This is a genomic window from Pseudomonas sp. UBA3153 (assembly GCF_002364635.1).
GTDB lineage: Bacteria > Pseudomonadota > Gammaproteobacteria > Pseudomonadales > Pseudomonadaceae > Pseudomonas_O > Pseudomonas_O kuykendallii.
In genome coordinates, this window is record NZ_DEYR01000016.1 from 1 (window position 1) to 82,390 (window position 82,390).

At 64.0% G+C, this 82,390-nt stretch carries 83 protein-coding genes and 1 tRNA gene; 12 read left to right on the forward strand and 72 right to left on the reverse strand.

The features are described 5' to 3' along the window. Both B2X67_RS03905 and B2X67_RS03910 read right to left on the reverse strand, forming a co-directional pair. The coding region (locus B2X67_RS03905) for a glycerol-3-phosphate dehydrogenase/oxidase (protein ID WP_286784686.1) at positions 1–1,265 on the reverse strand (1,265 nt) is incomplete at its 3' end. Beyond that, positions 1,262–2,857, reverse strand: coding sequence for an FAD-binding oxidoreductase (locus B2X67_RS03910; protein WP_286784687.1), 1,596 nt, complete (start codon positions 2,855–2,857; stop codon positions 1,262–1,264). The genes B2X67_RS03905 and B2X67_RS03910, both read right to left, overlap by 4 nt. A 130-nt stretch (positions 2,858–2,987) precedes the next feature. Here B2X67_RS03910 and B2X67_RS03915 point away from each other — a divergent pair, with 130 nt between their 5' ends. After that, positions 2,988–4,037, forward strand: coding sequence for an AraC family transcriptional regulator (locus tag B2X67_RS03915; RefSeq protein ID WP_286784688.1), 1,050 nt, complete (start codon positions 2,988–2,990; stop codon positions 4,035–4,037). On the opposite strand, the gene glp is transcribed toward B2X67_RS03915, so the two are convergent. Together glp and moaB are read right to left on the reverse strand one after the other, a co-directional pair. Further along, positions 4,034–5,248, reverse strand: coding sequence for a gephyrin-like molybdotransferase Glp (glp, locus tag B2X67_RS03920; protein WP_286784689.1), 1,215 nt, complete (start codon positions 5,246–5,248; stop codon positions 4,034–4,036). The two genes, B2X67_RS03915 and glp, sit on opposite strands and share 4 nt — an antisense overlap. Further along, a complete protein-coding gene (moaB, locus tag B2X67_RS03925; RefSeq protein ID WP_273229264.1) occupies positions 5,245–5,784 on the reverse strand; it encodes a molybdenum cofactor biosynthesis protein B in 540 nt (179 codons plus the stop codon). The genes glp and moaB overlap by 4 nt, the downstream gene beginning before the upstream one ends. Before the next feature lie 67 nt (positions 5,785–5,851). On the opposite strand from moaB, the gene mobA reads away from it, so the two are divergent. The 4 genes from mobA (at position 5,852) to B2X67_RS03945 (ending at position 8,465) form a co-directional block, all read left to right on the forward strand. After that, positions 5,852–6,457, forward strand: a complete 606-nt coding sequence (mobA, locus tag B2X67_RS03930; RefSeq protein WP_286784690.1) for a molybdenum cofactor guanylyltransferase MobA — start codon at positions 5,852–5,854, stop codon at positions 6,455–6,457. Positions 6,458–6,536: 79 nt separating this feature from the next. Beyond that, positions 6,537–6,613, forward strand: a tRNA-Pro gene (locus B2X67_RS03935). A gap of 167 nt (positions 6,614–6,780) precedes the next feature. After that, a complete protein-coding gene (locus B2X67_RS03940; RefSeq protein WP_286784691.1) occupies positions 6,781–7,707 on the forward strand; it encodes an ABC transporter ATP-binding protein in 927 nt (308 codons plus the stop codon). Next, positions 7,704–8,465, forward strand: coding sequence for an ABC transporter permease (locus B2X67_RS03945; RefSeq protein ID WP_090229473.1), 762 nt, complete (start codon positions 7,704–7,706; stop codon positions 8,463–8,465). The genes B2X67_RS03940 and B2X67_RS03945 overlap by 4 nt, the downstream gene beginning before the upstream one ends. A gap of 65 nt (positions 8,466–8,530) precedes the next feature. Here B2X67_RS03945 and B2X67_RS03950 read toward each other — a convergent pair whose 3' ends face one another. Further along, positions 8,531–8,896, reverse strand: a complete 366-nt coding sequence (locus B2X67_RS03950; protein ID WP_282338281.1) for a histone-like nucleoid-structuring protein, MvaT/MvaU family — start codon at positions 8,894–8,896, stop codon at positions 8,531–8,533. Between the two features lie 344 nt (positions 8,897–9,240). Here B2X67_RS03950 and B2X67_RS03955 point away from each other — a divergent pair, with 344 nt between their 5' ends. Both B2X67_RS03955 and B2X67_RS03960 read left to right on the forward strand, forming a co-directional pair. Continuing rightward, on the forward strand, positions 9,241–9,690 hold the full coding sequence (locus B2X67_RS03955) for a PA2169 family four-helix-bundle protein (protein WP_273229269.1): 450 nt from the start codon (positions 9,241–9,243) through the stop codon (positions 9,688–9,690). Positions 9,691–10,349: 659 nt separating this feature from the next. Beyond that, positions 10,350–10,577 carry a hypothetical protein gene (locus B2X67_RS03960; protein ID WP_286784692.1) on the forward strand — a complete coding sequence of 76 codons (228 nt, stop codon included), beginning with the start codon at positions 10,350–10,352 and terminating at the stop codon, positions 10,575–10,577. A gap of 69 nt (positions 10,578–10,646) precedes the next feature. Here B2X67_RS03960 and moaA read toward each other — a convergent pair whose 3' ends face one another. Then, the gene (gene moaA / locus B2X67_RS03965; RefSeq protein ID WP_273229270.1) at positions 10,647–11,642 is read right to left on the reverse strand and encodes a GTP 3',8-cyclase MoaA; all 996 of its coding nucleotides are present in this window, start codon (positions 11,640–11,642) and stop codon (positions 10,647–10,649) included. 201 nt (positions 11,643–11,843) lie between these two features. Here moaA and B2X67_RS03970 point away from each other — a divergent pair, with 201 nt between their 5' ends. Then, positions 11,844–12,485, forward strand: coding sequence for a TetR/AcrR family transcriptional regulator (locus B2X67_RS03970; protein WP_273229271.1), 642 nt, complete (start codon positions 11,844–11,846; stop codon positions 12,483–12,485). 39 nt (positions 12,486–12,524) lie between these two features. Continuing rightward, positions 12,525–13,394 (forward strand): ion transporter, encoded by an 870-nt coding sequence (locus B2X67_RS03975; RefSeq protein ID WP_273229272.1) that lies wholly within the window; start codon positions 12,525–12,527, stop codon positions 13,392–13,394. A gap of 9 nt (positions 13,395–13,403) precedes the next feature. On the opposite strand, the gene B2X67_RS03980 is transcribed toward B2X67_RS03975, so the two are convergent. The 11 genes from B2X67_RS03980 to ccmA all read right to left on the reverse strand — a co-directional run bounded on the left by B2X67_RS03980 (position 13,404) and on the right by ccmA (position 21,336). Next, the gene (locus B2X67_RS03980) at positions 13,404–13,826 is read right to left on the reverse strand and encodes a hypothetical protein (protein ID WP_273229274.1); all 423 of its coding nucleotides are present in this window, start codon (positions 13,824–13,826) and stop codon (positions 13,404–13,406) included. A gap of 94 nt (positions 13,827–13,920) precedes the next feature. Further along, positions 13,921–14,349, reverse strand: coding sequence for a hypothetical protein (locus B2X67_RS03985; RefSeq protein ID WP_273229275.1), 429 nt, complete (start codon positions 14,347–14,349; stop codon positions 13,921–13,923). Positions 14,350–14,380: 31 nt separating this feature from the next. Next, positions 14,381–15,583, reverse strand: a complete 1,203-nt coding sequence (gene ccmI, locus B2X67_RS03990) for a c-type cytochrome biogenesis protein CcmI (RefSeq protein WP_273229276.1) — start codon at positions 15,581–15,583, stop codon at positions 14,381–14,383. Then, positions 15,580–16,068 (reverse strand): cytochrome c-type biogenesis protein, encoded by a 489-nt coding sequence (locus tag B2X67_RS03995; protein WP_273229277.1) that lies wholly within the window; start codon positions 16,066–16,068, stop codon positions 15,580–15,582. Before B2X67_RS03995 ends, ccmI begins: the two co-directional genes overlap by 4 nt. Continuing rightward, entirely contained in the window at positions 16,065–16,601 is a 537-nt protein-coding gene (locus tag B2X67_RS04000) for a DsbE family thiol:disulfide interchange protein (RefSeq protein WP_286784693.1), read from the reverse strand. The genes B2X67_RS03995 and B2X67_RS04000 overlap by 4 nt, the downstream gene beginning before the upstream one ends. Then, complete coding sequence (locus B2X67_RS04005) at positions 16,598–18,568, reverse strand: heme lyase CcmF/NrfE family subunit (protein WP_273229348.1); 1,971 nt, start codon at positions 18,566–18,568, stop codon at positions 16,598–16,600. The genes B2X67_RS04000 and B2X67_RS04005 overlap by 4 nt, the downstream gene beginning before the upstream one ends. 14 nt (positions 18,569–18,582) lie before the next feature. Further along, complete coding sequence (gene ccmE, locus B2X67_RS04010) at positions 18,583–19,035, reverse strand: cytochrome c maturation protein CcmE (protein WP_090229497.1); 453 nt, start codon at positions 19,033–19,035, stop codon at positions 18,583–18,585. Then, positions 19,032–19,208, reverse strand: coding sequence for a heme exporter protein CcmD (gene ccmD / locus B2X67_RS04015; RefSeq protein WP_273229279.1), 177 nt, complete (start codon positions 19,206–19,208; stop codon positions 19,032–19,034). The genes ccmE and ccmD overlap by 4 nt, the downstream gene beginning before the upstream one ends. Then, positions 19,205–19,960, reverse strand: coding sequence for a heme ABC transporter permease (locus B2X67_RS04020; RefSeq protein WP_273229280.1), 756 nt, complete (start codon positions 19,958–19,960; stop codon positions 19,205–19,207). Before B2X67_RS04020 ends, ccmD begins: the two co-directional genes overlap by 4 nt. Positions 19,961–20,032: 72 nt before the next feature. Further along, positions 20,033–20,704, reverse strand: a complete 672-nt coding sequence (gene ccmB / locus B2X67_RS04025) for a heme exporter protein CcmB (protein ID WP_286784694.1) — start codon at positions 20,702–20,704, stop codon at positions 20,033–20,035. After that, positions 20,701–21,336 (reverse strand): cytochrome c biogenesis heme-transporting ATPase CcmA, encoded by a 636-nt coding sequence (gene ccmA, locus B2X67_RS04030; protein ID WP_273229349.1) that lies wholly within the window; start codon positions 21,334–21,336, stop codon positions 20,701–20,703. Before ccmA ends, ccmB begins: the two co-directional genes overlap by 4 nt. A 210-nt stretch (positions 21,337–21,546) precedes the next feature. Here ccmA and B2X67_RS04035 point away from each other — a divergent pair, with 210 nt between their 5' ends. Then, entirely contained in the window at positions 21,547–23,106 is a 1,560-nt protein-coding gene (locus B2X67_RS04035) for a flagellar hook-length control protein FliK (protein ID WP_286784695.1), read from the forward strand. Between the two features lie 10 nt (positions 23,107–23,116). Continuing rightward, positions 23,117–23,443: an EscU/YscU/HrcU family type III secretion system export apparatus switch protein gene (locus B2X67_RS04040; protein WP_273229284.1), complete on the forward strand. Its 327-nt coding sequence runs from the start codon at positions 23,117–23,119 to the stop codon at positions 23,441–23,443. Here B2X67_RS04040 and B2X67_RS04045 read toward each other — a convergent pair. The 15 genes from B2X67_RS04045 to flhA all read right to left on the reverse strand — a co-directional run bounded on the left by B2X67_RS04045 (position 23,433) and on the right by flhA (position 38,379). Further along, positions 23,433–23,861, reverse strand: a complete 429-nt coding sequence (locus B2X67_RS04045; RefSeq protein ID WP_090229512.1) for a rhodanese-like domain-containing protein — start codon at positions 23,859–23,861, stop codon at positions 23,433–23,435. The two genes, B2X67_RS04040 and B2X67_RS04045, sit on opposite strands and share 11 nt — an antisense overlap. 137 nt (positions 23,862–23,998) lie before the next feature. Further along, on the reverse strand, positions 23,999–24,400 hold the full coding sequence (locus B2X67_RS04050; RefSeq protein WP_090229515.1) for a DUF2802 domain-containing protein: 402 nt from the start codon (positions 24,398–24,400) through the stop codon (positions 23,999–24,001). Next, a complete protein-coding gene (locus tag B2X67_RS04055; protein WP_090229518.1) occupies positions 24,400–24,879 on the reverse strand; it encodes a chemotaxis protein CheW in 480 nt (159 codons plus the stop codon). Before B2X67_RS04055 ends, B2X67_RS04050 begins: the two co-directional genes overlap by 1 nt. A 94-nt stretch (positions 24,880–24,973) precedes the next feature. After that, positions 24,974–25,864, reverse strand: a complete 891-nt coding sequence (locus tag B2X67_RS04060; RefSeq protein ID WP_286784696.1) for a CheW domain-containing protein — start codon at positions 25,862–25,864, stop codon at positions 24,974–24,976. 93 nt (positions 25,865–25,957) lie between these two features. Then, positions 25,958–26,746 (reverse strand): ParA family protein, encoded by a 789-nt coding sequence (locus B2X67_RS04065; protein ID WP_286784697.1) that lies wholly within the window; start codon positions 26,744–26,746, stop codon positions 25,958–25,960. Continuing rightward, entirely contained in the window at positions 26,743–27,681 is a 939-nt protein-coding gene (gene motD, locus B2X67_RS04070) for a flagellar motor protein MotD (protein ID WP_286784698.1), read from the reverse strand. The genes B2X67_RS04065 and motD overlap by 4 nt, the downstream gene beginning before the upstream one ends. Before the next feature lie 3 nt (positions 27,682–27,684). Beyond that, entirely contained in the window at positions 27,685–28,425 is a 741-nt protein-coding gene (locus B2X67_RS04075; RefSeq protein WP_090229528.1) for a flagellar motor protein, read from the reverse strand. Further along, positions 28,425–29,549 (reverse strand): protein-glutamate methylesterase/protein-glutamine glutaminase, encoded by a 1,125-nt coding sequence (locus B2X67_RS04080; RefSeq protein ID WP_273229288.1) that lies wholly within the window; start codon positions 29,547–29,549, stop codon positions 28,425–28,427. The genes B2X67_RS04075 and B2X67_RS04080 overlap by 1 nt, the downstream gene beginning before the upstream one ends. A 39-nt stretch (positions 29,550–29,588) precedes the next feature. Then, on the reverse strand, positions 29,589–31,832 hold the full coding sequence (locus B2X67_RS04085; RefSeq protein WP_286784699.1) for a chemotaxis protein CheA: 2,244 nt from the start codon (positions 31,830–31,832) through the stop codon (positions 29,589–29,591). A gap of 181 nt (positions 31,833–32,013) precedes the next feature. After that, positions 32,014–32,808 (reverse strand): protein phosphatase CheZ, encoded by a 795-nt coding sequence (locus B2X67_RS04090; protein WP_090229536.1) that lies wholly within the window; start codon positions 32,806–32,808, stop codon positions 32,014–32,016. A gap of 19 nt (positions 32,809–32,827) precedes the next feature. Continuing rightward, positions 32,828–33,202, reverse strand: coding sequence for a chemotaxis response regulator CheY (locus B2X67_RS04095; protein WP_175534363.1), 375 nt, complete (start codon positions 33,200–33,202; stop codon positions 32,828–32,830). Positions 33,203–33,281: 79 nt separating this feature from the next. Then, positions 33,282–34,031, reverse strand: a complete 750-nt coding sequence (gene fliA / locus B2X67_RS04100; protein ID WP_273229290.1) for an RNA polymerase sigma factor FliA — start codon at positions 34,029–34,031, stop codon at positions 33,282–33,284. Next, on the reverse strand, positions 34,028–34,861 hold the full coding sequence (gene fleN / locus B2X67_RS04105) for a flagellar synthesis regulator FleN (RefSeq protein WP_090229545.1): 834 nt from the start codon (positions 34,859–34,861) through the stop codon (positions 34,028–34,030). The genes fliA and fleN overlap by 4 nt, the downstream gene beginning before the upstream one ends. Positions 34,862–34,914: 53 nt before the next feature. Continuing rightward, positions 34,915–36,243 carry a flagellar biosynthesis protein FlhF gene (gene flhF / locus B2X67_RS04110; RefSeq protein ID WP_286784700.1) on the reverse strand — a complete coding sequence of 443 codons (1,329 nt, stop codon included), beginning with the start codon at positions 36,241–36,243 and terminating at the stop codon, positions 34,915–34,917. A gap of 12 nt (positions 36,244–36,255) precedes the next feature. Beyond that, positions 36,256–38,379: a flagellar biosynthesis protein FlhA gene (gene flhA / locus B2X67_RS04115; RefSeq protein ID WP_273229292.1), complete on the reverse strand. Its 2,124-nt coding sequence runs from the start codon at positions 38,377–38,379 to the stop codon at positions 36,256–36,258. Positions 38,380–38,598: 219 nt separating this feature from the next. Between flhA and sodC the strand changes: the two genes are divergently transcribed. After that, positions 38,599–39,120 (forward strand): superoxide dismutase [Cu-Zn] SodC, encoded by a 522-nt coding sequence (gene sodC, locus B2X67_RS04120; RefSeq protein ID WP_286784701.1) that lies wholly within the window; start codon positions 38,599–38,601, stop codon positions 39,118–39,120. 27 nt (positions 39,121–39,147) lie between these two features. Here sodC and flhB read toward each other — a convergent pair whose 3' ends face one another. The 40 genes from flhB to B2X67_RS04320 all read right to left on the reverse strand — a co-directional run. Then, entirely contained in the window at positions 39,148–40,284 is a 1,137-nt protein-coding gene (gene flhB, locus B2X67_RS04125; protein WP_286784702.1) for a flagellar biosynthesis protein FlhB, read from the reverse strand. A gap of 3 nt (positions 40,285–40,287) precedes the next feature. Next, the gene (gene fliR, locus B2X67_RS04130; protein WP_090229558.1) at positions 40,288–41,064 is read right to left on the reverse strand and encodes a flagellar biosynthetic protein FliR; all 777 of its coding nucleotides are present in this window, start codon (positions 41,062–41,064) and stop codon (positions 40,288–40,290) included. A gap of 2 nt (positions 41,065–41,066) precedes the next feature. Beyond that, entirely contained in the window at positions 41,067–41,336 is a 270-nt protein-coding gene (fliQ, locus tag B2X67_RS04135) for a flagellar biosynthesis protein FliQ (RefSeq protein WP_090229560.1), read from the reverse strand. A 43-nt stretch (positions 41,337–41,379) separates the two neighbouring features. Further along, a complete protein-coding gene (gene fliP / locus B2X67_RS04140) occupies positions 41,380–42,144 on the reverse strand; it encodes a flagellar type III secretion system pore protein FliP (protein ID WP_090229563.1) in 765 nt (254 codons plus the stop codon). Beyond that, positions 42,144–42,575 (reverse strand): flagellar biosynthetic protein FliO, encoded by a 432-nt coding sequence (fliO, locus tag B2X67_RS04145; RefSeq protein WP_286784703.1) that lies wholly within the window; start codon positions 42,573–42,575, stop codon positions 42,144–42,146. Before fliO ends, fliP begins: the two co-directional genes overlap by 1 nt. Positions 42,576–42,577: 2 nt before the next feature. Beyond that, positions 42,578–43,036, reverse strand: a complete 459-nt coding sequence (gene fliN / locus B2X67_RS04150; RefSeq protein WP_273229300.1) for a flagellar motor switch protein FliN — start codon at positions 43,034–43,036, stop codon at positions 42,578–42,580. Positions 43,037–43,081: 45 nt separating this feature from the next. Continuing rightward, positions 43,082–44,053: a flagellar motor switch protein FliM gene (gene fliM / locus B2X67_RS04155; protein ID WP_090229570.1), complete on the reverse strand. Its 972-nt coding sequence runs from the start codon at positions 44,051–44,053 to the stop codon at positions 43,082–43,084. Positions 44,054–44,063: 10 nt separating this feature from the next. Next, on the reverse strand, positions 44,064–44,591 hold the full coding sequence (gene fliL, locus B2X67_RS04160; RefSeq protein ID WP_273229301.1) for a flagellar basal body-associated protein FliL: 528 nt from the start codon (positions 44,589–44,591) through the stop codon (positions 44,064–44,066). Between the two features lie 251 nt (positions 44,592–44,842). Further along, complete coding sequence (locus tag B2X67_RS04165) at positions 44,843–46,162, reverse strand: flagellar hook-length control protein FliK (RefSeq protein WP_286784704.1); 1,320 nt, start codon at positions 46,160–46,162, stop codon at positions 44,843–44,845. Positions 46,163–46,274: 112 nt separating this feature from the next. Further along, on the reverse strand, positions 46,275–46,628 hold the full coding sequence (locus B2X67_RS04170; RefSeq protein ID WP_286784705.1) for an Hpt domain-containing protein: 354 nt from the start codon (positions 46,626–46,628) through the stop codon (positions 46,275–46,277). A gap of 30 nt (positions 46,629–46,658) precedes the next feature. Then, on the reverse strand, positions 46,659–48,347 hold the full coding sequence (locus B2X67_RS04175) for a fused response regulator/phosphatase (RefSeq protein WP_286784706.1): 1,689 nt from the start codon (positions 48,345–48,347) through the stop codon (positions 46,659–46,661). Positions 48,348–48,353: 6 nt separating this feature from the next. Next, entirely contained in the window at positions 48,354–48,659 is a 306-nt protein-coding gene (locus B2X67_RS04180; RefSeq protein ID WP_273229304.1) for an STAS domain-containing protein, read from the reverse strand. An 82-nt stretch (positions 48,660–48,741) separates the two neighbouring features. Further along, positions 48,742–49,191 (reverse strand): flagellar export protein FliJ, encoded by a 450-nt coding sequence (gene fliJ, locus B2X67_RS04185; RefSeq protein WP_273229305.1) that lies wholly within the window; start codon positions 49,189–49,191, stop codon positions 48,742–48,744. Between the two features lie 3 nt (positions 49,192–49,194). Then, positions 49,195–50,550, reverse strand: coding sequence for a flagellar protein export ATPase FliI (gene fliI / locus B2X67_RS04190; protein WP_090229586.1), 1,356 nt, complete (start codon positions 50,548–50,550; stop codon positions 49,195–49,197). Further along, positions 50,540–51,319 carry a flagellar assembly protein FliH gene (fliH, locus tag B2X67_RS04195; RefSeq protein WP_286784707.1) on the reverse strand — a complete coding sequence of 260 codons (780 nt, stop codon included), beginning with the start codon at positions 51,317–51,319 and terminating at the stop codon, positions 50,540–50,542. The genes fliI and fliH overlap by 11 nt, the downstream gene beginning before the upstream one ends. Further along, positions 51,320–52,333 carry a flagellar motor switch protein FliG gene (gene fliG, locus B2X67_RS04200; RefSeq protein WP_090229590.1) on the reverse strand — a complete coding sequence of 338 codons (1,014 nt, stop codon included), beginning with the start codon at positions 52,331–52,333 and terminating at the stop codon, positions 51,320–51,322. Beyond that, entirely contained in the window at positions 52,326–54,134 is a 1,809-nt protein-coding gene (gene fliF, locus B2X67_RS04205; RefSeq protein WP_286784708.1) for a flagellar basal-body MS-ring/collar protein FliF, read from the reverse strand. The genes fliG and fliF overlap by 8 nt, the downstream gene beginning before the upstream one ends. Positions 54,135–54,153: 19 nt before the next feature. Continuing rightward, positions 54,154–54,486, reverse strand: a complete 333-nt coding sequence (fliE, locus tag B2X67_RS04210; protein WP_090229594.1) for a flagellar hook-basal body complex protein FliE — start codon at positions 54,484–54,486, stop codon at positions 54,154–54,156. 254 nt (positions 54,487–54,740) lie between these two features. Next, positions 54,741–56,129 (reverse strand): sigma-54-dependent response regulator transcription factor FleR, encoded by a 1,389-nt coding sequence (gene fleR / locus B2X67_RS04215; protein WP_286784709.1) that lies wholly within the window; start codon positions 56,127–56,129, stop codon positions 54,741–54,743. Between the two features lie 2 nt (positions 56,130–56,131). Next, on the reverse strand, positions 56,132–57,337 hold the full coding sequence (locus B2X67_RS04220; protein ID WP_286784710.1) for a sensor histidine kinase: 1,206 nt from the start codon (positions 57,335–57,337) through the stop codon (positions 56,132–56,134). Positions 57,338–57,500: 163 nt separating this feature from the next. Continuing rightward, positions 57,501–58,973, reverse strand: a complete 1,473-nt coding sequence (locus B2X67_RS04225; RefSeq protein ID WP_286784711.1) for a sigma-54 dependent transcriptional regulator — start codon at positions 58,971–58,973, stop codon at positions 57,501–57,503. 162 nt (positions 58,974–59,135) lie between these two features. Next, positions 59,136–59,429, reverse strand: a complete 294-nt coding sequence (locus tag B2X67_RS04230; RefSeq protein WP_273229311.1) for a flagellar protein FliT — start codon at positions 59,427–59,429, stop codon at positions 59,136–59,138. 2 nt (positions 59,430–59,431) lie between these two features. Further along, positions 59,432–59,836 (reverse strand): flagellar export chaperone FliS, encoded by a 405-nt coding sequence (gene fliS / locus B2X67_RS04235; protein ID WP_286784712.1) that lies wholly within the window; start codon positions 59,834–59,836, stop codon positions 59,432–59,434. 209 nt (positions 59,837–60,045) lie between these two features. Next, on the reverse strand, positions 60,046–61,545 hold the full coding sequence (gene fliD, locus B2X67_RS04240) for a flagellar filament capping protein FliD (protein WP_286784713.1): 1,500 nt from the start codon (positions 61,543–61,545) through the stop codon (positions 60,046–60,048). Between the two features lie 65 nt (positions 61,546–61,610). After that, complete coding sequence (locus B2X67_RS04245) at positions 61,611–61,979, reverse strand: flagellar protein FlaG (protein ID WP_090229614.1); 369 nt, start codon at positions 61,977–61,979, stop codon at positions 61,611–61,613. Between the two features lie 73 nt (positions 61,980–62,052). After that, on the reverse strand, positions 62,053–63,525 hold the full coding sequence (locus B2X67_RS04250; RefSeq protein WP_286784714.1) for a flagellin: 1,473 nt from the start codon (positions 63,523–63,525) through the stop codon (positions 62,053–62,055). 229 nt (positions 63,526–63,754) lie between these two features. After that, positions 63,755–68,767, reverse strand: coding sequence for a glycosyltransferase (locus B2X67_RS04255; RefSeq protein ID WP_286784715.1), 5,013 nt, complete (start codon positions 68,765–68,767; stop codon positions 63,755–63,757). A gap of 37 nt (positions 68,768–68,804) precedes the next feature. Next, on the reverse strand, positions 68,805–69,239 hold the full coding sequence (locus tag B2X67_RS04260; protein WP_286784716.1) for a sugar 3,4-ketoisomerase: 435 nt from the start codon (positions 69,237–69,239) through the stop codon (positions 68,805–68,807). 30 nt (positions 69,240–69,269) lie between these two features. Next, entirely contained in the window at positions 69,270–70,379 is a 1,110-nt protein-coding gene (locus B2X67_RS04265) for a DegT/DnrJ/EryC1/StrS family aminotransferase (RefSeq protein ID WP_286784717.1), read from the reverse strand. 50 nt (positions 70,380–70,429) lie between these two features. After that, positions 70,430–71,188 (reverse strand): class I SAM-dependent methyltransferase, encoded by a 759-nt coding sequence (locus B2X67_RS04270; RefSeq protein WP_286784718.1) that lies wholly within the window; start codon positions 71,186–71,188, stop codon positions 70,430–70,432. Between the two features lie 27 nt (positions 71,189–71,215). Further along, entirely contained in the window at positions 71,216–71,812 is a 597-nt protein-coding gene (locus B2X67_RS04275; protein WP_286784719.1) for an HAD family hydrolase, read from the reverse strand. 8 nt (positions 71,813–71,820) lie between these two features. Further along, positions 71,821–72,795 (reverse strand): ATP-grasp domain-containing protein, encoded by a 975-nt coding sequence (locus B2X67_RS04280; protein WP_286784720.1) that lies wholly within the window; start codon positions 72,793–72,795, stop codon positions 71,821–71,823. 318 nt (positions 72,796–73,113) lie between these two features. Beyond that, positions 73,114–74,748: a flagellar hook-associated protein 3 gene (locus B2X67_RS04285; RefSeq protein WP_286784721.1), complete on the reverse strand. Its 1,635-nt coding sequence runs from the start codon at positions 74,746–74,748 to the stop codon at positions 73,114–73,116. Positions 74,749–74,762: 14 nt separating this feature from the next. Beyond that, positions 74,763–76,796, reverse strand: a complete 2,034-nt coding sequence (gene flgK / locus B2X67_RS04290) for a flagellar hook-associated protein FlgK (protein WP_286784722.1) — start codon at positions 76,794–76,796, stop codon at positions 74,763–74,765. Positions 76,797–76,806: 10 nt separating this feature from the next. Next, entirely contained in the window at positions 76,807–78,066 is a 1,260-nt protein-coding gene (gene flgJ, locus B2X67_RS04295; RefSeq protein WP_286784723.1) for a flagellar assembly peptidoglycan hydrolase FlgJ, read from the reverse strand. A 15-nt stretch (positions 78,067–78,081) separates the two neighbouring features. Next, complete coding sequence (locus B2X67_RS04300) at positions 78,082–79,188, reverse strand: flagellar basal body P-ring protein FlgI (RefSeq protein WP_376747783.1); 1,107 nt, start codon at positions 79,186–79,188, stop codon at positions 78,082–78,084. 5 nt (positions 79,189–79,193) lie between these two features. Further along, positions 79,194–79,889, reverse strand: a complete 696-nt coding sequence (flgH, locus tag B2X67_RS04305) for a flagellar basal body L-ring protein FlgH (RefSeq protein WP_286784724.1) — start codon at positions 79,887–79,889, stop codon at positions 79,194–79,196. Positions 79,890–79,909: 20 nt separating this feature from the next. Beyond that, a complete protein-coding gene (gene flgG, locus B2X67_RS04310) occupies positions 79,910–80,695 on the reverse strand; it encodes a flagellar basal-body rod protein FlgG (RefSeq protein ID WP_286784725.1) in 786 nt (261 codons plus the stop codon). 44 nt (positions 80,696–80,739) lie between these two features. Continuing rightward, positions 80,740–81,483, reverse strand: a complete 744-nt coding sequence (gene flgF / locus B2X67_RS04315; RefSeq protein WP_090229644.1) for a flagellar basal-body rod protein FlgF — start codon at positions 81,481–81,483, stop codon at positions 80,740–80,742. A gap of 174 nt (positions 81,484–81,657) precedes the next feature. Further along, positions 81,658–82,390 (reverse strand): flagellar hook-basal body complex protein (locus B2X67_RS04320; RefSeq protein WP_286784726.1); only part of this gene is annotated, 733 nt, incomplete at its 5' end.

Below are 82,390 nucleotides of genomic sequence, written 5' to 3' on the forward strand. Positions count from 1 at the left end.
CCGGCCAGGCGCCGCTGCTGGGCCGGCGATAGCGCGGGCATCGGCTGCGCAGGCTGCGGGCGAAACACCGCCGCGCCGCGGTCGTCCAGCTCGCGGCCGACGAAACCGGCGCAGGCCCGCAGCACTTCCAGCGCCAGCAGGCGGAAGGTGGTCAGCTTGCCGCCGGCCAGGGTCACGCAACCGGGTTCGACCCAGAGCAGGTGTTCGCGCTTCTCGTCCGAGGGCTTGAGCGTGGAGCCCGCCGCGCAGACCACCGGACGCACGCCGGCCCAGGTCGACAGCACGTCCGCGGCGGCGATACGCGCGCCGGGGAACTGCTGGGCACAGGCCGCGAGCAGGTAGTCGGCCTCGTCGGCGCTGATCCGCGCCTCGCGATCCAGCGACTCGGCGTGGTCGAGATCCGTGGTGCCGACCACCGTGGCGCCCTCCCAGGGGAAGACGAACACCGGGCGCCGGTCCTGGTCGTGCAGGAAGCTGAACGCATGGGCCACCGGCAGCCGCCAGGCCGGAAGCAGCAGGTGGCTGCCGCGCAACGGGCGAATCCGCACGTCGTCGTCCTGGCGAAACCGACCCGCCCAGGCGCCGGTAGCCTGCGCCACGGCACGCGCGCGAAACCGCAGGCGCTGGCCGCTTTCGCGATCCTCGCCGAGCAGGCCGACCACCCGGCCCTCCTCGCGCAGCAGCTCGACGACTTCGATGCCGTTCAGCGCCTCGCCACCCTCGCCGCGCGCCTCGCCGAGCACGCGCATCACCAGCCGCGCATCGTCGGTCACCGCATCGAAGAAACGCGTGCCGCCGAGTAGGCCGTCCTCCTTCAGCCCCGGCGCCAGGTAGCGCAGCTGCTGCAGCGAATGGAACAGGTGGTTGCGCTTGCCGGCCAGGGCGTCATACAGCGCGAGCACCCCGCCGAAGACCTTCGGCCCGGGAAAGGCGCCGCGGTAGTGCGCCATGATGAAACTCAGCGGGTCCACCAGCCCCGGCGCCTCGGCGAGCAGACGCTGGCGTTCGCGCACCGAATCACGGGTCAGGCCGAACTGGCCCTTGGCGATGTAGCGCAGGCCGCCGTGGACCATCTTCGACGAACGACTCGACGTGCCCCAGGCGAAATCGCGCTGTTCCAGCAGCAGGCATTTCCAGCCGCGCCGGGCCGCTTCGCGCAGGATGCCGGCGCCGCTGATGCCGCCGCCGATGACGATCAGGTCCCACTCGCGGGCCGCCAGCTCGGGCAGCGCGCGCTCACGCCAGGCGGCGTTCCAGGCGCTCATTCCGGCAACAGCACGCCGGGGGCCAGGCGGCCATCCGGGTCGAAATGAACCGCCAGCGCACGCAGCGCGGCCATGCCCCGCTCGCCCTTCTCCACCGCCAGGTAGGGAGCATGGTCGCGGCCGACGCCATGCTGGTGGCTGATGGTGCCGCGGTTGTCGACGATGCAGCGGCTGGCGGCGTGCTTGAGCCGTTGCCAGCGCTCCAGCGCCTGCGCGTAGCTGCCGCCCGGCCGATACACGTAGGTGGTGTAGATGCTGCAGCCCTCGCCGTAGACGTGGGACAGGTGGGTGAACACATGGACCCGCTCGCCCGCATCGGCAAGGCCATCGCGCAGGCTGGCCTCGAGCGTGTTCAGCAGCGTGTCGACGTTGCTCCAGTCGGTGGCGGTTTCCAGCGTGTCCACCAGGTAGCCGGCGCTCCACAGGCCGTGGCGCAGGTAGGGGAAACGGAAGCGGTTCTGCGCCCATTTGCGGCCCAGCAACGTGCCGGTGAACACCCCGCCGAAGCCACGCAGGAGCTTCCTGGCCTGGCGCAGCGAGGCGGCGTTCTGCACCCGGCTGCCGGTGACACCGAAGGTCAGCATGCATTTGTCGCCCCGCGCGCCGCGCAGCGCCAGGTACTTCTCCAGCAGCGCGATCTGCCCCGGATGACCGGCCAGCGCCAGTTGGGTGCGCGTCTCGATGGCATTGGACAGGCGCAGCATCGACAGCGGCACCCGCGCCTGCGCCAGGCCGCGGATCGCCTCCAGCGCGCGCGGCCAGTCGGGCAGGAATACCGCGTAGAAGGTTTCCGCATCGGGCAGGCGGCTGATGCGCACCCGGACCTCGGAGATCACCCCGAAGCGCCCTTCCGAACCCAGCACCATTTCGCGCAGATCGGGACCGGCCGCCGACGCCGGAAAACTCGGCAGCTGCAACGGGCCGGAAAAGGTTTCCAGCGTGCCGCCGGCGAACAGTTGCTCGATGCGTCCATAACGCAGGGACTGCTGGCCGCTGGAGCGCGCGGCCACCCAGCCGCCGAGGGTCGACAGCTCCCAGGATTGCGGGAAGTGCCCGAGGGTGTAGCCCAGTGCGCGCAGCTGGCTTTCCACCTGCGGGCCGTTGGCGCCGGGGCCGAAGGTGGCAATCAGGCTCGCGGCGTCGATCTCCAGCAGGCGGTTCATGCGCTCCAGCGACAGTGTCAGCACCGGCCGTTCGCCATGCTGGGGATTGATGTGGCCGGCCACCGAAGTGCCGCCGCCGTAGGGGATCAGGACCAGGTCCCGCTCCGCCGCCCAGACCATCAGCTCGCGGATCTGCCCGGCGGTTTCGGGAAAGGCCACGCCATCGGGAAACACGCCGAAGTCGCCCGAGCGCATCGCCAGCCAGTCCGGCAGGCTCTGCCCGCGGGCGTGGCGCAGGCGATCCTCTGCCTCCAGGCTGACCAGCGGATGCGCCGGCAGCCGCGACGCCGGCACACGGGCCAGCACCTGTTCGAGCGTCGCATCGGCCAGCGGCTCGCCGGCACCGATCAGCGCGTGGAGAAATTCCGCCCCGTGCGCCGGCAATTCGACCTCGGTGGTGTCTTCGCCCCAGCCATTCCAGCGTCGCATTCCGCCCTCCCTCGTCCGGTATTCCGGAGCTTGTTGTTCGCTGCCTATACTAGCCGGCAGCCGCTCCGCGTCACTGTCGGATCGGGACAGACGAGCTCGCCAAACGCGCCATCAGAAGAACAAGAAACCCATGCAAAACCTCGGCTACACCTCCGTGCCGGTCCTGCTGAAATACCTGCGCTACGCCGAACACCTCGGCCTGGATTGCGCGCCCGCGCTCGCCGCCGCCGGCATTTCCCGCCAGGCGCTGGCCGACAACAGCGGACGCTTCCCCAGCGAGGTTCACGAAACCCTCCTCGCCGAACTGGCCGAACGCTCCGCCGACCCGCTGTTCGGCCTGCATGCCGCGCGCTTCGTGCAGCCCGGCTCGTGGAGCGTCCTGGGCTACATCACCATGAACTGCGCGACCCTGGGCGAAGCCATGGCGCGCATCGTGCCCTACGAAAAACTGGTCGGCGACATGGGCACCAGCCGCATCGAAAACGACGGCGGGCAGGTCCGGCTGAGCTGGAACTGCCGGCATCAGCACGGCGAGGTGCGGCGGCACATGGTGGAGAACGTGCTGGCGTCCTGGCTGCTCTACGCGCGCTGGATCGCCGACCTGCAACGCTCGCCGAGCGAAGTCTGGTTCGAGCACGCCCAGCCGGCCGGCACCACGCAGGTGGATTACCAGGCGGTGTTCGGCTGCCCGGTGCGCTTCGAGCAGCCCTGCAGCGCGCTGCTGTTCCCCGGCGAATACCTGGGCGTTCCGCTGCGCCAGGCGGACGCCAACCTGCTGCGCACCCTGGAGGCGCACGCGCTCGCCCTCATGGCCGAACTGGATGTGGACGAACCTTTGCCGCTACGGGTGAAGAACGTGCTGCGCCAGTCGCTGCGGGACGGGATGCCGAGCAAGGAACGTGTCGCGGACAAATTCCACCTGAGCCTTCGCACCCTGCAACGTCGGTTGCAGGAAGCCGGCACCAGCTATCAACAGGTGCTCGACGAACTGCGCCGGGAGCTGGCCGAACGCTACCTGCTGGGCAGCGACCTGCCGATCCAGGAGATCGCCGTCTACCTCGGCTTCAGCGAGCCACGCTCGTTCCACCGCAGCTTCAAGGCCTGGACCGGACACACGCCGGGGGAATTCCGTGAGCGCCGGCGCGCCCCGCAGGAAACGGGGCTGGCGGCGCTCGACTAGCCGAGCAACTCGCTCAGCGGGATGAAACGGACCGGATCGCCCTCTTCCAGCGTCTGGCCTTCGCGCACTTCCACCAGGCCGTTGGCCCAGGCCGCGCTGCTCAGCACCCCGGAACTCTGGTTCGGGTGCAACAGGGCGCGGTTGTTCTCCAGCCGCGCGCGGAGGAATTCCCGACGCGTGCCCGGCCTGCCCCAGACGAAACCGGCCGCCACCTCGAAGCCCAGTGGCCCGACCTCGACCACGCCCAGGCGCCGCAGCAGGTAAGGCCGCGCCAGCAGGGCGAAGGTCACCAGCGACGACCCCGGATTGCCCGGCAGGCCGATCACCGGGACGCCCTGGCAATGCCCGACGGTCAGCGGTTTTCCCGGCTTGAGGGCAAGTTTCCACAGGGTGAGCTCGCCTTCTTCGCGCAGCACTTCGCCGAGGAAATCCGCCTCGCCCACCGACACGCCGCCGGTGGACAGGATCAGGTCGACATCGCCGAGGTTTCGCAGCGTCTGCCGCGTCAGTTCGAGGTCGTCGGCGAGGATGCCGGCGTCCACCACGGCGCAGCCCAAACGCTGCAACCAGGCGATCAGCAAGCGGCGGTTGCTGTTGTAGATCTGTCCGGCGCCCAGCAACTGACCCGGCTCGACCAGCTCATCGCCGGTGGACAGCACGGCGACCCGCGGACGGCGCCGAACGCTCAGTTGCGCAGCGCCCAGCGAGGCGGCAAGGCCGAGTTCGATCGGCCCGAGCCGGGTGCCGGCCGGCAGCACGCTGTCGCCGACGCGGGTCTCGTGGCCTTGCAGGCGGATGTTGCGATGGGCCCGCAGCGGCTCGACGAAGCGCACCCGGCCGTCGTCCAGCACCTCGGCGTTCTCCTGCATTTCCACCGTGTCGGCGCCTGCGGGCACCGGTGCGCCGGTGAAGATGCGCGCGCAGGTGCCCGGCTGCAGCGCTGCCGGAGCGGTGCCGGCGAGAATCCGCTGGCTGACGACCAGCGGTTCGCCGGTCCAGTCGGCCAGGGCCAGGGCGTAGCCGTCCATCGCGCTGTTGTCCCACGGCGGCAAGTCGAGGCTGGAAACCAGCGTCTCGGCCAGCACGCGACCGTCGGCCTCGGCGAGTCCGACCTGCTCCACCTCGTCTATCGGGCAGGTCTCGGCCATCGCCAGCAGACGCGCCAGGGCGTCCTCCAGCGGCAACAGCCCGGGATGGTCGCAGCCACTCATCCGCGGCTCTCGCAGGGTTCGGCCTGCTTGAGGTGCGGAACGAAATTGCAGGGACGGAAACGCGCGTCCAGCTGTTCGGCCAGGATGCCGTCCCAGGCGGTGCGGCAGGCGTTGGTCGAACCCGGCAGGCAGCAGACGAGCGTGCCGTTGGAGAGTCCGGCCAGGGCGCGCGACTGCATGGTGGAGGTGCCGATATCCGCCACGGAAATCTGCCGGAAGACCTCGCCGAAGCCATCCACCTGCTTGTCCAGCAAGCAGCCGACCGCCTCGGGCGTGCTGTCGCGCTCGGTGAAACCGGTGCCGCCGGTGATCAGCACCACCTGCACGCGGTCATCGGCGATCCAGGCAGCGACCTGGGCGCGGATCTTGTAGATGTCGTCCTTGAGCAGCACGCGTTCGGCCAGGGCATGACCAGCGCTGGTGAGGCGGTCGACGAACAGCTGGCCGGAGGTGTCGGTTTCCAGCGAACGGGTATCGCTGACGGTCAGAACGGCGATATTCAGCGGTACGAACACCGCGTCAGCCTTGTGGCTCATGGCAGTTTTCCAGTTGTCGGGGAAGAAGGGCCGGTGTTATATCACAGCCCCGTTTTGGAGGTCCCCGATGCCGTCAATGCCGCCGGTTCCCTGCTCCGTACTGCTGCTTTCCGGCGGCCGGGGACAACGCATGGGCGGCCGCGACAAGGGCCTGATCGACTGGCGCGGTCGGCCGCTGATCGCCTGGCTGCACGCGTTGGTACGACCGCTGACCGACGACCTGATCATCTCCTGCAATCGCAACGCCGAGCGCTATGGCCGTTACGCCGACCAACTGGTGAGCGACGACAGCCCCGACTTCCCCGGCCCGCTGGCCGGCATCCGTGCCGGTCTGCAGGCCGCCCGCCACGATCACCTGCTGGTGCTGCCCTGCGACGCGCCGCTGCTGGATCGCGAACTGGTCGATGCGCTGCTGGCGCAGGCCGGCGAACACCCGGTGATGCTGCATCGGGGCGGCTATTGGGAGCCGCTGTTCGCCGTGCTGCCGACCCGGCTGAAAGAGGTCGTCGAACAGGCCTGGCTCGCCGGCGAACGCAGCCCGCAGCGGATTTTCCGCCAGCGCTCGCCCGTCGCGGTCGAGTGCGCCATCGACGACCCGCGCCTGGCCAACCTCAACAGCCCGGAACTCCTGGCATCCGCCGCCGAAGACGGGGATCGGCCGCGCGCCGATTGAACGGCACCCTCCGGCGCAAAAAAAGCCCGCTCTAACCCCTTGTGCGGCAAAACTTTTTCGGTACAATGCGCGCCATTCTCGGAGCGTAGCGCAGCTTGGTAGCGCGTCTCGTTCGGGACGAGAAGGTCGCTGGTTCGAATCCAGTCGCTCCGACCAAAACAAGGTTTCAGGCACATCGTCCCGCCTGAAACCACAAAAAAGCCCGCCTCGCGCGGGCTTTTTCGTTTCCGCTCGCCGGGCATCCTGCCCCGGACGTTCCGCCAGGTCGGCTCCGGCAGCCGTTTGCGCCTACAATCGCGCATCCGCCCTCTCAAGGAGTCCCCGTGCAACCGGCGATCTCGATCCAGCAACTGACCAAGTCCTATGCCTCCGGCCACCACGCCCTGAAAGGCATCGATCTCGACATCCAGAAGGGTGAAATCTTCGCCCTCCTCGGCCCCAACGGGGCCGGCAAGACCACCCTGATCAGCATCGTCTGCGGCATCGTCAATCCCGGCGGCGGCAAGGTCAGCGTCGACGGCCACGACATCCTCGACGACTACCGCCTGGCGCGGGCGAAGATCGGCCTGGTACCACAGGAGCTGTTCAACGACGCGTTCGAAAGCGTCTGGGCGACCGTGAAGTTCAGCCGCGGGCTGTTCGGCAAGGGGCCGAACCCGGCGCACCTGGAGAAACTGCTGCGCGACCTGTCGCTGTGGGAGAAGCGCGAGGCGCGCATCTTCGAACTGTCCGGCGGGATGAAGCGCCGGGTGATGATCGCCAAGGCGCTGTCCCACGAACCGGACATCCTCTTCCTCGACGAACCCACCGCTGGCGTGGACGTCGAGCTGCGCCGCGACATGTGGGAGATGGTCCGCGGCCTGCGCGAACGAGGCGTGACCATCATCCTCACCACGCACTACATCGAGGAGGCCGAGGAAATGGCCGACCGCATCGGCGTGATCAGCAAGGGCGAGATCATCCTGGTGGAGGACAAGGCCGCGCTGATGGACAAGCTCGGCAAGAAACAGCTCCGGCTGATCCTGCAGCGCCCGCTGGAAAGCATCCCGCCCGCGCTGGATGCCTATGCGCTGGAGCTGTCCGCCGATGGCAACGAGCTGGTCTACACCTTCGATGCGCAACGCCAGCACACCGGCATTGCCGAACTGCTGCGTCATCTGGGCGAGCACGGCATCGACTTCAAGGACCTGCAATCCAGCCAGAGTTCGCTGGAAGACATCTTCGTCAATCTGGTAAGGGGCCGGGCATGAATTTCTACGCGATCCGCGCGATCTATCTGTTCGAGCTGGCACGCACCTGGCGCACGCTGATGCAGAGCATCGCCACGCCAGTGATCTCCACCTCGCTGTACTTCGTGGTGTTCGGCTCGGCGATCGGCTCAAGCATGGTGCAGATCCACGGCATCGACTATGCGGCCTTCATCGTGCCCGGCCTGGTGATGCTGGCGCTGCTCACCGAGAGCATTTCCAACGCGGCCTTCGGCATCTATATGCCCAAGTACTCGGGGACCATCTACGAAGTGCTGTCGGCGCCGATTTCCTCGTTCGAGATCGTCGTCGGCTACGTGGGTGCGGCGGCCACCAAGTCGGTGATCCTCGGCCTGATCATCATGCTCACCGCGCGGCTGTTCGTGACCTTCGAGATCGAGCATCCCTTGTGGATGCTGCTGTTCCTGGTGCTCACCGCGGTGACCTTCAGCCTGTTCGGCTTCATCGTCGGCATCTGGGCCGACGGCTGGGAGAAGTTGCAGATCGTACCGGCCCTGATCGTCACGCCGCTGACGTTCCTTGGTGGCAGCTTCTATTCCATCAGCATGCTGCCGCCGGTGTGGCAGAAGATCACCCTGTTCAACCCGGTGGTCTACCTGATCAGCGCCTTCCGCTGGTGCTTCTATGGCGTGTCGGACGTGAACGTCGCGGTCAGCCTGGGAATGACGCTGCTGTTTCTCGGCGGTTGCCTGGCCATCGTCTTCTGGATGTTCAAGACCGGCTACCGGCTGAAGAGCTAGCTAACTACAGGCAATAAAAAAGCCCCGGCTTGCATGACAAGCCGGGGCTTTTTATTAACGGCGACTTATTGCAGCCAGCTTTCCACGGTTTGTGCGCCGTGCTGTTCTTTCCAGGCTTTCAGGACCTTGTGGTTGCCACCCTTGGTTTCCACCAGTTCGCCGGTTTTCGGATTCTTGTAAACCTTCAGCACGCGCTCCTTGCGCTGGCGTGCAGCCGCCTTGGGCGCACTGCGCGAGTTGCTGCTGGCGCCCACGTCGAGCAGCTCGACGATATCGCGCAGGCCTTTGTCATAGTGAGCCATCAGGGCCTTGAGCTTTTCCTCGAACTCCATTTCCTTCTTCAATCCGGCATCGGACTTCATGGACTCCATCTGCGCCAGTTGCTCGGCCAGTTTCTGTTCGAGCGCGCGAAATTCGGCAAGTTTTGACATGTTCATTAGTCCCCGGATTAGTTGTGGTGAGTGTTTTAATCCATCGGTTGTTTTTTTTCAAGTGAATTACGATCACCGCGGAACTAACGAATGCTCCTGCGCACTTATCGCGCTCGTTATAAACAGCCCGAGCTCATCTCAACTTCCCTTTGCCCTTTAGCGTTTCGCAGCATTGCAGGGTCGCTGTGTACCGTTCGAGTTGCCGTGGCCTTCAAAAAAAGTTCCGCGACGGCTGCCGAAAAACGCATGCCTACCGTTCGTAACCTTCCCTGAACTTTGCAAAAAAAACGTCCCTCCTAATCCATGCGAATTATGTAAATCCATGAACGAAGAGGAAATCCAGCATGGACAATAAAGAAGTAATCTCCGTACTCAACGACCTCATCGAAACCAGCAAAGACGGCGAAGAAGGCTTCCGCACCTGCGCCGAGGACATCAAGAACGCCGAGCTGAAGGCGCTGTTCGTCAGCCGCTCGCAAGCCTGTGCCAGCGCGGCCACCGAGCTGCAGCAAGTGGTCCGTTCCCTCGGCGGCGACCCGGAAACGAGCACCAGCGTCAGCGCGGACCTTCACCGCCGCTGGGTCGACCTGAAGTCGATCATCACCGGCAAGGACGAAGAGTCCATTCTCAATGAGTGCGAGCGCGGTGAAGACGTCGCGATGAAGAGCTACAAGAACGCGCTCTCCAAGGATCTGCCGGCGAATATCCGCTCGATCGTCGAGAAACAGTTCGAAGGCGTTCAGCGCAATCACGACCAGGTGAAAGCCCTGCGCGATATCGCCCGCGCCAGCTGATTCCCGGCCGGCAACTAGCGCTACGAAAATAACGCCACTCGTTGGCGTTATTTTTTTGGTCTTTTCTTATCGCTATAACACCTTCGCCACGCGTCATCGGCTCGATTTGAATGGTTATCCGAAATGTTAAAAACCCTTCACGAAATTTTCACAGGGCCTGTTCTAAGGTGAATCTCAGCTGAAGGAACAGCGCCCCGTCAAAGCCCGCTCCGGCGGGCTTTTTCTTTACCGCACGGAAAGTAGCGATGCAGCATCGATCCAAATCCCTTTCATCGTTAACGAGCCGATACATCGAACTCGCTACCGATGATCACCCCATCAGGACAGGCATCGCGCCGGCTGTTACACTGCGCGCCTCCTTTCCTTGCGGGAGAGGACCCTCGGTAAGACCGTCCGCTGCACTCACAGGCAGCCGCAGCCCTTCCCCACTCCGATGTCTGGTAGCCACGTCTTCGCAAGAAGGTGTCTCGTTTGGCTCGTTACGGCTCATGGTCAATTCGAACCTGCCGATACACGTCAGCCAAACCCCTGCATCGGGCGGAACTTTCTCTCGCCCCTTCAGCTCCGATAAGGATCATTCGGCCACCCCATTTGGGCGGCGACTGCGGAGCTTCTAGTCAACGGCCCAAGCCGTATTCGTTCAGGAACATATAAGAACCATGTCCATTCATCATCACGCACAAAACGCCATGAGCGCACTCACCGCAGCCTTCGCCCCGCTGAGCTGCCAGATCATGGCCCTCAGCCGCGAAGGCAACTTCAGCTTCACGCTGGTCAACGAGCACGGCATTGCCTGCCACACCGAACGCCTCTACCCCGATCAGTACATGGGCAACGAGCGTTTGCAGAACGTGATCGAGCGCACCCGCAAGGCAATGACTGCCTGACGCGGACGACGCGCACAAAAAAGGCGGTGGAGAAATCCACCGCCTTTTTTTATGCCGCCAATACCGTGATCAGCCGCCCGTGACGCTCATGAAGCGGACCACCTGGACCTGCTCGTCGTTGCGGAAGAAATGTCGCTCCGGCTTCAGATGCAGGGCCTCGACCAGCGCATGCCGCAAGCGTTGTGCGTCCCCGGGATGGCGACGCATCAAGGCCTTAAGGTCCAGTGCGCCCTCGTGGCCGAGACAGAGCACCAGCTTGCCTTCGGCGGTGACCCGCACCCGGTTGCAGTCGCCGCAGAAGTTGTTGCTATGCGGAGAGATGAAGCCGACCCGCGTGGCGCTGCCCACCACCTGCCAATAACGCGAGGGCCCGCCCGTGGCATGACTGGAGCGCACCAGCGCGTGGCGCTGCTCGATGCGTGCGCGCACCTCGTCGCTGGAGCAGAAGGTGATCTCGCGGCTGTGGCTGGAAACGCTGCCCAGCGGCATCTCTTCGATGAAGCTGATGTCGAGGTCGCGGGCCATGGCGAATTCCACCAGATCGAGCACCTCGTCATCGTTGCGGTCCTTCTGCACCACGCTGTTCAGCTTGATCCGCGAAAAACCGGCGGCGCGCGCGGCGTCGATGCCCGCCAGCACCTGGTCGAGGCTGTCGCGTCGGGTGAACTCGGCGAAGCGCTCACGGCGCAGCGAGTCGAGGCTGATGTTCAGCCGTTTGACGCCCGCGGCGCGCAGCTTCCCGGCGAGGTGCGGCAACTGGGAACCGTTGGTGGTGATGGAGAGGTCTTCCAGTTCGCTGCGCGCACCGAGCTTTTCCAGCAACCCGACAACGCCCTTGCGCACCAGCGGTTCGCCGCCGGTGATGCGGATGCGTTTGACGCCGAGGCCGATGAAGGCGTCGGCCACCGCATAGAGTTCTTCGAGCGTGAGTATCTGCGCCCGCGGGGCGAAGACCATGTCCTCGCTCATGCAGTAGGTGCAGCGAAAATCGCAGCGGTCGGTGACCGACAGGCGAAGGTAGGTGATGCGGCGCCCGAACGGGTCGACCAGTTGTTCGTCCGACATGGCGGATACCTGATACGGCAGGAGTCTTCGGCTTGGCCGCCGATGAAACCAGAAATGAAGGTGCGGGTACACCATTAACCTCCGGCCGGCGCGCCCTCTTCAATCCGACTGCCCCCGCCTTGAGGGGTTCAGGAGGCCGGTGCTAGCATGCGCCGACCGGTTTGCCGCCATCTGCTGCGGCGGCCCTGGACCGAGAGCGCCATGAGCAGTATCCGCGAACGCAACAAAGGACTGATCCTGCGCGCGGCCAGCGAGGAGTTCGCCGACAAGGGCTTCGCTGCCGCCAAGACCAGCGACATCGCGGCGAAAGCCGGCCTGCCCAAGCCCAACGTCTACTATTACTTCAAGTCCAAGGAAAACCTCTACCTGGAGGTCCTGGAAAGCATCGTCGAGCCGCTGCTGCACGCCTCGTCGCCGTTCAACCAGCCCGGCCGCCCGGCCGAAGTGCTGCGCAACTACATCCGCTCGAAGATCCGTATTTCCCGCGAGCTGCCGCACGCCTCGAAGGTGTTCGCCAGCGAGATCATGCACGGCGCGCCGCACCTCACCGCCGAACAGATCGAGCAACTGAACAACCAGGCGCGGCACAACATCAACTGCCTGCAGAGCTGGATCGACGAAGGCCTGATGGCGCCGGTCGATCCTCATCACCTGCTGTTCAGCATCTGGGCCGCGACCCAGACCTATGCCGACTTCGACTGGCAGATTTCCGTGGTCACCGGCAAATCCACCCTCGACGACAGCGACTACGATGCCGCGGCGGACACCATCATTCGCCTGGTACTCAAAGGCTGCGAGGTGGACGAGCGAGACGCCCTGGCGAACCAGATCAAGCGCGCCTGAACCACAAGCGCACCCGCGACGACTTCAGCGGTCCATCTGATGGATGAGCCCAAGGCTCGCAGCATCGAGAACCCCATGGAAAACGGCAGCCGGCGCGAGCGCCTCAATCGGATCATCTTCTTCAGCGACACCCCCGCCGGCAAGCGCTTCGACAGCTGGCTGCTGGGGATCATCCTCGCCAGCCTGGTGGTGGTGATGGTCGACAGCATCCAGCCGTTGCATCAACGCTTCGGCACGCTCCTGCTGACACTGGAATGGGGTTTCACGCTGATCTTCGCCGTGGAGTATCTGGTACGCGCCGCCGTACATCCGAAACCGCTGCGCTACATGCTCAGTTTCTACGGACTGATCGACCTGCTGGCGGTGCTCCCGGCGTTTCTCACGCTGATCTACCCGGACGCCCACTACCTGATGATCGTCCGGGTGGTGCGGATGCTGCGAGTCTTCCGGGTGCTGAAGCTGACGCCCTACCTGAGCCAGGCCAACTTCCTGCTGGTGGCGCTGCGCGGCAGCCGGCAGAAGATCGTAGTGTTCCTGCTCAGTGTGAGCACCCTGGTGACCGTCTTCGGCACCCTGATGTACGTGGTAGAGGGACCCGAGCACGGCTTCACCAGCATTCCGATGAGCATCTACTGGGCGATCGTCACCCTGACCACCGTCGGTTTTGGCGATATCGTTCCCAGGACGCCGCTGGGCCAGGCGCTCGCGGCGCTGGTGATGATCACCGGCTACTCGATCATCGCGGTGCCCACCGGGATATTCACCGCGGAGCTGGCCAACGCCATGCGCGGCGACACCCAGCAGCAACCCTGCCCGACCTGCAGCAAGGCGACGCACGAAGCCAACGCGGCGTTCTGCAGTCGTTGCGGCAGCCCCCTGTTCAGCGCGAAGCCGGAACGGGAGAGCTGATCGGCGGAGTCAGGGCGTGGTCGGATCGGATACCGGCGTCATGGCCTGGGCCGCCTCCCGGTCCGCCGAATCGGCAAAGCCGGTCGTCAGCACCCGCGGCCTGTTCGCCTGCGGATAGCGCGCAGCCAGCAGATCCGGCACACCCGCCCGGTCGACCTCGACCCAGGGCCCGCTCGGGCGATCGCTCCAGTGCCAAGTGTCGGCGAAGCGGTAATAGACCTGACCTCGGTAATAGAGATCGCGGTCATCGTTCATGACGAACACCTTCAATTGCGGGTCCCAGCGGCCCTGGCCGAAACGCGGCGGCGGGCCGGCCTCGGCGGGGAGTTCGACGGCAGCCGGATAACTCTGGGCGACGCAGCTTTGCCGGTCGATCATCGAGCAGCCGGCCAGGGGCAGCAGCAATCCCAGGCCGAGAGAGCGAAGGTTCATGCGGAGTCCTCCTCGTCACGCCGCCCGCAAATCCGCACGGCGTGAACATGGGACTGTCCGAAGCTAGCTAAAGTCCCGAGCGATCGACGCCGGATCAGGGATGCCGGCTGCGCAGGCCCGGCGGGACGCTGGGGCCGTCGACGCTTTCCCAGGGGCCGTCTATGCGCCCGGCGCAGTACCAGCCCTGATCCCAGCGGTAATAGAGCCGTTCGCGGTAGTACAGCTCCTTGTTGTCGACCACGTAGACTCCCAGGCGCGGGTCCCAGAAGGCGTCGCCCTGCGGCGGTGGCGCATAGCGCGGATGGGTCTTCATCACCGCCGGAGGCGCGGGAACCTTCGGTGCGGGCGGCGGCGCAGGCGCCTGGGTGGTGTCGGAGGGCAGTTGTTCCTGCGGCAGACGCGGCAGCGGCTGGTCGTCAGAGGGGGCGTTGCGCCCGGCACAGGCGCCCAGCAGGAGGGCCATGCCCAGCACACCGGCCAGGCGAAGCAGGCGGCTTTGCCGGCCTGGTGGAAACTCGTTCATCGTCACTCCACGGCCGGCTATTCCGGCGGGTTCAGGGGCTATCGGGGCTGTCGACGGTCAACTGCTGCACGTCCCTGGTGGAGGTATCGAGCGCCTTGCTGCGACCGATCCACTCCCCGGCGGTGGCATTGCCGGCGCGGGAAACCCGCGCCACCAGTTCGACCTTCGGGAATTTGGACAATTGCAGTTGCGGCATCATTGCATCCGAATCGCGCAAAGTTACTTCGCTGGGCAGGTCGGCCACCGTCAGGCGCTTGGCCGCCAGTGGCATGGGCGGGCCGGATACCGCGCGGGCGAAGACGAACACGACGTCGCCCGGCTCGACCTTGGCCTTCAGCGCCTCCGACAGCTGCACGCGGACTTTCAGCGCCACGCCCGTTTCGGCCACGGCGGGAGCCGCTTCCTGCGGATGTTCGGCGAGCTGTTCGCGGGCACGCTGGATGCCGCCCTGCAACGCCGCACGCGAGGGGTCTTCCGCGGGAAGCACGTTGACCAGGCGCTCCCAATAGCTGACGGCGTCCTGGAAGCGCTTGCCCTCGAAGGCCGAGATGCCCAGCAGACCCAGACTGGTGACTTCGTTCGGATCGCCTTTCAGCGCTTCGTCGGTGAGGTCCTGGATCGACGCGCTCCATTGTTTGCCACCGGCGAAATACAGCGCCTGCGCCCATTGCCCGAGCAGCTCGGGCTGGCGGCCGGCCAGTTCGACGGTGCGACTGAACGCCCTGACCGCATCGTCCGGGCGGCTCTGCGCCATGTAGCTACGGCCAAGGAAGTACCAACCCTCGGCGGAGTCGGGCTGCGCCTTGACCGCCTGTTCAAGGCGGGAGGTCATCTCGGCGAGGCTGCGCGGCTGCTGGGAAAACTCGCGGGCCAGCTCGACCTTGTCGCTGGCGCCCCAGTGCAGGTACAGCGCGCCACCGAGCAGCGGCATCAGCACCGCCATCACCAGCGGCACCGTACGGCCCAGGCGGGCGCTGCGCGCGTGCTCGCTGCCCTCGGCATCAGCGAGCAGCTCGCGCCCGGCTTCGGCGCGGCCGGCTTCCAGCTGATCGTCGGTGAGGATGCCGGCCGCGTGCTGGGCGACCAGTTCGGCCTGGCGCTCCTCGTAGAGCGCGACGTTGAGCGCGGTGCGGTCCTCTTCGGTCTGGGCGCGGCGGCCACGGATCGCGGGAATCAGCAGAAAAGCCAGGGCTACCAGCAACAGCAGGCCGGCGGCGAGCCAGAAATCGGTCATGGGGCGTTCTTATCCAGCGGGTCTTTGGTCATGAGGGCGGAAAGGCGCGCCCGCTCGTCGGCGGACAGCAATGCATCCTGCGGGCGTGCATCGACGCGCCGGCGGCGAACCACGATCACCGTGATCGTCAGCAGCCCGCCGAGCAGCAGGGCCGCGGGGCCGAACCAGAGCAAGGCAGTGCGCCCTTCCAGCGGCGGCTTGTAGCGGACGAAGTCGCCGTATCGGGCGACCATGTAGTCGACGATATCGGCGTCGCTCTTGCCTTGCTGCAACTGCTCATGGATCTGCTTGCGCAAGTCGGCGGCGATCGGCGAGTTCGAGTCGGCGATGTCCTGGTTCTGGCATTTCGGGCAGCGCAGTTCCTTGGTCAGCAGGCCGAAACGCTCGCGTTGCGATTCGTCGGCGAACTCGTAGGTATCGATCGCCGCATGGACGAAGCCGGCCAGCAGCAGGCCGACCAGCCCGATGAAGGATGCGCGCTTCATTGCCCGCCCTCCTCGCTGAGCTGCGCCCACAGCGGCGCCAGTTGCTCGCGCCAGACACGCTCGTTGATCTCGCCGACGTACTTGTGCCGGATTATCCCGTTGCGGTCGACGAGGAAGGTTTCCGGCGCGCCGTAGACGCCCAGGTCAAGGCCCAGGCTACCCTCGACATCGCTGACGTCGAGGCCGTAGGGGTTGCCGTACTGCGCCAGCCAGCGCTGTGCGGCCGCGGTGTCGTCCTTGTAGTTGATACCGTGGATGGTCACGCCCTGATCCGCCAGCTTGTTCAGCATGGCGTGCTCTTCGCGGCAGGTCGGGCACCAGGTTGCCCAGACGTTGACCAGCGACGGCTTGCCCTTGAACACGGCCTCGGTCAGTGTGCTCTGGCCGTCCACCGAGGGCAGCGAGAACGTCGGAAACGGTTTGTCGATCAGCGCCGAAGGCAGCTCGGTGGGGTTCAGGAACAGACCGCGGTAGAGGAACACCGCGACCACCAGGAAGATCGCCAGCGGAATCAGCAGCAATGCGCGCCTCATGCGGGAACTCCTTTGCCCAGCGCGCCATGCACGCGGGCACGCACCTTGACCCGGTAACGCTTGTCCAGCGCCGCGAGTGCCCCGCCCAGGGCGGTCATCAGGCCGCCGAGCCAGATCCAGCGGATGAACGGCTTGACGTGCACGCGCACCGCCCAGGCGTCGTTCTCCAGGGGCTCACCCAGGGCGACGTACAGGTCGCGGGTAAAGCCGGCATCGATACCCGCCTCGGTCATCATCGAGTTCTGCACGCTGTAGAGGCGCTTTTCAGGATGCAGGAGCGCGATCTCACGGTCGCCGTCGAGCACCCGGATACTGGCCCGGTCGGAGGTGAAGTTGGGGCCCTGGAAGTGCTTGGCGCCCTCGAAGACGAAACGATAGCCCCCCAGTTCGACGGACTCGCCCGGCGCCATGCGCAGGTCACGCTCGGCGTTGTACTGGCTGGAAAGCACGACGCCGAGAGCGCAGAAGGCGATGCCGAAATGCGCGAGCTGCATGCCCCAGTAACTCCGGGTGAGGCTGCGCACGCCGGCGACGAGCCCCTTGTGGCGGGTCTTGTCGAACAGGTCGCGAACGCCGGCGAGCACGACCCAGGCCGACAGCATGCAGGTGGCGAGGACCGCCCAGTGGAAATCACCGAGGAGGAACGCCGCCAGCGCGCCGATCACGCCGCTGCCGATCAGCACCGGCGTGAGCATGCCGACCAGCCAGTTCACCGGCGTGTCCTTCCAGCGCACCAGCACGCCGACCGCCAGGGTGAACATCACCAGCGCCATCAGCGGCAGGAACAGCGCGTTGAAGTACGGCGGCCCGACCGACAGCTTGGCGCCACTGATGGCGTCCAGCAGCAACGGATAGAGCGTGCCCAGCAGGATCATCGACGCGGCCACGATGAGGATCAGGTTGTTCGCCAGCAGCAGGGTTTCCCGCGACCAGAGGGCGAAGCCCACCTGGCTCTTGACCACCGGCGCGCGAATGGCGAACAGCGTCAGCGAGCCGCCCACCACCGCCAGCAGGAACATCAGGATGAACACCCCGCGCTCGGGATCGGCCGCGAAGGCGTGCACCGAGGTCAACACGCCGGAGCGGACCAGGAAGGTGCCGAGCAGCGACAGCGAGAATGCCGCGATCGCCAGCAGCACCGTCCAGCTCTTAAACACGCCGCGCTTCTCGGTCACCGCCAGCGAGTGGATCAGCGCGGTACCGACCAGCCACGGCATGAAGGAGGCGTTCTCCACCGGGTCCCAGAACCACCAGCCGCCCCAGCCGAGTTCGTAGTAGGCCCACCAGGAGCCGAGCACGATGCCGATGCCGAGGAAGGCCCAGGCGACGATCGTCCACGGCCGCGACCAGCGGGCCCAGGCGGCGTCGAGGCGCCCGCCGAGCAACGCCGCGATGGCGAAGGCGAACGCCACCGAGAAGCCGACGTAGCCCATGTAGAGCATCGGCGGGTGCACGATCAGGCCGATGTCCTGCAACAGCGGGTTGAGGTCGCGGCCGTCCGCCGGGGATTGCGGCAGCAGGCGGTCGAACGGGTTGGAGGTCACGATCAGGAACAGCAGGAAGCCGATGCTGATGATCCCCATGACGCCCAGCACGCGGGCCAGCATGTCCTCCGGCAGCTGCCGGGAGAAGACCGAAACGGCGAAGGTCCAGCCGCCGAGGATCAGCGCCCAGAGCAGCAGGGAGCCCTCGTGGGCGCCCCACACGGCGCTGAACTTGTAATACCAGGGCAGCGCGCTGTTGGAGTTGCTGGCGACATAGGCGACAGAGAAGTCGTCGTTCATGAACGCCCAGGTCAGGCAGCCGAAGGAGAACGCCAGGAAGGCGAACTGGCCCCAGGCGGCCGGCTGCGCCAGGCGCATCCACTGACGATCGCCGCGCCAGGCGCCGATCAGCGGCAGGCTTGACTGTACGATCGCCATGCACAGCGCCAGGATCAGCGCCAGGTGGCCCAGTTCGGGAACGATCAACGCAGCGCTCATCACTTGGCTCCCTCTGCGGACGACATCTGCCCGCTTTCCTTCAGCGCCTTGGTGACTTCCGGCGGCATGTACTTCTCGTCGTGCTTGGCCAGCACCTCGTCGGCGACCAGCACGCCATCGGCGTCCAGCTTGCCGAGGGCGACGATGCCCTGCCCTTCGCGGAACAGGTCCGGGAGGATGCCGCGGTAGCGGATGGTCACGTTGCGGGCGAAGTCGGTGACGACGAACTGCACGTCCAGCGAGTCGCCGGAACGCTGCAGCGAGCCCTTCTCGACCATGCCGCCGGCGCGGATGCGGGTATCCTTCGGCGCCTCGCCGTTGGCGATCTGCGTCGGTGTGTAGAACAGGTTGATGTTCTCCTGCAAGGCGGAGAGCGCCAGCGCCACGGCGATACCGACCCCGGCCAGGATGGCGAGGACGATGTAAAGGCGCTTCTTGCGCAACGGTTTCACTTGGATTCCTCCCGGCGCATACGGCGCGCCTCATCTTGCAGGTAACGCCGGCGCGCCAGGATCGGCAGGCCGAGGTTGAGCAGCAGCACGCCAAGGCACACGCCGTAGGCCGACCAGACGTAAAGGCCGTGATGGCCCATGGCGAGAAACTCGCCGAACGAGGAAAAACTCATCGCACGCCCTCCACCCGAGCCCGCACTTCCGCCTTGGCCCAGCTGCTGCGGGCTTCGCGGCGCAGCACTTCCAGACGCATGCGCATCAGCAGCACACAGGCGAAGAAACAGTAGAAGCCGATCACCATGATCAGCAGTGGCACCCACATTTCCGCCGGCATCGCCGGTTTCTCGGTGAGCTTGAAGGTGGCGGGCTGGTGCAGGGTGTTCCACCACTCCACCGAGTATTTGATGATCGGGATGTTGACCACGCCGACGATCGCCAGCACCGCGCACGCCTTGGCCGCGCTGTCGCGGTTACTGATCGCCTGGCCGAGGGCGATGATGCCGAAATAGAGGAACAGCAGGATCAGCATCGAGGTCAGCCGCGCGTCCCAGACCCACCAGGCGCCCCAGGTCGGCTTGCCCCAGACGGCACCGGTGAACAGCGCAATGAAGGTCATCCAGGCGCCGATCGGGGCGGCCTGCTGCACCGCGACGTCGGCCAGTTTCATCTTCCAGATCAGTCCGACCGCGCCGGCCACGGCTAGCATGATGTAGCAGGACTGCGCCAGCAGCGCCGCCGGTACATGGATATAGATGATGCGGAAACTGTTGCCCTGCTGGTAATCCTGCGGCGCGAACGCCAGCGCCCACACCGCGCCCACGACCAACAGCAACGCCGCGGCGCAGGCCAGCCAGGGCAGCCAGCGCCCGCTGATCTCGTAGAACCACTTGGGCGAGCCCAGTTTGTGAAACCAAGTCCAGTTCATCGCAGCACTCATCGGTCTTCGGGGTGGCAATCGAGCGTCGACTCGCGCCCCGCTAATCGGGTTGTTCTTTTCTTATTCGCCGACGCTGATGGTCAGGCCCGCGGCTATCGCAAAGGGTGTCAGGGTAACCGCCAGAGCGGTCAGGCTGGACATCCATAGCAGGTAGCCGGTGGTCGGCAATCCTTGCAGGGCCGCCTGCAGCACGCCGCTGCCAAGAATCAGCACCGGGATGTACAGCGGCAGAATCAGCAACGCCAGCAGCAGGCCACCGCGCTTGAGGCCGACGGTCAGCGCCGCGCCCACCGCGCCGAGCAGGCTCAGCACCGGCGTGCCCAGCAGCAGCGAGACCAGCAGCACCGGCAGGCAGCGGCCGGGCAAGCCGAGCATCAGCGCCAGCAGCGGCGCCAACAGTACCAGCGCCAGACCGGAAAACGCCCAATGCGCGAGGACTTTGGCCAACACCAGGAGCGACAGCGAATGCGGCGAGACCACCCATTGCTCCAGCGAACCGTCCTCGAAGTCGCTTCGGAACAGGCCATCCAGGGAGAGCAGCACGGCGAGCAGCGCGGCGACCCAGACCAGGCCGGGCGACAGTGTCTGCAGGAGCTGCGTTTCCGGACCGACAGCGAGGGGAAAGAGTGCGATGACGATGGCGAAGAACACCAGGGGGTTGGCCAATTCCGCCGGGCGCCGACACAAAAGGCGGGCTTCCCGGACCACGAGCAGGGTAAAGACGTTGCTCATGCGACGCGCTGCCCCAGGTCAAGGTCGCGATAACCGCTTGGCCGCAGCCCCAGAGTGTGGTGCGTGGTCAGCACGACGAGGCCGCCCTGCTCGCAGTGCCGCGCCAGATGCGCCTCCAGTTGAGCGACGCCGTGTTTGTCCAGCGCGGTGAAGGGTTCGTCGAGAATCCACAGTGGCGGCGGCGCGAGATACAGCCGGGCCAGCGCGACGCGGCGCTGCTGGCCGGCAGAAAGCGTGTGGCAGGGAACATCCTCGAAACCCTTGAGTCCCACTTCGGCAAGTGCGGTCCAGATCGACGCGCGGGAAGCGGGATGGTGTAGCGCGCTCAGCCAGGCGAGGTTTTCCTCGGCGCTGAGCAGGCCCTTGATGCCGGCGGCGTGACCGATCCAGAGCAGGTTGCGCGCCAGCTCGCCGCGTTGCGCATCGAGTGGCTGGCCTGCCAGGCGGACTTCACCCGAGGTCGGCTGCATGAGACCGCAGAGCAGGCGCAGCAGGCTGGTCTTGCCGCTGCCGTTGGGCCCAGATATCTGCAGCATCTGGCCGGCATGCAGTTGCAGGTCGAGGCGCTCGAAGAGCATCCGCCAGTCGCGCTCGCAGGCCAGGGATACGGCTTCAAGGAAAGGGCTGGTCACCACATCGCTACCATGGACGTTCAAGAAGGCGAGATCCTTGCCGCTATACTGCAGACCCGTCGCGACGGATCGCTGTCGTTCTGGCCAGGGATGTTCCGAACTCGACGTGCTACCGGCGGGACGCCGCACACGCTGGTCTGGACGGGGCGGCATTATACATGCGAGGCCTGACCTCCAAAGCTGGCTTTTTCGACAGGTTGTAACCCGTTCATGACCGAGATCAGCGGACCGGCTGCCGTATCGACTGTTGCGCCCACCGTGCGTCCAAACGCCACAGCCGGCGAAGTGGCCCTCAAGTTGCTGCAACCCCTCGAAGGCCTGCTGCTGCCTGGCGAAAGCGCCGACGCCGAAGTGCTCGCGGTCAAGCAGACCAGCGAGAGCTTCCAGGCCCTGCTGCGCCTGACTCTGGAAAGCGGTCGGCAGACCATCCTCGCCACCGCCACCAACCGTCCGCTGGAACTGGGAAGCACCTTCGGCGTCACCGCCCTTTCCGACACGAGCCTGATCTCCGCCTTGCAGAATGCTGCCAAAGGCGGCGCCGGGCAGCCGATGATCATGCTCGACCTCGACGAGCTGCCACCGGGCACGTTGTTGCAGGGCAAGGTTACCGCGAGCCAGCCACTGCCGCAGAAGGCTGGCGAACCCCAGGCGTTCAAGGTCATCGTCACCCTGCTCAACACCGCGCAGGCCGGAAGCAAGCTGGTTATCGAAACCAATCTGCAACTGGGTCTGGGCAGCCTGCTCACCGCCGAAGTCAAAGGCAGCCAGGAGCTGAACTTCCTGCCGCTGAGCGGCCGCCTCGACCAGCTCGAACTGGGCCAGCAACTGACCATCCAGGCCGGCCGCCAGGGTTCGCTGGACAACTTGGCGCGGGCACTGTTCAACCTCAGCAGCCAGCCGGATCTGCCGGAAGCGCTGAATGCCAGCGTCGACAAGCTGCTGGCGAGCATGCCGGACATCCAGGAGCTGACCGATCCGAAAGCGCTGGCCAAGGCGCTCGACGCCAGCGGTCTGTTCCTCGAAGCGAAACTGCTGCAGGGCCAGGGCAGCGCCCTGCCCCTCGACCTGAAAGCCAACCTGCTGCGCCTGATCGCGCAACTGGCGCCGGGGCTGACCCCGGACAGCCCGCAATTGGGACCCAACAGCGGCGCGATGATGGCGCAGGCACTGCCCGCCTTCGTCCGCAATGCGCTGGGTGCATTGGGGCAGGCCGGCGCGCGCCAGCAGGCGATGGGCTTCCCGCTGCCCTCCGGCCTGCTGCAATCGCTGGACGACGAGGACGACCTGGAAAGCCTGCTCAAGCTAGCCGCCGCCGCGGTGTCGCGGCTGCAGACGCACCAGCTGTCGAGCCTCGCGCAATCCCAGGTGCTGCCGGACGGCACGCACCTGACGACCTGGCAGCTCGAGTTGCCGATGCGCAACCAGCAAAACCTCGTGCCGCTGCAGATCAAGCTGCAGAAGGAAGAACTGCCGTCGCCCAAAGGCCGCCAGGAAGACGGGGAAAAAATCTGGAAAGTCGAACTGGCCTTCGACCTGGCCCCACTCGGCCCGCTGCAGGTACAGGCGCAGCTGATTCGTGGCGCGCTCTCCAGCCAGCTGTGGGCGGAACAGGCGCGCACGGCCGAGCTGATCGACCACGAACTGGGGCATCTGCGCGAGCGCCTCGTCGAGGCCGGCCTGCAGGTCAGCGAACTGGCCTGTCGCAAGGGCCAGCCGCCCCGGGGGCCCCGCACCACGCTCGAGCAACGCTGGGTGGACGACACCGCATAAGGAGGTGGAGATGAGCGGACGCCAGGCGATCGCACTGAAGTACGACGGTCAGAGCGCCCCGACGCTGAGCGCAAAGGGTGACGACGAGCTTGCCGAGGCGATTCTCGCCATCGCCCGCGAATGCGAGGTGCCGATCTACGAGAACGCCGATCTGGTGCGGATACTGGCGCGGCTGGAACTGGGCGATGCGATACCCGAGGCGCTGTACCGCACCATCGCCGAGATCATCGCGTTCGCCTGGTACCTTAAGGGCAAGGCGCCGCAAGGCTTTGGCGAACGCCGGGAGCGCGAGTTCAGCGATCCGCCGCTGCGCCTGGAAGGCCCCCTCAGGGACTGAACGCTACGACCTCGCCCGCCAGGCCCTTGCCCTGCGGATAGTCCTGCAGCATCCAGGCGAAGTAGCCTTCGCGGAAGTAGAACACCTGCTTGTATCCCCACTTGACCGCCAGCGCCGAGGCCACTGCGCCGCGCGGGCAGACATCGCTGTCGCAGTAGATCACCAGCGGGACCTCGCGCGGCCATTCGGGGCGTGCAAGACCGGCGAAACGCTCGGAGAGTTCGAGGTGCACGGCGCCATGCACATGCCCCCAGCTCCACTCGCTGACCGGACGCACGTCGATGAACACCGCGCCCAGGTCGAAAAGACGCTTGGCCTGTTCCACGTTCACGGTCATAGCGCCGGCGATACGCTCAGGCGCCTCTTGCGCCTGCACGTAACCGGTCGTCAGCAGCATCAGCAGGAATATGCGCAACATGGCGGCCTCCGAGGTCCTCGGGGAAGAACCCTCAGCGAAAGAAACGCGCGCAAATGAACGCCGTGAGCATGAGCCGCGTAGAAGGTAGGAGGGAAAGCGGGCGGATGGGTTCCGGGGAGGGAGACGAACGGTGTGGCTCAGCCCTTGCGTTGCGACTGATGGAGCTTGGCGACCAGTTCCGCTTCGGCTTTCGACAGCCCGCAGGACTGGGTCAGGTCATCGACGCTTGCGCCCAGCCCGACCAGCCGCGCCGCCTGGGTGAAGGAAAGGCTGGAGGGGTCGCGTTGTTCAATCTGGGTGAGTTTGTCGGGCAACGGGGCGACGGTGCGGCGCAGCTCGTGCAGCTCCTCGCCCATGCGGATGCTGCCGGTGAGGTAGGCATCCAGACGCTTGCTCAGCTCCTTGATGCGCTGGTCGCGCGCATTATCGCGCTCGGCCTGCTGCCGCGCCTGTTGGCGCTGGCCCTGGGCCAGCCACCAGCAGACATAGCCCAGCCCGACGCAGACCAGGGCGAGAAAGACCAGCGCGGCTTCCAGCATCAGATGCTCTCGAGTTCCGACCACTCTTCCTCGGACATCATCTTGTCCAGCTCGACCAGGATCAGCAGTTCGCCGTTCTTGTTGCAGACGCCCTGGATGAACTTGGCCGACTCGTCGTTACCGACGTTGGGCGCGGTCTCGATTTCCGACTGACGCAGGTAGACCACTTCGGCGACGCTGTCGACGAGGATGCCCACGACCTGCTTGTCCGCTTCGATGATGACGATGCGGCTGTTGTCGGTGATGGAAGCCGAATCCAGGCCAAAACGCTGGCGCGTGTCGATCACGGTGACCACGTTGCCACGCAGGTTGATGATCCCGAGCACGTAGCTGGGCGCGCCCGGGACCGGAGCGATCTCGGTATAGCGCAGCACTTCCTGCACCTGCATCACGTTGATGCCGTAGGTCTCGTTATCCAGGCGGAAGGTCACCCACTGCAGAATGGGATCTTCGGAGCCTTGCGCAGATGTCTTCTTCATATCCCAGCCTCTTCAATCACCGCAGGCGCGGTATGCGCGGGTTGCTTCCCGCCGTTGTCGTTGTCGCTCGCGCCAATCTGCGCGAGCCGTGGATTCAATGCAACTGCCCGTTGTTCATGCGCTTCACCGCACCGCTGGCGATGAGTTCGGCAAGGGCCGATACGTCCAGCAAGGCGCACATGTGCTCGATCACCGTGCCGGCTAGCCAGGGACGCTGGACGCGCTGGCTGCGCCATTTTATCTCGCTCGGGTCCAGGCGTATCGAGCGACTCACCTGATGCACCGCCAGGCCCCACTCGTACCCCTGCACCGAAATCACATACTGCAGGCCCCGGCGAAAATCGTCGCGATAACGGTCGGGCATCACCCAACGCGCGGTGTCCAGCACCTTCAGGTTGCCGGCCTGCGAAGGCAGGATGCCGAGGAACCATTCCGGTTGCCCGAACAGCGGCGTCAACTCCTGGTCCACGAGCGGGTAGATCGAGCCCAGGCACACCAACGGCACTGCCAGGGTCAGCCCGGCAACGTCGAACAGCAGGCACTCGAAGGGCTCCTCGGCCCAATCGGGACGCTCGTCGAAATTCAGCGGCGCCGGTACACGCTCGGCACGCTGCTCAAGCTGCAGATCGACCACCGGCTCGACCACGATCACCGGTTCGATCACCGGCGCCTCGATTACCGGCAGCGCCTCGACGACCGCCGCCGGCGGGAGCAGCTCGACGGTCGGCAGTACCAACGGCCAGGGCTCGGCGAAGTCCAGGCGTGCAACCGGCGAAGGTGCACGGGCCGGAGCCACGGCGGGCGCCGGCTGGCGCGCATCGCGGACCTGCTCCTCGAGCACGGCGGCCTGGAACTCGTCGATGGCGACGCTGCTTTCCGGCGCCGTCTCGGGCTCCAACTCGAGCGTGGCTTCCTGCAACAGACCATCCAGGTAGGACTGGAGAGCCAGTTGGGAGCGTGTTGAAGTGGCAGCCGAACGACTCATGAAAAGAATCCGGAGGAATAGGAATAGTCAGTAAAGCCTATCGGCCGCCCTGCCCGCCTACTTGAGCCGTGACGATGAAGAAACCCAGGCATGTCAGGCGACCTGCGCCGCCGCCTGATGCTCGAGCAGATGCTTGAGCAAGGCGCGATAAGCGATGACGCCACGACTCTTGGGGTCGAACTGCGACGGCGTAAGCCCCGCGCGACTGGCATCGCGCAGGCGCGTATCGACCGGAATGTAGGCATGCCACAACTGCTCGGGATAGGCATGGCGCAGCGTGCGCAGCGTCGACATCGACGCCTGCGTCCTGCGGTCGAACAACGTCGGCACGATGGTGTAAGGCAACGCCTGCTTGCGCGAACGGTTGATCATCGCCAGCGTATTCACCATCCGCTCCAGGCCTTTGACGGCGAGGAATTCGGTCTGCACCGGAATGATCAACTGCTGGCTCGCGGCCAGGGCATTGACCATCAACACGCCGAGCAACGGCGGGCTGTCGATGATCGCGTGGTCGAAATCCTGAAAAAGCTGCGCCAATGATTTGGCGATCACCAGACCCAAACCGCCCTTGCTCGGCGATTGCCGCTCCAGTGTCGCCAGTGCGGTGCTCGAGGGCAGCAGGGAAATGCGCTCGTGGCTGGTCTCCAGCAGCAGTTCGCGCGGCAATCCTTGCGGGACCGTGCCCTGATGCAGGAACAGGTCGAAATTGCTGCGATCCAGCGTGTCCGGATCATGCCCGAAGTAGCTGGTCATCGACCCGTGCGGATCGAGGTCGACGACGACCACGCGCTTGCCGGCGTCGGCCAGCAGGCCCGCCAGGGCGACGGATGAGGTGGTCTTGCCGACCCCTCCTTTCTGATTGGCTACTGCCCAAACTCTCATGGCTGATGTCCTCCCGGCGCGGCTTGCACCGCGCCGAGATTGGCGCCGCCCGGTGGCGGCGACGAAGGATTGACGGCTTCACCGATGGAAGCCCGCGCGTCCTGAGTATTAGCAGGTTGCGTGCCAGCCCGCTTGAGGGCCGCATCCGGTTGCGCCTTGCCACTGCCGGAGCCACTGACGCTACGGCGCACATCCAGGTTGCGCGACACCACCAGCACCACCCTGCGATTGCGCGCACGGCCATCCGCGGTGGCATTGTCCGCGACCGGCTGGAACTCGCCGTATCCCACTGCCGCCATCCGCCCGGGCGCCACGCCCTCCATCGCCATCATCCGCACGATGCTGGCGGCGCGCGCCGCCGAAAGCTCCCAGTTGGTGGGGAACTGCGCGGTGCGAATCGGCAGGTTGTCGGTGAAACCTTCGACATGCACGGGGTTTTCGTAGGGCGCCAGGATCTTCGCCACCTTCTCGATGATGGAGAAGGCGGCGTCGTTGGGGATCGCTTCGCCGCTGGGAAACAGCAGGCTCGAATTGAGGGTGATCTCGACCCACAACTCGTTGCCCCGCACGGTCAGCTGCTCGGTCTTCATCAGGTCGCCAAAGGCGTCGCGAACGTCGTTGGCGATGGTTTCCAGGGGATCGGCAGGCCCGCGCTCCGACGATGAGTCGCTGCCCTCGATATCGTCGGTCAGCGAGCGATCGGGCTCGGTGGTGCGCGGGCGTTCGTCGCCGATGGGAATCGCCTTGATGGAGCGGTCCGGCTGATTGAACGCGCCGACCATGCTGTCCGAGAGCACCTTGTACTTGCCCTCGTTGATCGAGGAGATCGAGTACATCACCACGAAAAAGGCAAACAGCAGCGTGATGAAGTCGGCATAGGAAACCAGCCAACGCTCATGATTAGCGTGTTCTTCGGGGCGACGGCGGCGGGCCATGGGTCAATCCATGAAGCCTTGCAGCTTCAGTTCGATGGAGCGCGGGTTTTCGCCTTCGGCGATGGAAAGGATGCCCTCGAGGATCAGCTCGCGGTAGCGCGACTGGCGCATCGCAACCGAGCGCAGCTTGTTGCTTATCGGCAGCAGCAGCAGGTTGGCGAAGCTCACCCCATAGATGGTGGCGACGAACGCCACGGCGATCCCGCTGCCGAGCTGCGCGGGGTCCGCCAGGTTGCCCATGACGTGGATAAGGCCCATCACTGCACCGATGATGCCGATGGTGGGCGCATAGCCGCCGGCGCTCTCGAAGACCTTCGCCGCCTGGATGTCGCGGTCTTCCTGGGTCAGCATGTCGACTTCGAGAATGCCGCGGATCGCCTCCGGCTCGGCGCCGTCGACCAGTAGCTGCAAGCCTTTGCGCGCGTAGGGATCGGGCTCGGCATCGGCGATCGGCTCGAGTCCCAGCAGCCCCTCCTTGCGCGCCGTCATGCTCCAGCCGACCACGCGATCGACGCCGCCGAACAGGTCGATGCTGGGCGGGAAAATGATCCAGCGCGACACCACCAGCGCCCGCTTGAGCACGCTCATCGGGGTCTGCAGGAAGGAAGCGCCCAGCGTGCCGCCCACGACGATCAGCGCGGCCGGGCCGTTGAGCAGCGCACCGATGTGCCCGCCCTCGATGTAGTTGCCACCGACGATAGCCACCAGCGCTAGGACGATCCCGATGAGACTCAGTGCATCCATCAGATGACGGCCTCGGCCAGATGCCTGCCGATGTCATCGAGGCCATAGACGGCGTCGGCCAGGTTGGCTTTGACGATCGCCATCGGCATGCCGTAGATCACGCAGCTGGCTTCGTCCTGCGCCCACACCTGGCTGCCGGCCTGTTTGAGCATTCGCGCGCCTTCGCGACCGTCGGCGCCCATGCCGGTCAGGACCACGGCCAGCACCTTGTCGTTGTAAGAGCGCGCGGCCGAACCGAAGGTGATGTCGACGCACGGCTTGTAGTTGAGGCGCTCATCGCCCGGCAGGATTTTCACCGCGCCACGGCCGTCTACCATCATCTGCTTGCCACCCGGTGCCAACAGCGCCAGGCCGGGGCGCAGCAAGTCGCCATCCGCCGCCTCCTTGACGGATATCCGGCAGAGCTTGTCGAGACGCTCGGCGAAGGCCTTGGTGAAGGCCGCCGGCATGTGCTGAATGAGCACGATCGGCGCGGGGAAGTTGGCGGGAAGCTGGGTCAGGACCCGCTGCAGCGCGACCGGTCCGCCGGTGGAGGTGCCGATGGCCACCAGCTTGTAGGAGCGCCGTTTGGGCGTCGGGCTGCTCGCGCTCGGCGCGGCGGGCGCAGGGTGCGCTGGCGCAGCGGACGAGCGAGCGGATACCGGTGCGGGATGAGGATGTGCCGACGCTGTAGAACCGGGTGCGTGGGAATGCACCGGCGCCTGGGCGAAACTGCCCAGCCGGCGGTTGCTGCGCGAGATGGTGTGGATCTTCTCGCAGAGCATCTGGCGGATCTTCTCGGGGTTGCGCGAGATGTCCTCGAAGTTCTTCGGCAGGTAATCCACGGCGCCGGCGTCGAGCGCATCCAACGTCACCCGTGCGCCTTCGTGAGTCAGCGAGGAGAACATCAGAACGGGCGTCGGGCAACGCTGCATGATCGTCCGCACGGCCGTGATGCCATCCATCATCGGCATCTCGTAATCCATGGTGATCACGTCCGGCTTCAGCGCCAGCGCCTGGTCGATCGCCTCACGGCCGTTCGTCGCTGTGCCGACTACCTGAATGTTCGGGTCCGCCGAGAGTATTTCCGTCACCCTCCTGCGGAAGAAACCGGAATCGTCCACCACCAGGACTTTTACAGCCATAACAACTCCTCATGGGACGGGCCGTGACCCGCCCCGAAATCAGATGCGCCGCGCGTAGCGCTTGAGCATGCTCGGCACGTCGAGGATCAAGGCGATACGTCCGTCACCCGTGATGGTCGCACCGGCCATGCCAGGCGTTCCCTGGAGCATCTTGCCCAGTGGCTTGATCACCACTTCTTCCTGGCCGACCAGCTGATCGACGACGAAGCCGATCCGCTGCGTGCCGACCGACAGGATCACCACGTGCCCCTCGACCTGCTCATCCTGGGCGGCATGCGGAACCAGCCAGCGCTTGAGGTAGAACAGCGGCAGCGCCTTGTCGCGGACGATCACCACTTCCTGGCCGTCGACGACGTTGGTGCGAGACAGGTCGAGGTGGAAGATTTCGTTGACGTTGACCAGCGGGAAGGCGAAGGCCTGGTTCGCCAGCATGACCATCAGCGTCGGCATGATCGCCAGCGTCAACGGCACCTTGATGACGATCTTCGAGCCCTGGCCCTTGGTGGAGAAGACGTTGACCGTGCCGTTGAGCTGGGAAATCTTGGTCTTCACCACGTCCATGCCGACACCGCGGCCGGAGACGTCGGAAATCTCGGTCTTGGTCGAGAAACCGGGGGCGAAGATCAGGTTGTAGCACTCGAGCTCGGTGAGCCGCTCGGAAACGTCCTTGTCCAGCAGGCCTTTCTCGACGGCCTTGGCACGCAGGACGTTGGCGTCCATGCCTTTGCCGTCGTCGGTGATCATCAGCAGGATGTGGTCGCCTTCCTGTTCGGCCGACAACACCACCCGGCCGGTGCGCGGCTTGCCGGCGGCCTCGCGCTCTTCCGGGGTCTCGATGCCGTGGTCGACGGCGTTGCGCACCAGGTGGACCAGCGGATCGGCCAGCGCCTCGACCAGGTTCTTGTCGAGGTCGGTCTCTTCACCGACCAGTTCCAGGTTGATCTCTTTCTTCAGGTTGCGGGCGAGATCGCGAACCAGCCGGGGGAAGCGTCCGAAGACCTTCTTGATCGGCTGCATGCGCGTCTTCATCACCGAGGTCTGCAGGTCGGCGGTAACCACATCCAGGTTGGAGACGGCCTTGGACATGGCTTCGTCGCCGCTGTTGAGACCCAGGCGCACCAGGCGGTTACGCACCAGCACCAGCTCGCCGACCATGTTCATGATTTCGTCGAGCCGCGCGGTATCCACGCGCACCGTGGTTTCCGCCTCGCTGACCGGACCGGCCTTGTCCGGGTGCGATGCGGCCGGAGCAGGAGCAGGAGCGGGAGCGGGAGCGGGAGCGGGCTTGGACGCAGGCTTTTCGGCGGGCTTTTCAGCCGGTTTGGCGGCAGGCGGCGCGGCGGGCGTTGGCGTGGGCTTCGCTGGCGCAGCCGCTACGGGGGCGGACTCCACGGGCGGAACGAACTTGCCCTTGCCGTGCAACTGGTCGAGAAGCGCTTCGAATTCGTCGTCGCTGATGTTGTCGTTCGCGCCGGCGGGCGCGGCCTCTGGCGCAGGCGCAGCGGGTGCGGCATCGACGGGAGGCACGAACTTGCCCTTGCCGTGCAACTGATCCAGCAGGGCTTCGAATTCATCGTCGCTGATGTCGTCGCCCGACGGGGCGGCAGCGGATGCGGCTGCGACAGGCGCGCTCGGCGCGGCGGGCGCAAGGGCGGACACCGGCTTGTCGCCGTGCAGCTGGTCGAGCAGGGCTTCGAATTCGTCGTCGGTGATTTCATCGCTGGCGCTGCCGGCCGGAGCCGGGGCGGGTTCGCCGATCGCGCTGAGCAGCTGCTCGAATTCGCTGTCGGTGATGTCGCCCGAAGGCTCGGCAGCCGGCGCCTCGGCCTGAACCACGGGTTCGACTTGGGCGGCGGGCGCTTCAGGAGGCGCTTCGGCGGGCGCTGCGGCCGAAGCCGGCGCGGCCAGACGAGAAAGCGCGGCGAGCAGTTCGCGCGGCGCCGGCGTCGGCGCGGTTCGCTCGCGCACTTCGGCGAACATCGCGTTCACCGCATCGAGTGCCTGCAGCACCACGTCCATCAGCTCGGCATCCACGCGGCGTTCGCCCTTGCGCAGGATGTCGAAGACGTTCTCGGCGATATGGCAGCACTCCACCAGCTCGTTCAGCTGCAGGAAACCCGCGCCGCCCTTGACGGTGTGAAAACCGCGAAAGATCGCATTGAGCAGGTTCATGTCGTCAGGGCGGCTTTCCAGCTCCACCAACTGCTCCGACAGCTGCTCGAGAATCTCGCCGGCCTCTACCAGGAAGTCCTGGAGGATCTCTTCATCGGCGTCGAAGCTCATTTCCACCTTCCCATAGGATCTGTTGACGTTTCGTCGCGAGCCGCGTTGAGCCGCAGGGACGGGGCGCGTTTTTCGCAGGCCGGCGTCACTCGTCGTTCATCTGGAGCAACCAACTTCTCTCCTCCTTCCTTGCCCTGCGAAAACGCCCAGGTCGTGGCCGTAACCAAAACGTCGACGGGTCCTAGAATCCAAGACTGGATAGCAGATCGTCGACATCGTCCTGACCGGATACGACGTCATCACGCTTATCGGCATGAATCTGCGGACCTTCACCCCGGGAGGACTCTTTTTGTTGTTTTTCTTGCTCGGCACGCAGCCCTTCGTGGTCGTGCTTGATGCCGGCGAAACGATCGACCTGGCTGGCCATGAGCATCAGCTTGAGCAGATTGCTCTCGACTTCGGTGACCAGGGTGGTGACGCGCTTGATCACCTGACCGGTGAGGTCCTGGTAATCCTGCGCCAGAAGAATGTCGTTCAGGTGGCCGGAGAGCTTGGCGCCGTCCCGCTCGCTGCGCGCGAGGAACAGCTCGACACGCTTGGCCAGGTCGCGAAAGGCGTCCGCACCGATTTCGCGGCGCATGAAGCGCTGCCATTCGACGCTAAGGCTCTGAGCCTCGTCGGCCATGCCATTGACCACCGGCGCGCACTCCTCCACCAGATCCATGGTGCGGTTGGCCGCACGCTCGGTCATCGTCACCACGTATGAGAGACGCTCGGTGGCATCGGAGATCTGCGAGACTTCCTGCGCGTGCGGAACACGGGGATCGAGCTGGAAGTTGACGATGGCATTGTGCAGCTCGCGGGTGAGCTTGCCGACTTCCTGGTACAGACCGCGATCGCGGACCTGATTCAGTTGATGGATGATCTGCACCACATCAGCGAAGTTGCCTTTTTCGAGGCTTTCGGTCAGCTGACGGGCGTGGGACTTCAGCGTTGACTCGAAGTCATCGCCCATAGAGATGTTGTCGTGATCCATAGCGCCCTCGAGGCGAACATCAGCCGTTGACCCGCTCGAAGATCTTTTCGATCTTCTCTTTCAGTACCTGGGCCGTGAAGGGTTTGACCACATACCCGTTCACGCCGGCCTGGGCCGCCTCGATGATCTGATCGCGCTTGGCTTCAGCAGTCACCATGAGCACGGGGAGGTGCTTGAGTCGATCATCGGCGCGCACCGCACGCAGCAGATCGATCCCGGACATGTTGGGCATGTTCCAGTCGGTGACCAGGAAGTCGAAGCTGCCGCTATGCAGCATCGGTAATGCCGTGGTGCCGTCGTCGGCCTCCGCGGTATTGGTGAACCCCAGGTCACGCAGGAGGTTCTTGATGATCCGTCTCATCGTGGAGAAGTCGTCCACGATGAGGATTTTCATGTTCTTGTCCAAGTCGACCTCCGTACAATCCCAAACGCCGCCTCGCAGCGCGCGCCTCGCAAGCGTGAAACCGGCTGCCTCAGTGCGCGCGCCATTCGCCCAGACGTGCCCGCAAACGCGCGGCACACTGGCTGTGCAACTGGCTGACGCGCGACTCGCTGACCCCCAGCACCTCGCCGATTTCCTTCAGATTCAGTTCTTCGTCGTAGTACAGCGAAAGAACCAGCCGCTCGCGTTCCGGAAGATTGGCGATGGCGTCGGCCAAGGCCCCCTGGAAGCGGTCATCCTCCAGATCGCGGGCGGGTTCGTAATGGGTGAAGCTACCGTCCTCGTGCAGGCCCGAACCGTGCTCGCCTTCCTGCAAGAGGTCGTCGAAGCTGAACAGGCGGCTGCCCTGAGTGTCGCTCAGGATGCCGTAGTACTCTTCAAGACTCAATTTAAGTTCGGCCGCAACCTCTTGATCTTTAGCGTCTCTGCCCGTTCTCGCCTCGACGGCGCGGATGGCGTCGCTGACCATGCGGCTGTTGCGATGCACGGAACGCGGAGCCCAGTCGCCCTTGCGCACCTCGTCGAGCATCGCCCCACGGATACGGATTCCGGCGTAGGTCTCGAAACTGGCGCCCTTGCCCGAGTCGTACTTCTTGGCAGCCTCGAGCAGGCCGATCATTCCGGCCTGCATCAGGTCCTCCACCTGCACGCTGGCCGGAAGCCGGGCCAACAGGTGGTAGGCGATCCGCTTGACCAACGGTGCATAACGCTCGATGAGCTGAGTTTGCGAGTCCTTCGCCTGCGATTTGCTGTACATACGAAGTCCACTGGCGGCTGTCATACGGGTGAGTCTGCGGTAGTCGGTTTAACCAGACGCTCGACGAAAAACTCGAGGTGACCGCGCGGGTTGGCCGGCAACGGCCAGGTGTCGACTTTCTGCGCGATCGCCTTGAACGCCAGCGCACACTTGGAGCGCGGAAAAGCTTCATAGACGGCGCGCTGCTTCTGTACGGCTTTGCGCACCGACTCGTCGTAAGGCACGGCACCCACGTACTGCAGGGCGACGTCGAGGAAGCGGTCGGTGACCTTGGTGAGCTTAGCAAACAGATTGCGACCTTCCTGGGGGCTGTGCGCCATATTCGCCAGCACCCGGAAACGGTTCATGCCGTAGTCGCGGTTGAGCAGTTTGATCAGCGCGTAGGCGTCGGTGATCGAGGTGGGTTCGTCGCAGACCACCACCAGCACTTCCTGAGCGGCGCGGACGAAGCTGACCACGCCGTCGCCGATCCCGGCCGCGGTGTCGATGACCAGCACGTCGATGTTGTCGCTGATGTCGCTGAATGCCTGGATCAGACCGGCGTGCTGCATCGGCGTCAGCTGCACCATGCTCTGGGTGCCGGAAGCGGCCGGAACGATGCGCACGCCGCCCGGACCTTGCAGCAGCACGTCACGCAGGTCGCAGTGACCGTCGATGACATCGGCCAGGGTGCGCTTCGGCGACAGGCCGAGGAGCACGTCGACGTTGGCCAGACCCAGGTCGGCGTCGAGCAGCATCACCCGCCGACCGAGGTCGGCCAGGGCCAGCGACAGGTTGACGGACACGTTGGTCTTGCCAACGCCGCCCTTCCCACCGGTCACTGCGATCACTTGAACTGGATGCAAACTAGCCATTTCTCTCACACCTTGTCTGCGACTGAGGCAGGCAACTGTCTCTCGACGGTCAATTAGCCGACGCGACGCGCCGAGTTGTTGTAGAGGCCGGCGAACATGTCGGCCATTGCATCTTCACTGGGTTCTTCCGGCGCCTGCAGGGCGACGGCACGGCTCACCAGCTGATGACTGCGCGGAACGTGCAGATCATCCGGGATTCGCGGGCCATCGGCCAGATAGGCTACCGGCAGACGCTGGCTGATAGCCAGCCCGAGCACTTCGCCCAGACTGGCCGCCTCGTCCAGCTTGGTCAGCATGCAACCGACCAGGCCGCAGCGCTTGTAGCTATGATACGCGGCCTTGAGCACCTGGCTCTGGCTGGTGGCCGCCATGACCAGGTAATTCTTCGACTTCAGGCCTCGGCTGGCGAGCGCTTCGAGCTGCATGCGCAGGGCCGGGTCGTTGTTCGGCAGGCCGGCGGTGTCGATCAGGATCACGCGCTTCTTCGCCAACGGGGCCACGGCCTGGGTCAGCGAGCTGCCCGGATCGACCTGGGTCACCGAGACGTTGAGGATGCGGCCGAGGGTCTTGAGCTGCTCCTGGGCACCGATGCGGTAGCTGTCCATGCTCACCAGCGCGACGTGCTGGGCGCCGTACTTGAGCACGTAGCGCGCCGCCATCTTCGCCAGGGTGGTGGTCTTGCCCATGCCGGCCGGGCCGACCAGAGCGATCACGCCGCCCTCTTCCAGCGGCTCCTGGGCCGGGGTCTTGATCGCGTGGGCCAGGTAGGCGAGAACCATGCGCCAGGCCTGACGCGGCTCCTGCACCTGGCCGACCTTGTCCAGTAGCGCGCGGGCGATTTCCGCCGGCAGGCCGAGGCGTTGCAGACGGCGCCAGAGGTTGGCCTGCTGCGGACGCTGACTCTGCATCTGGGTCCAGGCGAAGGAGCCGAGCTGCACTTCGATCAGTTCACGCAGGCCGTTGAGTTCGTGGCGCATGGCATCCAGCGCACGCGAATCGCCGGCCGGAGCCGCGGCGGCGACGGCGGCCGGCTGTGCCGGAGCCTGCGGACGCGCGGTGACCTTGGAGGTCGGCAGCTCGGGGGCAACCAGCGGTTCGTTGGCGAACAGCTGGCGGTCCTTGACCACTTCGCCAGCGGCGCGCACGGCCAGTTCGGCGTGGGCCGACGCGATCTTCGCCTGGGTCTTGCGCAGCTCGGCCTCAAGCTCGGCGTTCGGCTGGCGAACCGGCTCGGACGGCATCTGGTAGTCGAGCGCGGCAGTCAGCTCCACGCCGCCGGCAACCCGGCGGTTGGCGATGATCGCGGCATCCGCCCCGAGCTCATCACGAACCAGCTTCATGGCTTGACGCATGTCGGCGGCGAAGAAGCGTTTCACTTGCATGGCCTGTTAACCTCAGTTTTGTCCCACGGTGGCGACGATGGTGACCTGCTTGTTGTCCGGGATTTCCTGGTAGGCCAGTACGTGCATGTTTGGCACGGCCAGTCGAGCAAACCGCGAGAGCATCGCCCGGATCGGACCGGCCACCAGCAGGATCGCCGGCTTGCCCATCATCTCCTGACGCTGCGCCGCTTCCACCAGGGAACGCTGCAGCTTCTCGGCCATGCCAGGTTCGAGGAGGATGCCATCCTCAGAGCCCTGACCAGCCTTGTGAAGACTATTGAGCAATATCTGTTCCAACCTTGGGTCGAGCGTGATGACAGGCATCTCCGGCTCTAGTCCCACAACGGTTTGCACGATTGAGCGGGCCAGCGCGACGCGTACCGCTGCAACCATGGCGGCGGGATCTTGACTCTTCGCAGCGACGTTCGCGATGGCTTCGGCGATGGTGCGGATGTCGCGTACCGGAACCTGTTCGTTGAGCAGCGCCTGCAGCACCTTGAGCAGCGTGGACAGCGAAATCATCCCCGGCACCAGCTCTTCGGCTAGCTTCGGCGAGCTCTTCGCTAGCAGTTGCAGCAGTTGCTGGACTTCTTCGTGACCGAGCAGCTCGTGGGCGTGCTTGTTCAGCACCTGGTTGAGGTGCGTGGCGACCACGGTGCTGGCGTCGACCACGGTGTAGCCAAGCGATTGCGCCTGGTCGCGCTGGCTGGGGTCGATCCAGACCGCCTCCAGGCCGAACGCCGGATCTTTGGCGGCGATGCCGTTGAGGCTGCCGAATACCTGGCCGGGGTTGATCGCCAGTTCGCGATCGGGATAGATCTCCGCCTCGGCGACGCTGACGCCCATCAGCGTCAAACGATAGGCGTTGGGCAGCAGGTCGAGATTGTCGCGGATGTGCACGGACGGCATGAGGAAGCCCATCTCCTGAGAGAGCTTCTTGCGTACCCCCTTGATCCGCGCCAGCAGCTGTCCACCCTGATTGCGGTCGACCAGCGGGATCAGCCGATAGCCCACCTCCAGGCCGACCATGTCCACCGGGGTGACGTCATCCCAGCCGAGCTCCTTGGTTTCCTGCGCGCGCTGGGCGGGGATCAGCTCCTGCTGGCGGGCGGCTTCCTGGACCTCGGCTTCCTTGGCCTTGTTGGCCTTGTTCCAGATCATGTAGGCGCCACCCGCGGCGATCAGGCCCAGGCCGATGAAGGGTACGTGCGGCATGCCGGGAACCAGGCCCATGGAGACCATGATCAGCGCCGATACGGCCAGTGCCTTGGGCGAGGTGAACATCTGCCGGTTGACCTGCTGGCCCATGTCCTCGGAACTGGACACGCGGGTCACCATGATCGCGGCGGCGGTCGACAGCAGCAGCGACGGAATCTGCGCGACCAGGCCGTCACCGATGGTCAGCAGTGCGTAGATGCGGCCGGCATCGCCGAACGACAGGTCGTGCTGGAGGATGCCGATGCCCATGCCGCCGATGAGGTTGATGAAGAGGATCAGCAGGCCGGCGACGGCGTCACCGCGGACGAATTTACTGGCACCGTCCATCGAACCGTAGAAGTCGGCTTCCTGGCCCACTTCCTGGCGGCGCAGCTTAGCTTGCGCCTGGTCGATGATGCCGGCGTTGAGGTCGGCGTCGATGGCCATCTGTTTGCCCGGCATGGCGTCGAGGGTGAAGCGCGCGCTCACCTCGGAAATACGCCCGGCACCCTTGGTGACCACCACGAAGTTGATGATCATCAGGATCGCGAACACGACCACGCCGACCACGTAGTTGCCGCCGACGACCACGTCGCCGAAGGCCTGGATCACCTTGCCCGCGGCGTGGTGACCTTCCTGGCCATGAAGCAGCACGACGCGGCTGGAGGCCACGTTCAACGCCAGGCGCAGCAACGTGGAGACCAGCAGGATGGTCGGGAACACCGCGAAATCCAGCGGCCGCAACGCGTACACGCTGACCAGCAGAACGACGATCGACAGGGCGATGTTGAAGGTGAAAAACACATCCAGCAGGAAGGCAGGCACCGGCAGGATCATCATGCCGAGCATCACCAGTACCAGCAGCGGCACCCCGAGGTTGCCACGGCCGGCGCCGATCGCATTCATTCGCATGTTGTTGAACAGCTGAGTGCGTTCCACCCGATTCTCCTAGCCCGATCCAAACAATCTTTTGACGCCAGTGGGCGTGCGCCAATGCCAGTGCAAGAGCCCGGCCAACTTGGAGAACCCCATGAGGATCAATGGCTTGCGGTAGGCGCGAGCCATTGGCGGGCGCTACGGAGAACCGCGCTGGCGGCGGGGAGTCAGAACACTGTCGGCGGGCAACGACGCGCGCCGCAGGTTGCGAGGAGCCACTTCATGAAGAACTGGATGATCGCCGCACTCGTAGGCGGCTGCGCACTCAGCGCCCAGGCGGAAAGCCTTTCGATTCCGATGAACATCGTCAGCGCCAACGGCATCGGAGAAAAAGTCGGCACGGTAAGCGTCGAGGAAACCCCGTATGGCCTGGTATTCACGCCGCAACTGGCGGGCCTGGCGCAAGGCATTCACGGCTTTCACATTCACGCCAAGGCAAGTTGCGACGCCGCCCTGAAGGATGGCAAGCCCTCCGCGGCAGAAGCCGCCGGCGGCCATTGGGACCCGAAGGAAACCGGCAAGCACGGCGCGCCCTGGGGCGATGGCCACCTAGGCGACCTCCCTGCCCTGCTGGTGACCGCCGACGGCAAGGCGATGCAGCCGGTGCTCGCCCCCCGCCTGAAGAGCCTCGCGGAGATCAAGGGTCACGCATTGATGATTCACCAGGCCGGAGACAACCACTCCGACCATCCGCAGCCACTGGGCGGTGGCGGCGCGAGAATGGCCTGCGGGGTCATCCAGTAACGCAATGAAACGCGGGAGCGGACGTCGTCACTCGTCGCGACGCAGATCCGGCGGGATCGGCAGATCGGGCAACGGCGTGGGCCGCTTGCCCTTGCCGGAGCGGAACTGCTTGAGCTGGTAGACGTAAGCCAGCACCTGCGCGACTGCCAGGTACAGGCCCGCCGGGATTTCCTGATCGACTTCGGTGGAGTAGTACACCGAGCGCGCCAGCGCCGGTGACTCCATCAGCAGCACCTTGTGCTCCTGGGCGATCTCGCGAATCTTCAGCGCGAGGAAGTCGCCGCCCTTGGCCAGTACGACCGGCGCCGTACCCTTGGTCGGGTCGTATTTCAGGGCGACTGCGAAGTGAGTCGGGTTGGTGATCACCACGTCGGCCTCCGGCACCGCCTGCATCATCCGCCGCTCGGCCATCTGCCGCTGCATCTGGCGAATCTTGCCCTTGACCTCGGGCTTGCCCTCGCTGTCCTTGTACTCGTCCTTGACCTCCTGCTTGGTCATCATCAGCTTCTGCCTGTTGTCCCAGAGCTGGAACGGTACATCCACCGCCGCGATCAGGATCAGCCCGGAAGCCATCCACAAGGCGCTGTTGCCAAGCACCTTGACCGCATGGCCAAGCGCCGCTTCCAGCGGCTGGCCGGACAGCGCCAGAAGGTCGTCGCGATCGTTGGACAGCACCACCAGGCCGACCATGAGGGTGATGCTGAACTTGGCCAGCGCCTTGACCAGCTCGATCACCGACTTCTTGGAAAACATCCGCGCCAGGCCGGGACCGGGATTCAGCCGGCTGAACTTGGGCACCATGGTCTTGGTGGAAAACATCCAGCCGCCGAGCGCGATGTTGCCGACGATGGAGGCCGCCAGCAGCACCGCCAGGATCGGCGCCAGCGCCTTGATCGCCATGCTGCCCGCCTTGAGCAGCAGCAGCGCCATGCTGCCGGTGTCCATCAGCGTGTCGCGGTTGATGCTCAAGCAACCGCGCATGAGGTCGACCAGTGCGCTGGCCAGATCGCCGCCGTAGATCATCACCGCGATCACCCCTGACATCACCACCACCAGCGTGCTCAGCTCCCGGGAGCGGGCGATCTGCCCCTCTTCCCGCGATTCGCGCAGGCGTTTCTCGGTGGGTTCCTCGCTTTTGTCGGCACCGCTCTCGCTTTCAGCCATCGCTTACCTCGCCTGCGCCAGATCGCGCAGCATCGCCAGGGCCACGCTGGAGAGATTCTGGTACTGATTGAGGGTATCGGCCATGCCGATCCAGACCACCACCAGGCCGAAGGTCAAGGTCAGCGGAAAGCCGACGGAGAAGATGTTCAGCTGCGGCGCGGCGCGGGTCATCACACCGAACGCCAGGTTCACCACCAGCAGCGCAGTCACCACCGGCAGGGAAATCAGCAGCCCGGCGCCGAGCACCCAACTGAGCTTGCCGACCAGTTCCCAGTAGTGCCCGACCAGCATTCCGCTGCCCACCGGCAGCGTCACGAAGCTCTCGGTGATCACCTCGAACACCACCAGATGACCGTTCATGGCGAGAAACAGCAGCGTGGTGAGCATCGTCAGCAGCTGGCCCAGCACCGGCACAGAAATCCCGTTGGCGGGATCGACCATCGCGGCGAAACCGATACCCATCTGGATGGAGAGGATCTGGCCAATCACCGTGTACACATGGAAGAACAGCTGCAGCATGAAGCCGAACATCGCGCCGATCAGCACTTCCTGGGCGATCAGCAGTAGCGAGCGCAGGTTGAGCGCATCGACCTCCGGCATCGGCGGCAGGGTCGGCACTATGACCACGGTGATCGCCAGCGCCAGATACAGCCGCACCCGGGTCGGGACCAGCTGGGTGCCGAAGATCGGCATCACCATCAGCAGCGAGGAAATCCGGAACAGCGGCAGCAGGAAACTGGAGATCCAGCCGCCGATCTGACCGTTGGAAAGCTCGAGCATCGCTAGCCGATCACCAGCGGAATGTTCTGGATCAGCGTCGTGGTGTATTCCATCAGTTGCCGGACCATCCAGGGCCCGCCGACGATCAGCGTCAGCAGCATCACCAGCAGGCGTGGCAGGAAGCTCAAGGTCTGTTCGTTGATCTGCGTCGCCGCCTGGAACATGGCGACGACGAGGCCCACCAGCAGGCTCGGCAGCACCAGGATGCCGACCATCACCGTGATCATCCACAGCGCTTCGCGAAAGATGTCCACCGCCACTTCGGGTGTCATGTGTGCCTCCTGGCCGCCGGGCGGCCGAAATGTGCCGCCGCCGCTACAGGGTGCCGAAGCTGCCCGCCAGGGTGCCGATGATCAGGCCCCAGCCGTCGATCAGGACGAACAGCATGATCTTGAAGGGCAACGAGATGATCATCGGCGAAAGCATCATCATGCCCATCGCCATCAGCACGCTGGCCACCACCATGTCGATGATGAGGAACGGAATGAAGATCATGAAGCCGATCTGGAACGCCGTCTTCAGCTCGGAGGTGACGAACGCCGGCACCAGGATGGTCAGGGGCGCGTCCTGCGGGCTGGCGATGTCGGTGCGCTTGGAGAGGCGCATGAACAGGTCGAGATCGCTCTCCCGCGTCTGCCCGAGCATGAAGTTCTTCAGCGGCCCCTGCGCCTTGGCGATCGCATCCTGGGCGGTCATCTGCTCATTCAGATAGGGCTGCAGCGCCTCGCGGTTCACCTGGTCGAACACCGGCGCCATGATGAACAGCGTGAGGAACATCGCCAGGCCGATGAGTATCTGGTTGGACGGCGTCTGTTGCAGACCAAGCGCCTGACGCAGGATCGAGAAGACGATGATGATGCGGGTGAAGCTGGTCATCAGCATGACGAACGCCGGGATGAAGCTCAGCGCGGTCATGATCAGCAGGATCTGCAGGCTGACCGAATACTCCTGCTGCCCTTGCGGGTTGGTCGACAGCGTGATCGCCGGGACCGACAGCGGATTGGCGCTATTCACGGCCTCCTGACCGAACGCCAGGGGCGCCGCGATCAGCACGAACAGGGTCAGCAACAAACGCCACATCAATTCTTATCCTTGTCCTTGTCTTTACCGAGCAGCTCCATCAGGCGCTGGGCGAATTCCGGCGACGCCGGCTCGGCATCGGCGACCAGCACCGGCTCGGCGAGCACGTGCAGCGGCGTGATGCGGCCGGGCGAGATTCCCAGCAGCACCTGCTCGCGGCCGACCTGCACCAGCAGCAGACGGTCGCGCGGGCCGAGCGCCTGGCTGGACACCAGTTTGATCGCCTGGCTGCCGCGCGGCCCGATCTGCTGCACGCGACGCAGCGCCCAGGCGAGCAGGAAGATCAGCCCGATCACCAGCAGCAGGCCAAGCAGCATCTGCCCGATCTGGCTGCCGAGGCTGCCGTTACCCGGCAACGCAGCGCTGCCCGTTTCGGCGGCCAGCGCGGAGAGTGGCAAGCCGGAAAGTACGGCGAGGGCGGCTCTGCTCATGGTCAGCTCAGCTTCTTGATGCGTTCGCTGGGGCTGATCACATCGGTCAGGCGGATGCCGAACTTCTCGTTGACCACCACCACTTCGCCATGCGCGATCAGCGTGCCGTTGACCAGCACGTCGAGCGGCTCGCCCGCCAGGCGGTCCAGCTCGATCACCGAACCCTGGTTCAGCTGCAGCAGGTTGCGAATGGTGATGTCGGTGTTGCCGACCTCCATCGAGATCGACACCGGAATGTCGAGGATCACGTCCAGGTTCGGGCCGTCCAGGCTGACCGGAGCGTTGGAGCGCGGCACGCTGCCGAATTCCTCCATCTGCGCCCGCGGCGCGGGCGGCGCCGCGCTCTGCGCGAGCATGGCGTCGATGTCGTCTTGGTCGGCGTCGCCGGCCTCGGCAAGTGCCGCGGCCCATTCATCGGCCAGTGCTTTCTCCTCGGGGGAGGTGTCTTGATCGTCTGCCATCGGTGTTCCTCGGCTGGCTCTGAAAAGGGAATGGAGACGCCCGCCTCAGCGGGCGCGGCCTATCGGCTCGAGCACCTGCAGGGACAGGTTGCCCTTGTGCGCGCCGATCTTGACCTTGAACGCCGGCACGCCGTTGGCGCGCAGGACGATGTTTTCCGGCAGCTCCACCGGGATCACGTCGCCGGGCTGCATGTGCAAAATGTCCCGGACCTTGAGCTGGCGCCGTGCCACCGTGGCGCCGAGCGGCACGCTGACGTCGAGGATGTCCTCGCGCAGTGCCTTCACCCAGCGCTCGTCCTGATCGTCCATGTCGGACTGGAAGCCGGCGTCGAGCATTTCCCGGATCGGCTCGATCATCGAGTACGGCATGGTGATGTGCAGGTCGCCGCCGCCGCCGTCCAGCTCGATGTGGAAGGTCGAGACCACCACCACTTCGCTGGGACTGACGATGTTCGCCAGGGCCGGGTTGACCTCGGAGTTGATGTACTCGAAGTTCACGTCGAGCACCGCGTGCCAGGCTTCGCGAAGGTCGTTGAAGGCCTGGTCGATGACCATCCGCACCACGCGCAACTCGGTCGGGGTGAACTCGCGGCCTTCGATCTTGGCGTGACGGCCGTCGCCGCCGAAGAAATTGTCCACCAGCTTGAACACCAGCTTGGCGTCGAGGATGAACAGCGCGGTTCCGCGCAGCGGCTTCATCTTCACCAGGTTGAGGCTGGTCGGCACGTACAGCGAATGCACGTATTCACCGAACTTCATCACCTGCACGCCACCGACCGCCACGTCCGCCGAGCGGCGCAGGAGGTTGAACATGCTGATGCGGGTGTAACGGGCGAAGCGCTCGTTGATCATCTCCAGCGTCGGCATGCGACCGCGAACGATGCGGTCCTGGCTGGTGAGGTCGTAGCTCTTGACGCTGCCGGGCTCGACGTCGGTTTCGGTCTCGACGGCGCCATCGTCCACGCCGTGCAGCAGGGCGTCGATTTCGTCCTGCGACAGCAGGTCTTGTACAGCCATGGACGGGCTCCTACTGCAATACGAAGTTGGTGAAGAGAACCTGCTCGATCACCGTCTTGCCGACCTCTTTCTGCGCCAGTTCCTGGACGCTGGCGGTGGCCTTCTGGCGCAGCATTTCCTTGCCGACGGCGCTGGTCAGGCTTTCGAAATCCTGGCTGGAAAACAGCATCACCAGGTTGTTCCGCAGGACCGGCATGTGCACCTTCAACGCGTCGAGGGCCGCCTGATCACGGGCCATCAGCGCCACTGTGACCTGCATGTAGCGCTGCCGGCCGTTGTAATTGAAGTTGACCACGAAGGCCGGCGCCAGCGCTTCGTAGATGGCCGGCTGCTTGACCGGAGCGGCGGCGTGCTCCTCGGCCGCCGGCGCCTCCTCCTTCTTCATGCTCTTGCTGAGGAAGAACCAGGTCGCGCCGACGGAACCGCCTATCGCCAGCAACAGGGCCAGCACGATCACGATGATCAGTTTGAGTTTGCTTTTGCCCGCAGGTTTCTCGGCCCCCTCGGGGGCGGGCTGGGGTGGAGCTTTCTTCGCCATGCCAATATTCCGTCGCGCGTCAGGGATCTTTACAGCCATCAATGGCTTAGGAGCAAGTGCTATGCCAGCTTATAAGTAAAAGGCCTTCCCGGAAAACTCTTTCGCCGGGCATCTTCGACCTCGCGTCGCGCGCTGCATAGCCCCTGTGTTGGCCGACCGCCGAGAAAACCGGCAGCGCCGGCGGGAGCGCAAACGAAAAAGGCCCGACGGGACAGAGCCGATCGGGCCTTTCAGGTTTTCGAAACGCCGCGTCAGGCGTAGTAGTCGACCAGTCCGCGACCCGCCTTGAGCGGCGTGCTGGCGACCTCGACGCTGCCGATGAGCACTTCGTCCTCGGAACCGCCCGAGCCGCCGCGCGACGATGAGCCGCCGCGGCCCTGCCCTTCGCTCCCCTGCCCCTGCCAGCCACGCGCCAGCGACTGGTCGGAAACGTTGACGTCGCCCAGGTTCATGCCCTGCTGGGTGAACATGTCGCGCAGACGGTTCATCTGGCCTTCCAGCGCCTCGCGGACCGCGGGATGCGGACTGGCGAAGGCGATCTGGGTCTGGTCCTGGTTGAGGCTGATCTTCACGTCCAGACGCCCCAGGTCCTGCGGATCGAGCTGTATCTCCGCCGATTTCAGATTCTGGCTGGACATCCACATCACCCGATCGACCACCGCCTCGGACCAGCCGTTCTGCTGCATGGGCACCGGCTGCCCCGGCACCACCGCGGAACGTTGGGTCGCGTTGACCTGCTGGGTCATGGCCTGGTTGAGCGAATTCAGTTTATTGGCGAAGTTTTCCGCGCGCAGCTCGCTGACACTGTCCTTCAGGTCACCCGAATCGGCTTCGAGCTCGCCGGGCTTCAGTGCGGCGAGCGCCTCGCCATCGACCGGCAACTGCTCGACCAGCGGAGCGGCGAGCGCAGGGTCGAGCGGCGCCTTGGCGGCCTCGGTGTTCACGGTCTGGACCGCGACCGCCTTGGCCTGCTGCGCCACCACGGCCTGGGCGGCCTGGAAATCCTCCGGCAACGTCAGGCCGGGCGGCAGAAGGTCTTCGACACTGCCCGTGGCCTGCGGCTCCGGTTCGCCCTGCGTCGCAGCGGCCAGCGGTACGGCCGGCACCTCGACGGCGGCAACGTCCGTCGCCAGCGCGGGCACCGCCACGTCCGGCTCCGGCACCGTTGGAACCACGGGCTGCGGCACCAGCCCCATCAGCACCAGCGGGTCGATTGGCTGGCCGTTAGGCTGGTCGGTCGCCTGCACCTGCTCGTCGGCCGGTTCCGCGTCGTCAACCGCCTTCTTGCTCGGCAAGGCTTTGCCGCTATCGGCAACCTCCGGCTTCGCCTTGGCGGTCGTGTCGTCACGCGCGTCGTTGCGCTTGTTGTCGGCGGTCTTCTCATGGCGCGCCTTCGCAGGCGCGTCGCTGCGGTCCGCGGACTTGGGCTGGCGTTCCTTGGCATAGACGTCGGCGAAGCTGGAAGCCTCGCGTTTGCTGGTGTCGTCGGTCTTTACCGGGGCTTTCACCGCGGGCAACTTCATCCGCGTATCGGACGCGGACTGAAGAAGCAGATCGGGGGCGACGGACATGGGGCACTCTCCGCTCGGATGGGTCGTGCCTGAAATAAGCAAGTTAGGGGCCAGCTTTTGGAAAGCGCCGGTTTACGCGGCTTTGCGCCGGGAGAAGAGCCTTCGCAGCCACTCAACCGCGAAAACGTTGACGCTCCGACTTCATCAGGATGCGGACGATGGCGAATTCACGGTTGATCTGCTCGACCAGAACGGCGGCGCTGTCAAACGACTGCCGTTCGCTTTGGTCTTCGAGCTGCTTGCACAGGTCCGCCAGCGACAGGGCGCCCATGTTGCTGCAACTGCCCTTGAAGCTGTGCGCGGTCAGGCGCAGGAGCTGCGCATCCTTGACACGCAAAGCCCCGGCCAGCAGGCGCACACGCTCTTCGGAATCGGCCAGGAAGGTATCCAGCAGAACCGGGTATTCGCCTTCCATGAGGTCCTGCAGTGAAGCGAGGACAGTACCGTCGAGATGCGCGTCTGACACTTGCTCACTCCATGATCAAGGGGGTGGGAATTATGCCTGAGCGGACCAGGAAAACTCCACGCTGACGCCCCGTCCATCGTTCTCCCAGTCGCTCTTCTCGGCCAGTTGGCTGACCAGTTTCAAGCCACGCCCGTGCAGTTGTTCGGTGGATTGCTCGCAGGCCCTGGCCGCCGCCAGGTCGAATCCGCCGCCGCTGTCCTCGACCCGCATGATCAGGCGCCCGCCTCCGTGCTCGGGGCGCAGTTCCAGGTGAAAACGCACGAAGCCTTCCTCCAGCCGGGCGAGCCGCTCCCGGCGCTCGCCGTAGTACTGGGCGAAGCCTTGCACGTCGCGCTTGAGCGACGAGTCCAGGCGCAGCACGCCATGCTCCAGAGCGTTGGAGTAGAGCTCGACCAGCACGGTGTAGAGCGCCCCGACCTGAGGGCGCAGGCCCTGCACCTCCAGCAGCAGCTGCAGCAGGTAGGGCAGCGGGTTCATGTGTTTGAGGGTTTCCGCGCGGAATTCGAAACAGGCCGACCAGTCCAGCGGCGTGTCGTTGCCGTCGTTGGAGAACGTCAACGGCGAGGACCTCGCCTCCTCGATCAGGCTGAGTTCGATCAGGCTGACGTCGTCTTGGGTTTCGCCGCGGAAGGCGCTCAGGGCCTGCTGCACCTCGTCGAACAGTTGGCCGCGCTGCTCGTTCACCGCCATCAGGTCCAGCAGGCGCTGTTCGCCGAACAGCTCGCCCGCATGATTGCGCGTCTCCAGCAGCCCATCCGACAGCAGCAGCAGGCGATCGCCCTCCAGCAGCGGATAGACCTCGTACTTCTCGTCGAACACCGCCGGTTCCAGCACGCCGAGCGGCAGGTGACGGGAAACCAGCGGAATACGTTCATTGCTCCCGCCGCGCAGCAGGTAGCCGTCCGGCAGGCCGCCGTTCCACACCTCGACCACGCGCCGGTGGAAACTCAGGTTGATCAGCGTCGCGCAGCAGAACACCCCGACCGGGAGGATGCGCTTGAGCTTGGCATTCACCTCACGAAGGATGTCGGCAAGCCCGTAGCCCTTGGTGGTCATGCCGTAGAACACCTCCGCCAGCGGCATCGCCCCGATTGCCGCGGGCAGCCCGTGGCCGGTGAAGTCGCCGAGCAGCACATGCATGCCGCCAGAGGGTTTGTACGCGGCCAGCATCAGGTCGCCGTTGAACAGCGCGTAGGGCGATTGCAGGTAGCGGATATTGGGCGCGTTCAGGCAGCCCGAGTGCGCGACCTTGTCGAACACCGCCTTGGCCACGCGCTGCTCGGCAACCAGGTGTTCGTTGTGCTTGGCGATCAGGTCGCGCTGCTCCAGCACCGTCTGCTGCAGGCGGCGCAGGCGGTCCATCGCGCGAATCTTGGCGCCGAGGATCACCCGGTTGTAGGGCTTGGCGAGGAAATCGTCGCCGACCTCAAGGCAATGCACCAGGGCGTCGTTCTCGGTCAGGGACGTGAGGAAGATGATCGGGACAAGCGTCTCGCCGGCGGCGAGTTTGATCAGTCGCGCTGCCTCGAAGCCGTCCATCACCGGCATCAGCGCGTCCATCAACACCAACTGCGGCCGTTCGCGGCAGAACAGCTCAAGGGCTTCCTGCCCGTCGGCGGCGGTCAGCGCGCGATGGCCCTCGCGGGTGACGATGGCCGAGAGCAGCAGGCGATCGGCGGCGTTATCCTCCGCGATGAGGACCGACAACCGCTCAGACATACCGCCTCAACTGATCCGGAAGAGCTGTTCGAAATTGGAGATGGTGAGGATCTTGCGCACGTCCGGGCTGCAGTTGATCAGGCTGATCGCGGCACTCTCGCCGCCGGCGTGATCGCGCAGCAGCAACAGCATGCCGAGCGCGGAACTGTCCAGATAGGTCGCACCCTTGAGGTCGATCACGTAGCGCTTGGGCGAGGCGCTTATGCGTTCGTAGGCGTCGCGGAATTCCTGGTGGGCACCGAAATCGAAACGCCCCTGAATGAGGATGGTCAGCTCCTGACCGTCATCGGAGGCTTGCGAGGTTATAGCCATGAATTCTCCTTATGCGCCGGGAAGGACTGCAGGCGGCGCCTGATCAAGATGTAGCACCGACTCGCCAGGGGAGCAACCGCAGTCAGTCGGTACGCCGCGCGGACAGCCGGGCGGCAAGCTCGTCGAGCTGCTTCTGCTCGCGCTTCTCGTCCGCCGCCCGCGCTTCCTCGATGTAGCGCTGGACCAGCTTGCGCAGCCCTTCGAGGCGCGTGTAGCAGGCCTGCCAGGCGTCACGCGCCTTGCGCAGGTTCTCGCGGTGGAAATCGACGTTGCGCTGCTGCTGGGCGACGGCCGTTTCTAGCTGCGATAGAAAGCGCTGGTAGTTGATCAGCCACTGCCCGGAAACGCCCTGCTGCCCCTGATTGACCAGTTGCTTCTGGTAATCGCCGCGATACCGGTGCAGTTCGTTGAGCTGGTTTTCCACCTGGCCGAGCTGGGTCTGGCAGCGGCCGAGCATGCGCGCGGCCTCGCGCTCGGCCTTTTCCGCCATGTCCACCACCGGCACCAGCCGGGCCGCTCTGCTCTGCGCCATCTATCAGCCCTTGCCGGCCTGCAGAACCGCAGCCAGGTTCGCCGACGCCTGCTCCAGACTCTCGCTTTCGCGCAGGCCCTGGCGCAGGTAGGCGACCATCAGCGGCTGCTTGGCGATGGCCATGTCGGTCTCCGGATCGCCGCCGGCGACGTAGGCGCCGACGCTGATCAGGTCGCGACTCTGCTGGTAGCGCGACCACAGCTGCTTGAAACGCTGGGCGTTGCGCAGGTGTTCGGGGCTGACGACCTGGGGCATCACCCGGCTGATGGAGGCTTCGATGTCGATCGCCGGGTAGTGGCCCTCTTCGGCCAGGCGCCGGGACAGCACGAAGTGGCCGTCGAGCACCCCGCGCGCCGAGTCGGCGATCGGGTCCTGCTGGTCGTCGCCCTCGGAGAGCACGGTGTAGAACGCGGTGATCGAGCCGCCGCCGGCCTCGGCGTTGCCGGCCCGTTCGACCAGCTTGGGCAGCCGGGCGAACACCGAGGGCGGATAACCCTTGGTCGCCGGCGGCTCGCCGATGGCCAGGGCGATCTCCCGCTGGGCCTGGGCGAAACGGGTCAGCGAATCCATCAGCAGCAGGACGTTCTTGCCCTTGTCGCGGAAGTACTCGGCGATGCGCGTGCAGTACATCGCCGCGCGCAGGCGCATCAGCGGCGCTTCGTCCGCCGGCGAAGCCACCACCACCGAACGCTTGAGGCCTTCCTCGCCGAGGATCTCCTGGATGAATTCCTTCACCTCGCGGCCACGTTCGCCGATCAGCCCGACGACGATGATCTCGGCCTCGGTGAAGCGCGTCATCATGCCCAGCAGCACGCTCTTGCCCACGCCCGTCCCGGCGAACAGGCCGAGGCGCTGGCCGCGCCCCACGGTGAGCAGCCCGTTGATGCAGCGGATACCGACGTCCAGCGGCTCATGGATGGGCTCGCGATTGAGCGGGTTGATGATCGGGCCGTCCATCGGCACCCAGTCCTCGGCCTTCATCCGACCCTTGCCGTCGAGGGCATTGCCGGCGCCGTCGAGCACCCGGCCAAGCATGCTCATGCCCATCGGCAGGCGGCCGGTATCGGGCATCGGCACCACGCGGGCGCCGGGCGCGATACCGGCCAGGCTGCCGACGGGCATCAGGTAGATCTTGCCGTTGGAGAAGCCCATGACCTCGGCCTCGACCTGGACCGGCTGGTAGCTGCCGTCGTTGATCACCAGGCAGCGACTGCCGATGGCGGCGCGCAAACCTTCGGCTTCGAGGGTCAGGCCGACCATCCGCAGCAGGCGCCCTTCCACCAGCGGCTGGCTGGGAAGCTGCACGGCCTCGACGTAGCCTGCCAGACGCCGGGCGAGGCTGGTGCGCTCAAGACGCATCGGGCGTGCTCAGGTCGACGGCGACATCGGCAGCCGGCGGGTGCACCTTCTGCTCGCGCTGGTGTTCGAAAATCTGGTTCATCGCCTGGGCCAGGCGCGTCTCTATGCTGGCGTCGATCTGGCTGTGCTCGCTTTCCACCTTGCAGCCTCCGGGCAGCAGGTTCTCGTCTTCCAGAATCCGCCACTTCTCCTCGTTGCGTTCGCGCAACGCCTTGACCAGCTCGAAGTCCTGCGGATTGACATGGATACGCACGTTCTCGGCCCCCATCGGCAGCAATTTGAGGGACTCACGGACGACCTGGCGCAACTGGCTGGAATCGGTCACCAGCTCGCGCTGGATGACCTGGCGAACGACGTGGCCGACCATTTCCACGAGCGTAGCCTCGAGCTGCTGGTCCTGCTCGCCGATGGGCTCGAACAGCTGTGACATCAGCTGTTCGAGCCGCTCGAGCTTGACGTTCAGCAGCGCGTCGGCCTCCTGCTTGGCCTTGATCTGGCCCGAATGGAAGCCGTCCTTCTCGCCGGTGGCGAAGCCTTCGTTGTAGGCGTCCTGGCGGATCGCCTCAAGTTCGTCCAGCGTCAGCGGCTTGACGGCCTGATCGGAGATGTCCTCGATCAGGTTCTGCGCACTCTCCTCGCTCGGCTCCGGCGCCGCGGGCTCGCTGCCCGGCAGCGGCGGCGGGTCGAAACTGGGCAGCGACCAGCTCTCGAAACCACTACCGCGAACGTCGCGCGCGCGGATCAGGTCGCTGGGCTCTTCCTTCGCCATTTAGATCATCTCTTCGCCGCCCTTGCCACCCAGGACGATTTCCCCGGCTTCGGCCATCCGGCGGGCAATGGTAAGAATTTCCTTCTGCGCGGTCTCGACGTCGCTGACGCGCACCGGGCCCTTCGCTTCGAGGTCGTCGCGCAGCAACTCGGCCGCGCGTTTGGACATGTTCTTGAAGACCTTTTCCTTGATCGCCTCGTCGGAGCCCTTGAGCGCCAGGACCAGCACGTCGGACGAGACTTCGCGCATCAGCGCCTGGATGCCGCGGTCGTCGACGTCGGCCAGGTTGTCGAAGACGAACATCAGGTCCTCGATCTGCGACGACAGGTCTTCGTCCATCTCGCGGATCGAATCCATCAACTGGCCTTCGGACGAGCTGTCCAGGTAGTTCATGATGTCGGCCGCCCGCTTCACGCCGCCCATGGTGGCGCGCGAGGTGTTGGAACTGCCGGAGAACTGCTTCTCGAGAATCTGGTTGAGCTCCTTCAACGCCGCCGGCTGCACGGTGTTCAGCGAGGAAACGCGCAGGATGATGTCCAGGCGCACCTTGTGGTCGAAGTGGCTGAGCACCTCGCCGGCCTGGTCGGGGTCCAGGTAGGCGACCACGATTGCCTGGATCTGCGGGTGCTCGTAGCGGATCACGTCGGCCACGGCGCGCGGCTCCATCCACTTCAGGCTGTCCAGACCGCTGGTGCTGCCACCAAGGAGAATCCGGTCGATCAGGCTGCCGGCCTTGTCCTCGCCCAGCGCCTGGGTCAGCATCTTGCGGATGTAGCCATCGGCGCCGACGCCCAGGCTGGTCTGGTCGCCGACGATGTCGACGAACTCGCCCATCACCTTCTCGACCTGCTCGCGGTGCACGTTGCGCATCTGCGCCATGGCCATGCCGACGCGTTGCACTTCCTTCGGACCGAGGTGACGCAACACCTGCGCGGCGTCGGTTTCACCCAGGGACAACAGCAGGATGGCTGCCTTGTCGACCTTGTTCAGCTTGGTGGGGGCGCGCTCATTCATCGGCGTTGATCCAGTCTTTCACGACCTGGGCGACACGACCCGGGTCTTCGGCCACAAGATTCTTGATGGCGTTGAGCTGCGCATCATAACCCTCGGACGGGCTCGGCAGCATGATGCTCTGCGGGCCGCCAAGGCTCACGCGATCGTCGGACAGCTCACCTTCAAGCCCACCGTTCAAGCCTCCGGCTACACCACCCGCGGCACCGAAGGCGCCCAGCTCCTTGCCCTTGCCGCCGCCGCTGATGTTGTTCAGCACCGGACGCAGGACGAACCACACCAGGATCATGATCAGCAGTGCCGGGAACAGTTGCTTGAGCGTGCTCATCAGCATGCTGAACCAGGTCTGCTCGTACCACGGAATGTCGATGGCCTCGATGCCGGTGTCCGGAGCGAAGGCGTTGTTGATCACGCTCACACTGTCGCCACGGCTGGCGTCGAAGCCTACGGCGTCCTGCACCAGGCGGGTGAAGCGCGCCAGTTCGTCGGCGTTCCACGGTGTGTGGGTAACTTCGCCATTCTCAGGGTTGACCTTGATCTGGTCGTCCAGTACCACCGCAACCGACAGACGGCGCAGACGGCCCTGCTGCTGTTTGGTGTAGCTGACGGAACGGTCCAGCTCGTAGTTGCGGGTAGCCTGCTCGCGCTTGTCGGCCGGGAACGGCGCCAGCATCGGCTGACCGGTGGCCGGGTCCATGATCTGTGCGCCATTGGCGTCGAGCAGCGGCTGGCCGGCGGCAATCGGGCCGGCGGGTGCGGCAGCGGCCTGGCCGGTCTGCTGCGGTGCGCTGGCGGGGCCCGGAGGCTGGTTGGACAGCGCGCCCGGCACGCCGCCGCTGCTGGAGCTGGTGCTGCGTTGTTCGTTGACCGACTGCTCGCTGCGCAGCGCCGGCTGATCCGGGTTGAAGGTTTCGGAGGTGGATTCCACCGCGCTGAAATCGACGTCGGCGGAGACTTCGGCCTTGTAGCGGCCGTTACCGACCACCGGCTGGAGGATGTTCTGCACGCGCTGGGTGAACATGCTTTCCATGCGGCGGCTGTAGTCGTACTGCTTGCCGGCCATCGACAGTTCGGACAGCTCCTGCTGGTCGGACAGCAGGTTGCCCTTCTGGTCGACGACGGTGACTTGCGACTTGCTCAGCTCCGGCACGCTGGTGGCGACCAGGTTGACGATAGCCATCACCTGGCTCGGCTCGAGGCTGCGGCCCGGATACAGCTCGACCAGCACCGAAGCGGTCGGCTTGCGCTCGTCACGAACGAATACCGAGCTCTTCGGGATCGCCAGGTGCACACGGGCAGCCTTGATGTTGTTGAGGCTGGCGACGGTGCGGCCCAGTTCACCTTCCAGGCCGCGACGGTAGTTGGTCGCTTCCATGAACTGGCTGGTGCCGAGGGCCTGCTCCTTGTCGAGGATCTCGAAGCCTACATTGCCGTCGGTCTGCTGGATGCCGGCGCCGGCCAGCTTGATGCGGGCGCGGGCGACGTCGTCGGCCTTGACCAGCAGCGCGCCGGAGTTCGGCTCGATCTTGTAGGGAATGTCGGCGGTGGTCAGCGCTTCGATCACCTGGTTGGCGTCCATGCCGGTCAGGCTGCCGTACAGCGGACGGTAGTCCGGCTGTTGCGACCAGAGCACCACGGCGAAGCCGATCGCCACGCTGGCGGCCAGGCCAACCAGCAGCCCGATCTGCCGCAGCATGCTCATCTGCGACAGGTTGCTGAGGAAGGCGAGACCCAGCAGCGGCTTCTTCGGCTCCGAAGCGTCGGCGGGGTTGCGGGCGGGAACGTTCATAACAGCATCGGCCATGTCTTGATCCTACCTGCCCTTAAACCGGCATCTGCATGATGTCTTGATACGCCTGAACCAGTTTGTTACGCACCTGGGTCATGGCCTGGAAGGAAACGCTCGCCTTTTGGGATGCGATCATCACGTCGGTGATGTCCACCCCGCTCTTGCCCATCTCGAACGCATTGGAAAGCTGGCTGGAGGCTTGCTGGGTTTCATTCACCTTGCCGACGGCCTGACCGAGCATGTCGGCGAAGCTTGGCGCGCCCACTGCGGCGGGCTCGCTGGCCGCCGGTTTGGCGCGGGCCATCGCTTCCGTCTGCATGGAACGCATTTCCAGCATCAGTCGATTGAATTCAATACCCTGGCTCATCGCACTCTCCGGCTTCCGCAGCTTTTTTGACGCTTGGCGGCTTCTTGAATAGGAGATTGCAACTAGGGTGCCAAAACCTGAACAGGTTCGGCATACGGGCTGGAGCGCCCGGCAGACGCGGCCTGCAGCGATGAAGGCGCCTTCGTCAGGTCAGTTGTTCGATACCCGCGCGAACGAAATCCGTCGAGACTTTCGACGGAAACGGCGGCTGGGATAGCCGCTGGCGGATTACTGGCGGGACGCTGCGGACGACATCAGCTGGCGTAGAGATAAGCCTCCACGTCCATTCCGGCGTCGCGCATCTGGGCCAGCTTGTAGCGCAGGGTGCGCGGGCTGATCCCCAAGCGCTCCGCCGCCTCCTTGCGTCGGCCGCGCTCGCAGCGCAGCGTCTCGATGATCATCTTGAACTCCCGCCGGCGCAGGTCTTCGCTCAGGTCACCGGCAGCCTCCGCCGCGGCGGGCGGCGGACTGACCAGCATTGGCGCGGCTACCGGCACCGGCACCGGGGCATAGCCGATGGGCGAGGTCAGGCACAGGTCGTGGGGCTGGATGATGCCGCCCTGCTGGAGGATCAGCGCGCGCTGGATGGCGTTGTCCAGTTCGCGCACGTTGCCCGGCCAGGGGTGCGCGGTCAGGCAAGCGCGTGCCTGCTCGGAGAAGCGCACGGCGGCATGGTTCATTTTCTTGACGTGCTTGCCGAGCAGGCGTTCGGCCAGCGGCAGGATATCGGCGGTCCTTTCGCGCAGCGGGCGCCAGGCCAGCGGGAATACCGAAAGCCGGTAGTAGAGATCTTCGCGGAAGCGCCCCGCCGCCACTTCCACCTGCAGATCGCGGTTGCTGGTGGCGAGCACGCGGATGTCCAGGGCGATCGGCTTGCGCGCACCGACGCGTTCCACTTCGCGCTCCTGCAGCACCCGCAGCAGTTTGGCCTGCAGGCCGAGCGGCATTTCGGAAATCTCGTCGAGCAGGAGAGTCCCGCCTTCCGCCAGCTCGAACTTGCCCGGCTGTGCGCTGACCGCGCCGGTGAAGGAACCCTTCTCATGGCCGAACAGCGTGGCCTCGAGCATGTTGTCGGGAATCGCCGCGCAGTTGATCGCGATGAACGGCTTGGCGGCACGCGGCGACTGCTGGTGGATGTAGCGTGCCAGCACTTCCTTGCCGGTGCCGGATTCGCCGGTGATCATCACCGTCGAGTCGCTACGGGCGACACGGGCCGCCAGGTCGAGCAGCTGCAGACTGGCCGGCTCCAGTGCGACCGGACCTTCGTCGCTGACGCCAGGACGGCCGAGCGCGTGGCGCCCGACGAGCTCCAGCAGGGTGTTCGAATCGAACGGCTTGACCAGGTAATCGACGGCGCCCTGGCGCATCGCGTCCACCGCGCGCTCGACGGCGCCGTAGGCGGTCATCAGCAGCACCGGCAATTGCGGATAGCGCGAACGGATCAGCCCGAGCAGGTGATGGCCATCCATACCCGGCATGTTCACGTCGCTCAGCACCAGGCTGAAGGCGTGCTCGTGCAGCGCGGCGAGCGCCGCTTCGGCGCAGTCCACGGCGACGAAATCGTGACCGGCCAGCGCCAGCGTGTCGGCCAGGGCCTCGCGCAGGGCGCGGTCGTCTTCGACGAGCAGGATGTTCGCGGTCATGGTCACTCCGGAAAAGCAGTTGGCGCCGCAGCGATCAGCGGCAGATCGAGAATCGCGCAGGTACCGAAGCCAACCCGCGAACGCAGTTGCAGCGCGCCGCGATGCGCACGCGCCACGGCCTTGACCACCGCCAGCCCGAGGCCGGTGCCGGTGGTTCTGGTGGTGAAGAACGGTTCGCCCAGCCGCGCCAGGGTCGGCGCATCGATGCCGGGGCCGTTGTCGCTGACGCACAGGCGCAGGCGGTCGGCGCGCGCGTACAGGTGAATCTTCAGGGCGACACCGCGCCCGGCGGCGGCCTGGAGGGCGTTCTCGATCAGGTTGATCACCGTGCCGACCAGGGTGTCGCGGTTGCACAGCAGTTCGCCCACCCGCGCGTCGCACTGCCAGCGCACGTTCACCCCGTCGATATGGGTCTCCGCGGCGCTGCGCAGCGCATCGAACAACGCTCCGGGCGCCAGTCTATCGGTCATCGGCAGCTCGCCACGGGCGAACACCAGCATGTCGCGGACCTGGTGCTCCAGCTCATGCAGGCGCTCCTTGAGACGCCCGGCGAAACGCTGTTGCTGCTCGGGAGGCAGCACGCGCTCGTTCAGATGGCTGGCATAGAGCATCGCCGCCGACAGCGGCGTGCGCACCTGATGCGCCAGCGAGGCGACCATCCGGCCGAGCGCGGAAAGCCGCTCGTGACGGGCCAACTGGTCCTGCAGGCGGCGGGTTTCGGTAAGGTCGGTGAGCAGCACCAGCTGGCCCGGCTCCCCATTGAGCGAACGCGTCGCGATGGACAGCCGCCGGCCATCCTTGAGCGACACTTCGTGGCCATCGTCCTGGCGCGGCGCGAAGCAACGGACGATCACCTGGCGCCAGAGCACCCCGACCAGCGGCTGGCCGAGCAGTTGCCCGGCGACCGGATTGGCTTCGCGGACCAGGCCCTGGCCGTCGATCACCACGACCCCGCCGGGAAGCAGGTCGAGCAGGCTCTGCAGACGCTGCGCCAGGCGCTCCTTCTCTGCCAGCTCCTGCATGCGCTGGGCGCTGACCAGTTCCAGTTCGCCGGTGAGCTGATCGACGCGGGCCTGCAGCGATCCGTAGGAGTCGCTGAGCCGTTCCGACATCTGCTCGAACAACGCATACGCCCGGCCGAGTTCATTGGCGGAGCGATCGCTCGGCGGAACGGGTTCGATGGCGGCGCTCTGGGCGACTGGCTTCATGTGAATCTCTCGCGTGGCGACCGTCAGAGAACGGTCGTGTTGAGAGACGAATAGCAATCCCCGTGCCCATAAAAAAACAGCCCGCTTTTCAATGAGTTGATAAGCGGGCGTCAAACTTTTGGAAGGGAAACCCGTGAAGCGGGCGTGGGAGACGAGAAGCGCGTCAGCCCTCGTCTTCATCCTCGCGGCGGCTCATGCCGTACTTGCGCATTTTCTCCACCAGCGTCGTGCGGCGGATGCGCAGGCGCTCGGCGGCGCGTGCCACCACGCCGTTGGCGTCGTCCAGTGCTTGCTGGATGAGGCCCTGCTCGAGGTTGCCCAGATAATCCTTGAGGTCCAGGCCCTCGGGCGGAAGCATGCTGCCGGAGTCGATGCCCACCGGAAGCTGGCTGGTCAGCGCGGCGCGCTCTTCGAGCTCTTCGCGCAGGCTGGCGGTGAGGTTCTCGTCCTCGTCGTCGACGTAGCGGAATTTCTTCGGCAGGTCGGAAACGCCGATCACCCCGTACGGATGCATGATCGCCATGCGCTCCACCAGGTTGGCCAGCTCGCGGACGTTGCCCGGCCAGTCGTGCTGACACAGCGACATGATCGAGCCGGAGTTGAAACGGATCGAGCCGCGCTTCTCGTGCTCCATGCGCGAGATCAGTTCGCTCATCAGCAGCGGGATGTCCTCGACGCGCTCGCGCAGCGGCGCCATCTCGATGGGGAAGACGTTGAGGCGGTAATACAGGTCCTCGCGGAAGCTGCCCTCCTCGATCATCTTCTCGAGGTTCTTGTGGGTGGCCGCGATGATGCGCACATCGGCGCTCTGGGTCTTGTTGCTGCCGACTCGCTCGAAGGTGCGTTCCTGCAGCACGCGCAACAGCTTGACCTGCATCGGCAGCGGCATGTCGCCAATTTCATCGAGGAACAGCGTGCCCCCGTTGGCCAACTCGAAGCGCCCTGCCCGGCTGGTGATGGCGCCGGTGAACGCGCCCTTCTCGTGGCCGAACAGTTCGCTTTCCAGCAGCTCCGCCGGGATCGCGCCGCAGTTGACCGGCACGAACGGCCCTTCGCGCCGCTTGGAATGGTAATGCAGGTTGCGCGCGACCACTTCCTTGCCGGTGCCCGACTCGCCGAGGATCAGCACACTGGCCTCGGTGTCCGCGACCTGCTGCATCATCGTCCGCACATGCTGGATGGCGCGGCTGGTGCCCACCAGGCTGCGGAACAGGTTCGGCTCGCGCTGACGGCCACGCTCGCGGGCCTCGTCGTACATTTCGCGATAGACCTGGGCGCGGTGCAGCGAGTCAAGCAGCTTGTTGTAGCTGGGCGGCATCTCCAGCGAGGCCAGCACGCGGCGGCGCAGCTCCTCCGGGCAATCCGCGGCGAGCGACTCTCCGATCATCAGTACCGGGAGAAACTCGTCCCAGGCACCGACCTGCTTGAGCAGCTCGCTGCTACCGCCCTTAGCGCTGACTTCGCCGAGCAGTACGCCAAGCACGTCCCGACTGGAGTTCAGCGGAGCGATGCAGTCTCGCCACTCCTGACTGCGACAGGCCAGGTGGTCCTCGCCAAGAAAATTGAGGATGACCGCCAGGTCGCGACGACGGTCGTCATTGTCATCAATCAGGAGAATCTTGGTTTCACGCCACATAGAGGTTGGCTTCTAGGTCGGACGGAGAAAAGGCCACACGGCTCTAACGCGGTAGCAATATGCCGCTAGTAAAGTCAAAAAACGGTCGCCAGTCAAATTTATGGCACAAAAAAAGCCTGGATTTGACTCAGGCTTGCTTTGTGTCACTTCGCCAGCGCGGTCTCAGCCAAACATCTTGTAGATCTTGGCACCCTGATGGGCCTTGTTGACCTGGGCCATTTCCTCGCCGAGGCGCTCGCGAACGCTTCTGCAGGAGGTGACCAGATCACGGTAGATCGCCAGGATGTCCTCCAGCGTCATCTTCAGGTCGCTGTCGCGCTCGACTTCGCGCATGGCGTCATCGACCGCTTCGCGGCACTGCTGATCGAGCAAGCCGATAGCCGCCCAATCCTGATTGGTCAGTGCATCCCGCAAAGCTATACCGGTAGTTTCGAGACGCTTAACGGCAGTGTTCATGATCACGCACCTTGAATGGGAGCAGGAGCCGGCGCGATGCCGTCCCAACCATCTTTGACCTTGCGCAGCAGGGAAGAAACCAGTTCCAGGGAGCTGGGGTCGTTCTTCAGATTGGCCTGAAGCAGACGCTGGCTCATGAATTCGTACAGACCCTCGAGATTGTCGGCGTACTCGCCGCCCTTCTCCTTGTCCAGCGCCTGACGCAAGCCGTTGATGATATTGATGGCCTTGCCGATCAGCGCGCCTTTCTCGCCGGTCTGACCGCGCGCCATGGCGCCCTCGGCCTGGGCGATCCGGTCCAAAGCTCCCTCGTAGAGCATCTGGATCAGACGGTGAGGACTTGCTTCAGCCAGTTGCGACTGGGTGCTGACTTGCTGGTAATTCCTGAGGGCAGAGGCTGGGTACATGCCGGCGGCTCCTAAATAAGACGAATGAAACCTTCTGATTTAGTTATCGGGTCAGCCGGTGGAATCTTTAGCGTGGAACGCAAATTTGCTCGGAGAAAGCGTGGCGGGTAGACACAAGGCGACGCCATTACGGAGCGTGGCGATCGCGGCAAATGCCCCGTCGCGCATGCTCCGTCCCAGCTGGCGGATGGGGTGATAGCCCCGGGACATCAATTGTCCTTGTTGTTCAACGCGTTGAGCGTTTCCAGAATGCTCGAGCTGGTCGCGTTGAGCTGGGCCACCAGGGCATCCATGGTGTTGTACTTCTTGTAGAGGCTGGTCTGCAGTGTCTCGATCCGCCGATCAAGCGATTCCTGCTGGTCATCCAGTTTGTCCAGCGTGCCCTGCAGCGAGTTCTGCTTGCTTTCGAGAAGGCCGCCCTTGGCGGTGTACACCGAGGTGACATCGCCGAGACGCGAAATCAGCCCGTCATCTCCCGTGAAGAAGGACTTGACCGAGTCGTAGTTGGCTTCGACGCCGGCGGTCAATGCCTTCTCATCGAGCTTCAGGGTGCCGTCCTTGTTCGTCGATACGCCCAGCTGTGCCAGGATGCTCAGGCTGCCGCTGCCCGTGGACGGCTGGACCATTGCGCTGCGGACCGAGTTCATCATGGTCCGAATCGTCGCATCACCGACCAGAGCGCCGGCGTCCGTGGTGCTGCCATCGGCGGACACGGTGACCTTGGTGAGCGCGTTGGTCACCGTCATCAGAGTGTTGTAGGCGTTGACGAAGGTCTCCACCGACGACTTGATGCCATCGGTGTTGGTCGACATCGAGATCGTCGACTCGCCCTTCCCCTTCAGGGTGATGGTCAAGCCGCTGAGGGCGGACGTAGTGTTGGTCGAGCTGGACATCTCCAGCCCGTCGAGGGTGAACTTGGCATCCCCGGAAAGGGTGATGTAACCGGCACCGGTGCCGCTCTGCTTCTGCAAATTGTGCGAGACGGTGGTGACCCCGTCGCCATCGGTGGTGGACGTGACGTTGACGTTGAGTGCTGCCAGATCACCGGTACCCGACATGAAGATATCGGTATTCTCGCCGGTGGTTTCCGATGACAGTACGAGGCGCGAACCATTGGAGTCGGTAACGATGTTCGCGGTGATACCGGCGCTCGAAGACAACTGGGAATTGATCGAGTCGCGGATGCTGCTCAGCGAGGCGCCGGCAGACACGTTCACCGAATAGTGGGCATTGTCGCCCACGTCGATTTTCAGCTTCCCACCGGATGCGAAGGTGGTAGCGCTGCCGCCGCTTAGACTCGCGGTGGCTACCTTCGAGGCGGTGGCAAGACTGGTGACGTTGAGCGCGTAGAAACCCTCCACGGCACCCGACTTGGAAGTGACGGTGGCGACCGTTTCGGTGGACGACTTGGCACTGAGCCCGTCGAAACTGGTGCTCTTCGATGTCAGCGCGGTCAACGAGGCCTCGAAGGCCTCCATTGCCGCCTTCAAGGTGCCCACGGCAGACAAACTGGTTTCGGTCTTCGCCGTAAGGCGATCAATCTGCCCCTGCTTGGGCGCCTTCTCGGCGTTGACGGTGACTTCTACCAGCGCATCGATATCCAGCCCGGAACCCAGGCCGGTGATCGACGTTTTGGTGGACGACGAGCTGGTGGTGGTAGCCGGCGTCGGCGTAGACGTCGTTCCCGTCGTAGATGTTGTAGTCACCATCGTTGCTATCCCCTATGCCATTTTAGTGGCGCTGATACTTCCCTTTTAGCAAAAAACGCGCCAGATCAAGCCTGCTCGCGAAACAGCAAGCTGCGCATGCCATCCAGATTAGCCGCCAGTTCCAGCGCTTCCTCCGAGGGAATCTGGCGAATCACTTCACCGGAGTCGCTGGCGACGACCTGCACGACCACGCGGCCACTGGAGTCGTCGAGGTGGAAATCCAGATTGCGTTTAATCGACTGGGCGTAGTTCTGCATGCTCGCTACCGCCGAGTCCAGCTCGCCACGATCAATCGATTCACCCGCACTCACCGCGTTTTCGGCCTTCCCGGTCGCCACGCTGGTTACCGCCTCCGACGACGCCTTGCCCGACGTAGCGGACGTGGACGTGGTCGTGGACGGGACATATTGCACATTCGGAGTCGTGATGTTCATTTGGAAATCACCTCACAACAGGAAAAGGGGGAAGGCATCAATGCACTTCCCCCTCCACCCTATTTGGTATCGATTACTGGAGCAGACTCAGCACAGCGGACGGCAGCTGGTTGGCCTGGGCCAGGATCGCTGTCGACGCTTGTTGCAGAGTTTGCTGCTTGGTCAGCTCGGCAGTTTCCGATGCGAAGTCAGCGTCCTGAACGCGGCTACGTGCAGCCGTGGAGTTCTCGGAGATGCTCTGCAGGTTGGAAACCGTGCTGTCGAAGCGGTTCTGTACAGCACCGAGGTCGGCACGCTGGCTGTCGATGTTAGAGATGGCCTTGTCGATGACCGAAATTGCACTTTGAGCATCTGCAGCGCTAGTGATCTCGGTATCGTTGATGCTGGTCAGCTCAGACTTGGCGCTCGTTGTTCCAGATGCAGCGAACAAACCGGACACGCCAGTACCAGTCAGCGAGTACGACGAAGCCGAATCCAACTGTATGGCGCCGGTAACGGTCACTCCGCTACCTGCAGTGGTGCCTGTACCGATATTGGTGCCACTAGAGGCGTACTCACCATCACCCCCCATAGCTTTCACGGTCACACCGGTGTAGTCGGTGGTCACTCCACTCCCGCTGGAGGCTGCGGCGAACTTGATGTTCTCACCGCTGGCAGAGGTAATGCTCAGCTCTTCGGTGGACTCGTTGAAGCTTACGGAAATACCCAGCTCGGAAGCGTTGGACTTCAGCTGATCAGCGAGGTCAGAGACGTCCTGAACACCGATGATATCCATTGCCTCGGAATCGCCGACTTTAATGCTGAAGCTTGCACCGCTTGCACCAACGGTGCCGACTTCCAGCTTGGCGGTAGTACTTGCTGTGGCGCTAAGACCGGTGATCTTGCCATCGATAGCTTTGGCAATATCCTTGGCAGATTCTCCAGTCGTGATATCTACCTTTTCAGCTTTCCCGCCGCCAGTGATGGTGATGCTGCCGCTGGCAACCGCACCAGTACCGCTGGCCGGGGTCATTGCTACGCTCTGGACCTGCTGGGAACCGATCTTGTTGGCCGAAATATTGCCCAGGCTAACGTTGATCGTTTCGTTGGCGTTGGCACCCACCTGGAAACTGGACGTACCGAAGGAACCGTCGAGCAGGTTGCGCCCACCGAAGGTGGTGGTGCTGGCGATACGGGTCAGTTCGGTGCTGAGCTGCGAGTACTCGGCCTGCAGGGAGCTGCGGTCTTCGTCGCTGTTCGAGCCGTTTGCCGATTGCAGAGCCAGTTCACGCATACGTTGCAGGATGTTGGTGGATTCCTGCATGGCGCCTTCAGCGGTCTGCGCGATGGAGATGCCATCGTTGGAGTTCTTGACCGCTACATCCAGGCCGTTGATCTGGCTGGTCAGGCGGTTGGAGATCTGCAGGCCAGCCGCATCGTCTTTGGCGCTGTTGATTTTCAGGCCGCTGGACAGACGTTGCATGGTAGTCGACAGAGCGTCAGAAGACTTGTTCAGGTTCTTCTGGGTATTCAGTGCGGCAATGTTGGTGTTGACGGTAAGAGCCATGACGAGAACCTCGTGGTGTGGGCTTGTACGACTCCCGGCCTTGGCAACCGCCGGGATTGGCCTAGAGAGCTTTCGTGATGTTTATCGTCGTGCCGGCAGAAAGCTTTAACGTTTTTTGAAACTTTTTTGCTGCGGGGCTTGACCGCTCTCGCGAGACTCCGAACATCACCACGGAGCCATGCCTAAGGGCATGCGGGTTATCGGTTCGGGCTCGCGAAACTTTAACGGTTCAGTCAGGCAGCCAGGCCTTGCGCCAGGCCAGCAGGTTGTCGCCTTCGAGCATCCACTCGCTGCGCACACGCGCCTGCAATGCGTCGCCCATGGCGGCGGTGGCGTCGAGGTCCTGCAGGTGCGCGCGGATCGCGTTGAGCCAATCCTTGTACCTGTTCTTCACCAGCGTCACAGGCAGGTCGCATCGATAAGGTTCGATATCGGTACACACGACCGGAAAGCCACAGGCACCGTATTCGAGGAGACGCAGATTGCTCTTGCAGCGATTGAACAGGTTGTCCTCCAACGGCGCCAGGGCCAGATCGAGGTTCAGCGAGGCCAGCTTGGCCGGATAAAGATCGATCTGTACGCCAGCGTGAAACTCGTGCACGTAAGGCAGTAGCCGATCCGGGCACATGCCGAAGAACACCCACTCCACCTCATCGGCGAGGTCCTTGACCACATCGATGATCAGCTCCAAATCGCCGGTATGGCCGGAGCCGCCGGCCCAACCAACCCGAGGCTTGCGCCCCTGACGACGCTTACTGCTCAGTCCACCCCACCATTCCAGCGGAAGACGGTTCTGTATTACGCGAATATCGGGATGCAGCCCCGACAGTGCTTCTGCCAGCGGCTCGGTGGACACCACGAAGCGGTCGACGAATCCTAGGCTCTTGCGAAGGGATTTCATCACATCCTTGGAAAAGGCGCCTCGATGTGCACTTTTCAAGGGCAGATTCGGTAGGTAGTCGTCCAGCTCATAGACCTTGTAGGTATTGGTAAGAGTCTTGACCCGGTGAATCCACTCATGAAAAGAGTCGGACAGCTGCCGCTGCACGATGATGGAGTCCGGCGCGTAACGGGCTAGGTCTGGGATCCCAAGCATGATCCCGGAAAGCTTGCCATCGACCAGGCCACTTTCCAGCATCGCGTTGAATGGCTTGACGATGCGGTAGTTTCCGCAGCCGGTCTGATCGGCCATGTGTCCGATTACGACAGGTAATGGGCGCCAGCTCAGTGGACGCCAGGTCAGGTCGACATCCGATTCCATCTCGAAGCCATTGCCGTTCAGTGAAAGGTTGGGGTTGTAGGCCGGATCGCGGGCTATCAGTGGCAACCACTTGGCATACATCGCATCCTGCTCGGCGGCGAAGCGCTTGAGCTTGGCCTCATGCGCGGTCTTGTCCACCACGTTCTGGCTGACGCTCCCCTCATGCACAAGCCTCGCGTGCGGCGTCCAGACCGTCAGATAGCCGGCCTCGCGGACCTTCAGGCAAAGATCGACATCGTTGTAAGACACCTTGAAGGCCTCTTCATCGAGCCCACCGACTTCGTGGTAGACGGATTTACGGATAAGCATGCAAGCCGCCGTCACTGCGGTGTAGTTCTGGTCCACCTGAAGGCGCTGCATATAGCCGGAATCGTCGCCCGGCAAGCCGCAGAAGGGATGCTCGGACGGCCCCCGCAGACCGAGCACCACGCCGGCATGCTGAATACGGCCGTCCGGATAGAACAGCTTCGCACCAACTATGCCCACCTCCGGACGCTGACCGTGGTTAAGCATATTTTCCAACCAGTCTTCCTGAATGATGGCGGTATCGTTGTTGAGCAGCACCAGATACTCGCCACGCGCCTCGCCCGCCGCCATGTTGTTGATCGCTGAATAGTTGAACGGATACGGATAGTGCAGTACGCGCACCTTGCTCGCATCCATCCGCGCGACGCCGTCCAGCCAAGCCAAAGCCTCCGGCGTCTCGCTGTTGTTGTCGACGATCAGCAATTCGTAGTTCGGATAGCGGGTCTTCTCGAGCAGGCTGGTGACGCAACGCAGCAGCATCGGCAACTGGTCCTTGGTCGGCACGATAATGGAGACCAAAGGCTGTTCGACATGGCCGTAGTGCAACCGGTAACGTCCCGGCAGGTGCTCCAGCACCCGGGCATGACGGTAACTCCGCCGCTGTAGATGGCGTTCGATGACCCGCACTTCGTCGGCGACGTCTTCGAGGCTGGGCGCTGTGGCGATCAGCAGCGGCTCATCCAGGTGACCAATGCCAGCGGTGCCGTATTGCTCGATCAGCCGAGTGATCAGCTCCAGCTCCAGGGCGGCTGGATAGCTATCGTCGAAACCGCCCAGCCCCAGCAGCGTTTCGCGGCCGAACAGCCAATGGCGCGCCGTCGCACTGGGCAGGCTGAGCAACAGATCGAGGTTAAAGGAGGGCCGGAATACCGCCCCCAGATCACCGCTGGCATCGTTCAGCAACTCGTCGGCATAGACCGCCTGCAGCCCCTGGGCGGCGGCAAGTTCCACGCGTGCGCAAAGCAGCCCTCCGGCCGTGAAAGTGGTTCCGGCATCGATCAGCATCAGCCAGTCGAACCCTCCCCCCACAACCACCTGATTCACGCTGGCGGCCAGTTCATCCGGAGTGATGAGCATGCGCCGATAGCCGAGGCTTTCTCCCGCGGACGCCTTCGCCGTACTCAACACCCAGGGAAGAATGGTGCCCGGCGCATCCGCCTGCGACAGACTTGCCAGCGTCGCGGCCACCCTGGATTCATCGCCCTGCAGATCGATGATGACGACGGCAAGCAGCGGATCGCCAATGGCGCGCAGATGGTCCTCGATCATGCGACTCTGAACCGGTGTCGGGACGCGTGCCTCGACCCAGCCCCGAACGGTGAACGGCAGCTCGTCGCTCGACGCATCCACTGCCGTACCGGCGTTCCCGAACCAGGTGAAGTGGCTCCTGTCCTGTGGTGGTGCAGCGTGTTCGAAGCCCCGGTCCAGGCAGATTTCCAAATCCGCCTTACTGCCCATGCAGGCCTGTGCATCCAGGCGGCTCGCCTCGAGAACCAACTGATATGCCTGGGCGCATGCCAGCGCCGGCTTGCCGAAGTAGTGCCGGTCCACCTGTTTGAGCAACTCGGCCAGCTCCAAGAGCGCGCCCACTCGGTCCGCTGGCGAGGTCAGGGGCCGATCCAGCAAGGCCGACAAGGACGACTCGCGAACCAACTGAACGATCACCGAGACCGTTTCGCAGCGTGCAGCGAAGTTCGGCCCCTGACTCCCGAAGATGCTCAGGTTGGCACCGTGGACCCGATACTCCACCAGGGGCTCAGCAAGCTTGCCGATATCACCACGCTGCAGTAGCCGCACCCACAGCTCATAGTCCTGGACGTAACGCAGCAGCGGCGAGTAACCGCCCAGCGCCATCAGATCGGCGCGCCGCACCATTGCCGATGGCGCATTGAGGAAGTTACCGGTGAGCAATTGCCGATGCAGGTGGGTGATCGGCTGGTTGAACAGTTGCTCGGCATCCGCTGAGCCCCCTATCCGCTGGCCATTGGCATCGATCGCCGTGATATCGGTAAACACCGCGACGTGTTCGCTGTTCTCGGTAAGAAACTCCACCTGGCGCAGGATTCGCTCCGGCAGCATGCGATCGTCGGAGCCGAGAAAAGCAACATACTCTCCCTTGAGCGTGACGAAGGCTCGGTTCGACGCTCTCGACGGCCCTTCGTTCTCTTCCAAGAAAATGGCCCTGACCCGCTCTGGCAACCGCGCGGCGTAGTCACGTACCACGCTTACCGTGCGGTCAGTGGAGGCATCATCGATTACGACGATCTCGATGTTCGGATAGCTCTGCGCCAACACCGAGTCGATAGCTTCGGCAATGTACGCCTCGTGGTTGTAGGCACTGATGCATACGCTGACCAGAGGGGGGGGCAGCTCCAGCTCTTTCGACCGACGGATTCGGCCAAGCCCTTCGCGCAACCTTCCTAGAACAGGAAAACGTTCGGCGGATGGCGCCGGAAGTGAACAGCTGGAAAACCGCTCAAGGGCGAGACGGCGTGCAGGCGCATCGGCGTCGATCCAGCGCAGCAGTGCCTGCACCGATATCTCCACATCGCGGTGGAATATCACCGGATGGGTTCCCGGCAACGATTCGACCGGGAAATACACCAGACGTACATTCGCCGCTGCCGACAAGGAGTGAAAGAAGTGATACCAGATTTGCGGACTGTCCTGAATCAGGATCACCAGGGTCGAGCCGGCGGGCATCCACAGCACGTTCGCGGCGGCCGCTCCTGAACCGAGAACCACCAGGCCCGCGGTAGCCAGATGGCGGACCTGCTCGGCGAGGCTGTGCATTTCCGGCTGCAGACAATGGAAGCCCACCCCTTGCAGGCTTGCCATCAATGCCTCCTGATTGACGATCGTGCGGCCATTGCCGCCCGCCTTCCGAACCAGATAAAGCCTGCTCAGCGCGCTGCAGGAGGCGCCACAGGAGCGCCTGATTCGCTCCGCCATACTGGCAATCGCTTGCGGACTGATGCGGTACTCGTTGCCGGAATACTCATAACCGGAACGCGGCTCCCAGATCTCCGCAGTGTCAGAGAAGTGGTACAAGTGTCGCACGTCGCAGCTCTGTCCCCGAGCAACGCATAGAGTCCTTCCCGGCGGCCAGAACAACGCCAGCGATTCCATGATCGATGCAGGCAGGCCCTGCTCCACCAGCAGCACAGTCCGTTCCGGCAAGGCGGCCAGATCAATCCAATGGAAGCGCGCCAGCTTTTCACTAAGCCAGTGCGCGTAGTTTCCGTTTTCCCAGCCAAAGAAACAGATTGCATGATCGACCTGCAATGGCTCGCCATTGCCACAGAAAACCTGGCATTGGCCTGCTTCACCCAGGTCGAGTCCGTACTTCACGTACCAGTCGCGATCGAGCCGTTCGAGATTATCGAACACCACGTCGCAGACATACTCGCCGTTATCTAGATCAGAAATACCGGACATTCCGGAAACGACGCGCACATTGCCGAAATCGGCTCGCCACTGCGGGTAGGTCTGTTGAGCCGCGCTACGCACATTGGGCGATACATCGAAATCGACCATTTCCAGCCTAGGCACATTCCACGGTTCCGCGACAGCCAACTCGAGCAGGCCTTGGGCACCGGAGGCGTTACAAGCCGAAATCAGCTTCGCACCGACGAACGTCCCCTGCAGGTGACTCCACGGAGAAGGTGCAGGCATTTATGAAACTCCAAATCTATGTGGTGCAACCCTGATCTCAGACGCGCGCTGGTTTATCCGGCGAAAGTCCCTGCTGGGCAATTCGAAACTCGTCATAGTTCCGGTAATAGTCATCTTCGCTGAAATGCTCGGAAGCCAGTACCATGCAAACGGAACCACTTGAAAAGTTGTCGATTTCGCGCCAGATCATCGGCGGGATATAGAGCCCGTAGTACGAGCGATTCATGTGGTACTTGAACTTGGTGCGACCATCATCCAGAAGAATATCGAAGCTACCCGACATGGCGATGAGCAACTGGTGCAGGCCTTTGTGGGCATGTCCGCCGCGATGCGACCCTCCCGGTACGTCATAGAGGTAGTAGACACGCCTGATATCGAAAGGCACATGCTGGCCACCCTCGATGAACGTAAGGCTGCCGCGGGGATCTTCCACCTTGGGAAGATCTATGATCCTGCAATGTTGTAGGGACACTTCATCGTTCCATCAGATATGGCAACGCGTTCAACCGGGAAACGCGTTGCAGGCGGCAATGATCGTATCAATCTGTGCCCCGGATAGCCCGGGATAGATCGGCAGGCTCAGCACGCTGTCGCTCAGGCCCTCGGTCAGCGGCAATTCAACGCGAGCCAGGTCGGCATAGGCGGGTTGCAGATGAATGGGTAGGGGATAGTGGATCAACGTCTCTACGCCCTGCTCGGCCAGATACTGTTGCAGGCGTTGCCGCTGCTTACAGCGCACAACGAAAAGATGCCAGGCGTGTACTTCACTGTCGTCTTGCGGCAGATACGGCAAAGTCAGCGCTGGATTGACGATACCAGCGCAATAGCGACGGGCAATTTCATCGCGCGCGAGGTTGTCGGCGTCCAGCGACCGCAACTTGATTCGGAGAAACGCCGCTTGCAGCTCGTCCAGGCGCGAGTTGACCCCCAACTGATCATGCCGGTACTTGATCTGCGAGCCGTAGTTACGCAGCGAACGCAAACAGTTGGCCAGCGCCTCGTCATCCGTGGTGATAACCCCGGCATCGCCCAGCGCGCCTAATGGCTTTCCGGGAAACAGACTGAATGCGCCAGCCAAACCCCAACTTCCTGCCCGCTTTCCTTCGACGGAGGCGCCATGAGCCTGAGCCGCGTCCTCGACGAGCACCAGTCCGCGGCGATCGGCCAGCTCACGCAGGCTTCGCATATCGGCCAGACGTCCGTACAGATGAACGGCCAGAATTACCTGGGTCCGCTCGCCGATCGCAGCCTCCACAGCCGCCGGATCGAGATTGAAACGAGACGGTTCCGGCTCAACTAGCTTGAGGCCGAGTCCATTACCGGTCACGGCCAATGCCGTGGCGATGAAGGTATTGCCAGGTACGATCACCTCGTCACCCGGCGAAAGTCGCCCCAGCTCCAGCATCGCCCGCAAGATCAGGGCGAGTGCATCAAGACCGTTACCCACGCCGATTGCGTATCGGGTACCGCAATAGGCAGCGAACTCCTGCTCGAAAGCCCTGACCTCTTCGCCGTTGATGAACCATCCACGCTCAAGCGTACGTCCGAGTGCCTCTTGGAATTCGCGCATGAAGCGCAGATTCAGGTTACACAGATCCAGAAACGGAATCACAGCCGGCCCCTCACCTCTATTTTCACCCAGTTCATGAGCCGTTGCGGCGCTCACTCAACGATACAATAGGCGGAATAGGGCTGATACTGACTCTTTCTGAGCGCGAGGTTCCTAATCCCAAGCACCTCTTCCAACGCCTGGGTTTCGCCGGGAAAGGCTGGACAATCCAGTTCATCGAAAACGAGAACAGCGCCTTTCGGCATGCGGCGCAATACCAGATTGAGCATGTCCCGCGTTGGCTCATATACATCCATGTCAAAGTGAACATGCGATATGAGCGCTTCTGGATTATCTTTTAGCCATTTGGGAAAGGTCTCACGAACATCTCCTTCGATGATCGAGAAATTGTCCTTCGCACCGATGGGGCTACGCGCGGCATGAGTTTCCAGGATACGTTCGAGGTTCTCACGCCACTCGGGAGATACCGCATAGTCACCCAGGCGTGACTCTCCGTCCTTGGCATCGACGGAGACAAATCCATCGGCAAAGGTGGAAAACGAAACGATCTTCCTGCCTGCATTCCAAGGCTCCCTGATCATCTTCAACATCAACAGCACATTCAGGCTTGCCCCCCACTGGCTGCCGAACTCAAGAACTCTTCCCGGAACCTCGAGTGCCTTTTGATAGACAAGATCCAGCCAAAAGATACGAGCGATCGAGGCCGCCGTCAGGAACACCGGCAAGTGCGTGTCCCACTTCTGCCCCAAACCAGGAAGACTTTGCGCAAGCAGCTGGTTGAGAAAATCGCCGCTCGCCAACTCATCCTCACGACGAGCGGTGAACTCTTTATCACTGCGGCGGTAAGACATAGCGCACTCCTAGGAAAATGATCATATTTAAAGAAATCGATCCAGCGCCACCAGATCGTCCGCGATCTGGCAACGCCCATGTTGAGCAAGAAAATCAGCGGCGCGCAGGCCGGAACTCACCAGGAGTGGGCAAACGCCTGCCTGGATGGCGTCATCGTAATCACGCTCCGTATCGCCGATATAAATATCCGGTCGAAGATCGGAGAGCGCTGCTATTTTTGCTCCCAGTTTCAGGGGATTCACGAATATGACACTGTCGAAGATATTCAAACTCAGAGCATGTAACTGCTGCATGGCGTTACACCGATTTCTGCGCGCGGAAACAAGATGCAGCGTATTTCCGGTCTCGCGCCAGCGCGTCAATACCTCCGCAACTCCGGGAAGCAACCGGTCGAATGACAACCAGGGAAAGTCTTCTATCGAATGCTCCCACCCAGAACAGATGGAACGGGAAGCGGTTGCGGAAACGCCGAAGTTGCTTAATGCCGCCCTGTTGCTGAGGCCATTACGCTTTAAGTTCCAGAAAGAATCGGCATCTATGTCCACTGCGCATGCCTTGGCCCGGACCTGCAGCAGTGTCATCTGTCGCTGACGGCATTCCAGAAGAGTGCCGTCCAGGTCCAAACCAATCCTCACGACGACCCACTCATCAAATACTCGGTGTATTGCCGGGTAACGATACATTCGGCATGCAGAGGCGACAGATAGCGCAGCGGATCATCGCCCATCAGTTGAGCCAGATGGGCGGAAAAGAAATCCATACCATTGGCGGCGCTCATCGCTGTTCCCGCACCCAAGCGGGGGTTTATATCAATAAGGTAGTGCCTGCCCTCATGACAGCGGGTTTGAAAACAGAATGGATGTGAAAGAGAAAAGTACTCAACCAAATGCTGCGCGAAAGCCGACAGTGGCGGCTCGTCCAAGATTCGGGCTTTCGTGCATACACCGGATTTCACTTCGAGACGCTGCCGCACCGATGTAAAAACCTCTCCCCTTGCCGGAAAGCAATCCACGGTGTACTCCGGGCCCTCAACGTACTCGTAGAAGTGCCACTTCTCATCGAAGTCACCACTTTCAAACGCCTCAAAAGAAAGGATTTGAGTTGCGCGGCCACCGAAACCGCCATCTTTCTTCGCGATGAAACGACTCAAGCCTGGAAGCGCTGTCACTTCCAGCTTCTTAGGCACACTCATGGGGACATCGCCGATTAGCTCTGCGTAGCGGCTCTTTGCGATAGCCGCCCTGCAGAATGCCAGACCGTTGCTGGCCACCCGGACTGTCAGTCGGTTCGCCGCCTCTGCTGCAAGTACCACCTCGCCATCGATAAGCGGAATATAGCTATCGATGGCATTAGATCGAATCTGATTCTCGACAGAATCCAGAAATCCGTTCTCATCGAAGCGCGGCAAGACAATATGCTCATCTGCAAATACCGAGGCTGTTACCTGCTCGGCAACGTTTATATCGCCCGTGAACAGAACGATGTTTGGAAACCATTTGGCCTTGGCCAAGGCATAGGAATAGGCAGTCCCCGTTCCGGCCGCCGTCAGCAGCAACTTATGCGTCTCGGAAGACATTTGCATCTTCTTTGCGATGGTCCCGTTCATCTAGCACCCTCCACCCAGCACTTCCGCTTTGACATGCTCGACAATACGCTGCCCAGTGAGGCTCCCCGAGAACCGCCTTGCCCTCATGGCAGACGAAATCAAGAGCGTATTCGCCTACTGACCGCCAACAAAATGTCGCTGATTGAGAATAAGCAAAAAATCGGCCAGCGACATAACAGACGTGCACACCGGCCCGTCGAACTACCAAGGACGGGCAGACCGATGCGGAACGGGAAGCAAGGGGATGCCAAGGACTGCTAGCGGCGATGCCGGACAAGCCTCAGCCGATGATCGGAGAGTGGAGCAGCCAGCGAAGCCCTACATCTTGTCGAACAGGCTCAGCTGGCTGATCTTGATGAACGAGGCCTGGGCCGCTTCGAGCATGGTTTGCTGCAGGACCAGTTGGGTGGTCGCGGCGGCCATGTCGGTGTCGCGGATGTCCGACTGGGTGGATTTGTTGGTGATGGAGAGGGTTTCGTTCTCGGTGCTCAGCACATCGATGGTGTTCAGTCGTGCGCCGATCGAGGCCTGTGTGGCGAGGACCTGGTTGGAACCCTTGTCGAGGTTGGTGATCGCCGAGGCGACCGCGTCGCGCAGGGCGAGCTGCGCCGCGGTGTCGCCCGAGGTCGGCGTCTTCAGGGCAGCGGTCAGGTTGGAGATGGTTTCCAGGATGCCCTGGGTTTCCTGCGACTTGGGCTGCAGGGTGAACTGGTCGCCGTTGGCCGGCACGGCGCTGATGGTCATGTCCACGCCGCCGGCACTGATGGTCTGCGGGAAGACCGCGCCAAGGGTGCCGGTGGAAATTGCCGCATCGCCCGCCTTCATCGGCTGAGCGTACACCGAGTAGGCGGTCGCGCTGCTGAACTGGACGATCACACCGTTGGCCGGGAACTGCGTGGTGTAGGCGTTCTGGTTGGCGACGCTGGCGGTCATCTGCGCACTGGAGGTGTTGGTCGCGCTGCGGGTCACGGCGAACTCGTCGGGCGCCATGCCGAAGTCGAAGCTGTAGCCGGTAAGCAGGTTGTCCAGCGAACTGTCGGCGGAGTTGTCGTTCTCCTTGAGGGCGACGTCCAGTTCCAGGCTGACGCCGCGGAAGGTCACTGTGTTGCCGTCGATCGCGGTCGGATCGAAGCTGCCGTTGGTGGCGGAAGCCTCGGACGTGACATCCACGCCGGCGCTGTCGGTGATCCTGAACTGCGTGCTGCTGACCAGCTCCAGGGTGTACGGCGAGCCCGCGCGGAAGCTGTCGTTGTACTTGCTGTCGTTCTGCACCAGCCCCTGGGAAAGGAACACGCGCTGATCGCCCGCGGCGACGGGGCCGGTCACGGCCACGCCGGTGTCCGGATCGGTGTAGTCGCGGGTGGGCGCATCCGAATAGGTCCGACTGGCGTTGGTGACGTTCTCGAACACGCTCCAGCCGCTGTCGTTGATCGACATCCGCGTCGAACTGGCCACCTGCAGGCCCAGCGCGCCCTGGTCTCCCTGGTAGGTATAGGTGCCGTCGGGGTTCTGGATGTAGGGCTGGGTGCCGCTGTTGGAACCGCTGAACAGGTACTGCCCGCTGGAGTCCTTGCTGTTCATCAGGTTCATCAGCTGGGTCTGGATCTGTTCCAGTTCGCTGGAGATCGAGGTGCGGTCGTTGTCCGACAGCGAGCCGTTACCGGCGCGCACCGCCAGTTCGCGGGCGCGCTGTAGCACGTTGGTCACGGAGGTCAGGACGCCCTCCTCCTGGGTCAGGCTGTTGGTCGCCGTGGTCAGGTTGGTGCTGTACTGGCCGAGTTCGGAACTTTGCTGCTCGAGCTGCAACAGGCGCGCGGCGCCCACCGGGTCGTCCGCCGGGGTCTGGATGCGCACGCCGCTGGACAGCTGCTGCTGGGTCTTGACGATCTCCGAGTACCCTTTCTGGTAACCGGAGACGTTGGAGGTGAACACCTGCGAGGTGGAAAGACGCATTTCTCAGCCTCCGCTTAAAAGCTGTTGATCAAGGTGTCGAAGGTACTGCGCGCGATCTGGATGATCTGGGACGACGCGTTGTAGTACTGCTCGAACTTGATGAGGTTGGCGGCCTCCTCGTCGAGGTTGACCCCCGAGTAGGAATCCCAGCTGCTCTTCGCCTGGGTCAGGATCGCCGAGGTCGCGCTGGCATCCAGCTTGGCCTGGTTGGTCTTGGCGCCGACCTGCTCAATCAGTGAGCTGTAGGCGGCGACGAAACTCTTGCCCGAGCTGCTGCCGCTGGAGCCGATGGTGGCCTTGGTCTGCAGGTCCAGCAGGCTCTGCGCGTTGCGGTTGTCGGCGGTGCCATTGGCGTTGAACGAGAAGGTGAAGCTGTCGCCGGCACCCGGCTTGCCGCTGATGGACGTCTCGAAGCTGAACGCCGAGGGCACGCTGGGCGGGTTGGCCGCCACGTTGACCGTCACGGTGTTGTTGTTGCCCGGCACGATGGTGCCGGTGCCGATGTTGTTGCCGGCCGAATCGTAGAGGTTGTAACCCTGGGTTCCGGCGCCGGCGGCGTCGAACACCATCTTCACCGGCATGCCGCTCTTCAGGCTCGCCTGCATGTTGGCCTGGGCGACGGGGTCGGTGATGTCGATCTTGGTGGTCAGCGTGGGCTGGGTAATTGCCCCGGAACCGTAGTTGCCGGTGGTGATAACGCCGGCCAGCGGCGCGGCGAACGCCAGTTGCCCGGCATCGGTCATCGAGGTGCTGATGGAACCGGCCGCGGTACGCGTGGGGATGATGGTGAAGGTGTCGCCCGCCGCAGCGTTGCCGCCGGTGAGCTGCAGGGAAAATCCATCGACCACCGGCGCGGGATTCGTCGCGGTGTCGAAGGTGCCGTTCCCGGACGGGAACTTGGCACCGTCGGAGGAGCGGGTCACCGTGTAGTGCGTGCTGTCGGTGAAGGTGACTTCGTAGTCGCTGGTGGTCAGCGCGCCGGAGTCCTTGATGGTGACGTTGAAGTTAGACGTGGCGCTGCTGTTGCCCTCCTGCGCGAGGCTGCGCTGGGCGATCAGCGTGGCGCTGTTGATGTCGCCGAACAGCGGAGCGCCGAACTCACCCTTCAGGTCCAGGCCCTGGCCGAGCTGGCTGTTGACCGCATCGGAAACGACCAGCGCCATGCGCCCGAGCTCGTTCATCGTCGAGTCGAGCACGTCGGTGCGGTAGCGCAGCAGGCCGCCGATCTCGCCGCCGGTCACCGCGGAGGTGACGTCACGGGTAGCCGAACCCTGGGTCAGGGTCAGCGCGTAGCGCGTCGGGTCGTCCTGGCTCGGCGTGGCGTTCAGCGTCGAGGCGCTGTTGCCGACGACCAGCGGCTGGCCGGAACCGATGTACAGGTTGTAGTTGCCATCCTGGTTAACCACCGACACGCCGATCAGCTCGTTGAGCTGGCGAACGGTCTCGTCGCGTGCATCGAGCAGGTCGTTGGGCGTGGCACCGGTGGACGCGGCCTGGGTGATCGCCAGGTTGTACTGGGCGACGTTGGAGGCCAGCTTGTTGACCTGGTTGGTCATGCTGCCGAGCTGCTCGTTGATGTAGCCGTTCTGGTCGGCGAGCTGGTCGTAGATCGCGTTGAAACGGCTGGACAGCGCGTTGCTCTGGGTCAGCAGCAGTTGCCGCGAGGCGGCATCGGTCGGGCTCGCGGCAGCGGTCTGCAGCGAGGTGAAGAAGCTCTGCAGCACGGTGCTGATGCCCGTGGTGCTGTCGGCCAGCAGCGAGTTCACCTGCTGGATCTGGGTGTAGTACGACTGCGAGTCGCTGCTCAGCGAGGTGCTGGTGTTCACCTGGGTGCCCAGGTAGCTGCTGTACATGCGTCGAACATCGGTCAGCGTGGTGCCGCTGCCGATGTAGACGTTGCCGCTGCGCTGCGACGGCGCCGCCACCTGCTCGGTGGTCTTGCGCGTGTAGCCGGCGGTGTCGGCGTTGGTGATGTTGTTACCGGTGACGTTGAGCGCCGCCTGGCTGGCAGACAGTCCGGAAAGACCGATGGAAAGTAGGTTCGACATGGCTCAGGCCTTATATACGAGTGGTGCCGGAGCCGACCGAGGCCAGCGTCTGGATCGAGTGATAGGTATCCATGCTGCGTGCGATCTGGTTCACCTTGCGGGCGTAACGCGGATCGGTGGCGTAGCCGGCTTCCTGCAGTTCGGTCATGAATTTCTCGGAGTTGCCGTTGGTCTTCAGGGCATCGCCGTAACGCTCGTTGGTCTGCAGGAAGTCCACGTAGTCGTGGAAGCTGTCCGCGTAGGAGTCGTAGGTGCGGAACTTGGCGACTTCCTTCACTTCCTTGCCGCCGACGTACTCGTTGGTCACCGCGTTCACCGAACCGCCCTTCCAGCCGTGCGACTTGATGCCGAACAGGTTGTTGGCGTTGCTGCCGTCGGCCTGGCGAATCATGTGCTTGCCCCAGCCGGTTTCCAGCGCGGCCTGGGCGACCAGGTAACGCGGGTCGACGCCGATGCGCTTGGCGGCGGCTTCGGCCATCGGCAGCATGGTCTGGATGAAGTCTTCCTTGCTGCTGAAACGGGTCTTCTCGCTGGTGGCGGCGACTGCGTCGGCCTTGCTGATCGACGCCGGCGCGGCGCTCTTGTCGAGGCCGGGGATGCGGTTCTGGAAGGGATTGGCGGCCTGGGTCTGCGCGCTCTGCTGAACCTGCTTCCAGTCGCTGCCGATCTGCTCGGCGATGCTGGCGACCGCAGCGGTCTTCTCGGCGCTGTCCGGGACGATGCCGGCGGCGATGCGCTGGGAAATCGACGCGGGCAGCGACAGGCGACGCTGGTTGATCAGCTTGGAGTCGTCGCGGGTCGGATCAACGGCGGCGAGCTTCTTCGAGGACGACGGCCACACCGCGCCGTTGGGCTGGGTCTTGCCCTTGTCGGCGGTCGCGGTCACCGCGGCGGCATCGCCGGACTGGGCGAACGGATTCTTCCGCCCGGCGCCGCTGGTGGTGTGGCTGAGCTGGCGCTCGAGCACGCCCGCCAGGCCGATGCCGCCCTCCTTGGACAGGTTCATCGCCAGCTGCTGGTCGTGCATGTCCTGGTACTGCTTGCTGGTCTGGCTGGAGAACGGGCTGTCCTTGTCGGCCAGCACTTCGTTCGCCGAACGCATGGACTTCATCATCTGGCTGAGGAACAGCGACTCGAACTCCTGGGCGACTTTCTTGACGTTCTCCGCGCTGTCCCGGTTCTTGCCTTTCATGGCGGCGAGACGGTTCAGATCAGTGACCGAGCCCGAGTCGGTGTTGCTGCTGTAGTTCCCGCCCAGGCGTGAGTCCATCGCTGTAATCCCCGCTTAGATGACGATCAGATCGGCCTGCAAGGCGCCGGCCTGTTTCAGAGCTTCGAGGATGGCCATCAAATCGCCCGGTGCCGCGCCGACCTGGTTAACCGCACGGACGATCTCGTCCAGCGTGGTACCCGGGCCGAACTTGAACATCGGCTTGGCTTCCTGTTCCGCCTTGATCTTCGAATTCGGTACCACCACCGTTTCGCCGCCCGCCAGCGCGTTGGGTTGGCTGACGATCGGGTCTTCGCTGATGGTTACGGTCAGGCTGCCATGGGTCACCGCTGCGGGTGAAACCTTGACGTTCTGGCCGATGACAATGGTGCCGGTACGCGAGTTGATGATGACCTTGGCAACCGCCTGACCCGGATCGATGTCGAGGTTCTCGAGAATCGAGATGTAGTCGACGCGCTGGTTCGGATCCAACGGAGCATTGACGCGTACAGAGCCTCCATCAATGGCTGATGCAACGTCCGGGCCAAGCAGCTCGTTGATCTTGTCGACGATGTGCTTCGCGGTGGTGAAGTCCGAACGGTTGAGGTTCAGCGTCAGGCTGTTGCCCTGGTCGAAGCCGCTCGGCACCGGGCGCTCGACGGTCGCGCCACCGGGGATGCGTCCGGCCGACGGAACGTTGACGGTAATCTTCGAGCCGTCGCGGCCCTCGGCGTCGAAGCCGCCGACCACCAGGTTGCCCTGGGCCACCGCGTAGACGTTGCCGTCGATCCCCTTCAGCGGCGTCATCAGCAGGCTGCCGCCGCGCAGGCTCTTCGAGTTGCCGATCGAGGAGATCGTCACATCGATGGTCTGGCCCGGCTTGGCGAACGCCGGCAGGTCGGCATGGATCGAGACGGCGGCAACGTTTTTCAGCTGCACGTTGCCGCCAGGCGGCACTTTTATGCCGAACTGCGCGAGCATGTTGTTGAAGGTCTGGATGGTGAACGGGGTCTGCGTGGTCTGGTCGCCCGTACCACTGAGGCCGACCACCAGGCCGTAACCGATCAGCTGGTTGCTGCGCACACCCTGGATGCTGGCGATGTCCTTGAGCCGCTCGGCGTGAGCGACGGTTGCGGACAACAGCAGAGCGATCCCGACGAACATCGACTTGAACATGATCATGCGCCTCAGAAGGGCCACAGCGGACTGGTGAAGAACTGGCTCAGCCAGCCCGGCTGACTGGCATCGGCGAACGAGCCGGTGCCGGAATAGGTGATGCGGGCGTCGGCCACGCGGGTCGACACGACGGTGTTGTCGGTGGCGATGTCATCGGCGCGAACCAGGCCGGAAATGCGCATCAGCTCGTTGCCGGTGTTCAGCGTCAGCCATTTCTCGCCGCGGACGGCGAGCACGCCATTGGGCAGCACTTCGGCGATGGTCACCGTCAGCGAACCGGTCAGGCTGTTGCCCTGCGCGGCCTTGGAGTCGCCCTTGTTATCGCGGCTGCCGGAGAACTGGGCGCTGAGGTCCATGCTGTTCTTGGTCAGCGGGTTGGTCCCGGACACCGCGCCGCCGAACAGCGAGGTCAGGCCGAGGTTGGCCGAGCTGTCCTTGGAGATGTCGGAGCTGGCGTTCTTGCTCGCCTGGGTACGTTCCTGCAGCGTGATGGTGATGATGTCGCCGACGCGGAAAGCCTTGCGGTCGCTGTACAGGTTCTGGTCGAAACCCGGCTGGTAGATCGAGCCATTGGTGGCGGCGGCCGGCATCGGCGTGCGCGGCATCACCGGCGCGTAATACGGATCGTTGGGCTTGGCGGCCGGGGCCACGCATCCTGCGAGAAAAAGCGCTCCGAGCACAGGGACGATAACGGTAAGGCGGTTCATGGAGCGCTACCTCGCGGGTATCACAGGTTCTGGGTGACGAAGCCGAGCATCTGATCGGCGGTGGAAATGACCTTGGAGTTCATCTCGTAGGCACGCTGGGTGGTGATCATGTTCACCAGCTCCTCGACCGTGCTGACGTTGGAGTTTTCCAGGGTGTTCTGCAGCACGGTGCCGAGGCCGTTTAGGCCCGGCGTACCGGTCTGCGGCGCGCCGCTGGAGGCGGTCTCCATGAACAGGTTGTTGCCGGTGGCCTGCAGGCCGGCCGGATTGATGAAGTTGGCGGTCTGGATGTTGCCGATCACGGTCGGCGTCGAGCTGCCGGATACGGTGACGGAAACGGTGCCGTCCTCACCAACGGTGAAGGTCTGGGTTTCCGGCGGAACGACGATCGCCGGCTCCAGCGGAAAGCCGTTGGCAGTCACCACCTGGCCATCGGAGTTCAGGTGGAAGGTGCCATCGCGGGTGTAGGAGACGGTGCCGTCGGGCATGGTCACCTGGAAGAAGCCATCGCCGTTGACCGCCATGTCGAGCGGCTGGTCGGTGGTCTGCAGGCTGCCTTCGGTGAAGTTCTTCTGCGTGCCGACGATGCGCACACCGGTACCCAGCTGCAGGCCGGACGGCAGCTGGTTGTCCTGGGTCGCCTGGGCGCCCGGCTGACGGCGAACCTGATAGAGCAGGTCCTGGAACTCGGCGCGATCACGCTTGAAGCCGGTGGTCGAGACGTTCGCCAGGTTGTTGGAAATGGTGGTTAGGTTCATGTCCTGGGCGGACAGACCGGTCTTCGCGACCCAAAGTGCAGAAAGCATGTGGCTTCTCCTCGCGTCGGTTTTTCGACGCCTCAATCACTTGTTCAGCTGAATTGCAAAACCTTGGCCAAGGCGGCCGAGTCGTCCTCGGCGGTTCGCATCATCTTGATGTGCAGTTCGAATTGGCGGGACAGCGCAAGGATCGAGGTCATCTCCTCGGCGGCGTTGACGTTGCTCGCCTCGACGAAGCCGGAGGCCACGCGCACGTTGGCATCCACGTCCGGCGCGGGCTGGCCGGCCTTCATGTGGATCAGGCCGTCGGTGCCCTTCTCCATCTGCTTCTGGTCCGGGTTGACCAGCTTGAGGCGGTCGACCTGGGCGATGACGTTGGCGCTTTGGCCTTGGGAGCGGATGCTGATGCTGCCGTCCTGGCCGATCTCGATCTTGGTCGCCGGCGGTACGGAAATCAGCCCACCGTTGCCCAGCACCGGAAAGCCACTGGCGGTACGCAGGATGCCGACGGCGTCGACCTCGAGGCTGCCGGTGCGCACGTAGGCCTCGCCACCGCTGGGCGCCTGCACGGCCATCCAGCCGTCGCCTTCGATGGCGACGTCGAGATCGCGGCCGGTCTCCTGCAGCGCTGCCGGGGTGAAGTCAGTGGCTGGACGTTCGCTCATGGCGTAGACCCGCGACGGCATGCTCTCGCCGAAGACCTGCATGGAGCGCGCTTGCTCCAGGTCCTTGCGGAAGCCGGATGTCGAGACGTTCGCCAGATTGTTGGCGTGCGCGCGCTGGGCCATCTCGTTCTGGCTGGCACCGGTCATGGCGACGTAGAGAAGTTTGTCCATGAATCACCTCGAAGCGACGGAGGAGCGCCGTCATTGAATCGTTCGAGAGTGATAAAGCAAGCGCTATGCCAAAAACGAAATTACGCTTTAGGAAACTGATTTTAAAAGAAAAAGCCTCGAACGAGGCTTTCTTGAAACGGACCAGGCGGCAGTTATCTGCCGCCTGGAACGGGGTCAGGTCATCTGGATGATGGTCTGGGAGATGGTGCTCTCGGTCTCGATGGTCTTGGCGTTCGCCTGGTAGTTGCGCTGGGCGACGATCAGGTTGACCAGCTCGGCGGTCAGGTCGACGTTCGAGTCCTCCAGCGAGCCGGAGGACAGCGTGCCCAGCGTTCCCGAACCCGGTACGCCGATCACCGGCTCGCCGGAGGCGAAGGACTCTGCCCAGTCGGTGTTGCCGACCGGCGTCAGGCCCTGCATGTTGGCGAACGTCGCCAGCACGGTCTGGCCGATCACCTTGGACTGCCCGTTGGTGTAGGTGGCGAACAGGCTGCCGTCGTCGGCGACTTCCAGGCCGGACAGCTGACCGGTGGTGTAACCGTCCTGGCTCACGCTGTTCACCGCGAAGTTGGTGTTGGTCTGGGTCGAACCGCGCATGTCCACGGTCAGGCCCGTGGCATTGGCCGTGGCGCCGTTGCTGCCCCAGGTAACCGGATTGGTGTTGCGGTTGGTGATGGTCGCAGGCACCCAGTCGGTCAGCGAAAGAACGCCGGCCGGGGACGTGGCGACACCGTCGAAGCCGGTTGCGCCAACCAGGTTCCCGGAGGCATTGAAGGTCAAGTTCGAAGCGTAGGGCGCAGTGCCCAGCGCTTCGGAGGCCGCGGCCACGGCCGAAGCGACGCTGGCAGCAGTGGCGCCGGTGGCGGCAGCGGCAGCGTTGGCGGCCGCGGTCACGCTGGCGTCGGTG

Bases quoted from the DNA above. Each gene is read 5' to 3' on its own strand.
- B2X67_RS03910 (WP_286784687.1), bottom strand. From the start codon at position 2,857: ATGCGACGCTGGAATGGCTGGGGCGAAGACACCACCGAGGTCGAATTG.
- B2X67_RS03915 (WP_286784688.1), top strand. From the start codon at position 2,988: ATGCAAAACCTCGGCTACACCTCCGTGCCGGTCCTGCTGAAATACCTG.
- glp (WP_286784689.1), bottom strand. From the start codon at position 5,248: ATGAGTGGCTGCGACCATCCCGGGCTGTTGCCGCTGGAGGACGCCCTG.
- moaB (WP_273229264.1), bottom strand. From the start codon at position 5,784: ATGAGCCACAAGGCTGACGCGGTGTTCGTACCGCTGAATATCGCCGTT.
- mobA (WP_286784690.1), top strand. From the start codon at position 5,852: ATGCCGTCAATGCCGCCGGTTCCCTGCTCCGTACTGCTGCTTTCCGGC.
- B2X67_RS03945 (WP_090229473.1), top strand. From the start codon at position 7,704: ATGAATTTCTACGCGATCCGCGCGATCTATCTGTTCGAGCTGGCACGC.
- B2X67_RS03950 (WP_282338281.1), bottom strand. From the start codon at position 8,896: ATGTCAAAACTTGCCGAATTTCGCGCGCTCGAACAGAAACTGGCCGAG.
- B2X67_RS03955 (WP_273229269.1), top strand. From the start codon at position 9,241: ATGGACAATAAAGAAGTAATCTCCGTACTCAACGACCTCATCGAAACC.
- B2X67_RS03960 (WP_286784692.1), top strand. From the start codon at position 10,350: ATGTCCATTCATCATCACGCACAAAACGCCATGAGCGCACTCACCGCA.
- moaA (WP_273229270.1), bottom strand. From the start codon at position 11,642: ATGTCGGACGAACAACTGGTCGACCCGTTCGGGCGCCGCATCACCTAC.
- B2X67_RS03970 (WP_273229271.1), top strand. From the start codon at position 11,844: ATGAGCAGTATCCGCGAACGCAACAAAGGACTGATCCTGCGCGCGGCC.
- B2X67_RS03975 (WP_273229272.1), top strand. From the start codon at position 12,525: ATGGATGAGCCCAAGGCTCGCAGCATCGAGAACCCCATGGAAAACGGC.
- B2X67_RS03980 (WP_273229274.1), bottom strand. From the start codon at position 13,826: ATGAACCTTCGCTCTCTCGGCCTGGGATTGCTGCTGCCCCTGGCCGGC.
- B2X67_RS03985 (WP_273229275.1), bottom strand. From the start codon at position 14,349: ATGAACGAGTTTCCACCAGGCCGGCAAAGCCGCCTGCTTCGCCTGGCC.
- ccmI (WP_273229276.1), bottom strand. From the start codon at position 15,583: ATGACCGATTTCTGGCTCGCCGCCGGCCTGCTGTTGCTGGTAGCCCTG.
- B2X67_RS03995 (WP_273229277.1), bottom strand. From the start codon at position 16,068: ATGAAGCGCGCATCCTTCATCGGGCTGGTCGGCCTGCTGCTGGCCGGC.
- B2X67_RS04000 (WP_286784693.1), bottom strand. From the start codon at position 16,601: ATGAGGCGCGCATTGCTGCTGATTCCGCTGGCGATCTTCCTGGTGGTC.
- ccmD (WP_273229279.1), bottom strand. From the start codon at position 19,208: ATGAGTTTTTCCTCGTTCGGCGAGTTTCTCGCCATGGGCCATCACGGC.
- B2X67_RS04020 (WP_273229280.1), bottom strand. From the start codon at position 19,960: ATGAACTGGACTTGGTTTCACAAACTGGGCTCGCCCAAGTGGTTCTAC.
- ccmB (WP_286784694.1), bottom strand. From the start codon at position 20,704: ATGAGCAACGTCTTTACCCTGCTCGTGGTCCGGGAAGCCCGCCTTTTG.
- B2X67_RS04035 (WP_286784695.1), top strand. From the start codon at position 21,547: ATGACCGAGATCAGCGGACCGGCTGCCGTATCGACTGTTGCGCCCACC.
- B2X67_RS04040 (WP_273229284.1), top strand. From the start codon at position 23,117: ATGAGCGGACGCCAGGCGATCGCACTGAAGTACGACGGTCAGAGCGCC.
- B2X67_RS04045 (WP_090229512.1), bottom strand. From the start codon at position 23,861: ATGTTGCGCATATTCCTGCTGATGCTGCTGACGACCGGTTACGTGCAG.
- B2X67_RS04050 (WP_090229515.1), bottom strand. From the start codon at position 24,400: ATGCTGGAAGCCGCGCTGGTCTTTCTCGCCCTGGTCTGCGTCGGGCTG.
- B2X67_RS04055 (WP_090229518.1), bottom strand. From the start codon at position 24,879: ATGAAGAAGACATCTGCGCAAGGCTCCGAAGATCCCATTCTGCAGTGG.
- B2X67_RS04060 (WP_286784696.1), bottom strand. From the start codon at position 25,864: ATGAGTCGTTCGGCTGCCACTTCAACACGCTCCCAACTGGCTCTCCAG.
- B2X67_RS04065 (WP_286784697.1), bottom strand. From the start codon at position 26,746: ATGAGAGTTTGGGCAGTAGCCAATCAGAAAGGAGGGGTCGGCAAGACC.
- motD (WP_286784698.1), bottom strand. From the start codon at position 27,681: ATGGCCCGCCGCCGTCGCCCCGAAGAACACGCTAATCATGAGCGTTGG.
- B2X67_RS04075 (WP_090229528.1), bottom strand. From the start codon at position 28,425: ATGGATGCACTGAGTCTCATCGGGATCGTCCTAGCGCTGGTGGCTATC.
- B2X67_RS04080 (WP_273229288.1), bottom strand. From the start codon at position 29,549: ATGGCTGTAAAAGTCCTGGTGGTGGACGATTCCGGTTTCTTCCGCAGG.
- B2X67_RS04085 (WP_286784699.1), bottom strand. From the start codon at position 31,832: ATGAGCTTCGACGCCGATGAAGAGATCCTCCAGGACTTCCTGGTAGAG.
- B2X67_RS04090 (WP_090229536.1), bottom strand. From the start codon at position 32,808: ATGGATCACGACAACATCTCTATGGGCGATGACTTCGAGTCAACGCTG.
- B2X67_RS04095 (WP_175534363.1), bottom strand. From the start codon at position 33,202: ATGAAAATCCTCATCGTGGACGACTTCTCCACGATGAGACGGATCATC.
- fliA (WP_273229290.1), bottom strand. From the start codon at position 34,031: ATGACAGCCGCCAGTGGACTTCGTATGTACAGCAAATCGCAGGCGAAG.
- fleN (WP_090229545.1), bottom strand. From the start codon at position 34,861: ATGGCTAGTTTGCATCCAGTTCAAGTGATCGCAGTGACCGGTGGGAAG.
- flhF (WP_286784700.1), bottom strand. From the start codon at position 36,243: ATGCAAGTGAAACGCTTCTTCGCCGCCGACATGCGTCAAGCCATGAAG.
- sodC (WP_286784701.1), top strand. From the start codon at position 38,599: ATGAAGAACTGGATGATCGCCGCACTCGTAGGCGGCTGCGCACTCAGC.
- flhB (WP_286784702.1), bottom strand. From the start codon at position 40,284: ATGGCTGAAAGCGAGAGCGGTGCCGACAAAAGCGAGGAACCCACCGAG.
- fliR (WP_090229558.1), bottom strand. From the start codon at position 41,064: ATGCTCGAGCTTTCCAACGGTCAGATCGGCGGCTGGATCTCCAGTTTC.
- fliQ (WP_090229560.1), bottom strand. From the start codon at position 41,336: ATGACACCCGAAGTGGCGGTGGACATCTTTCGCGAAGCGCTGTGGATG.
- fliP (WP_090229563.1), bottom strand. From the start codon at position 42,144: ATGTGGCGTTTGTTGCTGACCCTGTTCGTGCTGATCGCGGCGCCCCTG.
- fliO (WP_286784703.1), bottom strand. From the start codon at position 42,575: ATGAGCAGAGCCGCCCTCGCCGTACTTTCCGGCTTGCCACTCTCCGCG.
- fliN (WP_273229300.1), bottom strand. From the start codon at position 43,036: ATGGCAGACGATCAAGACACCTCCCCCGAGGAGAAAGCACTGGCCGAT.
- fliM (WP_090229570.1), bottom strand. From the start codon at position 44,053: ATGGCTGTACAAGACCTGCTGTCGCAGGACGAAATCGACGCCCTGCTG.
- fliL (WP_273229301.1), bottom strand. From the start codon at position 44,591: ATGGCGAAGAAAGCTCCACCCCAGCCCGCCCCCGAGGGGGCCGAGAAA.
- B2X67_RS04165 (WP_286784704.1), bottom strand. From the start codon at position 46,162: ATGTCCGTCGCCCCCGATCTGCTTCTTCAGTCCGCGTCCGATACGCGG.
- B2X67_RS04175 (WP_286784706.1), bottom strand. From the start codon at position 48,347: ATGTCTGAGCGGTTGTCGGTCCTCATCGCGGAGGATAACGCCGCCGAT.
- B2X67_RS04180 (WP_273229304.1), bottom strand. From the start codon at position 48,659: ATGGCTATAACCTCGCAAGCCTCCGATGACGGTCAGGAGCTGACCATC.
- fliJ (WP_273229305.1), bottom strand. From the start codon at position 49,191: ATGGCGCAGAGCAGAGCGGCCCGGCTGGTGCCGGTGGTGGACATGGCG.
- fliI (WP_090229586.1), bottom strand. From the start codon at position 50,550: ATGCGTCTTGAGCGCACCAGCCTCGCCCGGCGTCTGGCAGGCTACGTC.
- fliH (WP_286784707.1), bottom strand. From the start codon at position 51,319: ATGGCGAAGGAAGAGCCCAGCGACCTGATCCGCGCGCGCGACGTTCGC.
- fliG (WP_090229590.1), bottom strand. From the start codon at position 52,333: ATGAATGAGCGCGCCCCCACCAAGCTGAACAAGGTCGACAAGGCAGCC.
- fliF (WP_286784708.1), bottom strand. From the start codon at position 54,134: ATGGCCGATGCTGTTATGAACGTTCCCGCCCGCAACCCCGCCGACGCT.
- fliE (WP_090229594.1), bottom strand. From the start codon at position 54,486: ATGAGCCAGGGTATTGAATTCAATCGACTGATGCTGGAAATGCGTTCC.
- fleR (WP_286784709.1), bottom strand. From the start codon at position 56,129: ATGACCGCGAACATCCTGCTCGTCGAAGACGACCGCGCCCTGCGCGAG.
- B2X67_RS04220 (WP_286784710.1), bottom strand. From the start codon at position 57,337: ATGAAGCCAGTCGCCCAGAGCGCCGCCATCGAACCCGTTCCGCCGAGC.
- B2X67_RS04225 (WP_286784711.1), bottom strand. From the start codon at position 58,973: ATGTGGCGTGAAACCAAGATTCTCCTGATTGATGACAATGACGACCGT.
- B2X67_RS04230 (WP_273229311.1), bottom strand. From the start codon at position 59,429: ATGAACACTGCCGTTAAGCGTCTCGAAACTACCGGTATAGCTTTGCGG.
- fliS (WP_286784712.1), bottom strand. From the start codon at position 59,836: ATGTACCCAGCCTCTGCCCTCAGGAATTACCAGCAAGTCAGCACCCAG.
- fliD (WP_286784713.1), bottom strand. From the start codon at position 61,545: ATGGTGACTACAACATCTACGACGGGAACGACGTCTACGCCGACGCCG.
- B2X67_RS04245 (WP_090229614.1), bottom strand. From the start codon at position 61,979: ATGAACATCACGACTCCGAATGTGCAATATGTCCCGTCCACGACCACG.
- B2X67_RS04250 (WP_286784714.1), bottom strand. From the start codon at position 63,525: ATGGCTCTTACCGTCAACACCAACATTGCCGCACTGAATACCCAGAAG.
- B2X67_RS04255 (WP_286784715.1), bottom strand. From the start codon at position 68,767: ATGCCTGCACCTTCTCCGTGGAGTCACCTGCAGGGGACGTTCGTCGGT.
- B2X67_RS04270 (WP_286784718.1), bottom strand. From the start codon at position 71,188: ATGTCTTACCGCCGCAGTGATAAAGAGTTCACCGCTCGTCGTGAGGAT.
- B2X67_RS04280 (WP_286784720.1), bottom strand. From the start codon at position 72,795: ATGAACGGGACCATCGCAAAGAAGATGCAAATGTCTTCCGAGACGCAT.
- B2X67_RS04285 (WP_286784721.1), bottom strand. From the start codon at position 74,748: ATGCGTCTTTCCACCTCGCAGGTGTTCACCTCCAACGTCTCCGGTTAC.
- flgK (WP_286784722.1), bottom strand. From the start codon at position 76,796: ATGTCGAACCTACTTTCCATCGGTCTTTCCGGACTGTCTGCCAGCCAG.
- flgJ (WP_286784723.1), bottom strand. From the start codon at position 78,066: ATGGACTCACGCCTGGGCGGGAACTACAGCAGCAACACCGACTCGGGC.
- B2X67_RS04300 (WP_376747783.1), bottom strand. From the start codon at position 79,188: ATGATCATGTTCAAGTCGATGTTCGTCGGGATCGCTCTGCTGTTGTCC.
- flgH (WP_286784724.1), bottom strand. From the start codon at position 79,889: ATGAACCGCCTTACCGTTATCGTCCCTGTGCTCGGAGCGCTTTTTCTC.
- flgG (WP_286784725.1), bottom strand. From the start codon at position 80,695: ATGCTTTCTGCACTTTGGGTCGCGAAGACCGGTCTGTCCGCCCAGGAC.
- flgF (WP_090229644.1), bottom strand. From the start codon at position 81,483: ATGGACAAACTTCTCTACGTCGCCATGACCGGTGCCAGCCAGAACGAG.